Here is a 115343-nt window from a genome sequence, read left to right as displayed (position 1 = left end):
CACTATTCGATTTCGATCACACCGCCGATGTCGACCCGGATCGTTGGAGTGAATACGGGCCAGGTGCCGTCGGGGTCGGTTGGGACATGGGATTGCTGGGATTGGCACAACACGTCGAACAGGGAACCAACACACCGCTGGAGACGCCGGAGTGGTTGGCAAGTGACGAAGCCAAGGCATTCATGGCAGCCAGTAGTGAATTGTGGGCTGACGCCGCGATTGCTTCCGGCGACGATCCTGCGCAGGCGCGAGCCGCCGCCGCACGAACAACCGCTGCATACACCGGGTAGAGATCATCTCCGCGGACTAACATCGGAATAGTCTGGTTGTTGCGGGACTTCCGCGCCACGAGCGGAGACAACGATGGTGTACCGGCTCATCGAAAGTGCGACGGTATTCGTTCACTTCAGCTTCATTCTCTACGTGGTCTTCGGTGGTTTCGTGGCGTGGAAGTGGCGTCATACAATTGTTTTTCACCTCGTCGCAGTCGCGTGGGGTGCAGGTTCGGTCCTGATCGGATATGACTGCCCGCTCACGCATCTCGAGAACTGGGCCCGTCGGATGGCGGGAAGTTCCGAATTACCGTCCGCAGGGTTCATCTCTCACTACATTGCCGGCGTTTTCTATCCGGTCAGTATCGAAGCGATTGTCCAGGGCGTTGCCGCGACAGTGGTCGTGGGTTCCTGGGTGGGATACGTGTTGCTCGGACGGCATGTGAAGTCTGCGTCGGTAGGGGCGCAGCCACGCCGTTGATGGTGTTTTCAGGCGAGTCCGGTCTCCCACGTGAAGCCGTCCGGATCGGTGAACGGCGCCCCGTCACCAGTGATGATGATTCGACTCGATCCGCTGCCTTCGGGTGCGACGCCGGCATCTTTGGCCAGGGCCTTCTGGCCGTACAGCGCAACCGTGAGCTTTTTCGGGGTAGCTGTGAACTGGACGTACTTGCGTCCGTAGCTTTTCGACACCTCGAGACCGTGATCGACGTAGAACTGCTTACTGGCCTTGACGTCCTCGACGCCGAGCAACAGCACGAGATCTTCGATCTCCCGGGTCGCTGGGCCGGTGTTCTTCTTCGACGACGTTGCCACTTTCCAGATTGCGCCGTCGGGTGCCTGTACAACACCGCCGTATCCCCAGAACGATTTCTTGACGGGCTTCAACACTGTGGCGCCGGCTTCGAGGGCCGCATCGACGAAGGCGTCGACGATGTTCGGCTGCGACACGACAAGCGAAAGCGTGTGGCCGCGGAACCCTGTTGTCGGTGTCTGCGACGCTCGTACACTCACGCGGTCTCCGACGCCGAAGGCATCGTAAAAGGATTGGGCGGCTGCGGCATCGGGGACTTCGAGGATCACGGACTCTGCGGTGGTCATCTTGGCGCTCCTCGTTGATATGCGAGCGGACTGGGGATCACGTGGTGAATTCATGTCTGTAACGGTAGTTTCGGTGCGGCAACCGTCGCTTCTCGATTCCTGATCGGTTTTGTGCGCGCTCCGGGCCGCTACGGGTTTGCCTGGATATCAACAGATCTGGTGTGCGTGTAGAGGTCGCGCAGTAGGGCGACCTCGGACAGATGATGGATCAGTTCGCGGTGGATGTGCAGCACCAGATCGGCCATCGCCAATTCGGGGTACGGCTCCTTCGCTCCGACTGGTTCCCGCAGTCCGCTCTCGCCGAGACTCCGGACTCCGGTGAGCCAGATATCGAGCTGTGTCTCGAGTTGTTCGAGCGCCTCGGCTCCCGTACCGGCGTACTCCCAGGTCTCGTACGACGCGGCGGCAGCACCGAAGTGTGAAGCATTCCGCGCGGCAAGCACACCGACAATGACGTGGCCGAGTCGCCACGCGATAGTCGTGAAAGGCGGTGGGACCGGCTCGGGAAAGGCGAAGTCGATTGAGAACTCTCCACCGCCGACATGCATCGGTGCCGTCGACTGGCCGCGAGGACGGATGCTCCAGGCATTGGGCACCGGGGACCAGAAATACTCGTCGTCGGTGAGACCGTCGAGTCGAGTTTTGATCTGATGGTTCCAATGGAATTCCCACTGCTCGCGGAGCGTACGATTCCAGTCGAATTCAGTTGCGTTCATGTACTCACTCTGCCTGCGTCGCTAGCTACGTGCGTCGGAGAGCAATCACGGGAATAGTGCGGATTCCAGCCGTCTTCTCTGCGTACTCTGCAAAACCGGGATACCGCTTGGCCTGCTCGTTGAAGATCTTGTCGCGTTTGTCGCCGGTCACGTCGCTGACAGCAACCGAGTACTTTTCGGTGCCGACTTCGATTTCGGCGTGGTCCGTTGCAGTGAGGTTGTAGTACCAATCCGGATTGGTGGGGGCGCCGGCTTTGGACGCAAAGACGTAGATGGTGTCGGGGTCTTCCTCATCGGCCAGGTACATCATCGGGCTGACGAATTCACGTCCGGACTTTCGGCCTCGATGGTGGACCAACACCATCGGTGCGCCTTCGAAGGGGCCTCCCACGTGACCTTGATTTTCTCGGAATTGGGCAATGATGTCTGCGTTCCAGTCGTCAGTACTCATCGTCGTCTCCTGGTTAGGACTGTGGGGGTTTCGATAACAAAATCTTGGCACACCTTGGGATGCGAGGGGTTGTGTTCAGACATACTTGATCTATTATCTACGCATGAACGCAGATAGTCAGATTTGTAGGCGGAAGCTTCCCGACGATCAGGTGGACCTCGTCGTCGAGGTGTTTCGGATGCTCGCTGACGCGACGCGTGTGCAGATTCTCTGGGCGTTGGTCGATCGAGAGTGCTCGGTGAACGAACTGGCGGAGCGCGTCGGAAAGCCCGCGCCGTCAGTGTCGCAGCACCTGGCAAAACTACGGATGGCTCGATTGGTGCGAACCCGTCGTGAAGGCACCACTGTGTTCTACCGCCTCGAGAACGACCATGTGCGCCAACTGGTTACCGACGCAGTCTTCAATGCCGAGCACGCCGGTCCAGGCTTGCCGGGGCATCACCGCACCGCCGGAGAACTCCGTGAGATACATCCTGAGCGCGTGCCTCGCGGAAATGAGGAGGAGGGGGCGTCATGACGAACGAACCCACTGTTGGTCACGGTCACGGCCATGGCCATCCTCGCGGTGGTTTCCGGTCTGCCGTGCGTGATGTGTTTGCGCCACACAGTCATGACGCGGCAGACAGCGTCGACGACGCTCTCGAATCGAGCAGGATCGGTATCCGGGCAGTCAAGATCAGCTTGGTGGCGTTGGGAATCACTGCTTCGGTGCAAGTGGCGATCGTTGCGATCTCCGGGTCGGTGGCGCTGCTGGCGGACACCATTCACAACTTTTCGGATGCGCTTACCGCGATCCCGCTGTGGATTGCCTTTGCTCTTGGACGACGAGCGGCAACGCGTCGATACACGTACGGATTTGGCCGTGCCGAGGACTTGGCGGGACTGTTCGTCCTGGCCATGATCGCTCTCTCTGCGGTGATTGCCGGTGTCGAGGCAGTTAGGCGGCTCGTCAATCCGATCGAGATCGATCATCTGGGATGGGTCGCTGCCGCAGGTCTGGTGGGCTTCGTCGGCAACGAACTTGTGGCGTTGTACCGGATCAGGGTCGGTCGGCAGATCGGTTCCGCCGCTCTGGTCGCCGACGGATTACACGCTCGGACAGACGGATTCACGTCATTGGCAGTTCTGCTCGGTGCCGGGGGAGTTGCGTTGGGGTTCCCGCTTGCAGACCCGATCATCGGACTTGTCATCACCGCTGCCATAGTTGCCGTGCTCCGCAGCGCTGCGCGTGACGTGTTGCGACGTCTCATGGACGGCGTCGAACCGGAGTTGGTGGACGATGCTGAAACCGCTTTGCGTGCGGAACCCGGCGTTCTCGGGGTTCGCGGTTTGAAGATGCGGTGGATCGGTCATCGATTGCATGCGGATGCAGAACTCGACATCGATCCTTCTGCGAGTCTTGCGGAGGCCCACGCGATTGCGCACAGCGCCGAACACACATTGACGCACGCGGTTCCGAAGCTGTCCTCAGCGTTGGTTCATGCGTACCCCGCCCACGCTACGCTCGACAGGCACACAACAACATGACCACTTTGTTCTGGATATCCTGTTCACTAGGGGTTTCCTCGGTACGCTACAAAGCGTCGATCGGACGTATCTCACGCCGCCACGGAACGGGGAAACCAGTGATCGCTCGGTGCAGAAGGTCGCTCGTCGCCCTGGTAGTGGTGTCATTGACGGTGGCCTTGGCTGCCTGCGCAACGGGTGATCCGGTATCTGGTGCCGGCGCCAATTACGGTTCGGACGGGGCGCCGGCCGACTTCCGGGAACCGATCAAACTCAGTAGCGTGGACGGTGTTCTCGAGGTGCGATTGTCTGCGCACCAGGGATCGGTGCCGCTTGATACTGCGTCGGGAACAGTGTCGGACTTCTTGCTCTTCGGATACGACGTCATTCGTGGCGCAGCGTCCGATGGGTCGAGTTCCGGAACCGATGTGTATCCGGCTCCGACATTGCGGGTTAATCCTGGCGAGCGTTTGATTATCCACTACGACAACGACTTGCAAGATCTCACGATCGAGGACTTCTACGATCCCGCATTCACTCCGGCGGGTGGTGAAGTACCGATCTATCCTCCGGTTCTGACGTCTGCGCCGCTCAATCTGCACACTCATGGCGTGCACGTCAGTCCGGACGGTAATGCCGACAACGTGTTGCTCAACATTCCCGCCGGGCAGGGGAATGTTTACGACTACGCGATTCCCGGAACGATGCCCAATGGTTTGTACTGGTACCACAGCCACCGTCACACGCTCACTGCTCAACAGACATATATGGGACTCGCGGGACTGCTGGAAATCGGCCGCCCCGATGGGAATTTGCCGATAGTGACGGCCAATGACATACCAGTTCGCGATATGGCACTGCAGTACAACTTCATTTTTGACCGCAAAGGCCTGGGCCGAAAACTCAATGACGCAATGTGGCCACAATTTGTCAGCACTTTGGATCCGCCGACGGGTCAGGAACTTGCCGACGGCTCGTACCGCCCTAGTCTCGCGCCGGTGAATTTCTCGGAAACCACGGAGGGCTCACAGTATTTCACCAACTGGTACAGCGGGCCCTTGTCACCGGCCAACCATCGTGGGCAGAATCAGTTTGTCCCCGCAAATCTGCAGAGTTTCGTTGGCGAATCGACGAACGTTCCGGCCGATCTGTCGCTGCCGGACAATCAACGCGATGTGCAGTACACCGTGAACGGGCAGTTCCAACCTTCGTTGAAACTGAAGCCGGGTCAGACCGAAATCTGGGTGCTCGCCAACATCAGCGACTTCGCGTACCTGCCGGTTACGTTGACGGAAACCGCGACAGGCCACCATCCGCGGTTCGCGATAGTGGGTCAGGACGGAAACCCGTTCTCCGAGGTCAGGCCGCCGGTGGACGGTGACGGAACCAGGCTCGTGATTCCGCCGGCGTCGCGATACGCGATCGCGGTGACGATGCCGGAGTCCGGTGATCTGGTGCTGGAAATGCCGCCGCTCGACGGTGCACAACCGGTGAGCAATCCTGGCATTCTCTACACCAACAACGGCACCGATAATCCTCCTGCTGAGCTCGGAACCGTCACTGTCGACCCGTCGGTGATCAGTTACGCCGACGGATTCTTCACCTTCCCGACCCAGCAGCTGATCCGGGCAACGCCAGACGAAGGTGAAGGCAGGACAACACCATTCGAGTTCGGTAAGAAACTTGATGCCTATACGTCTTTCGTGGATACCGCAGCAGCGAATCCCGATGTGACCCGCAACCTGACTGTCTCTGGTGGATTCGGAAACAACAAGGCCAGTAACAGTGACCCGAAAGCCTTTACATATGAGTTCGCCGACAACACTTTCCCGAACATCCCCTTGATTCAGCCGCGGCTGAACTCGGTAGAGGAATGGACAATCACAAACCTCAACAATGACGAGCATCCAATGCACATCCACGTCAATGATTTTCAAGTGATGGAGGTTGTGGATCCTGTTGCCGGGACCACAACCGGGGTGCAGCAGTGGGGGATCGACAACGTCAACGTGCCTGCGCCTGTGACGGACGAGAATGAGAACGCGCTTGTACCGGCGTCGGTGACACTGCGTACCAAGTTCACCGAATACACGGGGACCTTTGTGATCCATTGCCATCGCCTCAATCACGAGGACAACGGTTTGATGGCGACGGTGAACGTGATTCCCGAAGTGTCGACGTATGCGGTTGCGGTGCCCGGCTCGCCCGGCGTGCCTGCGACCGTGCAGATCTTCGACGCGAACGGCGATACGATGCTCACAACCGTGACGCCATTCCCGTCGTTCGAGGGAACCCCGAGCGTGGCGATGGCAGACGTCAACGGTGACATGGTGCTCGACCTCATCGCTGGAACCGGCGCTGGCGGTGCACCAGAAGTGGTGGCGTACAACGCGGTCGACGGGCCACCGTTCACCGACGAACTGGCACGGTTTGCTCCTTTTGATGCAGGTTTCCGTGGTGGTGTCAACGTTGCCGGCGTCGATATCGACGGAAATGCATTGGCGGACAACATTATCGTGGCCTCCGGCCCGGGTATGGAATCGCAGGTCAAGATCTACTCCACCGTACTGCCGACGGACAAGAAGTCGGCGCCGGTCGAATTCGGATCGTTCATCCCATATCCGGGTTCGAGCAGCGGAGTCACCATTGCCACGGGAATGGTCGACGCGCATTCCGGCCGGGCGAGCATCGTGACTGCTCCCGGACCCGGCGACGAGCCGTTGGTGAAAACGTTCCGGTATGACCTGTACGAGCCGACAGCAGCCGCCGGAAAGACCGACGAACATGAAGGACACACAGGTGGGCCGGTGGCGACCTCGCAGTTCTTGGCATTCGATCAGAGCTATCGAGGTGGGGTATCACTGTCGACCGGTTGGGTGGCCGGTGCGGAAGGCGGCGCGAAATCCATAGTCGCCGGGATGAGCGGCGGAGACGGAACGGTGCGAATCTTCTCGAGCGGATCACGCCTCGACGGATCACCTGAGATGTATCTGGAAAGCCCCGACCACCACTCAACCGACGTTGCCTTTCGGGAGATTGCGTCCTTCGATCCGTTCGAGGGGCTCTCCGGCGTGAGCGTTGCGACTACCAGCACCACAACGGGAGCGGATTTGCTGATCAGCGGTAGCAGCGGAGCGAGTGCCGAAGTTCGGAAGTTTTCTTTGGGACGTGCAGATCCGTCTGCGACGACGCTAACGCCGAGCCTGATCGGAACCATGCCGTCGTATGTGAATGGGATCGGAGTATTGCCGCTAGGAGGTCGCTAGTGCTTCGGTCGAACGTCGAATGCTCTTGTATGTCAGAAGTTCTCGAGCGTAGACCTCCGGAAACCTGTCCGAAATGCCCCTTGAATCGAATGAATGTTCGAGTATACTTGCGGCAAGGGTGGGGAGGCCTTGATGACTACGGTGAGCGATTTTGTTTCGGTGGGGGATGTTGTAGCCGGTTCGGCGGCGGGTGTGCGTGGCAGGTTGTGGCGGTTGCGTCCGGCCGAGGTTCGAGACGTTGCCGTCTGTGCGTCTGCGGAGATTCTTCGGTTGGAAGCGATTCGGGTTGCCGCAGTAGATGAGTTGGCGCTCAATCCTGATGACCAGGTGCTGTGCTACCGCTGTGTTGGTCGCTGGTTGGCGGCGAACACGATGCTGCAGAACGCAGCCGGCAACAAAATCGCTGCCCTCGGTGCCGCGTTGCGGGGGTTCCCGGACATTGCTGCCCAATTCGAGGCCGGTGATCTCTCGCTCGATCATGCGGCAATAATTGCCGCGTTCTGTGAATCCCCACCAAAAGGTATGCCGGAGAACGCTCTACCGTCCTGCATGGCAACACTGCTCGCTGCCGCATCCGGCGTGGAGGCGACCACCATCAAACTCCGGTACGCGATTGCGGTTTTGGAGCGGATCTTCGAATCGGATGAGACCCCGCCCGGTGAGGATGATGATCTCAATGTGTTACGGATTTCGCCGACGCTCAACGGGCGCGTGGCTATCAAGGGTGATTTCGACGCGCTGACCGGCGAAATGCTGTTGTCGGCACTCTCGGGTCTGTCGATGCCGAAACCGGCTGCCGACGGAACCCCGGATCAGCGGTCGGCAGCCAAACGCACCGCGGATGCCTTCACGGAACTGATTCGCCGGTATCTCGACAATGCCATGACCGGTGTTGATGGTGGTCAGCGTCCGCATGTGAATGTGCACATCACCGCGAAAGATCTTGCTGAGCATCGGGACTGCGCCACCATACGCAGCGAATCCGATGACGACGAGCCTGATGTCGAGGATCTTGATGTCGGGTACATGCCGTGGATGGGACCACTGAGTGTGAGCCTGACGCGCATGTTTGCGTGCGATTGCATGCTCTCCACCGTCCTGATGGACGGCAAGGGTGCACCGTTGGATGCAACGCCGCACAAACGCCTCGTCACACCCGAGCAGCGGACTGCGTTGATTGCCCGGGACAAAGGCTGCGCCTTCCCGAACTGTGATGCCGTACCTGCTTGGTGCGACGCGCACCATATAAAACCCTGGTCAACCGGAGGCTTGACGGTGATGGACAACCTCACCCTCCTCTGCCGTAGCCACCACCGATTGATCCACAGCACCAGCGGGTTCCACGGGATCTGGGAAATCAAGATGGGTACCGATCACAAACCTTGGTTCATCCCACCAGCTGCGATCGACCCGAAACGACGACGCCGCCGGTCCACCACCCGCCAAGGCCCAGTGCATCGAGACTGAAACCGGCTCTGCCGGAACTGAATACCGTGTGAGAGCTTCGCATCACCAGGAAAGACGATGCGAAGCCCACACGCATGCGCAGCTCCTGAAGCAAACACGCACGGGTTCGCACGGCATATTCGTGGTGAGGGCCAAAGCGGGTAAGTAGGATTCCGCTGATGATGGGGAGGGACCGCTTTGCGTTCAGTGCTGCTGCGTGGTGCAGTGCAATCAGGGCAGCGACCAGATCTGTGTAGTGACCAGATAGAACACCACAACCCAGAACACTGTCACCGCTGCGACGATCGCCAAACCCTGAGCATTTATTTTCGCCGCGGGAACATCGGCCGGCGGACGCAACCAGCGACTCAGCAGACGGTTCACGTAATAAGGCATCGTGAAGAAACTCATGATGAAGCTCGAGAGAAGGTTTCCCACCAACAACCCAAGCCAGAGCGGCATTTTCAGTGGTGACAATGCCAAGGTCAGCAAGACGACAGTCGGGTACAGGCCAACCCACACCGCGATCGCAGTCTTGGTGTCCGATGGTGGTGGGGCTTCGTTGCCGTTCTCGTCGAACGCAAACCAACTGCCGAATGAATTGTCGACGGTGCGCAATTCGAAATCGTGGAACCTACGCCCCTCGGCAAGGAGTTCCTGACGTTCGGGGGAGGTCAGCCAGGTATCGAGATGGGCGGCGCTGTCGAAGCGGTAGAGAGTGGTCCATTCGTCTTGGACACCGTCGACGGGTCGAAAAAGTTCGGTGCCGCGGAATCCCTCGAACGTGCTTTCCACCTCGCGCAGGCGGTCTTGCCAGGCAAGGAATTCCTCGATGTTGTCATCACTGACCCGGTGTGACACAACAACGGTGAGAAGTGGATCGGGTGGTTTGATCCCGCCACTCACTACCTGTTGGGTACCGGGTCCATCGAAGAATTGGCGGCCGCGCTCGAGGAAATCCTGACGTGTCGCGCTGTTGATCCAGGCCTGAACATGGGCGATGGAGTCGAAGCGATACACGATTACCCACTCCGGGTGGATGGCCGTCGGCGCGGACACTTCGGTGCCCAGAAATCCGGCGTAGCCCGCGGCAGCCCGGTTGAGGTCCTTTTGCCAGACTTCGAACTGCTCTGCCATTCCGGCGTGTACCCGCTGACCGATGATGACTGTGGCGATGTTGTCGGCGGATGTTTCCGCGGTCATCGGTTCAACCCCGTGTAGATCCGTTCAGGAGTGAGGGGAAGCGACCGGAATCGGGTGCCGGTCGCGTTATGCACAGCATTCGCCAGGGCCGGGGCGACCGGGTTGATGCAGCACTCCGCCATGCCTTTCGAGCGGAGTGGGCCGACGGAATCAGCCGAATCGACCAGTATCACCTCGGTGCGAGGAACATCTGCATACGTGGGAATGCGATAGTTTCGCAAGTTCGGGTTCATCATCGCGCCGGCTGCGTCCACATGAAAGTTCTCGGTGAGAGCAAAGCCGATTCCCTGCGCGACGCCACCTTCGATTTGCCCTCGAACTTGTGCAGGATTGATGATCACACCAGCGTCGGTGGCATGAACGCTGGAGAGTATCCGGATTTCGCCGGTTATCCGGTGCACTGCGATTCGGAAGCCGTGAGTATTGGACACCACGCTCCGCGGCGATCCGTAGGCCTTGCGGGCCACGGTAAATCGGATCCCGCGTTGCCTCGCGGCGTCGAGAACTTCTTGCAGAGTCAATCGTGTACTTGCGCAGACGATCTTGTCGTCGTCCATCGAGCACTGATCGACTGCAACGCCAGTGTGGTGTGCGGCAAAGGCAAGTAGGCGATCTCGCAACGCATTCGATGCTCGCAAGACAGCGTTTCCGGCTACAAACAGGCCGGCGCTGGCAAAAGCCCCCGTGTCGAAACCGGTACGGTCGGTGTCCGACTGGATGATTCGCACCCGGGACGGTGTGGTTCCCAACTGATTCGCGGCGATCTGGACGTGAGCGGTGGACGTTCCTTCGCCGAATTCGACTGTGCCGATGGCAAGTTCGTACATGCAGTCGTCACCGAGCGTGAGCCAGGCCTCCGAGATGTGCTCAGTGGGTGGGGCGGTCTCGTGTAATGAGCTGGCTGTGCCGGTGCCTATGAGCCATTCCTCGCCGAGAGGTGGGACCGGTTCGCGGCCCAGTGCGGCGTCCACCAGGTCGATGCACTGGCCGAGTCCGTCTTCGGTGAAGATGACGTCATCGGGTCCGTCCTCGAGCGCGACCAGTGAATCGCCTGGCCGCACGATGTTGCGTCGGCGCAGTTCCAGCGGGTCCATGTTCAACGCGAGTGCGAGTTCGGTCATCGCGGACTCCACGGCAAATGCGGGCTGAGTCATCCCGTAACCGCGCAGGGCTCCACTCGGAACGTTGTTCGTGTAGACGGAATACGCGTCGAACTTCTTGTTTGCGCATCGGTACAGCGAGACGGCAGCTCCGCCGGCGAACAACGTTTCACCGCCGTGGTTTCCGTAGGCGCCGGTGTTGGAGATGTTTCGGTATTGAAATGCGGTCAGCGTCCCGTCCGCCGTGGCGCCCAATTTGATGGTCAATTTCATCGGATGCCGCGGAGATGCGGTGGTGAACTCCTCTTCGCGCGTGAACTCGAGGCTGACGGGTCGGCCAGTGTCCAGTGTTGCCAGTGCAACGAGGTCTTCCGTGATCACCTCTTGTTTTCCGCCGAATCCGCCGCCCACCCGTTTGCAGAACACGCGAAGCTGATCCGGGCGCAGATCGAACAGGTGGGAGAGTTTGACCTTGGCAATCGACGGCGACTGCGAGCTGGTGCGTACGTGCAGGCGTTCGTCCTCCATCCAGGCGATGGAACCGTGTGTCTCGAGGTGTGCATGTTGGACCCGGGGCGAGAAGTATGTGCCTTCGTGGATCACGTCCGCCGCTGCGAACCCGGCGTCCACGTCGCCGACATGCCCATGGATCTCGAGCAGGATGTTGTGCTCGGGGTCGCGGACAAACGGGTCGTCCGATCCGTGCAATGGCGGGGCGCCATCGGCCATCGCCTCCTCTGGATCGAAAACAGCCGGGAGAACCTCGTACTCGACCACAACTCTGCGACGACCTTCTTCGGCTGCGGCAATGGATTCGGCAAGTACGGCTACCACCCGCTGCCCGACGAAGCGCACCACGTTGTCGAGAATGTAGGTGTCGTCGGGATCCACAAGGTGGTCGGTATGGATGGCCGTCGTGAAACGCTTGCGCGGCACGTCTTTCCAGGTATAGACGCGGTGCACTCCGGGAACGGCGAGCGCAGCAGCAGTGTCGATCGAGACGATTCGCGCGTGGGCGTGCGGTGAATGCAGCACCTTCAGATGCAGCATCCCGCCGGTCGATGTATCCATCGTTGTATCCATCGTGAACTCGGCGCGGCCGGTCACGATATCGGTAGCGGCGGGTGCGCCGACGCTTGTCCCTACTGCTTGCCCGGGTAGTGCGACCTCGATCGCGCTGACTCCGTTGACCGCGTCCTCGATCGCTCGATAACCGGTGCAGCGGCACAGGTTTCCCTTCAGGGCGCGCGGCAGGTCGTCCTTCTGATCGTCGGTCAATGCTGCCGCCGTCATGATCATGCCGGCGGTGCAGAAGCCGCACTGAAATCCAGGCGCGTCGCGGAACTGCGCCTGCATCGGGTGCAGATTCTCCGGAGTGCCTAGGCCTTCGATAGTCGTGACATCGCGACCTTCGGCTCGAAAGGCGGGGGTGATGCAGCTGTGGATCGGAGTGCCGTCAAGCCAGACGGTGCAGGCTCCACAATCGCCCCCGTCACATCCTTTCTTGACGCCGTGATGGCCGAGTGTCCGGAGGAAGGTGCGTAGACACTGCCCCGCGAATGGCTGCTCGCTGAAGATCCTGCCGTTCACCACGTAGCTCATAACCGGTCCTCGCTCAGTTCCAGGCGCAGTTCCTCGGCGTAATGCCGGGCGAGGTGAAGGCGGTGGTCAGGGGTGCCGTTGGGGTCGTCAAACCAGGCAGCTTCAGGAATGGCATTGATAACGTGCTGCAGCGAATCGCGGTCCGGGATGGTGGCAAACGACAGTTGGATCGGTCGGGTTGTTCCGGCGGTGATGGTGAGCAGGAGATCAGTAGTGCCCGGTGTCCGAGTAGCGATCATGAAGATGGTGGAACGGCCGAGGTGGGTGAGACTGAATCGGCGGTGGGCGTGACGTTTGGTGAGCGCGTGAATCGGAATGTCGATGCTACGAAGCACCTCGCCCGGTTCGAGGATGTTCTGGTGGTCTCCGATCACAAAATCGGCGGCGTCGACGATTCGTTCGGTGCCGTCGGTGGACCACAGCGTGTATGTCGCCTCGAGTGCGACGCACAGCGTGATCATCGGGCCGGCGGGCAGCGACATGCAGATGTTCCCGCCCACCGTTGCGCTGTTCCAGACCTTGAACGAGGACAGGAAGTACTCACAACTGATACGACAGAGTTGAGCGGCCGGCCAATCACCCGGCGCTACAAACGTATACAGGTCATGGATCGTGCAGGTTGCGCCGATGGTGAGACCGGTCGCGTGTGTTTCCAGCGGCGTCCAGCCCAGCGTTGTCAGATCGACAAGGCGATCCAGATCGGGCTGTTCTGCTGAAAACAGCCATGTACCACCGGCAAGCCACGCGTCGCCGACCCGCCAGATCGCACCGGGGCGATCCGGTGGTCGCCGAACTACGTCGTTGATGGTGGTGAGGTCCATGCGTCGTGCTCCCCTCGGGGAAGTGACATACCGGACTGCGACATTACCGAGTACACGAAGCGCATTCACATGTTTCGGGTATTTCAGACCAATCGGAATTAAGTCCAACTGGTCGGTGCATGCGATTTCAGATTTTGGGTACGTCTGAGTACGGGGCGGGTTCCGCCTCTTGCATTTTGCGAGCTCGGATACGGACGTGGCTACGCATTCGGCGGCTGCGGAGACCCAACAGGGTGGCACTATTGTGAAACGCTTCGATGTCAGGCAACAGCCCACTCGAGTTTCGGACGTAGAGCTGTTTCCTCTCTCCGCCGCGCAGCGTGCGACCTGGTTTGCGCAGCAACTCGAGCCGAAGGTGCCGATTTCGATAGCGCACTACGTCGAGTTGCGTGGAGCCCTCGATGTCGACCTGCTGCGCAGGGAAACCCGGACGGTCGCACGGGAGTTTCAGTCGCCCTTGCTCAAAGTGCTCGAGGTCGACGGCCAGCCGATGCAGTACGTGGACAACTCGATGGAGATCCCGGTCGAGCTCATCGATTTCCGTGACTACGACGATCCGATGGTCGCTGCACACGAGTGGATGCAGCGGGATTATCAGACCACTCTTGATCTCGGAATTGATCGACTGGTCGAGACCTCGGTGCTCTGCGTGGGTGAGCTGCACTATTTGTGGTACAGCCGAATTCATCATGTCGCACTCGACGGATTTGGTGCGATGACGCTGATGAATCGTATTGCGCACCGATATTCGGCAGCAGTCTCCGGAGGCGAACCGGATCCGAATCGCGCTGCGCCACTACGCAAGCTGTACGACATCGACAGTCGCTACCGGTCGTCGGATCGGTTTGCCGCCGATCGCGAGTACTGGGCGGAGAGGAACTCAGGCGGTACCGGTTCAGCCCTGGCGGCCGGGCACGAACCGGCAGTCGCTGCGAGCAAACTCCAGAGCGCTGTGCTGTCCGGGGAATCGTCTGCCGAACTCCTGGAATCCGAAGGTCAGGCGGCTACGATCATCGGAGCGCTGGCCTGTTATTTGGCACGTCTCACTGCGAAAAGCACTGTCCTGGTGCAAGTTCCGATGTCAGGCCGGACGACGGCGGTACTGCGCGAGTCCGGCGGCATGATGGTCAATGTTGCGCCGCTGTCCATCTCGGTCGACGAAGGGGATACCGTCGCCGAACTCGTGTCCCGGGTTCAGCGTGAGTTGATGGGCGCACTACGCCATCAGCGCTGCAGTCTCGAAGACATTCGCCGCGACATCGGTGTCAGTACAAATGGTGTGAGCAGCGATGACGCATTGGCCGGGCCGATGGTCAACGTCATGATGTTCCGACAAGAAGTTCAGCTCGGCGCGATGGTGGGTGAATACCACATCGTCACCTCGGGGCCGGTGGAAGATCTCCTGGTCAACGTGTATCCGAGCGCGGATCAACTGTTCGTCGACTTCCGGGCGAATCCGAACAGGTACGCGGATTCGGTGTTGCGTACGCATCACGGGCAGTTCGTCGAACTGCTGGAAGAACTGATCGCGGCGGCTCCGGATGTGCGGCTTGCGACCATTCACGACCGCTCCTTCCGCACTGGCGTGAAACTGCGCCGTGAGGCCGAGCAACTCGAGTACTGGAAGAACCAGTTCGCGGGGATGCCCGAATTGCTGAGTCTCCCGTCCGACCGAATTCGACCCGCGGCGCAGTCGTTGAACGGCGATCGGGTTGACGTTCGGATCAGCGCTGAGACACATCAGCACCTGATCGCGCTGGCTCAGGAACACAACACCACAATGTTCGAGGTGCTGCACGCTGGGTTCGCGCTCTTGACGAGCCGCCTGTCCGGTGCGCTCGATGTAGCGGTCGGGACGCCGGTGTCGGCAGGATCGAACATCGTCGTGTTGCGCAACCAGGTGGCACCGGATAAGTCCTTCTCGCGACTGTTGGGCCAGTTTGTCGAGGTCGACGCGGAAGCGTTCGAGCGCGCCGATATACCGTTTGATCGGTTGGTGGGGGAGCTGGAGGTCAAGCAATCCCCTGCGTATTCGCCTGTTGTCCAAGTGTTGTTCGAGAGCGGCCTCGAGCGCGGCCTCGAGACCGGCACTGCCGCGGAGGAGACTGGCAACGGTATCGGCCGATTCGACCTACGGGTATCTGCGGAAGAAACGTTCAGCGACGACGCCGCACCGTCCGGCATCAATGTGACGCTGGGGTTTGCCACCGATCTGTTCGATGCCGACACTGTGGCTCGTCTCGGAATTCGATACCGAACAATTCTGGAGGCGGTCACCGCCGACCCTGAGACGGTGGTCGGTGACATAGGCATTCTCTCCGAGGACGAACGGGGAGCGCTCCTTCCGGTCCACACCGCGCCGGGACGTTCGCAGCGCACCCTGCCGGAGTTGTTCGATGCGGCTGCGCGGGCGCATCCCGACGGTATCGCGCTGTCGTATCAGGGCGCCTCGGTAACCTATCGAGAACTCGACGAACGTTCGAACCAGTTGGCGCGCGTGTTGGCTGCCCGCGGCATCGGATCGGAAGATCGTGTGGCGCTGGGTATGACACGCTCGGTGGAGTCGGTCCTGGCCATGCTCGCCGTGGCAAAGTCCGGTGCGGCATTTGTTCCCGTGGATCCGACGTATCCGACTGAACGAATTCAACACATGCTGATGGACTCCGGCGCTGTCGTGGGGTTGACCGTTTCCGCTGAGCAATCGTCATTGCCGAATTCGATTCCGTGGATGATTCTCGATGACAACACCTTTCGTGATCATTGCGCGGCGATGCCGATTTCGGCAGTCACCGACGCCGAGCGAGCGCGACCACTTCGTCGCGAGAATCCCGCGTACGTGGTCTACACCTCGGGTTCCACGGGGCGACCGAAAGGCGTGTCGGTCACCCACACTGGACTGGACGGCTTTGCTGCTGAGCAACTTTCACGGTTCGGTGCTACACCGAACTCTCGAACGCTGCATTTCTCGACCCCGAGCTTCGATGCGTCGATCTTCGAGTATCTTCAGGCGTTCGGGGCCGCAGCCACCATGGTGATCGCTCCGCGCACGATCTACGGCGGCGAGGAGTTGGCCCGCTTCCTGAAAACCGAACGGGTCACCCACGGATTCATCACCACCGCCGCACTCGGATCAACACCCGCCGACGGCCTTCCCGACTTTCAGGATGTTGTGTTCGGCGGTGAGGCATGCCCGCCGGAGCTGGTGCAGCGGTGGTCTCCTGGTCGCAGGTTGTGCAATGCCTACGGGCCGACCGAGGCGACAGTCATGGCGAATATCAGTGCGCCGATGTCGCCGACGGGACCGATCACTCTGGGTGGCCCGCTTCGCGGGTGTGTCGAAGTTGTCCTCGATTCGAGGTTGAATCCCGTCCCGGACGGTGTTGCCGGTGAGCTCTACATTTCTGGTGAGGCCCTCGCTCGCGGGTATCACGGAAAACCGGCATTGACCACAGAACGGTTTGTGGCCAGCCCCTTTGGCCATCCTGGTGACAGGATGTACCGGACTGGAGATGTGGTGCGCCGCCGCGGCGGCACGCTCGAATACGTCGGTCGCAGCGACTTTCAGGTGAAGGTCCGCGGGTTCCGCATCGAACTGGGTGAAATCGACACTCTCCTGCTTGCTCATCCGCGGGTGCGGACTGCTGTAACCGTGGCACGAACCGCGCCGTCAGGCGATACGGTGCTCGTCTCGTATGTTGTGCCCGCCGACGGGCAGGTGCTGTCGCCCGCCGACCTGACGGAATACGTGGGGGAACATCTGCCAACGTATATGGTGCCGGCGGCGATCGTGTTGCGCGACGAGTTGCCGATGACGCCGGTGGGGAAGCTTGATCGTGCGGCGTTGCCAGCGCCACAATTTCTGCGCGGCGCCGGCGAATTCCGTGCTCCGCTCGACCCGCTGGAGCAAGTTGTTGCACAGATCTTCTCCGATGTCCTCGGGGTTGAACGGATTGGCCTGGGCGACAGCTTCTTTGATCTCGGCGGAAACTCCCTTGTGGCAACCAGGCTGATCGCTCGGGTCAACGCGGCAGAGGGGGTCGACCTTGGTGTACGGAGTCTGTTCGAGGCTCCCACCGTTGACGCGTTGGCGGTCGAGATTCGCGGTGCGCGGACCGCCGCTCGCTCCGGCCGTCCGAATCTGAACGCGCAACCGCGTCCCGGCAGAGTCCCTGTTTCGCTTGCGCAACAACGTATGTGGTTCGTCAATCAGTTCGACGTATCGTCGGCCGCGTACAACATTCCGATGGTGGTGCGGCTGGCTGGAACGTTGGATGTAGATGCGCTCCGGGCCGCAATGACAGACGTGATCAACCGCCACGAGTCGCTCCGCACCGTGTATCCGGCGTCGGTGGACGGTCCTCTTCAAGTTATTGTTCCGCCGGCGCAGGTGATCCCGGAGTTGATTCCGCTTGTCGACGTCACGCGCTCCTCGTTGGATGCGCGGATTTCCGAACTTGCCGCTCGGGGTTTCGACGTGAGTGCCGATGTGCCCGTTCGCAGTGCGTTGTTTCGGATCAGTCCCGATGAGCATGTCCTGGTTCTTGTGGTACACCACATTTCGGCGGACGGAGCATCCCTGGCACCGCTCGCCCGCGACCTCACGGCGGCATACGCGGCGCGAGCGGCGAAGCAGGATCCGAATTGGCTCCCACTACCGGTGCAGTACGCGGACTACAGCCTGTGGCAACAGGGTGTTCTCGGCCTCGACGACGATCCGGGCAGCGTCATGTCCGCACAGTTGGGGTACTGGAAGTCGACGCTGTCCGGCGTCCCCGCCGCTATCGACTTACCGCTGGATCGGCCGCGGCCGGCGCAGCGATCGCTGCGCGGTGAGACCGTCGAGTTCTCGGTTCCCGCGGAATTGCACAGTGAAGTCCTCGAACTTGCGCGCCGGCACAACGCCACAGTGTTCATGGTGATGCATGCTGTGCTTGCGGTGATGTCGGCGCGGCTGAGCGCATCGGCAGACATAGCAATCGGGACACCGACAGGAGGTCGTGGTGAGGAGGCACTCGACGACCTGGTCGGGATGTTCGTCAACACACTGGTGCTGCGGACGGCCGTACATTCTGCCGCGACCTTCGAACAAGTACTGGCCGGCGTCCGTGAGGTGGATTTGGCGGCGTTCGGCCACACGGAGGTGCCCTTCGAGAGTGTCGTCGAAGCATTGGCTCCGGAACGCTCGACGTCGCAATCACCGCTCTTCCAGATCTTGCTGGAGTTCCAGAACACGGTCGCGCCCCACCTGGAACTCCCGGGCCTCACAGTGGACGTCGTACCGGTCGATTCCGGCGTCGCCAAATTCGATCTGCAGTTGACGCTTGCGGAACGCCGTGACGACATGGGGTCGGCAGCAGGCTTTGCGGCGTCGTTCACGTACGCGTCGGACATCTTCGATCGGGACACGGTCGCAGGCTTCGGGGAGCAGTTCGTTCGAATTCTGAGCGCTGTAGTAGCGGATTCGAACACCCCTGTCGGTGATGTAGACGTGGTCGATTCGCGTGAGCGCGACGTGGTTGTGGGGGTGTGGAACGAGACGGATCGACCGATTCCGTCGGTGACGTTGGCTGATCTGTTCGACGGGCAGGTTTTACGGACACCGAATGCGCCCGCTGTTGTGTTCGACGGAACGGTGCTGTCGTATCGGGAGTTCGGTGAGCGGGTGAATCGGCTGGCCCGATTCCTGATTTCGGTGGGTGTTGGTCCGGAATCGCGAGTGGGTGTCGCTATTTCTCGTTCGGTAGAGTTGTTGGTATCGGTGTATGCCGTGCTCGAAGCAGGTGGGGCGTATGTCGCGATCGATCCGGGCCAGCCACCGGACCGGGTGGGGTTTGTGGTGGGCGCCGCGGATCCCGTGGTGGTGCTGACAACTTCGGGTGAAGGTTCGGTATTGCCCGCCGGTGTGTTCGTCGTCGAGTTGGATCATGTTGATGTGAGTGAGTTTTCGAGTTCACCGGTGACAGATTGTGACCGGCTGACTCCACTGCGGCCGGAACATGCGGCGTATGTCATGTTCACGTCGGGATCGACGGGTCGGCCGAAAGGTGTTGTGGTTCCGCACGCGGGAGTAGTCAACCGCCTGCTGTGGATGCAGGATCGCTACCCTTTGGACGCCAGTGACGTGGTGCTACAGAAAACGCCGGCGACGTTCGACGTCTCGGTGTGGGAGTTGCTGTGGCCGTTGCAGGTTGGCGCGCGGTTGGTCATCGCAGAACCGGGTGGGCATCGTGATCCGGCATATCTCGCGGGCGTGATTGTCGACCAGTCGGTGACAGTGGTGCATTTTGTGCCGTCGATGTTGGAGGTGTTTGTTGCCGAGGCGTCGGCGGCGCGGTGTTCAGGTATCCGGCGAGTGTTTGTATCGGGTGAGGCGCTGGCGCCGGGGACTGCGCGGCGGATGCGTGAGTTGATTCCCGGTGCCGGGCTACACAACTTGTACGGTCCGACGGAGGCGTCGGTGGATGTGACGTCCCACGAGGTCAGCGATTTCGACACGACAGTAGTGCCCATCGGTGCGCCGGTGTGGAACACCACGGTGTACGTGCTGGACGGGCGCCTGCATCCGGTGCCGGTGGGTGTTGTGGGCGAGTTGTATCTCGGTGGGGTGCAGTTGGCTCGGGGGTATTTGGGGCGGGCTGATTTGACGGCGGATCGGTTTGTGGCGGATCCGTTCGGGGCGAACGGTGAGCGGTTGTATCGGACTGGGGATCTGGTGCGGTGGGTGTGGAGTGGTATTGCGGGGTCGAGCGGAGTGAGGGGGAATGCTGCTGCTTTGGGTGAGTTGGAGTACGTCGGCCGCAGTGATTTCCAGGTCAAGCTGCGTGGTCAGCGGGTAGAACTCGGAGAGGTCGAGGCAACGCTGGCCCGGTACGACGGGGTAGCGCAGGCGGTAGTGGCACTGCGGTCGGGGGTCGCGGGCGATTATCTCGCCGGGTTTGTGGTTCCCCTGCCAGGGGCGACAGTTGACGAGCGAATGATCTTGGAGCGGGCCGCCGCCGAGCTTCCGGGGTTCATGGTGCCGTCGGTGCTGGTGGTGATGGACGAGTTGCCGGTGACGGCAAATGGAAAGTTGGATCGGAAAGCGCTGCCGGAAACAGATTTCGAATCCGGTGCTGCCGGATATCTTGCACCGCGCAATCCGATCGAGGACATTGTCGCCACTGTATTTGCGGATCTACTCGGAGTCGCGAAAGTAGGTACGCACGACAATTTCTTCGACCTCGGCGGGAACTCGCTGATCGCCACGAGGTTGGTCGCGAGGATCAATGCCGTGGTCGGGGACAGGATAGGAGTGCGGGACGTATTCGACGCTCCGATCGTCGCGGATTTGGCGGCATTGGCGCAGTCGAATGACGGTGTGGAATCCAGACCGCCGCTGAAGCCGCGGGGTGGTACTGCGGAAGTCCCACTGTCGCTGGCGCAACAGCGGATGTGGTTTGTCAATCAGTTCGACACGTCGTCGTCGGCGTACAACGTCGCGTTTGCGTTGAGGTTGGACGGCGCGCTCGATATCAGTGCGCTGCAGGCAGCTTTTGGTGACGTCGTCGAACGACATGAGGCAGTGCGCACAATCTTTCCGCTCACCGATGACGGCCCACACCAAGTGGTCGTGTCTACTGCGAGTGCAGTGCCTGACCTTGATCCCATTGCAGTGTCCGGTGACGCAGAGCTTCGCGAGAAGTGCGTGCAGGTGCTGGCCGAAGGCTTCGACGTGACAGAGCAGGTCCCGCTGCGTGCCGGTCTGTTCCGGCTCGAAGGAAAGGCGGCTTCTCATGTCCTGGCAGTAGTGGTGCACCACATTGCTGCCGACGGTTTCTCGATGGCGCCGCTGGCCCGAGATGTCATGGGCGCGTATTCGTCACGTGTGCTGGGTTCGGCACCGGACTGGGCACCACTCGAGGTTCAGTACGCCGACTACACGTTGTGGCAACGCGAGTGGCTGGGTTCGGAATCCGATGAGCAGTCGCTGATGTCGACGCAGCTGGCGTACTGGAGCAACACGCTCTCTGACCTGCCCGAGGTGTTGGAGATTCCCACCGCCCGTCCGCGTCCCGCTGTTCGTTCGCTTCGCGGCGGACACGTCCCGTTTTCGATAGATCCCGAGGTTCATGCGGGCGTGGTGGCGCTGTCGCGGGAATACAACGTCACGGTGTTCATGGTTGTGCACGCGGTGTTGGCGGCAATGTTGGCGCGGTTGACTGATGCCGACGATATCGCCGTCGGCACACCGATCGCGGGTCGTGGTGAGAGGGAGCTCGACGACGTCGTGGGCATGTTCGTCAACACGCTTGTCCTGCGCACCACGATCGACACGGGCGCGACATTCGCCGAATTGCTCCACACCGTCCGGGAAGCTGATCTGGGTGCATTCACGCATGCGGAAGTTCCCTTCGAACGTGTTGTGGAAGTGGTGAATCCCTCACGGTCGACCGCGCATTCTCCGCTCTTCCAGGTCATGCTGGAGTTCCAGGACATCGAGCGTCCGACCTTGGAACTTCCCGATCTGCAGGTCAACAGTGTCGATGTCGAGATCGACACCACCAATTTCGATCTGCAATTGACAGTGTCGGAACGCGTGGACGCCGACGGTAACCCAGCTGGCATGGATGCAAAGTTCGGTTATGCCACAGACCTTTTCGACAGTGATTCTGCCTTGACGTTTGCGCGGCGGCTGCAGCGAATCCTCGTCAGTGTCACCGCTGATCCATCTGCAAGGGTCGGAGATATCGATATCCTCGACGCTGGTGAACGTGACGACCTGACCCCGGTTCGAGGTAAGGAGGGAGTGGACCCGCACACGCTGCCGGATCTGTTGGCAGCTGCAACCGCTCACGATCCGAATGCTGTTGCGCTGATCTATGACACGCGTGAGGTCAAGTACCACGAACTCGACAAACGCTCGAATCAATTGGCCCGCATGCTGATCGAGTACGGTATCGGGCCCGAGAACGTAGTTGCACTATGCGTGCCGCGATCCGTCGAGTCCATCCTGGCGCTGTGGGCTGTGGCCAAGACGGGTGCCGCGTTCCTTCCCATCGATCCACATCATCCCTCTGCGCGGATCGAATACATGCTGACCGACTCCAGCGCAGTGTGGGGCGTGACCGGGGCGGCGCACCACGCCACCCTTCCCGCTGTCGTGCCCTGGTTGGTACTGGATGAACCGGGCTTCGACGAACGACTGTCGTCCTACCCGTCGTCGGGGATCAGCGATGAGGAGCGGACATCGACGATTCGGATCGATAATCCGGCGTACTTGATCTATACCTCCGGGTCGACCGGCACACCCAAGGGCGTCGTTACGACACACCGCGGTCTGCACAGCTTTGCCGTTCAGGAGCGCGAAACATTCGGAACCACAACGCAGTCGCGGACACTGCACTTTGCGTCGCCCAGCTTTGACGCATCGATCCTCGAATTGTTGTTGGCGACCGGTGCCGGCGCCACGATGGTGATTGCGCCGCCGTCCGTGTACGGCGGAACCGCTTTGGCGGAACTGCTCGAATCCGAGCGGGTCACGCATTGTTTTGTCACTCCGGTGGCACTGGCGTCGGTTGAACCGGCAGGTCTGTCTTCGCTCGAATGCGTGGTGACGGGTGGGGAGTCTTGCCCGCCCGAACTGGTGGCACGATGGGCGCCGGGTCGGCGGATGTTCAACGCCTACGGACCGACCGAGACGACAGTAGTATCGAGTATCAGTGAGCCCCTTGCGCCCTCGGACCCGGTCACCATCGGTGCCCCCACGCGCGGTTTCACTGAAGTTGTGCTCGATACGCGGCTTCAGCCGGTACCGGTGGGTGTTGCCGGCGAGTTGTATCTTGCCGGTCCGGCTCTAGCACGTGGCTATCACGGGCGGTTCCGCCTGAGCGCCGAACGTTTTGTGGCCGACCCCTTCGGCCCGGGCGGAACGCGCATGTACCGCACCGGCGATCGGGTGCGGTGGTCGTCAGATGGGCAATTGGAGTACCTCGGGCGCACTGATTCACAAGTGAAGATTCGTGGTTTCCGCATCGAACTCGGCGAAGTCGAATCGGCGCTCACTGCGCACGAGGACGTGGCTCAGGCCGTTACCGACGTATGGAACGGTGACGGCAGCGGCGACCGGTTGATCGGTTACGTGGTGCCCGAACCTGGCGCGATAATCGACTCGAAAGAAGTTCTCGACGTCGCCGCTGGGCGACTGGCGTCGTACATGGTCCCGGCGACGCTGGTGATACTCGGATCTCTTCCCCTCACGGTTCACGGGAAACTTGACCGCGCGGCGCTGCCGGAGCCTGACTTCTCGGCCGCGGCGACACCGGATCGACCACCGCGAACCGAGACCGAGGCGTTGCTTGCCGGACTGTTCAGCGAGGTACTCGGACTGGAATCGGTGGGCGTCCACGATTCTTTCTTCGCGCTCGGCGGGGACAGCATCATGTCCATCCAATTGGTAGCCCGCGCAAAGGCTGCCGGTGTGATCCTTAGTCCCCGAGATGTTTTTGATCACAGAACCGTTGCAGCGCTTGCTGAATCGGCGCGATTCGACGGTGACGACGCGGATGCCCTCGACGAGTTGCCCGGTGGCGGTGTCGGTTTCCTGCCCGTTACCCCGGTCGCGTCGTGGATGCTCGAACGCAGCGGCGGCCAACTCGACCGATTCTCTCAAGCCTTGCTGCTGGCAGCGCCAGCCGGCCTCACGCAGAACGTTCTTGCTCTCGCAGTCCAGGAAGTGCTTGACCACCACGACATACTTCGGGCGCGTCTGATCGTGGACAACAGTGCACACCGGGACATGGCAAGACCTGGCATGGAGGTGCTGCCGCCAGGTTCGATCACGGCGGACGCAGTGATCAGTCGGGTGCTCGTCGACACGGTTGACGGGGATAATTTTGCTGCCTTGGCCGCCGCGGAACTCGAGGCCGCTGCCGACCTTCTGGATCCGGCCACCGGCGGCCTGCTGCGCATTGTCTGGTTCGACGCCCCGAATGCCAACGGCCGACTCCTTGTGGTGATTCATCACCTCGCGGTGGACGGCGTCTCGTGGCGCATCCTCGTCGCGGATCTTGCGTCGGCAGTGGGACAAGTCCAGGCCGGTGAAACGCCTTCTCTCGCGCCCGTGGGTACGTCGATGCGACGCTGGTCTCATGGCCTGCGCGAACGCGACCGCAGCAGTGAAATCGACCTGTGGACGAGCATCCTGGACGGCCCCGATCCGTTGATCGGGTCGCGTCCACTCGATCCCACTATCGACGTCGAAGCGAGTGTTGGCACCGTCACCGTCGACGTGCCGCCAGCCGTTACACGTAGTCTGCTCACCACATTGCCGACGGCTGTTCACGGCAGCGTTGGCGACGGGTTGCTTGCCGCCGCGGCGCTGGCTCTCGTCAGTTGGCGGCGTCAACAGGGCACTGTTGCGGCAGACGCGCTGATCACACTCGAGGGACACGGCCGCGAGGAAAATGCAGTCCCCGGCGCGGAGCTTTCCCGCACCGTCGGATGGTTCACCACCGTGTATCCGGTGCGGCTGGATCTCGGCGGGATCGATGTCGACGATGCGCTGGCCGGTGGTCGTGCCGCCGGGCAGTCGGTCAAAGCCGTCAAGGAGCAGTTGCGTGCGATCCCGGATCACGGCATCGGCTACGGAATGCTGCGATACCTCGGCGTCGAGGGAGCGTCGCTCAGCCAATATGGTTCTCCTCAAGTCAGTTTCAACTATCTGGGACGAGTGAGCACCTCCGACGGAACGCAAGACTGGCTACCGGTCGCGGGCAGCAGAGAGCTCGGTGGGACGCAGAACCACACCATGCCGGTCGCGTCCGTGATCGACATCAACGCTGCCGTCGAGGACGGTCCGGACGGTCCGCATCTGACCGCGACGTTCACCTACCCGACCGGTGTGATCAACGAGGACGAAGTCGCGGTGTTTGCCGAACTGTGGCGTCGTGGCCTCGAAGGCCTTGCTACTTACACGTCACTGCCGGGAGCGGGTGGGCTCACCCCGTCCGATGTTCCACTTGTGTCGGTGAGCCAGCAGCAGATCGAATCTTGGGAGGAGCGATTCCCCACAGTGCGCGACGTGTGGTCGCTCTCGCCGCTGCAGGAGGGGTTGCTCTTTCACGCCGCGGTGGCCGCAGAAACCGTGGACGTGTATACCGCACAGCTGTGCATCGAGTTGGAAGGTTCCGTCGATGCGGGGCGCCTGCGTTCCGCTGCAGCAGGTTTGGTGGCCCGTCACCCGAATCTGCGTACCGCGTTCGTCTACGGAAGCGACGGTGCTGCCGCTCAAGTGGTTGTCGACGACGTGGAGATTCCGTGGCAGGAGGTGGATCTGACCGGATACGGATCGGCCGCCGACGAGGAATTGCGACGCTACCTCGACGCGGATCGCAGTGCCCGGTTCAATCTCGACTCACCTCCGTTGCTGCGTCTGACTCTGCTGCGAACTGCACCCGATCGATCAGTGCTTGCGGTGACAAACCATCACATCATCCTCGACGGTTGGTCGATGCCCTTGCTGGTGCGCGAGCTTCTGACGCGGTACGCCGCCGACGGAACCCCGGTGGATCTGCCGGAGTCTGCTTCGTACCGCAATTATCTGACCTGGTTGGCACATCGGGATTCCGAAGCGTCAGCACAGGCGTGGGAACATGCGCTGCGCGGTGTCACCGAGCCGACGTTGCTGGCGCCTTCCGCGCCTGGCGGGCACCGGGCTGTGCCGGCCGAGGTCGACATCGACCTGCCCGCTTCGGTGCTCGATGCCCTGACTGCCACGGCCCAGCGCAGCGGGGTCACGATGAACACAGTGATTCAGGCTGCGTGGGGTGTTCTACTGTCCCGCTTACTCTCTCGTGACGACATCGTATTCGGCGCCACTGTCTCGGGGCGATCACCGGAACTGCCCGGTGTGGAAAACATGCTGGGGTTGTTCATCAACACGTTGCCCGTGCGAGTGCAGGTAGATCCTGACGAGACCTGCGCACAGTTGCTGGTTCGGATGCAGGAGGAGCAGGCCGCTCTTCTCGATCATCACGAGGTGGGGCTCGGTGAGATTCAGGCCCGCGTCGGTGTGGGCAACCTGTTCGACACGCTGTCGGTATTCGAGTCGTACCCGGTCGACACGTCAGGGCTGGATGATGACGTGGACATCGCCGGTATGCGGGTGACGGGGTTGGATGCTCGCGACGCGACGCACTACCCGCTGACCCTGCTCTCGATCCTCGAACCCCGGTTGCGTCTGAGCCTGCGCTATCAACCATCGATCTTCGACGCCGCGACAGTCCACCTGTACGCCGATCGGTTGACGAGGATTCTCGAAACGATTGCTCTCGACGACTCAACACCGGTCGCTGAAGTCGACATCTTTGCCGACGGTGAACGGGAGTTGGTGCTGGATGAGTGGAATGCGACGGAGCATCGCGTGCCCGCTGCGACCTTGGTGGATCTATTCGACGCACAGGTGGCACGCACTCCGGACGCTGGTGCGGTGGTGATAGATGGCTCAGTGTTGACGTACGCGGAGTTCGATGCGCGCGTGAACCGACTAGCGCGACTGCTGATCGGTGCAGGCGTGGGTCCGGAGTCGCGGGTGGGTGTTGCGGTGTCTCGGTCGCTGGAGATGCTGGTGGCAATCTACGCCGTGGGGAAGGCCGGCGGGGCGTACGTTCCGATCGACCCCGATCAACCTGCGGAGCGCGTCGCATATGTGGTGGGAGCGGTTGATCCGGTGCTGGTGCTCTCCACCGCTGCCGAGCGGGCTGTGCTGCCCGGGGGCATGACGGTCGTGGAGCTGGATCATGTTGACGTATCGGAGTATTCGCCGGATACGGTACGCGAGTGCGAGCGGATTTCGCCGCTGCGACCGGAGCATCCGGCGTATGTGATGTTCACATCGGGATCGACGGGCCGGCCGAAGGGTGTGGTGGTTCCACACGAGGGTGTGGTGAATCGGTTGCTGTGGATGCAGGATCGGTATCCATTGGACGTCGGTGACGTCGTGCTACAGAAGACGCCGGCGACGTTCGACGTCTCGGTGTGGGAGTTGTTCTGGCCGTTGCAGGTTGGCGCTCGACTGGTGATCGCCGAACCTGGTGGGCATCGTGATCCGGTGTATCTCGGCCGGGTGATCCGCGACGAGTCGGTGACGACGGTGCATTTTGTGCCGTCGATGTTGGAGGCGTTTCTCGCCGGCGCAGATGTCGGCGGTTGTGACACGCTGAGGCGGGTGTTTACCAGTGGTGAGGCGCTGGCAGCATCGACGGCGGCGCGTCTGCTGAGGTGCAGTGATGCAGAATTGCACAACTTGTACGGTCCGACAGAGGCGTCGGTGGACGTGACATCCCACGAGGTCAGCGAACTCGACACGACAGTAGTGCCCATCGGTGCGCCCGTGTGGAACACCACGGTGTACGTGCTGGACGGGCGCTTGCATCCGGTGCCGGTGGGGGTTGTGGGGGAGTTGTATCTCGGTGGTGTGCAGTTGGCTCGGAGCTATTGGGGGCGGGCTGATTTGACGGCGGATCGGTTTGTGGCGGATCCGTTCGGGGCGAACGGTGAGCGGTTGTATCGGACTGGGGATCTGGTGCGGTGGGTGCGGAGTGGTATTGCGGGGTCGAGCGGAGTGAGGGGGAATGTTGCTGCTTTGGGTGAGTTGGAGTACGTCGGGCGCAGTGATTTCCAGGTGAAGTTGCGGGGCCAGCGGATCGAATTGGGGGAAATCGAGGCAGTAATGGCGCGCCAGGAGGGGGTTGCGCAGGCGGTAGTGGTTCTCCGAAACGGCGACCCCGGGGATTTCCTCGCTGCCTATGTTGTTGCCGCGCAAGGCCTAACGCTGGTCGAACGAGAAGTGCTCGACGCGGCAGCGCAGGATCTACCTGCGTACATGGTGCCGTCGGTGGTGACAGTGCTAGCGGCACTACCGGTGACCGGGAACGGCAAGCTGGACCGAAAAGCCCTGCCGGAACCTGAATTTGCCGCAGTGGTGTATCGAGCTCCGAGCACACCGGCACAGGAAGTAGTCGCGCAGGCTTTTGCCGACGTGATCGGCGTTGATCGCGTCGGCGCCGACGACAGTTTCTTTGCACTCGGCGGCGATTCGCTCAGTGCTACCCGAGCAGTGGGACGGATCAACAGTGCGTTGAACACCGAATTGGGCGTGGCCGGGTTGTTCGACACACCAGTGGTTTCCGCGCTTGCTGCCAGGCTCGAGTCGACTGCACGAACCGAACTCACCCAACCCGCACTGGCGGCGCGGGCGAGGCCCGATCGAATCCCGTTGTCTGTCGCTCAGGCCCGGATGTGGTTCGTCAACCAGTTCGACACGTCCTCGTCGGCTTACAACATCCCGGTTGTCCTGCAGTTGGACGGCGCACTGGATGTGGAGGCTCTGCGTGCGGCGCTGGGCGATGTGCTGGACCGGCATGAGTCCTTGCGTACAGTGTTCCCGGGTTCTGCGGACGGACCGCGTCAGCTGATACTCGAATCCTCGGATGTCGCGCCGGACCTTCGTCCGATTCCCGCACTCGATCAGGAACTTCACGATGTGATCGAGGGCTTCATCGGCACGGGATTCGACGTCACCACGGATCTTCCGATCCGAGTGCAGTTGCTGCGACTGGCTCCCGAGCGGCACGTTCTTGCCATTGTCGCTCACCACATCTCGGCTGACGGATTCTCGATGACACCGCTTGCCCGGGATGTCATGCTCGCGTACACCGCTCGCGCGCAAGACCAGAGGCCCCAGTGGGCGCCGTTGTCCGTGCAGTACGCCGACTACAGCCTATGGCAGCGGGAGGTTCTGGGCACGGAGCAACAATCGGAGTCGGTGGTCGCCGATCAGCTCGAATACTGGACCGCAGCGTTGGCAGGCATCCCCGAGGTCATGCCGTTGCCCTTGGATCGCCCGAGGCCGATTCAGCGGTCCACCGAAGGTTCCGTGATCCCGTTCGACATTCCTCTCAGCGTGCATCGTGAACTGGTCGAGATTGCGCATCAGAGTAATTCGACGTTGTTCATGGTGATGCACGCAGCGCTGGCAGCGCTGTTGGCACGGTTGTCTGGCTCGGGTGACGTTGCGGTGGGGACGCCGGTCGCAGGCCGGGGTGAAGCATTGCTCGACGACGTGGTGGGGATGTTCGTCAATACGCTGGTGCTTCGAACCCCGGTATCGCCGGGATCTTCCTTTGCAGACGTGCTGAGTGTGGTGCGATCAGTGGATCTCGGGGCGTTCGGGCATGCGGATATCCCCTTCGAGAGGCTGGTGGACGAGCTTGCACCAGAACGGTCTACGTCGCATACGCCTCTGTTTCAGGTGGTCATCGAATTCCAGAACGCCAGCCACCTGCGACTCGAACTACCTGAGTTGACTGTCCGCGAACTCGACGTCGATCTGGACGTGGCAAAATTCGACTTGCAACTCAGTCTCATCGAGCGGGTCGACGGGCACGGGTCGCCGGCCGGGATCAGCGCCGGGTTCCGCTATGCAAGTGACGTTTTCGATCAGGCATCGATTCAACGTATGGCAGAGCGATTTGAGCGTGTGATCGCAACCGTGGCCGAGGACCCCTCGGTTGCGGTAGGTGATATCGACATACTGCTGCCGACAGAACGCGAGCGTGTGCTCCTGGACCCGAACCGCCGGGGCGTTGGTGTCGGACCGATGTCACTGGTGGATCTGTTCGATCGGTCGGTGGCGTCGGCGGGTGATGCGGTTGCGGTGAGCTGCGACGGCAATGCGGTGACGTACCGCGAACTCGACGGGCGGGCGAACCGACTCGCGAGGCTGTTGGTGGCGCGGGGAGTGGGCGCGGAAACTCTGGTAGCCGTGGCTATGACGCGATCTGTCGATCTTGTTGTGGCACTGCTGGCTGTAGTGAAGGCGGGTGCGGGCTACCTCCCGGTGGATGTGGCTTCTCCGGCGCAGCGACTGGAATTCCTGTTGAGTGATGCCGCGCCGGCCTGCGCTCTCACCACAATCGAAGACTGCGGCGCATTGGAGTCTTCGATTGTCCCCATGATCGTGGTGGACAGCGACGATACTGTGACTGCGCTGCAACAGTTTTCGCCCCTTCCGGTCACGGATGCCGACCGCCTGCGTCCGTTGCATCCCGATTCGGTGGCGTATGTGATCTATACGTCGGGCTCTACCGGACGGCCGAAGGGCGTGCAGGTAGCGCACTGCAACGTGGTCACATTGCTGGCAAACACCCAGGCGCTGTACAAATTCGGCGAAAATGATGTATGGACGATGTTCCATTCCGCCGCGTTCGATTTCTCGGTCTGGGAAATGTGGGGTGCCCTTGCCCACGGTGGCCGCCTGGTGTTGGTCGACTACTTCACTGCCCGCTCACCGGAGGCGTTCCTCGAACTCCTGCAGCGCGAACGCGTCACCGTGCTCAATCAGACCCCGACGGCCTTCTATCAACTGGCGCAGGCAGACCGCCTGGCCGGCGAACCCGACTTGTCGTTGCGGTACGTGATCTTCGGCGGGGAAGCCCTCGATTTCGCGCAGTTGGAACGCTGGTACTCGCGACGCGGCGACACCGCCCCGACTTTGGTCAACATGTACGGCATCACGGAAACGACGGTGCATGTCAGCTACCTACCTCTGGATCACGACCTTGTGCGCGACGTATCCGCATCGGTGATCGGCCCGGCATTGCCCGGCCTCCGCGTTTACCTGCTCGATGATCGGCTGCATCCGGTGCCACCGGGCGTGGCCGGCGAGATGTACGTCTCAGGCACGCAGATCACCCGTGGTTATCTCGGTCGGTTCGGACTCACGTCGGCACGATTTGTGCCGGACCCCTTCACACCTGGGGCGCGTATGTACCGGTCCGGCGACCTGGCGCGATGGAATGCGCATGGCCAGTTGGAGTATCTCGGCCGCAACGATCAACAGGTGCAGGTGAAGGGTTACCGGATCGAACTCGGCGAGGTCGAGTCGGCATTGCTCGCCGGCGCTGGGGTGACGCAGGCTGCGGCGGTGGCACGCGGTGACCGGTTGGTGGGCTACGTTGTGCCGGAAGTCGGCGCGGTGATCGACCCGGTTGCGCTACTCGATCAGGCCGCGGAGGGTTTGGCATCTCACATGGTGCCGTCGGTTGTCGTGGTCCTGGATCAACTGCCCCTGACCGGGAATGGGAAGCTCGACCGAAAAGCTCTGCCGGAACCAGACTTCGGGCAACAGGTGCGGGTGAGTCGAGCTGCGGGTTCCGAGAACGAACGCATTCTCGTCGACCTGTTTGCCGAAGTTCTGGGACTAGGCACAGTAGGCGTCGACGATTCGTTCTTCACCTTGGGCGGCGACAGCATCATGTCGATCCAGTTGGTGACCCGTGCCAAAGCAGCCGGAGTTCTGATCACACCGCGAGACGTGTTCGAGCGTAAAACCGTTGCGGCGCTGGCCCAGACAGCGCGAACGAGTGGCGACGAAGTTGTTCTGGACGAACTGCCAGGCGGCGGTGTCGGCGAGATCGCGTTGACCCCGATCGCGGCGTGGATGTTCGAGCGTGGCGGCGATTTCCGCCGATACTCGCAGTCTGCACTCTTCACGGTTCCGGGGAACATGGATGAAGACACTCTGACGACGGCCGTGCAGGTAGTCCTGGACCGGCACGACGTTTTGCGGTCGCGGCTACACCACACCGAGCACGGCTATTCACTAGAGGTGATGGGCCAAGGTTCGGTGAAGGCATCCGCGGTGGTTCGGCGGGTTCCGACCGCCCCTGAAGCAACCACGGCCACGGATACAGCGAGGGAACTTGATGCGGCAGTGGGGCGGTTGGACCCGGAGTCGGGTGTCATGGTGCAGATTGTGTGGCTCGACGCCGGTCCGGATCGAGAGGGCCGCTTGTTGTTTGCCGTCCATCATCTGGTGATGGACGGCGTGTCCTGGCGAATATTGATCCCCGACCTTGCCTTTGCTTGTGCTCAGGTTCAGGCCGGTGTCGAGCCGGCCCCAGCGCCGGTGGGAACGTCGATGCGCCGGTGGTCGCATGCACTGGTCGACGCCGCCCACGATCCGCACCGCGCTGGTGAACTCGACTTCTGGCGACAGACACTCACCGGTCCCGATCCAGCGCTGGGTACACGGGCACTGACACCGCGGGACACCGGAGCCGGCGCCGCGGATATCGAGGTGCGAGTGCCCATTGCGTTGACCGAGAGCCTGCTCGTGGCGGTGCCGCAGGCATTTCACGGCAGTGTTGCCGACGGATTGTTGACTGCGCTGAGCCTGGCATTAATCCGGTGGCGTCGTGACCGCGGTATCGCACATGCGGACGCATTGCTCAATCTCGAAGGTCACGGCCGCGAAGAGCACGTCGTACCCGGTGCAGATCTTGCCCGCACTATCGGATGGTTCACGACGATCTTCCCGGTTCGTCTCGATCTGAACGGCGTGGATCTAGACGACGCGTATGCCGGCGGTCCGTCCATGGGCAATGCGATCAAGACGGTGAAGGAACAGCTTCGCGCAATTCCCGAGCGCGGCATCGGTTTTGGGTTGCTCCGATATCTGAACAGTGAAACGGCCAGTCAGCTTTCTCCGCTACCCGATCCGCAGATCAGCTTCAACTACCACGGACGGCTAGGCAGTGCCGGCATGGACAGTTCAGCGGGCTGGGCGCCGATTGACGATGGTGCACTACGCGACGCGACAACGGCAGACCTGCCGCTGGCTGTTGTCGTCGATATCAATGCGATGGCAATCGACACCGATGACGGTCCGGTACTGAGCTCCACCTGGACGTATCCTCCCGGCGTGCTCACCAGCGAAGACGTACAACAACTTACCCAGCTGTGGTTGGAAGCCCTTGCTGCGCTCGGTGCGTACGCGGCATCGAGTGGTGGGTTCACCCCGTCCGACTTCGATCTTGTCGACCTTCGACAGGATGCGATCGAAGACCTCGAAAGGCGTTGCGCGGACCTGGCTGACGTCTGGCCACTCTCGCCGTTGCAATCGGGGCTCCTCTTCCATGCCGAACTGGCAGACGAGTCCGCCCAGGATCTCGAGTCAGCCCACAACCACGAATCTGTCGACGCCTACCTGGTGCAAGTGGCGCTCGACCTTGTAGGCGACGTGGATTCCGATCGGTTGCACCGTGCCGCTGCCACACTGCTCGACAGGCATGCCAACCTTCGCACCGCTTTTCTGCACGACGTGGACGGACAGGCCGTGCAGGTCGTTGGGCGCCATGTGCCACCTCCGTGGCGCGAGGTTGATCTCACGGCCGGTGGCGAGCAGAACCTCGAACAGGTTCTGGCGCAGGACAGGTCGACGCCGTTCGACATGACACAACCGCCGCTGATCCGGTTCACACTGATCAAGATCACAGCGAGTACGTACACGCTGGTGATCACCAACCATCACATCCTGCTCGACGGCTGGTCGATGCCCTTGCTGGTCAAAGAACTGTTGACGTTGTATGCCGTCGACAGTGACGCGTCGGCACTGCCACGCACCCGCGGGTACCGCGACTACCTCGACTGGATGAGTCGCCGCGATCACGGTGACTTGCGAGACGCCTGGGCCCGGGCTCTCTCCGGGGTGGACGGCCCAACCCTCCTCACTCCCGTGGATCGGGCGCGTCGGCTGTCCACCGTGGCGGCGGAGTGGGAGTTCGATGTCGGTGAAAAGGGGACTACGCGTCTGCGCGATGTTGCGCGTTCGCGCGGACTGACAATCAACACGTTGGTGCAGGTGTCGTGGGGGATCGTGCTTGCCACGCTGACCGGTCGTGACGACGTGCTGTTCGGTGCCACAGTGTCGGGCCGGCCGCCCGAATTGGGTGGCATCGAAACGATGATCGGACTGTTCATCAACACACTTCCCGTTCGGATCAGTCTGCGCACCGACGAGACGCTGGGTGAATTGCTCGATCGGGTTCAGGTTGAGCAGGCAGCGTTGTTGGATCATCACTACCTCGGACTCGCGGAGATCCAGGACGTCGGTGGTCCGGAGATCGGATTCGATACGTTGACCGTGTTCGAGTCGTATCCGGTTGACCGCGAAGGATTGTCGACCGACACCGATATCGCCGGAATGAGAGTCACCGGTGTAGAGGCCAAGGACGCCGCTCACTATCCGCTGAGTCTGGTCGCGTCGGTCGACACCAAGTTGCACCTCAAATTCGAGTACCTTCCCGACGTTTTCGGTCCGGATGCAGTCGAATCCATGGCGCGGCGCCTGCATCAAGTGCTCGACGCGTGTGTTCGCCCAGACCTACCTCTGGCCGCCGTATCGTTGTTGACCGACAGCGAGCGCAGCGAACTGGTGCCGGTCCGTGGCTCCAGTGGCGGTTCGATTCGCACTTTGCCGGAGATCTTCGACGACGCCGCCACGCGTGATCCGGACGCGCTCGCCGTCGTGTCGGAGGACGGCGACATGAGCTTCGAGGAGTTGGACCGACGCTCGAATCGAGTTGCCCGATTGCTGATCTCGCGTGGCGTTGGCCCGGAGAACTCTGTGGCGGTGGGGATTTCGCGCTCTCTCGATTCGGTGCTGTCGATAGTGGCGGTGGCAAAAACCGGCGCCGCGTTTGTGCCGATCGATCCGAACTATCCGGACGAGCGCATCTCCCACATGCTCGCAGATTCGGGAGTGAGCCTGGGTGTCACCACTGCCGATCATCACGATCGTCTCCCGGGAACCGCGCGCTGGCTGGTTCTCGACCACCCCGATTTCGTGGGCGAATGCGAGGAACACTCCGGGGCGCCGGTGACAGATGCCGACCGAATCCGTCCGATCAGGATGGATAGCGCCGCGTACGTCGTGTACACCTCAGGGTCCACCGGCCTGCCCAAAGGTGTGGTGGTCACGCACCGCGGGCTCGACAACTTCGCCCGTGATCAGATCGACAGGTTCTCGGCGGGCCCCCGATCTCGAACCTTGCACTTCTCGACGCCGAGTTTCGACGGGTCGCTGTTCGAATATCTGCAGGCGTTCGGCGCGGGCGCGACGATGGTAATTGCGCCACCAGACGTCTACGGCGGTGAGGAACTCGCCCGTCTGTTGGCCGAGCAGGACGTCAGCCACGCTTTTATCACCACCGCGGCGCTGGCATCCCTCGATCCGGCTGGGCTCGAACATCTTTCGGACCTCGTGGTCGGCGGTGAGGCCTGCCCGCCCGACCTGGTCACTCGCTGGGCGCCAGGGCGTCGGTTGCACAACGCGTACGGGCCGACCGAAACGACGATCATGTCCAACATCAGCGCACCGATGGTGCCTGGCGACCGGATCACCATCGGTGGACCTATCCGTGGCGTGAGTGAACTCGTACTCGACGCTCGGCTGCAACCGGTGCCGGTGGGCGTGCCAGGCGAGCTCTACCTGGCCGGGGCCGGATTGGCGCGTGGATATCATCGGCGACCAGGGCTGAGCGCCGAACGTTTTGTTGCCAATCCCGCCGATCCGGGAGCGCGCATGTACCGCACCGGAGATATCGTGCGCTGGACTCCGCAAAAGGGCATCGAGTACGTCGGTCGCAGTGACTTCCAGGTCAAGGTTCGTGGTTTCCGCATCGAACCTGGTGAAATCGACGGTGCACTCATGGCGCAGCCCCAGGTCGGATTTTCGGTCACGATCGCGCACCGTGGCTCAGCCGGCGACACCCTGCTCGCCTCGTACGTCGTACCGGCCGCTGGAGGTGCGCTCGACGGCGAGGTTCTCACGCGGGCGTTGTCCGCGAGCTTGCCCTCGCACATGGTTCCCTCCTCGATCACAGTGCTGGAGCGCATTCCGCTGACAGCAGTGGGCAAGCTCGACCGTTCAGCCTTGCCCATCCCCGACGCCCTGTCACGGACCAGGCCCTTCCGAGAGCCGACGGGGTTTGTTGCGCAATCAGTTGCGGAAGTCTTTGCCGATGTACTCGGCCTCGAACGGGTGGGTGCCGACGACGATTTCTTCGAACTCGGTGGCAATTCGCTCAGTGCAACTCGGGTCACAGCCAGGCTCCGGACTGTGCTCGGTGTTGACAGCGGAGTGCGGGATCTCTTCGAAGCGTCGACCGTCGACGGTCTGGCCTCGCGCATCGAGCAACTGCGTACAACTGAGCCACTGGGTACCGCAGAATCCGGGCGTGCGCCCCTTGCTGCACGCACCCGGCCGGGAGACATTCCACTCTCGTTCGCTCAACAGCGAATGTGGTTTGTCAATCAGCTCGACACCAGTTCTCCCGCATACAACATTCCGATCGTGGTCCGGTTGAGCGGCAAACTCGATGTGGCGGCGCTGGATTCGGCGGTGTCCGATCTGGTTGCCCGGCACGAGTCGCTGCGAACGATGTTCCCCATCCACGGCGCTGCACCCGTCCAGCAGATACTCCCGACCGAGAATGCGGTGGAGACTCTGCTGCCTCACCGCGTTGCGGACGAGCACGAACTGCATGACGAGCTTGCCCGTCTGGTATCGGCGGGATTCGATGTCACCGCGCGTATTCCGTTGCGAGTCGCCCTGTTTGAGCTCACTGACACCGAACACGTTCTGGCCGTTGTGGTACATCATATTTCGGCCGACGGTTTCTCGATGTCCCCGCTTGTTCGGGACGTGATGACGGCGTATCAGGCGCGCACCAGCGGTGCCGCGCCGGACTGGGCGCCGTTGCCGGTGCAGTACGCAGATTACGCGTTGTGGCAACGAGAGGTACTCGGTGATGATGACGACCCGGAGTCGATAATCGGAGAGCAGCTTGCCTATTGGCGCGACGCGCTGGCCGGTACCCCGGATCTTCTCGAACTGCCGCTCGATCGTGACCGGCCGGCGCAGCAGACCTTCCACGGCGCTCGTGTGCACTTCACTATTGGGCGCGACCTTCATCGCCGCATCCGGGAGCTGTCGCGCCGGCATCAGTCCACCGAGTTCATGACTGTGCACGCTGCGCTCGCGATCCTGCTGGCGCGTCTCGGCAGCACTGACGATGTGGTGATCGGAACGCCCATCGCCGGCCGGGGGGATCGCGCTCTCGACGACCTGATCGGCATGTTTGTCGGCACGCTGGCTCTGCGAACGAAAGTCGAACCTGCGCACTCGTTCCGCGCGCTGGCAGCGCATTGCCGTGAAGTTGATCTCGGTGCCTTTGCCCATGCAGACGTCCCCTTCGAGCGAGTGGTCGACACGATCGGTCCGAGCAGGTCGACGGCGTATGCACCGATTGCCTCGGTGTCGCTCGAATTCCAGAACAACGATCGGCCGGTGCTGACACTGCCGGAGTTGGAAGTCGGAGGACTCGACCCCGAGCTCGACGTAGTCAAGGTAGACCTCGAATTCCTGCTGGCGGAGGAATTCGACGACGATGGTGCGCCGACGGGGATGAGCGGTGCCGTCGACTTTGCCACAGACCTCTTCGACACGGAGACCGTTGCCGGGTTTGCCGACATGTTCGCACGCATTCTGGAATCCGTCACCGAGAACCCGGACCTGCCGATCGGCGATATTCCGCTGCTGGGCGAGATGGATCGTCGCATGATGGTGCCGGCGCTCGGAGAGCCGGCAGTGCAACCTGAGTTGTGGCCCGAGTTGCTCACGACCGCCGCGGCGTTCGACCCGGATTCGGTGGCGTTGACCTACGAAGGTCGCCACGTCAGTTATCGCGAACTCGACGAATGGTCCAACAGAGTGGCCAGGGTCTTGCGAGCGCGTGGAGTTGGTCCGGAAACCTTTGTGGCATTGGGGATGCCGCGGTCGATCGAATCCGTCGTGTCGATCTGGTCGGTGACAAAGGCAGGAGCGGCGTTTGTGCCTGTCGATCCCGCATACCCGCGCGAGCGTATCGACTACATGCTCGCCGATTGCCGTGCTTCGGTCGGGCTCACAGTAGCGGGCAGTCGAGGTCGACTACCCGATACGGTTCCCTGGCTGGTACTTGACGACGTGGATTTTGCGGAGCGTGTGGCCGCGGAATCGGCGGACGAGGTCACCGATCGGGATCGTACGTGCCCGCTGCATCTCGAACATCCGGCCTATCTCATCTACACCTCGGGTTCGACCGGAAAGCCGAAGGGTGTCAACGTCACTCATCGCGGGTTGGCGAACCTTACCGCTGAAACGCGGGAACGATTCGACGTCACTCATGATTCGCGGGTATCGCAATTGGCTTCTCCGAGCTTCGACGCGTCTGTGTTCGAGTTGATGATGGCCTTCAGTGCGTCGGCGCGTGTGGTGATCGTTCCGCCCGCAGTGTTCGGCGGCAGTGAATTGGCCGACCTGCTTCGCGACGAGGAGGTCACCCATGCCACCATCACGCCCACCGCGCTGGCGGCATTGGGTGACAACGGCTTCGAGTCGCTGCACGTCCTCGATTTGGTGGGGGAGGCCTGCCCGCCAGATGTAGTTGCGCAATGGGCGCCCGGTCGTAGCCTGCACAACGGGTACGGACCGACGGAAACTACAGTTCAGGCCAGCGTCAGCGCACCGATGCGGCCAGGAGAAGGGGTGAACATCGGGGCCCCTGCGCTAGGTTTCGGCTTCCTTGTCCTCGACGAGCGACTGCAGCCCGTCCCGTTGGGTGTTCACGGCGAGTTGTACATCATCGGACCCGGCATGGCGCGCGGTTACCACAATCGAACCGTCCTCACCTCGGAACGGTTTGTCGCGTGCCCGTACGGTGAGCCGGGGCGCCGGATGTACCGAACCGGAGACGTGGTCCGGTGGCGCGAGTCGGCGAACACCGGGGCGGGAAATGGAGTTGGCCACACGCTCGAGTACATCGGACGTAGCGACTTCCAGGTCAAGGTTCGAGGGTTCCGTATCGAACTCGGCGAAATCGATGCCGTTCTCGTGCGTCATCCGTCGGTGGACTTTGCCGCCACCATCGGTCATACCGCTCCATCGGGTGACACCGTTCTCGCGTCGTACGTGCGAGCAGTGGACGGGCACCAGGTGGAGCCCGTAGACCTACGCGCCTTCACCGCGGAGCGGTTGCCGTCGCACATGGTGCCGTCTGCGGTGGTGGTACTCGATCGCATCCCGATGACGCCGGTGGGTAAGCTCGATCGAAAAGCCTTGCCTGCACCGGAATTCGGGTCGATTGGTGCCGAGTATCACGCACCGACCACTAAAACCGAACACGCCGTCGTGGACGCTTTTGTCGAGGTTCTCGGAGTAGATCGGGTGGGTACCGCCGACAGTTTCTTCGACTTGGGCGGCAATTCGCTCATCGCGACCAGAATAGTTACCGCCCTGCATGCCCGATTGGATCGCAGGATTCCGCTTCAATGGATGTTCCTCGACCCCACGCCGGCGGGGATCGCCAGGCGCCTCGATATCCCGACAGCGAGCAGCGACCTGGAAGAGGCTCTTGCCGTGGTGATTCCGCTACGCGCCGAGGGGAGCGGTAGGCCGTTGTTCTGCGTGCATCCCGGAATCGGATTGTCTTGGGGTTACGCGGGTTTGGTGCAGTACCTACCGCCAGATCGGCCCGTGTACGGGTTGCAGTTGCCGACGATCAGCGACGACGGCGACTACCGGTCGATCGAACAACTCGCGAACCGCTATGTAGAGGAGATCGAGGCCATCGCGCCCAACGGTCCGTACGATTTGCTCGGCTGGTCGCTCGGCGGGGTCATCGCACACGCCATGGCTGTCGAACTTCAATTGTCGGGTCGTGAGGTCGCCACATTGGCTGTCATGGACAGTTATCCCGACAACGGTGAGGTGGCACCGCAGGGCGGACTCGATGTTCGAGATCTGTTGCGCGGACTCGGATTGGAGATCGAATCGGGAGGTGAGATGACTTTCGAACACGCCGCTGCACTGTTGGACGAGTCGCTCGGGACCGAGACCGGGATACGCGGAAAAGACCTCGAACGGATTGCCGCGGGATACGAGAACTCGCAGCGGATCGGTCATCAATTCGTCCCGCAAGTGTACGACGGGAACCTGCTCATCTTCCCGGCCACAGGTGATGGGGACAGCGATACTCGGGAGCGGTCACCGCAGGAATGGAAGCCGCTCGTGACCGGGAGGATCGACGAGGTACCTGTCGACTGTTCCCATAACGAGATGATCGAACCGCAGGCCATGACCATCATCGGGCCGGCACTGGCACGCGCGCTTTCCGCTGATTCCTGAACCCGTGTGCATACGGTACTGATCGGGTGATGTTTTCGGATTGGACTGTGGGGGAATGACACAAGAGCGACCATCCCGTTTTCGGGCACCGCAATCGAGCACGAGGAGCGGCAATGAGAAGGATCAGACACAGTCGGGCACTACTGGTTGGCGCACTCATTGCGTCGACGGGATTGTTCGGTGAAGTAGCGCTGGCGTCTGCCGATCAGTCTCGATCTCTTCCCCCCGGCACACCGACATCGGCAGACGGGTCCGCGCTCGATCGCATCGAAGTGGTCAACGACCGCCAACTGACGATGTACGTCCGCTCGGCGGCGATGGACAAAGTGATACCGCTCGAGGTGATCCTCCCAGCCGATGCGAGCGTGCCACGGCCGACGCTCTATCTGCTCAATGGAGCCGGCGGCGGCGAAGATTCGGCGACGTGGCAGACCAGGACAGACGTCGTCAATTTCTTCGGTGACAAGAACGTCAACGTAGTCAATCCCATCGGCGGTGCATACAGCTACTACACGGACTGGCAGCAACCCGATCCCGTTCTCGGACTCAATAAATGGACGACCTTCCTGACCGAGGAGCTTCCCCCGATCGTCGACGCGACGCTCGGAACTACAGGGGAGAATGCCGTTGCTGGTCTATCCATGGCCGGCACATCGGTTCTGAGTCTGGCCGAAGCGGCGCCGTCGGTGTATCGCGCCGTGGGAGCGTTCAGCGGATGCGCTGAGACGAGCACCCAACCGGGTCAGGACTATGTGACCTTCGTGGTCAGCTTCCGCGGCGGCGACGTCAACAACATGTGGGGTCCTCCCGGAAGCCCGGCCTGGGTGGCCAACGATCCGGTTGTCAACGCGGAGAAGTTGCGTGGCATCGACCTGTACATCAGCAACGGAACCGGTTTACCTGGCCCACATGAGACCTTGGCGGGGCCGATGGTGAATGGAGATCCGGGCGTCCTCGCTAATCAGGTGATCGTGGGCGGCGTCATCGAGGCGGGGACAAATCAGTGCACGCAGCGTCTCGCGGATCGCCTCAATACCTTGGGAATCCCGGCAACGTACGACTTCCGGCCGACCGGCACTCACTCGTGGGGTTACTGGCAGGACGATCTGCATAACTCCTGGCCCATGATCGCCGACGCGATCGGTACCCAGCGATAGGTACCGATCAGCCGGTGAGTTTTTGCTCACTTCTCTCGCATCGTTCGAGATCTGACTAACCTAGATGCTGGTCAGCGCGGTTATCATCACCGGGTGAGTTCCGAAACGCGCAGCGTCGCCGCAGTCGAAGACACTGACGTTCTTGCCCGTCGATTTGCGTGTCTGGGAGATCCCGCGAGGCTTCGAGTATTGCAACTCGCAGCAGTGGGACCAGTCGAGATTGCGGCACTTGCCGGTGAAACCGGCATCGAACCGTCGACACTCGGAACTCATCTCGAGGCGCTCGCGAACGTGGGCTTCATCGATGTCGACGTCCAAGGCGGGACTTCCGTGATCCGCGTTGCGGGTTCGGCGTATTCCGACCTCATGGACGCGGCAAAGATCGTCTCGCCGCAGGCGCAGGTGCGCGACACACTGGGGGCCTTGCCGACGGACGTCACGCTCCGCCGAATGGCCGAGAGTGACTGGGACGGCGTGCGATCGATCTACCGCGAGGGAATCGACACCGGTACAGCAACATTCACCACGTCGGTGCCTTCCGCGCAGAAGCTGGACGAGCAATGGTTGCCCGATCATCGGTGGGTAGCCGAGATCGACGGCCATGTCGTGGGCTGGGCGACCCTCAGTCCCACCTCATCGCGCGACTGCTACCGGGGTGTTGCCGAGAACTCCATCTACGTCGGCGGCGCAGCGCGTGGCCGCGGCGTCGGAAAACTGCTCCTTCGTCATCAAGTTCAGGCCGCCGACACCAGCGAGATCTGGACAATCCAGTCGTCCATCTTCCCTGAGAATCGAGCGAGCATTGCTCTGCATCAGGCCGTCGGATTCCGCATTGTCGGCACCCGCTCACGGATCGCCCAGCTGGGTGGACAGTGGCGTGACACCTTGTTTCTGGAACGACGCCGTGAGTCCCAGCTTCACTGACCGGGCAGTGCGCAGACCGTGTCGAGTCCGAGGACGTGATTGAGCCGACCGGACGTGATCCACGATCCGATGCTGATCGAGAGTTCGACAATTTCCGCTTGGCTGTACTGCGCGCTCATCCGTTTCCAGAATGCGTCGTCGAGGCCGTGGTGATCCAATGCGTACCGCTGCGCGTATTCGGCGGCCAGGCGGGTGCGGTCGTCGAAAGCGTCTGTGGTTTCCCAGTTTTCAACGGATTCGGCAAAGGTATCTTCAACTTTTGCTCCGTCGCGCTCGGTGCGCCAGTCCATGCACACGATGCAGCCGTTGATTTGCGCGATCCTCAACCGTGCGGCCTCGAACTCGCGTAGGCCGAGCGTCGACTTCGTGGTGACTGCCCGGGAGAGTCTCGACGCCGCGCGCCCGATCTCGGGAACCATGTCACCCCACACGTATTCGATGGGATCTTTGCCCTCGGGCACAGTGATGTTCATCGTCGACTCCATCTCGTGTGGTTTCCTCCTCCGACGATAGCGGCGCGAACCTGCCAGGCCGCTGTGCGAGTCCCACTGGTCGGCATGAGAACCCCGTTGTGAAATGTGCCCGCTAGCCCTTGGCCGCGCTGACCCCGGCACGCCGACCGATTGGAATCACGCCAAGTTGGGGACTCTGTTCAAACCTCTCTGGAGCGGTTCAATTCGCCGGAATCCAGCGGGACATGGAGTGAAGATGCCGTTCTCAACCGAATAGGCCGAGAAATCTCGGTTCAGTCTTCTGCGCAGGAAGAACGTGGTTTTGGCAGAGTCGAACAGGGGTCACTCAACAGTTTGTCGGCCAGTTCGAGCCATGGTCGATGCCACACGACCGTTGTGTTGATGGCGGGTTCTCGATGTGATCTTCCCTGTGATTGGGGGGTGTATTTATATGACTACGCCGCATCCGAGGCCTGATCTCGTTGCCTACAATCTTGCTGCCCGCATGAAGCGGGCGGAATTGGTGACCGCACTGCGCGAGATGCTCGGCGCTCGCCTTGTCGCGGATCTCGGGAAGGTCAAGGAAACACGGGCGGTCCGTCTGTGGGTGGAGGGCACGCGAACCATCGGCATCGACACCGATGTCGAACGCCTTCGTATCGTGTACCGCGCCGCGAAACTGATCACTGCCTGTGACACGGCTGCGGTCGCGCAGGCATGGTTCAAGGGTTTGAACCCGATCTTGGATGGCACTGTCACGTTGATTCAAAGAATTAGTGGCGCAATAGGTTTGGAGCACACGGCGATGCACCCAGTTGGGATTGTTTACGATTCAGGATGCAATCCCGCTCGCGGTGACTTCCTGCCAGACCGCGCGCTCACGTCCTGCGGACAGCGCGGTGGAGGCAGTTGCTGCGAGCTTACGAGCGAATGATGCGCGGCCGGTGTTTCTCATTGGCGGGAATGCGTTCGAAACTCGTTGCCGCACAATACTTGATCGGATCTGTCGACGAACTGGTGGCCGCGCATTCACCGGAACGACGGCAGCGCGACTTGATCGAGGTGGAGACCGTCCTGAGTTCGGCCGGTTGCCGTACTTCCCCGAAGATGCGGTTGCGGCGTTATCGAGCGCTGCCCCGCTGGTGTTGGTCGGTACCAAGTCACCGGTCGCGTTTTTCGGGTACCGGGAACATCCGAGTGCTCTTGCCGAAGGCGTTGCAACACTGACGTTGTCGACCGACGAGGAGGACTCGTACGCCGCACTTGTTGCGCTGGACGAAGAATTGTCCGGCCTCCCGGTGGGCGCTTCGACGGCCACCGTCAGTGTGGGTGGCCAAACTGCCGCGCTCTCGGATGAGCAGGGCCTGGACGGATGGACCATCGGTTCTGTGGCGGCTGAGACGATGCCGGAGGACGCCATTGTTTCAATCGAAGGTGGCACTGTCGGGCACAGCTTTTTCGCAGCATCGCAGAACGGGCCGCGTCACAGTGTTCTTACCAACACCGGTGGTGCAATCGGACAGGGACTACCTGTAGCTTTTGGTGCGTCGTTGGCGGCACCACGACGTCGCGTCGTCGCGATTCAGTCCGATGGCAGTGCCCAGTACACGGTTCAGACACTGTGGTCGATGGCCCGCGAAGGTACTGATATCACCGTCGTCTTGGTGTCGAACCGAAAGTACGGAATCCTTAACACCGAGCTGCAGCGCCTCGGTCACACCAGTGGCGACTTGGCGAACTCTCTGACTTCGCTTACCAATCCGAGTCTGGACTGGTGTGCGACCGCTCGTGGCTACGGAGTGCCGTCCTCTCAGGTGCACTCGGTAGGAGAGTTGCGGGCGGCGTTGCGCCGGGCACATGCGGTCCCTGGACCCACGCTCGTGGAAGCGGTAGTCGGGTAATGCAGGGATCGGGATGCATGATCGGGTAATACAGCTGTGATGGCTTAAAGCGCATTTTTGTGAACAAACGACGGCGCCCCACGCAACGGTAGGCGCGCTGGATCCCGGGGAGTCGGCGGACTACCCCTGGGCGGCCATTGCCTGCTTGGCTGCCTCGACCAGGTGCTCCGCCGCGCGGTTCATCTTCTTCAACTCCGCAGAGGTCAGGTCCTGGTGCGTGTAGGCCGCTTTGTTCTTCAAGTTCAGCAGTGTGTTCAGATGCCGTTCGGATCCACTGTCGGCACGTTTGAGTAGGGCAATGGCCTCGCTGTGGTTGCCGGTGTTCGAGTGCACACCTAGGCGCACGCAGCAGAGTACGTCCGAGGCGGCGATACCCGCGTCGACGTACAAGTCCCCGGCGGCGTTGGGCATCTCCTCTCCGCGATGGTCAGCGGCGTCGAAGAACTCGTTCGCTTTGGACATGCGGCCCGCGGTGACAACGGAGTTGCAGTCGCGTTGTCCCGCCATCAGGATCTCTTCGCAGCGGGGCGCAGTTGCGCGTTGAACCAGCTCCGTGTTCCCGCTACGGTCAGGCCCTGCTTCGCCACGTTACGGAGCAGGGGTTCGCCGGCGGCGGCCGCGGCACGGAGTTCGTCTTCGGCGTACTCGACGACGCGGCCGTCGTTGCCGGTCCACGCCGTGACCAGTCGGGCGAGTTCGGTTACCTGTTCCTCCCATGCATCGTCCCCGTCGTTGCCGGCGTCAGCGGCGCGCACCAGGAACAGGTCGATGTCGCTGTCGAGCTTCATGCGCCCGGTCGCTGCCGATCCGAACACTGCGGCGTACCGCAGCGTCTTGCGCCACCCGTCCAGGTGCTTTTCGAGGCGCTTGAGGAAGGTGGAGTTCAGCTGTGAAAGCGCCATAATGGGCTCGGCCGCGAGATGCTCGGTGTTGAGGCGGTAGGTGTTGGTCCTACCTACCTGATCGCGGAGCACCACACCTTGCGTGACGAGGCGGATGAGGACCTTGCGGATACCTTCGCCCGACCCCGTGGCGAGGATGCGCTGGACTTGGCTGATCGTGAACGTGACCTCCGCGCTCGCCAAGACAGCTAGCACGTCGCCGTCCAGGGTCGGTGTTACCGTGGCGAACGGCCTGTTCAGCTGCATGGCAGGCACCTCCTCATTCCAACTAAAGTTTGACTATAGCAACTATAGTTGGAGTAGTGCGAGGTAGTCCGGACCGTCAGGGCTGAGAGCCACAGAATGGACCTGAGCAATTCTGTCGACGTGCTTGCCGGCTTCTGTGTTCGAGCCTTGTGAGCAGATGCTGTGTGGGCCAATATTGTTGGGAGCGTGGCTGTGACGGCGTCCATCGTAATGTGTGTTCCGTCCGTCATCTGTGGAGTCGATTTGCGGTCATTCTTTCTGCGTCGAAGCAGCCGGCGTATGGTCGTTGCGCACTTTCTGGCTCCAGAGGGCCTTTCCGGTGTCGTCGATCGCGCATGCGTGGTGCGAGGCCTTCCCGACATCGATCCCGATCCACACGGTGAGGTGATCATTCATCAACTCGCTCCTGTCGTTGCAGGTGGGGCCCGTGGACGTCTCCGTCACCAGATCCCTAAACAGCGACCGTTCGCATCAGCTCTCAATCAGCGACCGGAGCGTCCAGAACGGTGAGGCAGCCAGTCCTATCGAGCTACGACAGCAACAAAACCCGATCAGCTACACCCCACCGCGCTGGGCATCCAGAGCGTCCACTCTGGACACCACCAACCTTAGGGAACACCCGATCAATTCTCGGACTCAAGGTTCAGCAGTCAGTCAGGGAACGACCCAGTGATGATGCTTCCACCGAGCGCGCAGTCGTCTTCTGAAAAATGCAGTTATCCCGGCATCCGGCGCAACGTCTTCATCTCATTACGACCGCCACCAGCACCAGTCTCGCCGGCAGTAGTCGCTGTCGACGTGCCGCACCCAAGTACCGCAGTCAGGCCTCCGCCAGCGAGCATTGGTGCATGACGAGAGACCTAACTGGGCCTGTCACTTGCTGTCGACGTGCCCGATCGGGTCGGCGCTGTCGGTGAATGCCGCGCGGGCGGCGGGCCAGCTGGTCTCATCGACGCGGAGAGCGCTGCGAAGGTAGGCGGTGCTCATCCGCTGGATGACGGCGACCCCTTCCGGACTTTCGTCCGTGGTTTCGGCGACTTCGTACCCCACGATTCCGCCAAGCGAGTGCTCGGCACTGTGGAGGGTGAGAAGGTCGGTGGCGCCGGGGCTGTGTGTGTAGGCGTCGGTGAACCAGTCGGGTCCGCGGCTCGACATCTTGGACTGGTCGTGGTCGCCGGCGATGACGAGCGTGGGCGTGGTCAGTTCCTGGAACGAGGGGCGCATGAATGGGAAGTTCGCCTTCGCGAACGGATGCAGGTCGTCGCCGCCGACGCCGGTTGCTGCGAACAGGATGCCCGCGGTGACGCGGTTGTCGGACATGTCGTCGCCGACTTGGCCTGCTTCGTCGAAGATCCGAGCGCCGAGGAGTGACTGCGCTGTCTGTCCGCCCCAGGAGTGGCCGGTGGCGGCGACGCGGCTGCGGTCGATGCGGCCGGTAAGCCCGGGCACGGCGGCCTCGATGGTGTCGAGCTGGTCGAGGATGCGGGTGAGATCCGTGATCCGCTCGGTCCAGATGGTCGGGAACACCGGGTGGTCGAACCCGAAACCGTTCCGGCGCGAGTCGAGGTGGGTGGGCTGGATCACGACGAACCCGCGGGAGGCCCAGAACGAGGTGAGTGGCGCGTAGCCGTCGAGGTTCCACCCGTTGCCGTGGGAGAACACCACGATCGGCAGGTTCGTGCCGGTCGCCGGGGCGGACACTCGAACTTCCAGCGGTACCGGCCGGTCGGGGGCGGACAGTTCGGTGGGAGCAACGGAGACGACCGGAGTGCCGGCGCCGACAATGCCGTTCAGTGTGTTGATTATTGATGAGGTCATGGAAAGTTCCTTGCTGCGGGTGCGCTCTGCGATACTGGTTATCGGAGCGACGTTCCGTAACGTTACGGAACAGTGTTCCGTAATGCAAGTACACCCGATCGAATGGTGAGGACAGGCATATGGCTGACACCGAGAGCGACCAGTCGCGCGTTGCGCAGCCCCAGCAGGTGGGCCGTCCGCGTCGAAGCCAGCAGGCACTCCTTGACGCAGCGGCGGCGGTGTTCGTGACGTCCGGGGTCGACGCTCCGGTGCGGGAGATCGCAGCGAAAGCCGGCGTCGGTGTGGGGACGATCTACCGTCACTTTCCGACCCGTCCGGAGCTCGTAGTGGCGGTGTACCGACACCAGGTCGAGGCATGCGCAGAAGCCGGCCCGCGACTACTCGCGGAGAGCGCGACGCCCGAGGCGGCCTTGCGGGCATGGGTGGATTTGTTCGTCGATTTCCTTGTCACCAAACACGGGCTCGCTGGCGCACTCCACGGAGACAGCGCCGGGTCCGACGCTCTGCACACCTACTTCGTTGGCCGTCTCGTACCGGTGTGTAGTGACCTCCTCGAGGCAACACTCGAGTCCGTTGACACTGCTCCGCCGGTCGATGCGTACAACGTGCTCAAAGGCATCGGCAACCTCTGCATCGGTGCCGCAAGCGACGCCCAATACGAGGCCACCATTCTCGTGCAACTACTCATTTCGGGCGTGCTTAGCCGAGGACTTCGCTGACCCAGGCCCATCGCACCCTCACGTGGAGCACGGACAGGAAGCGCCGCGAAAATCACGCCACTTACTGCTGCGATTCACAGTCGGCAAGGCCGGCGCAGGTTCGGAGTGTCTCATCGTCGGGTGTGTTAGTAACGAACGATTCTGAGGCACTGTCGTCGGCACCTCCGAGACGCACTCGGCCCTAATCTTCCTTTTCACATCCGTACTTCAATGACTTTGCACGATCACGTGGCTTGTCAGTTGTGGTCGGTCATCACGCAAATGGATCTTTTGGTCCGGATGAAAACGGGCCTCGTACCGAGACACGATTGCCTCGGCATCCCCGTAATAGTGCAGATCTCGCGGACGTATTACCGCACGCCGCAAGGACTCGTCGAGCGTAGCGTCGTCGAGGCGCAGCAGAGCGGCACCCTGATCGCCGGCGAGGCTCGGGACATCGGTCCAATGCTCTGGCGTCTGCTGCACGGACTGGCCATGTCGAATTACCTGGTCGCTGTCCGAGTCTGCCAGCCCGAGACGAGTTATCGGTTCGAGGACATGCAGCGCATTCTTGCTCTGGCACTGAAGAACCTGGCCCTGCGCTGAGCATCGACTTATCTACGGCTCGAATAGGTTCCGGACGAAGGAGAGGCTCTCGGGGAGTGCAGCCCGCATCGTCTCGATATGCCCGGTCGGATACGTGAGGAATGTGACTGGCTGGCGGTTGGCGGCGAGTTCGGCGGCGAGTTTGACCGCGAGCGGCGCCGGCACGATCTCGTCCGTCAGCCCCTGCCCGAGGAAGACAGGCCGATCGTACCCGGTCGTCGGGATTTCCAGCATGCTGCGAGCAGCGGCCAGTACTGCGGGATCGTCGAGGGGCCGGTTCACCAGATCGCCGATCGTGACGTCGCCGAGGTCCGATGCCATTTCCTGGTAGCAGTCGGTTTCGGCTCGGGCCAGGGCATCGGTGCCGCGCGGTGTCAGGTAACGATCGATGTCGAGATCGGGTCGCGCCGCCCGGAGTCCGGCCAGGATGTACGACACGAATACGGTGCTGCCGGTCAGTGGCAATCGGGGAAAGTCCGGCCCCACGAGTGGTGCAAGGTTCTCCAGATTCGACGGCGCCCCGGTCGCGACCGCGCCCCGGTAGTCCAGTTCCGGTGCGTATCGTGTTGCGATCGCTGCCGTGACCATCGCGGACTGCCCGCCCTGAGACTGTCCGAGTGCGACCCACCGCGGTGAGAGCGACGGTTCGACCGCACGCGCAGCACGCACCATGTCGATCATGCTGTGCGCCTCCGACGGTCCGTCCAGGTAGGGGTGGATTCCCGGCGTGCCGAGCCCCACGTAGTCGGTCGCGACGATCGCGTAGCCCTGCGAGAGCCAGTTCGTGAGGTATGGACTGCCGACGGTCCCGGTCACCGTGGGAGCGCACTTGTCGGCAATACCGACGGTGCCGTGGGCCCACGAGATGACCGGCCAGCCGCCTTCGGGTGGATCACCGGCGGGGAGGAAGAGCGCGCCCGTACTCAACGCGGGCCGGTTCAGCGGTCCCGTGGACCAATAGGTGAGCTTTGATCCGTTGACGGCGCCGGGGATCCAGAAGGTTCGTGGCAGGGGATCTGTCGCGGTCACTGTGCCCGGCGCCGTGACCGGCGACGGCACCTGCGCCTGGGCGGGCGCGGTCGAGACGACCGCAGAGGCGAGCGTGATCACCATCAATGTTTGGCCGAGCCGTCGTCGGATCATTGCACCGCTCCCGGGGTTCGTCCGTATATGTACGCCGACTTCCATTCTGCGTGAACTGGAGGTGCCGGCATACCGGTTCGACCATCTTCGGGTGCCGCTACCGCGGTCGAGGGCCGGTCGAGTGGTTTCACTGTCAGTCCAGAGGCGAGGGCGAATGCTCCGCTGCGCATCATGTGGCGCGAGGTTCCTTAGGTCCGTTTTCGGTTCGTTGACGGGGACGCGGTCGGTGAGAGTACGCCCGCTAACCCTTGGCTGCGCTGATCCCGGCGCGCCGACCGTAAAAACTGCCGTCACCGAGCGACGTTCCCGACGCGTATCCGCCGGCACAGACTCCGGCAGTGCAACGGCCCGCAGCAAACAATCCGGGGATCGGTTCGCCCGAAACGTGCAGCACCTCCGACTGAATCGACGTTCGCAGGCCGCCGAGGGTGAAGCCTGCCGTGAAGCCCCGAAGGTCAAGGGCGGCAATCGGGGAGCCGATCGCCTTGACCCATTCGGATTTCTTGCCGAAGACCGGATCCTCGCCTCGTTCGGCATGGCGGTTGTACACCTCGACAGTGGACTGCAGGGTGCCCTCGGGCAAACCCATGTCCGATTCGAGTTCCGCGGGGGTCTCGGCCACCCACTTGGGGCGGAACCGGAAGAACGGCGTGGAACTGTCAGCGCCGGCGCCCTCGTCGTACGCGGCTTCGTCGATGATCAGGTAGGCCTCATTGTTGTTGCGGAGCAACGTTTCCTGGCCGATGCGCCCAGGATAGGTGTCCTCGTTGACGTAGCGTTGTCCGCGGCCGTTGACCAGGATTCCGCGCACGATCAGCTGAGGATCGCCGAAAAACGCGACCTCGGTGGCATCCATGTGCGCGAGGTCGGCGCCCAGAGCTTGCGCCATCCGGATGGCAGTGCCGTCGTGCTCCTCGATGGCCGCACCGGGCCGCCCGATCAGGCGCGGCGCATACGACGCAACCATCGACTCGTTGTAGGCAAAACTGCCCATTGCCAGAACAACACCGGTCCGAGCCCGCACAGCCACTTCCTTGCCGTAGCGCTTGGCGATGATGCCGACCACTCGATCACCGTCGACAACGAGGCGTTGCACCCGCATGTCGTGCTCGGCCCGCACGCCGAGTTTCTCCGCCGTCTCGACGAGTGGCTTCATCAGCATGAACCCGCCGCCCTTCTCGCCGGTGCGTTTGTCGCTCATCTGCGGTACGTGCCCGCGCGGGGCCGGGGCGGCGATGGCGTTGAAAGGCGCGGCGTTCTCTCCGCCCGAGTACATGAGACCGTCGTCGAACGGAGTTTCCCAGCCCGGCTGGCCGTAGAAACTCTCCTTGAACGGCACTCCGTTGTCGACCAGCCAGTTGTAGTGTTCGACGCTGCCGTTGCAGTAGTCGGTGATCTTTTCCTCGTCGGCACCTGGGCCGAGAGCGGCCATCATGAACGTCTTCATGTTCTCGGGGGTGTCTTCGAAACCGAGTGCCTTCTGCAGCGGTGTACCGCCGCCGAGATAGATGAACCCGCCCGCCAACGCGGCGGCCCCGCCCCACCCGCTGGTGCGTTCGAGAACGAGCACGTCCGCACCCGCTCGCGCCGCTTCGATGGCGGCGCTGACGCCGGCGATCCCGTATCCGGCGACAACAACGTCGGCTTCGAGATGCCAGGTGTCTACATCGTCTACCGCTACGGGCCGAATCGAGTGCGCCGATCCGGTGGAGTTCGCTGGGGCCATCGCGTTTCAGTCCTTCGCGGGAGTTGTTTCGGTTGCGGCCTTTTCGGCAGCTCGGGCAGCCTTACGCCGGTCGGACTTGACCGAGATCAAGGCATTGTTGAGTCCGGTTGCCAATGGCCACCCGGTGTAGTGACACAGGAAGATGGCAGCTTCTTCGACTTGCTGCTCGGTGAGTTCCTCGTTGAGGATCGCCGCATTGATCTGGATTTTTGCGACGTCGGTTTGCCCTTGGGCGGTAATCGCGCCAAGGAGGAGCAGTCGTCGATCACGCATCGACAATCCCGGCCGAGTCCAGATATCGGCAAACAGATGATCTGCTGTGACGGCAAAAAACTCTCCCGGAACGTCGGCAGGCAAGTTCCAGCCGTACACCTCGTTCATTTTCGACACACCGCGTGTCCGGGCCTCGGAGATGGAGTGTCCGTTCAGATCGGTCATGACTGCTCCTTCGTGGATGGTCCTGAGAATGCGGTATTTTCCGGCGGGGCGCCTACCCCCACACCGAGTCCTGGACCGAGCCCGGTCAGTGCAAGGTGCGCGAGGGGCAGGTCGACGCCGAGACGGTCACCCAGATCGAGCGCCAGGCTCAGATCTTTCTCACCCAGGTTGCGGACGTGACCGAGGATCGAGAACCAAGGATCGCCCTCGTCAACGGAGTCGGTGGTGGTCCGCAGCATGATGGCGCCGGCCCCACCGGTAATGGCATCGGTATGGCGTACGACCTTACCCAGGGTGCGAATATCGAGACCGGCAGCTTCGGCCAACCTCGACGCTTCGGTAGCGGCGGTGAAGGATACGAAGTGAAGAAGGTTACGCGCCAGCTTCATTCGGGTGCCGGCGCCGATGTCTCCGGCGTGGACCACCAGTTCTGCCCAACATCCGAACGGCTCGCGAACCCTCTCGAAAGCCTCGATCGGCCCGCCGATCATCACGGCGAGCTTGCCCTGTGTGGCACCGGGGGCGCCGCCACTGACGGGTGCGTCGATCAAGGTCACACGGTGCTCGTCGCAGAGGCTGGCCAACTCCACCGCGGTGGTGTCGGAGATGGTCGAGTGGACGGCGATGACGGTCCCGGGCCGAGCAGTGCTGAGGATGCCATCAGGTCCGTTGACGACATCACGCACTTGAGCGTCGTCGAGCACAGTGACCGAGATGACGCTCGCCGTGGCTGCGACGTCGGCCGGCGTACGTGCTGCACGAGCCCCCGCGGCAGTGAACGGTTCAAGAGCTTCGGCTCGCGCGTCGCACACCACCAGCCCGGCCGGCCAACCGAGGAGACGGGTCGCCATAGGCGCTCCCATATTGCCCAGTCCGATGTATGCGAGCGTGGGCTTGTCGGCATTCTCGGTCACGATCGGAACACCTGCCCGCCGTCGACGTTGAAGATCTGGCCGGTCACCCAGCTCGCTTCGTCGGAAAGGAGGAACAGGCACATGCCCACCAGGTCCTCCGGAGTTCCCATGCGTTGCAGTGGAATCCGTTTGACCATGTCCTTGACGATGTTGCCTGGTGTGACCGTGCGGGTGGCTTCGGTGTCGATCGGTCCGGGTGCAATCGCGTTGATCCGGATCTTGGACCAACCGAGTTCGGTGGCCAATTGCTGAGTCAGGCCGTTGATTCCCACCTTGGCGAGGCCGTAGAAACCGGAGTACAGCCAGGCGGCAGTGGAGGACTGGTTCACGATCGAACCGCCGTTGGCGCGCATGTGGGGCACCACTGCTCGGCACACCTGCAATGCGCCGTCCATGTTCACGCTCATGAACGTCCGGTAGTACTCCCAGTCGACTGTGAGTAGTGAGTCGATCTTCATTCCGCCGTAGATGGCAGCATTGTTGACCAGGTGTTCGATGCTTCCGAATTGCTCGATCGTGAAGTCTGCGAGCGCCTGGGCGGATGCGCCGTCGGCAACGTCGACCGCCTTGAAGACCGCGCTGCCACCGTCGGCAGAGATCTGTTTGGCCACCGATTCGCCGAGTTCGTGATTGAGGTCGGCGACAACAACATTGGCACCCTCGGTTGCGAGTGCGCGGGCGTATGCCTCGCCGATTCCCTGAGCGGCGCCGGTGACGATTGCAGTGCGTCCCCTAAAACGTTCGGTACGTTCTGTAGGTTCTGTACGTCCCATGTCGATCCTGCTTTCGAGGTGACGGATGTGTGTGAGGTGCTTATGCGGGGGATGCGACGAGCTTTGTCTCGAGGTATTCCTCGAAACCGGCGAGGCCCATCTCTCGGCCGATTCCGGATTGTTTGTAGCCGCCGAACGGGGCGTCGGCGGAGTACCAGACTCCGCCGTTGACGCTCAAAGTTCCGGTGCGTACACCAGCGACGACGCGGTTGACGCGATCGGGATCGGTGCCCCACACCGAACCTGACAGGCCGTACGGAGAGTCGTTGGCGATGCGGATGGCATCGTCGTCGTCGTCGAACGGAATGATCACCAGTACCGGACCGAATATCTCTTCTTGGGCGACCCGTGACGAGTTTTCCAGTCCCACAATCAAAGTGGGCTCGATGAAGTATCCGCGCGGTTGATCGTCCGGTCGGCCGCCGCCGGTGACCACGGTGCCCCCTTCATCCTGGGCCAGCTTCAGATAGCCTTCGACGCGTTCGCGTTGGCGCGCGGAACTCAATGGGCCGCAGATGGTTCCGGCAACCGACGGATCGGCAGCGCGGATGCCGGCCATGGTCCGGGTCGCGGCGGCAAGCGCTTCGTCGTATCGGCTGCGCGGCACCAATAGTCGCGTGCTCAAAGCGCAGCCCTGCCCGGCGTGGACGCACACCGAGAATGCGGCGACGGAACTGGCGGATTTGATGTCGGCATCGTCGAGGACGATGAAGGCAGATTTTCCGCCAAGTTCGAGGAACACCTTTTTCAGGGTGCTCGACGCGGTAGACATCACCGCACGCCCGGTCGCGGTGGATCCGGTGAAGGAGATCAGGTCGACACGGGGGTCGGCGCACAGTTGTGTGCCGAGCGAGTGGTCCGTGGAGGTGATGATGTTGACGACGCCGGCGGGGATGTCGGTCTCCTCGGCGATCACCTTGCCTACCAACGCGGCACACCACGGTGTGTCCGGTGCCGGTTTGAGAACAATGGTGTTGCCGGCGGCGAGCGCCGGACCCAGTTTGGCGAAGTTGATCTGGTGTGGAAAATTCCACGGAGTGATGGCACCGACCACCCCAACGGCTTCCTTGAGTAGCTGACGGTGGGTGGGGACTCCCATCGGCGAGGCATTCCCGAGATCCTGTTGCCACGAATAGGATTCGATCAGTTGTGCCCAATATCGGAGGTCGTCGATCGGTCCTTCGAGTTGGGGGCCGCTGGTCAACATTCGCGGTGCCCCGACCTCGGCGATCGTGATGTCGCGTAGCTCTTCGATATGAGACTCGAGAGCATCGCAGAGTTGGCGAAGGCAGTGTGCGCGAAATGTGTGGTTCCGAGACCAATCGGTGGTGTCGAAGGCGCGTCGGGCCGCGGCGATTGCGGCGTCCATGTCGACGGAGGTGCCTTCGGCCGCTTGACCGAGTACTTCCTCGGTGGCGGGATTGAGGATGTCGAAGGTGCCGCCGGAACCGGGAACAAGTTTGCCGTCGACAAGAAGGGCGGAACTGTCTGTGGGTCGAAGGTTCATAGCGTGAACTCTTCCTTTCTGGACATATGTCTGGACTCTAGTTCACACAATCGTCCATGGCAATGAGTTTCGGGCATAAGCGATTTGGGTACCGAGAATTCGAAAACTGTCTTGGTTAGTCGGTTCGGGCGCTACGGTTCTCCACCAGATATCCCCGATCCGGTGCCCTGCTGTGGGCCTGGGCGGTTCCCTTCGTGTGTCGATCCGAGTGCAGGAGTAGGCCGATGAACAGAGTTGCTGGAAAAGTTGTCCTGGTGACGGGCGCCGCCCGTGGCCAGGGGCGCAGTCATGCGGTGCGTCTGGCTCAGGAAGGTGCGGACGTCATAGCGTTCGACATCTGCGCCGACATCGCAACCAACGAGTACCCGCTGGCCACTCGAGACGATTTGGATGAGACCGCGAGGCTGGTCAAGGAAACCGGGCGCCGCGTTGTCGCAGCGAGGGTGGACGTTCGAGATCGGGCCGGCGTCGAAGAAGCCCTGGCAGAGGGCGTGGAAACGCTCGGCGGGTTACATGTGGTTGTTGCCAATGCCGGGATCTGTCCGCTGGGTAAGCATGTCTCCAATTCCGGCTTCGTCGACGCGTTCGACGTGAACTTTCTCGGTGTCGTGAACACCGTCCATGCGGGTTTGGAATACCTGGGGGAGGGCGGATCGATCATTGCTATCGGGTCCGTGGCCGGCCTGGTTCCGCAGACCGGATTCAACGGTCAACAGGCGCTGCAAGGGCCGGGCGGTGACGGATACGGCTTGGCCAAGAAGATGATTCAGACGTACACCATGTCGTTGGCATTGACACTGGGGCCGAGTTCGATTCGGGTCAATGCGATCCATCCGACCAATGTGAACACGAACATGCTGCAGAGCTTGCCCATGTATCGGACCTTTCGTCCGGATTTGGAAAACCCGACCGCGGAAGATGCCGCTGTGACGTTTCCTTTCATGCAGGCGATGCCGACGCCGTGGGTGGAACCGGAGGACATCTCGCACGCGGTCGTGTATTTGTCGTCGGACGAGTCGCGATTTGTCACTGGTCAGCAGCTTCGGGTTGATGCGGGCGCCGGCATGAAGATCGGCCTCTAAGGTGCGATTTTCGGCTGTGACCGGCGTGGATGACTTGCTCGTGAACACTGAAATCTCGAATTCGTTGCCCTGGACAGGTACCTGTAGTAACGTCCAGACATGTGTCCAGTCATGGTTACGAATCGACTCGCCGACGCCTCAACGGTAAGCAGGCAGACACCGTCTCCAAGCTCACCGAAGCTGCCGTTGTCGTGCTCCGTGAGCATGAATATTCCGGTTTGACTGTGCGCGCCGTCGCTGCCGAGGCCGGGGTGGGAGCAGCAACCGCCTATACCTACTTCTCGTCGAAGGAGCATCTTGTTGCCGAGGTCTTCTGGCGCCGGTTGCGAGCGTTCCCGAACTCGGACGGCACCGGTTCGGACCCCACCGCCCGAGTGTTGGCCGTACTGCGCAACATTGCGTTGCTGCTGGCCGACGAACCGCAGGTGTCGGCGGCCGTGACCAATGCATTGCTGGGAACCGATCCTGAGGTTGAGCACCTTCGCGACCGGATCGGATTCGAGATTCACAGCAGGCTGGTCGCGGCAATGGATCCGGTAGTTAATCCACATCGGATCGAGGCAATTGAAATGCTGTATGCCGGAGCACTTTTGCGGGCCGGAATGGGATATGGGACTTACGAGTACATTGCCGGACGCCTGGAGGCTTCCGCACGACTGATCTTGGAGCATCCATGACCGAAGCATTGATCGAACCGGTGGTGTTCAATCCGTACGACTACCATTTTCACGAAGACCCGTATCCGACCTACGCGCGATTGCGGAATGAAGCTCCGATCTACCACAACGACGACGTCGGATTCTGGGCGCTGTCACGGTATTCGGACGTTCTGAGTGCATTCAAGGACAACAAGCGACTCTCGAGTGCAAACGGGGTTTCGCTCGACCCGGCAGCATACGGGCCCCATGCGCACTACGTGATGTCCTTTCTTGCCATGGACGATCCGCGGCATATGCGTCTGCGGCAGTTGGTGTCTCGCGGTTTCACACCCCGCCGTGTTGCCGAACTGGACTCGCGGATACTCGAGCTCACCACGGCGCACCTGACTCCGGCACTTGCCACCGGGGAATTCGACTGGATATCCGAAGTGGCCGGCAAATTGCCGATGGACGTGATCTCCGAGTTGATGGGCGTTCCCGAACCGGACCGCGCGGAACTGCGGAGAAAAGCAGATCTGGTGGTGCACCGCGAAGACGGCGTCCTCGACGTACCGCCAGCGGCCGTGGAAGCATCGATCAGCCTCATGAACTACTACAAGGACATGATCGCCGAGCGTCGTCGTTCACCAACCGGCGATTTGACATCAGCGCTGCTCGATGCCGAAATCGACGGAGACAAACTGTCGGATGCCGAGATTCTGGGCTTCATGTTTCTGATGGTCGTTGCCGGAAACGAAACCACCACCAAACTTCTCGGGAACGCCCTGTACTGGGGTTCGCACAATCGCAACGAGATTGCGGCGGTTCTTCGTGATCCGGATCTGTCAGCGGAGTGGGTGGACGAAACGCTGCGCTACGACACGTCGAGTCAGATCGTGGCTCGCACGACCACTGTCGATCTCGAGTACTACGGCACTACGGTTCCGGCGGGGGAGAAGATGCTGCTCCTGATCGGTTCGGCCAATCGAGATCCGGACGTCTTCGACGATGCAGACGCGTTTCGCCTCGGACGTAATTCTGCCAACAAGTTAGCGAGTTTTGGTGCGGGCGTTCACTTTTGCCTCGGCGCTCACCTGGCGCGGCTCGAAGCGAAGATCGCTCTTGCCGAATTTGCCCGCCACGTGCGCGATTACGAGGTGGACGAGGCGGGTATCGAGAGAGTCCATTCGACAAATGTGCGGGGCTTCGCTGCCCTGCCGGTGAAGGTGCAGGTGCGCTGATGCCTCGTTTCGAACCCAACCCGGCCCGGCGGACCGCTTTGATCAGCGGCGCATCTTCGGGTATCGGCACCGCGGCGGCCTATGCCCTGTCGGAGCTCGGTCACCCAGTCGTCCTCGGAGCGAGGCGGGAAGCCGAGTGCGAGGCGATTGCCGAAAAGATCCGCAGCAACGGCGGCGAAGCCATGGCACATTTCCTCGACGTCACTGACGGCAGTTCGGTGGATGCGTGTGTCACTGCCGCCGAAAAAGCGATGGGGCCGGTGGAAATCGTCGTATCGGGTGCCGGTGATCTCGAATTCGGTGCCGCCGATCAAATGGAACCCGAACGGTTCTTGCGTCAGGTCGAGGTCCATCTTGTCGGTGCACAACGGCTCGCTCACCGAATCCTGCCCGGCATGAGGGAGCGGCAACGGGGTGATTTTGTGCTGATCGGTTCGGATTGCGCCGACCGGCAACGTCCGCTCATGGGTGCTTACGACGCGTCGAAAGCCGGCCTCGAAGCAATGGGGCGTCAGATGCGAATGGAACTCGAAGGCACGGGCATTCGCGCCTCGATCGTGAGGCCCGGACCGACGTTGACCGGGATGGGAATGGACACGACGCCGGAGATCATCGGCCCCGTCGGCGAATCGTGGGCCAGGTGGGGCTTCGCGCGACACGGCTACATGCTGCGGCCGTCCGATATCGCAAACGCCATCGTTGCCGTCGTGACCGCTCCCCGAGGTGCGCACCTCGTCCTGGTGGAGGTTCAGCCGGAAGCTCCACTCAATCCTCGTCCTACTCACACTTCGCAGGAGACGACATGACTCACGGCGTACAGGAGAATCCGCGCACGCTGCCGCAGCCCCCGCGGGTGTCCGGCGGCGAACTCGAACACGGTCATCTCGAAGAACTGCGTACTGATCCGATCGCATTGATGCGCCGGGTGCGCGACGAGTGCGGCGACGTGGGAGCCTTCCAGCTAGCCGATCGCACGGTGATCCTGCTGTCCGGCGCCGAGGCAAACGAATTCTTCTTCCGTTCGACTGACGAGGACCTCGACCAGCAAGCTGCGTACCCGTTCATGAAGCCGATCTTCGGTGAGGGGGTGGTGTTCGACGCCAGTCCTGAGCGGCGCAAGGAAATGCTGCACAATTCGGCACTGCGCGGCGAGCAGATGAAAGGCCATGCTTCGACAATCGGCACGGAAGTTGAAGCGTTGGTGGCAGAGTGGGGCGACGAGGGCGAGATTGATCTGCTCGATTTCTTTGCCGAGTTGACCATCTACACGTCGTCGGCCTGCCTGATCGGAAAGAAATTCCGCGACGAACTCGACGACAGTTTTGCCAAGCTCTATCACGAACTGGAACAGGGCACCGACGCGCTTGCCTTTGTCGATCCGTATGCGCCGATCGAGAGTTTTCGCCGACGCGACGAAGCGAGACTGGCTTTGGTGGCGCTGGTTCAGGAGATCATGAACGGGCGGATTGCGAATCCTCCCCAGGGCAAGGACGACCGGGACATGCTCGACATCCTGGTCTCGGTCAAGGACGAGAACGGTGAGCTGCGCTTCAGTGCGGACGAGATCACGGGGATTTTCATCTCGATGATGTTTGCCGGTCACCACACGACATCCGGGACGGCGGCGTGGTCGTTAATCGAATTGCTACGCCATCCGGCCGTCATGGCCGACGTCGTCGAGGAACTCGACAGTTTGTACGCAGACGGTGCCGACATCAGTTTTCATGCCCTGCGCCAGATCCCCGTTCTCGAAGCCGTGGTGAAGGAAACACTGCGACTGCATCCGCCGCTGATTATCTTGCTGCGGGTGGCGCGGGGGGACTTCGAGGTGGGTGGTTTCGAGATTCGCGAAGGTGACCTGGTGGCGGCCACCCCGGCAATTTCCAATCGCATTCCCGAGGACTTTCCGAATCCCGACGAATTCGATCCTGGCCGCTACATCGATCCACGTCAGGAAGACATCGTCAATCGATGGACGTGGATTCCGTTCGGAGCGGGCAGGCATCGGTGCGTCGGCGCGGCTTTTGCCCAAATGCAGCTCAAGGCGATCTTTTCGATTCTGCTGCGCGACTACGAATTCGAGATGACCCAACCGTCGGAGAGCTATCGCAACGATCACAGCAAGATGGTCGTGCAATTGGAGCAGCCGTGCTCGGTCAGATATCGGCGGAGAACCGGTACAGGCAGTCGATCCGATACTGGCAGGGGAGCGTGAGTCATGCGTGTCGAAGTCGACCTGGATCTGTGTCAGGGCCACGCCGCATGCGAATTGGAAGCGCCGGACGTTTTTGTGGTTCCGAAAAGGGGCAAGGTCGAAGTGTCCGATCAGCCGCTGCCGGACGAGCAGCGACACGAGGTGGAAATGGCAGTGCGTTACTGCCCGACAGGCGCACTGAAAATTGTCGAGGACTGACCAGGGAGAGGTTCACATGACCGGATTCGACCGCGCCGAGCTCGACGACATGGTGGAACGCTGGATTGACGCGAACAAGAAGGCCGAGGCCGCCGGCGACTGGAAGCCGTTGGCGGACATGTACACCGAGGACGCGACCTACGGCTGGAACTACGGCCCCAAACAGGATTTCATGGCGATCGGTCGGGAAGAGATCCGCACCGTCGCGCTAGGTCTCGAGATGAACGGCCTCGAAGGCTGGGAGTATCCCTATCAGGACTTTGTGATCGACGAGCGCAGTGGCAACGTCATCGGACTGTGGAAACAGATCTCCGACGCCAAACGAGACGACGGCAGCAACTACTCCGTCTACGGCATCGGTGGTAGTTGGTTCCGGTACGGCGGAAATTTCCAATGGTCCTGGCAGCGTGACTTCTTCGACTTCGGAAACGTCTCGGCGCTGTTCATGGAGATGATCCAGAACAACGCGCTGTCCAAAGGTATGCAGGCACGCATTCAGCGATCGATCTCCGGCGAACCACTCCCAGGCTGGTATCGCGCGGGTACCTCGCCGGTTCCACTGTGGTGAGTCCGGTGACTGTCGGTGGGTCCTTCGAGACGCTCTCGCGCGGCGACCTTGCTGTGTTGGTGCCAGAACTCCTGCTCTGTGGTCAGCTGATCGACAGATCCGGGATGGCGCACCTGATCGTGGAGTACGGGCGCGAAGGCATGGCGGAGGTTGCGATCGCGGAGTGGGAATCCGCCAGTCCTTGGTACACCCGCCGGATGCAGAAGGCGCTGCGGTACGAGGGTGATGACGTCGTGACCATTTTCAAAGGACTGCAACTTGACATCGGGGCCCCGCCGCAGTTCATGGATTTCCGCTATCGCGTCGACGACCCGCAACACGGTGAGTTCTGGCTCGACCATTGTGGCGCTCTGACGGATGTCGAACCGCTGGGGGACGAGTTCGTCACCACCATGTGTCATGACATCGAAGACCCGACGTTCGACGCGACGGCGATAGCAACCAATGCGCATGCGCAGATCCGTCCGATCCATCGGCCGCCACGCAAACCTGCTGACAGGCACCCACACTGTGCGTGGACAGTCGTAATCGACCCGTCGCATGTCCCGCCGGTCATGACGGCCCACACCGAGCAGATCGGCCGGACTGCTGCGGTGGCGGTTGAGTTGAGTCCGATCGACGGCAGCGACGACGGGGCGGCCGACTACTCGGGACCGCTGCTCTCGGATCTGCGTTTCTCCGACTTCTCCCAGTCAGCGCTGGTTCGTATCGCGCAGGAAGTGTGCCTGCAACACCACCTACTTGCGCTGGGGTTTCTGCTCGCGGTGCGCGGGCGCAGTAGTGCGGACAAAGCTCGAGAAATTACGCTCAAACAACTCACCGGAATTGCAGGCGTCGCTTCGCAGCGCATCCGCGATGCATTGGGTCTGCCGCCGGATCTGGAAGGCCTGTCGGTGGTGCTGGAGCTACATCCGTTGCTCAATCCGAAGCAATATGTCGAGCGTGAAATTCGCTGGGATGGAGAGAGTCTCGAGATCTTGATTTCGCGGACCGGCCTGGTTGACGCCGACGGTGGCTGGCCCACTCTGATCGACGGTGAGCATCTGGATCCGCTTCAGGCACTGGTACGCGGCGTGAATCCACATTTCACAGCCCGGGTGCTCGACGATTCCGAGGCCGGGCTTTTGATCACGGTCGATACGACGGCGGAGGCTGCGCCGGAATGTGTCGAGGTCGCCATCACCAAAGTGAGCAGCGGCGCAGCATTTGCTTTCGAAGATCGTGGAATTCCGTTGCCTCTCTTCGTGGTTTGAGTGGCTGACCCTGAAAAGGATCGTTCATGGCCTACACGTTTGCAGACCTTTTCGAGCATTCCGTCGATGCGATGCCTGATCGACGAGCGCTGATCGTGTCGGGGGAGGAAGTGACGTACCGCGAACTCGACTCGCGGGCCAACCGTCTGGCACATCATTTCCTGTCGTTGGGTTTCGGGCACGGCACCCATATCGGAATTCAGATGCACAATTCGATCGAGACGATGGTTGCGGTCCTCGCGTCGTTCAAGGTTCGCGCCGTTCCGATCACCGTGAACTATCGGTACACCACCGACGAGTTGGTGTACCTCTACGACAACGCCGATCTCGAGGCACTCGTGTTCCATCGGGGGTACTCCGCTCGCGTCGCCGAGGCCCTGGAATCCACGCCTCGGGTGAAGCACGCTGTGGTGGTGCCGGACGAGCTTGCATCGGGTGCCGAACCGCCCGTGCCAGGCGCGGTCGCGTACGAGAACGCGCTGTCGCCGCAATCTCCGGAACGCACCGGTAGTGACGCGTTCGACGAGCGGAGCGGAGACGACCCGTACATTCTCTACACGGGCGGAACCACCGGACGACCCAAGGGCGTGGTGTGGCGTCAAGAGGACATCTGGCGAGTTCTGGCCGGAGGCTATGATTTCTACACCGGTGAGCCGATTGCCGACGAGTACCAACAATCCCGTGGCGGCGCAGCGGCTGCAGAACCTATGCGATGGTGCATGCTGCCACCGCTCATCCACACGTCGGCCTTGATGCCGACGTTCAACGCACTGTTCTCGGGCAACACCGTGATCTTCGAACCACGGTTCGATGCGGCACACGTCTGGAAAGTTGTTGCCGAATACCGGCCACAGGTCATGGTGATCACCGGTGACGCAATGGGGCGGCCTTTGGTGGAAGCGCACCGCGAACTACAACCAGATGCGTCCAGCTTGGCGGTTCTCGCGTCCGGGGCGGCGCTGTTCTCCGGTTCGGTGAAGGACGCCTTCTTCGAGGTGTTCCCGAATCTGATGATCTCCGACTCGGTGGGCTCTTCCGAAACAGGCTTCGGCGGTATCGGATTCGCAGCCAAAGGGTTGAAGCAGCACGGTGGACCTAGGGTGGGTTCCAACCGGTTCACGGTGGTAGTCGACGATGACAACCGGATTCTGCCACCGGGTTCCGGCGCCGAGGGGTGGCTGGCAAAACTCGGCAACGTCCCACTCGGCTACTACAAGGATCCGGTGAAGTCGGCGGAAATCTTCCGAACGGTGGACGGCGGACGGGCAGTGGTCACCGGAGACCGCGCCCGGATCGAGGACGACGGTTCCATCACGCTGCTCGGCCGGGGCAACATGGTGGTCAATACCGGCGGCGAGAAAGTATTCGTCGAAGAGGTCGAGGCCGTCGTCAAGGCCCATCCGGATATCTACGACGCCACCGTCATCGGGCTGCCGGACGAACGCTGGGGAAGCCGAGTCTCGGCCGTGGTCAGGGTGCGCGATGGTGTTGTTCCGGATTTCGAGTCGATCGAGAAACACACTCGGAGCCAGCTTGCCGGGTACAAGATTCCGCGTGCGTTCTGGATTGCGTCCGAGGTGGTGCGAGCGCCAAGCGGAAAACCCGACTACCGCTGGGCGAAGGAGTACGCCCTCGGTCAGGAGCCGGTTCACCGCATCGATTAGTCCGCCTCGGCGCGCGCGGCGCCTTGCCTGCAAGAGGAGCAACCGATATGCCCGAGCTGAACCTTCCCGACGGCTTCGATGTCACCGACCCTCAGATGTACGGCAAGCGTGTTCCCCTTGCCGAGTTCGCGGAACTACGCCGCTGCGCTCCGGTGTGGTGGAACGCGCAGGAACCGGGAACCGGCGGTTTCCACGACGGTGGCGCCTGGGTAGTGTCGCGGCACGCCGACGTGCGTGACGTGTCGCTGCGTTCGGAGGAGTTCTCCAACAACGTCAACGGGTGCGTCCCACGCCATGAAGACAACATCACCGCCGAAGAACTGGAAGTCAGTAAATACGTTCTGATCAACAAGGACGCGCCCGAACATACCCAGTTGCGCAAGTTAGTGGCGCGATTGTTCACACCCAGGTCCGTCGAAGCGATGCGAGCCGGGCTCGAAGAGCGAGCCGAAGAGATTGCGAAAGCCGCGGCAGCGTCGGGTACCGGTGATTTTGTCCAGCAGGTTGCCAGTGAGCTACCGATGCAGGCGATCTCGGACCTCATCGGAGTTCCGCAGGAGGCTCGACGCCAGCTCTACGAATGGTCGAATCAGATGACCGGATACGACGACGAATCCATGGCCGGGGAGTCCAGAATGGCGTCGGCGCAGATACTCGGGTACGCGTATCAGCTTGCCGAGGCTCGTCGCGACGAACCGCTCGACGACATCATTTCGCGATTGGTCCAGGCGAACGTGGACGGTGAGGCTCTCACGCCGGAACAGTTCGGCTTCTTTGTCATCATGTTGGCGGTTGCGGGCAACGAGACAACACGCAATGCAACAACACTCGGGATGATGGCGTTTCTGACGTACCCGGATCAATGGGAACTGTACAAGCGTGAGCGTCCACGCACGGCGGCCGACGAGATCATTCGCTGGGCGTCGCCGCTGACGTCATTCCAACGTACGGCGTTGGTGGACACTCAGATTGCCGGAACTCCGATCAAGAAGGGGCAGCGTGTTGTGCTCCTGTATGGATCGGCGAACTTCGACGAATCTGCGTTCGAGAACCCGGACGTATTCGACATTCTTCGTGATCCCAATCCGCACTTGGCTTTTGGTGGTACCGGGCCACACTACTGCGTCGGCGCCAACCTGGCCCGGATGGAGATCGACCTGATTTTCAACAAGATCGCCGACCACATGCCGGACATCAGCAAACTTGGTGATCCCAGCCGGTTGGCATCAGGGTGGATCAACGGGATCAAGGAATTCAGGGTCGATTACGGCAACAACGCCTCGTGTCCCGTGGAGCACTGAACCGTGTATACCGGGCGGGTCTCGCTGGCAGCGCCGATGCGTCAACTCGGTCAGTTCTACAAAATGGGTGCCGATGTTGCGGTGGGACTGGTACGCACACGCTTTCAGGTGCAGGAGTTTCTCGAACAGAGTTGGATGATCGCGCGGGTGTCGCTGGTACCGACGGTTCTGGTGGCAGTGCCGTTCACGGTTCTGGTGAGCTTCACTCTCAACATCCTGCTGCGCGAGATCGGTGCTGCCGACCTCAGCGGAGCCGGGGCGGCACTCGGCGCCGTCACCCAGGTCGCGCCAGTGGTCACTGTCCTCATCGTGGCGGGCGCCGGCGCCACCGCCATTGCCGCAGATCTCGGTTCGCGGACCATTCGCGAGGAGATCGACGCGATGGAAGTGCTCGGGATCGATCCGATCAATCGGCTGGTGATTCCCCGGGTTGTCGCGTCGACGGTGGTTGCGTTGCTGCTCAACGGACTTGTGTGCGTCATCGGCATCACCGGCGGCTACATCTTCTCGGTGTTCCTCCAAGGCGTGAATCCCGGTGCGTTTGTCGACGGCATCACGTTGCTCACCGGATTACCCGAAGTTGCCTTGTCGATGGTGAAGGCCGCACTGTTCGGCATGCTCGCCGGACTGGTCGCGTGTTACCGGGGACTGTCCGTCCGTGGCGGTCCGAAAGGTGTTGGCGAGGCTGTCAACGAGACAGTGGTCTACGCATTCATGGCGCTCTTCGTGGTCAATACCATCGTGACTGCGGTGGGCATCAGGCTGACGGCGGGGTGAGCGGCGTGGCACTGGCGGAACTCGGAAAATTCGGGGCGACCCGAGCGCGGATGGCACGTGTGTCGCGGTCCGTCGACGATGTCGGACGGCAAGCGGTCTTCTTCGTCAGAGCTATTGCCTTCATTCCCTGGGCGCTGCGCAAACACCCGAAAGAAGTCTTGCGTCTGGTCGCCGAGATCAGCATGGGAACAGGTGCGTTGGCATTGATCGGCGGCACCGTCGCCGTTGTCGGGTTCCTGACGCTGGCGTCAGGCGGAACCATCGCGATTCAAGGTTTCAGTTCGCTCGGAAACATCGGCGTCGAGGCACTCACCGGGTTCTTCTCCGCGTTCATCAACGTGCGCATCGCCGCGCCGGTCATCGCGGGAATCGGGCTGTCCGCAACCATCGGCGCCGGCTCGACGGCGCAGATCGGTGCGATGCGCATCAGTGAAGAAATCGACGCACTCGAAGCGATGGCGATCAGTTCTGTTCCGTACGTGGTGAGTACGCGCATCGTGGCCGGGATGCTCGCCATTCTGCCGCTGTACTCGTTGGCGCTCGTCGGATCGTTCCTCGCGGGACGTTTCACCACGGTGGTGCTGTTCGGTCAATCGTCCGGGCTCTACGACCACTACTTCACCACCTTTCTCGATCCGGTCGACGTCGCCTGGTCCTTCGTGCAGGTACTGGTGATGGCGTTGCTGGTCATGCTGATTCACACGTACTACGGCTACAGCGCTGTAGGCGGACCCTCGGGGGTGGGCACAGCTGTCGGGCGCGGCGTCCGTCTGTCACTGATTTGTGTTGTGGCGGTGACCCTTCTGGTCTCGCTGGCGCTGTACGGCGGTTCCGGCAACTTCAACTTGTCCGGATAGGGAGAGCGAGTGGAGAGATACGGATACAAGCTTGCGGCATTAGGCTTGGCGTGCGCGATTGTTGCCGTCGTGGCGCTGGCGGTCGCGTCGTTCAATCAGTCGTTCACCATCCGCGTTCCGATAACAGTTGTTGCCGAGCGGGCCGGCCTTGTGATGGATCCGGGTGCGCGAGTGAAGATGGCCGGTGTCACCGTCGGGTCCGTCGAGTCGATCGCGCCGGCCGACGATTCCACCGCGACGTTGTCCATCCTTCTAGATCCCGATGCACTCGAGTCGATTCCCGCCAACGTCGATGTCGCGATCACCTCGAACACCGCCTTCGGCGCGAAGTTCGTCAGTATGTCGGCGCCTGCGGATCCGAGCGCCGAGCGATTGACTGCTGGCGCCACCATCGACGCGAATCACGTGACCGTCGAAATCGATACCGTGTTCGAGAAGTTGACGGCCGTCCTGCGGACAGTTGATCCCGGAAAACTCGATCAGACGCTTGGGGCGATTTCCACCGCGTTGCAAGGTCGCGGGGAGAGGTTGGGCGTCGCTCTGGGGAAGGCCGACGCGTGGCTGTCCGAATTCAACAGTGCCGGTGCCGCTTTCGACGAGGTTCTCACAGACCTTCCGGTAGTGTCCGGGACATATCGGGCGGCTGTGCTGGATCTGATGGACACCCTCGGCTCGCTCACTGTCACCGGCACCACCGTCCTCGACGAGCAAGAGAATCTGGATCTACTGCTACTCAACGTAATTGGGTTGGCGCGCACCGGAGAAGATGTCCTCGGCGCCAATGCCGACGGTGTGGATACCGTCCTGTCGCTCATGCGGCCAACCACCGAACTTCTCGAAGAGTACTCGCCGGTGATTCCATGCATGTTCCACGGACTCGAGGAGAGCAAGGCAATCGGCGACGGCGCGTACAACGGGCAGCCGGGAATCAAGATGTCGATCGGATTGATCGCAGGCACCGAACCGTATCGCTATCCTGACGATCTCCCGAAGGTCGCGGCAACCGGCGGACCGCAGTGCATGGGCCTTCCGTTGCGCGATCCGAATGTCAACGCGCCCTACCTGGTGACGGACACGGGTGTGAATCCTTTCGAACCGGAACGTCAGTGGAATGGCGGCCAGCCGATAAACGACATGCCGAACCTGCTCAGTTACCTGTTCGGAACGGCGATTCGATGAAGCGGCGCGGCTACGGCATCAAATTCGGCATCTTCGTGGCGGTGATGCTGCTGGTCAATGCTGGGCTCGTGCTGGTCTTCGGGCAGATGCGAGGAGGCGACGAGCACAGTTACGCAGCCCAATTCGTCAATGTGTCCGGACTGAAATCCGGCGACAAGGTACGGATCGCCGGTGTGCCTGTGGGAACGGTGAGCGCCGTCGAATTCGGTGACGACCACCTTGCTCACGTGAAATTCAGCGTTGATTCGGTGGAGACTCTGACGGAGCAGACCCGGGCGGCGGTGCGCTATCAGGACCTCGTGGGCAACCGCTATCTCGAATTGCTCGACAGTCCCGGCGCCGCGCAACCAATGGCCGCAGGTGCAACCATCCCCACCACCAGGACTGCGCCGGCGCTGGACCTCGACGCGCTGCTCGGTGGCTTCAAACCGTTGTTCCAGGCGCTCGACCCGACCCAGGTCAACGCGCTGTCCCTGTCGCTGCTCGAGGTATTTCAAGGGCAGTCGGGGACAGTGGCGTCGGTGCTCGCACATACCGGATCGATCACCAACACACTTGCCGACCGTGATGTGCTCATCGGCCGGGTCATCAACAATCTTGACGGCGTATTGAGTGAATTACGTGGGCGAGGCGGACAGTTCACCGACACGCTCGACCATCTGCAACAACTGGTTAGCGGACTCGCGTCGGACAAGGAACTGATCGGGACTTCGGTGACGAGCATCGATACCGCTGCACAAACTTTCGCAGATCTCCTGGCCGGGGTCAGGCCCGGCATCAGTGGCACACTGTCGCAACTCGACCAGAGCTTGGACCCTTTGGTCGAGCAACAGGGCGAGCTCGATCGAATCCTCGCGTCGATGCCGTCGAACTATCGGCAACTGATCCGAGTTGGTGCCTACGGGTCCTTCTTCAACTTCTATCTCTGCGGTATCGCGCTCAAAGTCGACGGGGCTGACGGCGAACCGATGACGGTCGACCTGATCGACCAGACGACCGGAAGGTGCGCACCACGATGAGAGAGATGGCGCAGAAGCAGGCCGTGCGAGTAGGTGTTGTGGGGATGGTGATGACCGCGTCGGTGGTGCTGGCGTCACTGCAGTATCAGGATCTGCAGTTCGTGAAAAACGGAGTGAGCTACAGCGCAGTGTTCAACGACGCGAGTGGTGTGGCTGCCGGTGACGAGGTAAACGCGGCCGGGGTGAAGATCGGCACCGTCGATAACATCGCTGTCGAAAAAGGCCGTGCTCGAGTTGATTTCACGCTCGACGGTTCCGTCACTCTCGGTGAGAGTACGTCGGCGGCGATCACCACGATGTCCCTGCTCGGTAAACGTGCGCTATCGCTCGACCTGGATGGAAGTGGACGGATACCCGTCGGCGGACAGATCCCACTCGAACGCACCCGATCGGCGTATTCGTTGCCCGACGTACTCGGCGACCTCACCACCACGGTCGAGGACATCAACCTCGACCAGTTGTCGGCGTCGTTGGAGGAGGTTGGTGCAGTGATGACGGACAGCGCGCCTTCCTTGCGGCCCGCCCTCGACGGGGTAGCCCGCCTGTCGGACAGCATCAACCGTCGCGACGAGACACTGAAGCTTCTGCTCGCAGATGCGAATAACGTGGCCGGTCTCCTCGCGGACCGGGGACCGCAGGTCAACGCGCTTCTTGTCGACGGCGATGCTCTCCTTGGTGAACTGGTCCGCAGGCAGGATGCGTTGGGCAACGTCATCACCGACATCTCGGCTGTCTCCACTCAACTCAGTGGGTTGGTACACGACAACGAAGCACAACTGGGCCCGGTCCTGAACAAGCTCGACACGGTGCTCGGGATACTCCAGAAGAACAAGGACAACCTGGCCCAGGGCATCGACGGACTCGGAACGTACGTGGGGACGCTCGGCGATACCGTCGCGAGCGGACCGTTCTACTACTCGTACATCCAGAACCTGCTTCCCGCCCAGTACACCCAACCGTTGATCAACGCGATTGTCGGGCTTCCGCCTGCGCCGCTACCGATACCGGAGGTTCGCTGATGGTCGCGAAACGTATTGTCGCCGCGGTCGGGGTACTTGCGGTGGCGGTGGCGGGATATTTTGTCGTACAGCACTTTCGGTACTACTCGGTGACGGCCTATTTTGCGTCGACGACGGGACTCTACGTCGGCGACGACGTCCGTGTTGTGGGCGTCGACGTCGGCAAGGTCACCTCGATAACTCCGCAGGGGGAGAAGATGCGGGTCGAACTCGAACTCGCCCGATCCGTCCCTGTCGCAGCGGACGCACACGCGGTGATCGTTGCTCAGTCCTTGGTCTCGGCCAGGTTCGTCCAGCTGACGCCGGCATTGACGGAGGACGGGGGAGACGCGTTGGCCGATGGAGCGGAGATCGGAATCGAGCGAACCGCGGTGCCCGTGGAATGGGACCAGATCAAGGAGCAATTGGGCCGGGCGGCAGATGCATTGGGGCCATCCGAGGGGACCCGCGGGTCAGCGGCCGAATTCCTCGATGCCGCAGGCACGGCTTTGAGTGGGAACGGTGAGGCGTTAGGACGTTCGATCACGGAACTGTCTTCGGCCATGAGCACTCTGAACGAGGGAGGTGGCGATCTTTTCGGAACGATCCGGGGACTGCAGATTTTCACCACGGCGTTGGCGGCAAGCAACGAACAGATAGTGAGCTTTCAGGGACGTCTGGCAACAGTGACAGGTCTGTTGGCAGACAGCCGGACACAATTGGCACCAGCTCTGGTTGATCTGGATGCGGCGATCGGTGATGTCCACCGATTTGTCGAACAGAATCGCAGCGGGCTCACCGAACAGGTGAACACATTGGCCGATGTCTCCCAGGTGCTGGTGGACAAACGCGATGGGATCGAAAAGCTTCTGCATCTGGCGCCGACGGCCTTGTCCAATTACTACAACGTGTACCGCCCGGCCCAAGGCGCGATGGTCGGGGTGCCTGCCTTCCAGAACATCGGCAACCCCATCGACTTCATCTGCGGCGGTATCGCGGGACTGGCAAACGAAACCTCTGCGAAGGGTGCGGAATTGTGTGCCGAGTACCTCGGACCGTACCTGAACACCATCAGAGCGAACTATCCGGATCTGAACATCAATCCGACCCGTGCGCTTGGTGCGGCGCCGGATCAGTTGGTGTACAGCGAACCGGATCTGAAGCCGGCTCCCTCCCTGCCGAGCGTGAGTGTTCCCGCAGGGCTGGGGCAGTTGCTGATGCCGGAGGTGGGGACACGATGATCCGGAGAATCTGTTGCGTCGGTGTTGTTGTGCTCGTGTCCGGCTGCGGGTGGAACGGCCTGAATTCGGTGCCGTTGCCCGGTGCTGCGGGGCGCGGCGCCGACAGTTTTTCCGTGGTCATCGAGATGCCGGACGTCACGTCGATCAGTCCCAACTCCCCGGTAATGGTGAACGATGTGACGGTCGGCAGTATCAGTGCCATCGCCTCCGACAATTGGCACGCGAAAGTGACAGTGTCCCTGGATGGTTCGGTGGTGTTGCCGGCTAATTCCACCGCGAAAATCGGACAGACCAGCCTGCTGGGTTCCAAGCATGTTGCCCTGGCACCGCCGGTCGGTGTCGAACCGGAAGGGACGCTCGCCGAGGGCTCTGTCATTCCTCTGGCGTCGGCGGGCGTGTACCCGACTACGGAGGAAACTCTGACAGCGCTGTCCATAGTGCTCAACGGCGGCGGACTCGCGCAAATTCACACCATCACCACCGAATTGAACAATGCACTCGGCGGACGCACCATCTCAGCACGTGACCTACTCGCGCAGATGGACACATTGACCGAGACCCTGGACCGGCAACGCATCGCCATGGTGACCACGATGGAGAACCTGGATGTGTTTGCGGGGGAAATCAACGCCCAACGCGACGTACTGGGGAAGGCGCTCGACGTGCTGGCTCCAGCCTTGGCGGAACTGGAAGATCAGCGCATTACCCTGACCACCGCACTCGATTCGGTGGGCCGATTCGGAGACGTCGGCACCGACCTGGTCAACCGCACGCGAGATGATCTGAGCGCAAATCTTGCGGCACTCGAGCCGACATTGCAGCAGGTTGTCGCGGCAGGTCCGGATCTGATCAACAATCTCGGAAACCTGAGCACCTTCCCGTTCCCACAGACCACCATCGATGACGGGATGCGCGGCGACTACACCAATCTGTGGGCGCTGATCGACCTGACCACCAACCGATTACAGTCCGGACTCGGTTTCGGTACCCCGTTCGGTGCTCCGCAAATGGGCGGCGGGCCGGTCGACCCGATGACCGCGCCGCTGAATGCAACGGGCAATGCAGGGGAGGGAGGACGATGATCCTCACCAAGCTTGTTCGCCGGCAGTTGGTGATCTTTGCGATCCTTGCCGTGCTCGGTATGACGGTGGCCGCGATCGCGTACCTCCGTGTTCCCACGATGCTGGGTATCGGGCGATACACAGTGACGGTGGAACTGCCCAACGCCGGTGGCCTGTACCGCAATGCGAATGTGACGTACCGCGGCGACACCATTGGTCAAGTCCGATCGGTGCAGCTCCACCCCGACGTCGTGAAAGCCGAATTGTCCTTGCAGAGTTCAGTTCCCGTACCCAGTACCGATCTGGTGGCGGCTGTGCGCAGCGTATCGGCGATAGGCGAGCAGTACGTCGATCTGCAGCCGACCACCTCTGACGGCCCGTTTCTGGCCGACGGCGACGTGATCGACACCGAGTCTGTGGTGATATCTCAGGAGATCGGACCCGTTCTCGATCAGGCGCAGGCGTTGCTCGCCTCCGTCCCACAGGACAAACTGCGCGCGGTGATCGACGAGTCTGCAGCTGCGTTTGCCGGTGGCGGCGAAGATCTTGCGAGACTGCTGGATTCGACCACGTCCTTTGTAGATCAGTTGTCCGACGCCACTACTCCCGCGACAACTCTTGTGCAACAACTCGCCCCGCTCCTCGAGACCCAAGTTGTCACGGGGGATCAAATCCGATTGTGGGCGTCGAGCGTCGCCCGGCTGAGCGGGCAATTGGAAATCGCGGACGGCACTATTCGCAACATCATCGACACCGGGCCAGGGTTCGCCACCGAGGCGGAGCTCTTGTTCCAGGATCTGCGTCCGACCCTGCCGATTCTCCTGGCCAACCTGACCAGTGCCGGGCAGGTTGCGCTCACCTACAACGCGTCACTCGAACAGGTACTGGTCATACTGCCGCCGCTTGTTGCTGCTCAGGAGACCGTTGTACAACGCGGCCAGGCGGACGGAGCCGCCAACGTCAATTTCCATCTGCAGGCTCAAGACCCGGCGGCCTGCTCCACCGGATACCTACCGGCGGATCAGCGCCGCGACCCCACGGTGACCAGTGTTCCGGACACTCCGCCCGATCTGTTCTGCAAGGTGCCGGCGGATTCGGTCTTTGCCGTGCGCGGTTCGCGGAACATTCCGTGTATGGAAGTTCCGGGCAAGCGGGCGCCGGACCCGGTGACGTGCCGGAGCCCGGAACCGTACGTGCCGTCGGGAACCAACGCTCCCGACGAGTTGTACACCGGGCCGGACGGGATTGCATACGGGCACACCGATATCGGTAAGGGGGATTCGTGGCAGCAGTTGTTGACGACACCGAATCCCTGACAACCGAGGATGTTTCGCGGCATGTAACCACGCGCGGACGCGTGCTTGTCGCGGTGGTGATTGCAGGTTTGGCGGCAGTGGTGGTGACCGGCGCTATGTCGATGCGGGGCGACAATGCCCGGGACGCTCATCGGCAGGAACTGGTGGACGGGGCGTCGGCGGGAGCGCTGGCATTGGTCGACATTCACGTCGATACCGTGGACGAGGATGTGGCCCAACTGCGAGCGCTCAGCACGGGCGAGTTCGCAGAGGAGTTGGTTGGCGATCAGTCGGAGTTCGTCAACGCGATACGTTCCGCATCTGTCAACTCCGACGCAAGGATCGATGCTGCTGCACTGTCGTCGGAGACGGCGACGTCGGGATTAGTACTGATTGCGGCGTCTGCGGAGGTCGCCAATTCTGCGGGCGAGACGACGTCGCGGACCTATCGACTGCGCATCGGTGTCGAGGACGTCGACGGGAAAATTCTGATGTCGAGTGTGGAGTTCGTGCCGTGAGGCGGGCGATCTCTGTCGTGCTGGTTGCGGTTCTCGCAATTGCCGCGTGCGCCCTGCTGTGGATTCGCCGCGACGGCGATGCACTCGAGTCGGCGAGAGCGGATGCGATTGCAACGGCACCTGCGTTGGTGGAGGACTTGCTTACGTACACCAGTGAAATGGTGGACAGTGACCTCGCGGCCGGGGCTGGCGCAGCCACCGGAACGTTCAAGGACGAATTCGTCGAGTTTGCTGCGACAATCGTTGCGCCCCAATCGAAAGCGCAAGGAATCAGTACCAGCGCCCGGGTTGTGGATGTCGGGTTGCTCGGTGCCATGTTCGATCGCGTCGAATTGCTGATGTTCGTCGATCAGATCACCACCAGTTTTGCGCAGCCGGCTCCGGCGTCGAGTTCGAGTCGCGTGAAGGTCACCGTCGAACGCGTCGATGACCGGTGGTTGGTGAGTGAGCTGACACCGATCTGAGTTCTGCTCAGCTGTTGTCGTGGCCCGCCATGATCAGCCTTGCGGTGATCTCGAGGCGATCCGCGATCTGCGAGTAGGACTCGTATCCCATTCCAGCTCGCACCAATGCGCCTGACCAGGCGATTTCAAGGGCTTCGAGGACGTCGGCGTCGTGTTCCGGTCCCAATGCCTCGACCAGGCGTTCGCGAATGTTCTTCCCGATCCGGGCGCGGAGATGTTCGACGTCCGGGTCGTCGGCCATCATCGCGGTGGTGACTGCGGCGGCGAGTTCCGGTTCATCGGACACCAGGAGTGCGACACTGCGCAGGACCGAACAGACCTGACTCTCGCGGTCCTGCTCTGCGTCGGCCTCGTGAGGGAGCGCGTCGAGGCGTCGCCAGAACAGTTCTGCGACAAGGTGGCTCTTGGACGAGAAGTAGGTGTACGCGGTTGCCGGCGCGACCCCAGCTTCGCCCGCGACCATGCGAATGGTCAGGGCGGAAAACCCATGCGTACGCAGGATGGCAACAGCTGCCTTGGTCAAACGATCGACAGTTTCGGCCTGTTGTCCCGACAGGCGCCGGCGGGTGGACTCGAAGTTGGCCTTACCAGACATGTGTCCAGACACTACGGGAGCCGGGGAAGTTGTGCGCGGTGTGGGTGGTCCCGTCAGGCTTTCCCGAGTCCGCCGGCAATTCCTCTGTCGAGTTGGTCGACCATGGCGGTGCTCAGGGCGGAGAGTTGTGCGACCTGGCTGTCGTCGAGGCCTTCGAACACCAAGGCTTGGACCAACCGAACGTGACCGGGCGATGCCTCGATGACCTTGGCCATTCCGGCATCGGTGAGTACCGCGTTGGAGCCTCGGCTACCGCGGATCACTTCACGCTTGACCAAGCCGGCCTTCTCCATCTTCGTGACGACGTGGGAGAGGCGCGACAGCGACGCATTGGCTTGCTGTGCCAGTAGTGAGAGTTGCAGCTTGTGGTCGGGTACTTCTGACAGTGCCGACAGCACGAAGTACTCGAAATGGGTTAGTGCGCAGTCGCGTTGGAGCTGGGTGTCGAGAGCCGCTGGTAGGCGGGTTACCAAGGAGATGAGGGTGCGCCAGGCCTGCTGTTGCTCGGTGGTGAGCCACTTGGTCTGAACCGGCGACTCGGCCTGGCCGTTCGATCCACTCATCGGTCTGTACCCCTTCGAAGCGCTGTGTTCTACCACTACAGGGTTGCAGACGAGTGTCCAGTGGGTGCAGGCAGGGAATAGTTGCGCGTTTCAAGTGTTGAGTTCTATATTAGGTTGAACCTTCAACTTAAAACTATTCGGTGAACTCATGAGGAGCCGCTATGTCCGCCGCCACAATGCCCGCGCTGTATCTCAGCCACGGTGCCCCGCCGTTGGTGGACAGCGCTCTCTGGGTGAAGCAACTAGGCGCGTGGGCCGGTGACCTGCCACGGCCGACGGCAATCTTGATCGTGTCGGCACATTGGGAATCCGCGCCGCTGACCATCGGATCGACCACAACGGGAACCCCGCTGATCTACGACTTCGGTGGATTCCCCGAGCGGTTTTACCGGGCTCGGTACAACTCGCCGGGGGCGCCGGACCTGGCCACGCAGGTGGCAGCGTTGATGCCAGATAACGAGCAGGTCGTCCAGCAACCCAATCGTGGCCTCGATCACGGCGCCTATGTTCCGTTGACGGTGATGTACCCGGATGCGGACATCCCCGTGCTGCAGATCTCCCTGCCGACTTTGGACCCCGAACGTCTGCTAGACCTCGGCCAACGGTTGCGTCCACTGCGCGAGCAGGGCGTGTTGATCGTGGGATCCGGATTTACAACCCATGGCCTGCCATTTCTGCGTGACCCGTCGCCGGAGGCAAAGGCTCCAGGTTGGTCTGCCGAATTCGACGCGTGGGCCGGGGAGCGGTTCGCAGCCGGCGACGTCGATTCGCTCATCGATTTCCGTGCACAGGCTCCCGGTATGCCGTACGCACACCCGACCATCGAGCACTTCGCGCCGCTGTTCGTGACTCTCGGTGCGTCGTCCGATCCTGAGCAGGTGCCCACCCAGGTCATCGACGGTTTCTGGATGGGACTCGCAAAGCGCTCGATTCAGGTCGCGTAGCGGGTCAGGTGCGACTCCGGAGAAACTCGAGTGCCTGATCGCCATGTGTGCTCGCGCGGAATTCGCTCGAGATGACCTTCAATACGGTTCGATCCGTGTCGATCACGAACGTTGAACGTTTGACCGGCATCAACTTGCCGAGCAGTCCGCGTTTGACGCCGAACTGCTCGGCAACGGTGCCGTCGGTGTCGGCGAGCAGGGGATAGTCGAAGGACTGGGTAGTGGCAAACGTCGACTGCGCTTCGACGGTGTCGGTGCTGATGCCCGCGCGAGCGGCGCCTACCGCTGCAAAATCCTTGCCGAGGTCGCGGAAGTGGCACGCTTCCGCGGTGCACACCGGCGTTGAGGCTGCCGGATAGAAGAACAGCACCAGTGGCCCCTTCTCCAGCAGGCTGGTCAGCGAACGGGGCGTTCCGTCCTGATCGGGCAGGGTGAAATCGGGAGCAAGCTGACCTGGTTTCATTCGGCTGAGGTTACCCGCGAACGAGGCCCGCGCAGGTGAGCCTGGGATGATGGAGTCATGCACGGCGAGCCCACCTCCAAGTCCGCACCCTCGTCCGACACCGCGATCGTCGATGCGGCGTCCGATTCCACCACCACGCGAGAGCAGTTCCGTGCCCTCGCCGCCGAGCATCGGGTAGTTCCGGTGACACGAAAAGTGCTGGCGGACTCCGAAACTCCGCTCTCGGCTTATGAGAAGTTGGCCGGGAACCGTCCGGGAACCTTCCTTCTCGAGTCTGCGGAGAACGGCCGGTCGTGGTCACGATGGTCCTTCATCGGCGTCGGCAGTCCTGCCGCTCTGACAGTCATCGACGGTGAAGCCGCCTGGTACGGCAACGTCCCCGCCGGCGCACCGTCCGGTGGCAACCCTGTCGACGCACTCGGTGCCACTCTCGAACTTTTGCGCTCGGAACGTCTGCCCGACCTGCCGCCTCTTACCGGCGGGATGGTCGGATTCCTCGGATACGACGCCGTCCGTCGGCTCGAAAACGTGGGCAACTCGGCCGTCGACGACCTGCAGATCCCCGAGATGGTCATGTTGCTGGCCGCAGACATTGCCGCCGTCGACCATCACGAGGGTGCGATCACGTTGATCGCCAACGCAGTCAACTGGGACGGCACCGACGCACGGGTCGAGGAGGCGTACGACGACGCCGTCGCGCGTCTCGACGCGATGACGCGGGCACTTGCGGCACCAGCCAAGTCGACGGTCTCCACGTTTGCCAAGGTCACCCCGAGTTACCGCCGTCAGCGCACGACGGAGAGTTTCGGCGTCGACGTGAAGAAGCTGATCGGCGATATCGAAGCGGGCGAGGCATTCCAGGTCGTGCTCTCCCAACGATTCGAGATCGACTGCACCGCAGCACCTATTGACGTGTACCGAATGTTGCGGGCCTCGAACCCCAGTCCGTACATGTACCTGCTCAACGTCCCGAACGGTGACGGTGAGACCGCATTCTCCATTGTCGGCTCCAGCCCAGAAGCGCTGGTTACCGTCTCGGAAGGTGTCGCAACCACTCACCCGATCGCCGGAACCCGGTGGCGCGGTGCAACCGAGGAAGACGACATCCTCCTCGAGAAGGACCTCCTCGCTGACGAGAAGGAAAACTCCGAGCACCTGATGCTGGTCGACCTCGGACGCAACGACCTCGGTCGTGTCTGCCGACCCGGCACGGTCAAGGTGCACGATTACCGCCACATCGAGCGATACAGCCACGTGATGCACCTGGTCTCCACCGTGACCGGGCACCTCGCGGAGGGCAAGCAGGCGCTCGACGCTGTCACGGCGTGCTTCCCGGCCGGAACGCTCTCGGGCGCTCCCAAGGTCCGGGCGATGCAGTTGATCGAAGAACTCGAACCCACCCGCCGCGGGGTCTACGGCGGCATTGTCGGGTACCTCGACTTCGCCGGTGATGCCGACACCGCGATCGCGATTCGCACCGCACTCATCAAGGACGGCATCGGATACGTCCAAGCCGGTGCAGGTGTGGTCGCCGACTCCGATCCGGTCTACGAGGACACCGAGGCGCGGAACAAGGCGATGGCCGTGCTCAGCGCGATCGCATCGGCACACACGTTGCGCACCATCGGAGGTGAAGGGTAAGTGAGCGAACAAGCTTCGAGCACCGGCGCGGACTCGCCGACACCACGTTCGGGCCGCAGCACCACGATGCTGACCACGCTCCTGCTGGGGATCGCGGCCATTGCGCTGTGGGGAAGCTCGCGGATGACGTGGGTACAAGTAACCTCCAGTGACGGTAAGACTTTGGCGCGCACCACGGATCTCGACGGTGGCACGTGGGCTGCGGCGATGACGCCGCTCGCTCTCACGCTTCTTGCTGCTGTTGCGGCATCGTTTGCGGTCCGTGGGTGGGCGCTCCGAGTTGTCGGCCTGTTGGTGGGATTGGTCGGCATCGGAGTCGCAGTTCCAGCTGTCCAACTGTTGGTTTCGGGAGCAGATGACGACCGCGCCGCAGATCTTGCCGAACTGTCCTCGCACCTCGAAGAAGTGTCCGCCGAAGCATCGGTGTTGCCTGCGCTGCTCGCGCTCGCCGGGGCCCTTGCGGCTCTCGCTGCCGGTGTTCTGCTCATGCGAAAGCCCAAGGCGCGCGCCGGTCTCTCGTCGAAGTACGACAACCCTGCAGCTCGCCGGGAGGCAGCGGCCAAGCTCGGACAGGGAAGCAAAGATGCGCCCGACGAGCCTGTGACACAACGGATGCTGTGGGACGCGCTCGACGCCGGGGAAGATCCGACGCTCGATACGGAAGGCGAGAAACCTGACGCGGACGGCAATGAGCCGGGCAAGGATTCACGATCGTGACCTCGATTACGTCCGAACTCCCACGCGCGTGGGTACCCGGGCGGAGTAGCAAAAAATCGCCCAACTAGGCTGACACCACCCCGATGACGTATCTCACATCGGGCACTTGCCCAGAAAGGATTCGGGCCACGATGACCGTACTCGACTCGATTCTCGACGGGGTGCGCGCTGATGTCGCCGCCCGCGAAGCCGTACTCGACTTCGCTGCAGTCAAGGCTGCCGCGGCCACTGCACCGCCCGCCCTCGATGCTGTAGCGGCACTTCTGGAACCGAGCATCGGCGTCATCGCCGAGGTGAAGCGCGCAAGCCCGTCCAAGGGTGCGCTCGCAGACATCGCCGACCCCGCAGAATTGGCAGCCGCCTACCAAGCGGGCGGTGCTCGAATCATCAGCGTTCTCACCGAAGAACGTCGTTTCCACGGATCGCTCGCCGACCTGGATGCCGTCCGCAAGGCCGTCACTATTCCGGTGTTGCGCAAGGACTTCATCGTGGGTCCGTACCAGATTCACGAGGCACGCGCCCATGGCGCCGATGTCATTCTGCTGATCGTCGCGGCACTCGAGCAGCAGGCGCTTGCCTCGTTGATCGATCGGACCGAATCGTTGGGGATGACTGCGCTGGTCGAGGTTCACACCGAGGAAGAGGCCAACCGCGCGCTCGAAGCCGGCGCCAAGGTTATCGGTGTCAACGCCCGCAACCTCAAGACCCTCGAGGTCGACAAGAACACCTTCGGTCAGATCGCCCCTGGCCTTCCGACCGAAACCATCAAGATCGCCGAGTCGGGCGTTCGTGGCACTGCTGATCTGCTCGCGTACGCAGGCGCAGGCGCAGACGCAGTCCTGGTGGGCGAAGGCCTCGTGACCAGTGGTGATCCGCGTAAAGCGGTTGCCGATCTGGTCAACGCCGGAGCGCATCCGTCCTGCCCTAAACCGTCACGCTGAATCGCATCACCGCTCGGGAGGGGTTTGCCCGCACCCGAGCGGTGGCAACTGCCCGTACCCGGGCGGTGACAGGCGACACGCTTGGGGCAGACTGGGGGAGTGACTTCACGTACTCAGGGACCAGTCTTCAAGGGCGGCAATCTGCCGCCGGCCAGTGCCGGACTTGCCGAGCGCACCACTCATGATCCGGATGCCGGAGGGCACTTCGGTGTCTACGGCGGACGTCATGTGCCCGAGGCGCTCATGGCGGTTATCGAGGAAGTTACCGCCGAATACGAGAAGGCCCGCAGCGACGACGCTTTCCTGAACGAACTCGACCGACTGCAGCGCGATTACACCGGACGCCCGTCGCCGATTTTCGAAGCAACGCGTATGAGCGAATACGCGGGCGGCGCTCGCATCATCCTCAAGCGTGAAGATCTGAACCACACCGGTTCTCACAAGATCAACAACGTCCTCGGTCAGGTACTTCTGGCCAAGCGAATGGGCAAGACTCGTATCATCGCCGAGACCGGAGCGGGACAGCACGGCGTCGCCTCGGCCACCGCCTGCGCGTTGCTCGGCCTCGAGTGTGTCATCTACATGGGTGCGGTCGACACCGAGCGTCAGGCGTTGAACGTCGCCCGGATGCGCCTGCTGGGCGCCGAGGTCGTCTCGGTCGAAACCGGTTCGCGCACACTCAAGGATGCGATCAACGAAGCTCTCCGCGATTGGGTTTCCCACGCCGACGACACTTACTACTGCTTCGGTACCGCTGCCGGTCCGCATCCGTTCCCGACCCTCGTGCGTGATTTCCAGCGGGTCATCGGTCTCGAGGCCCGCGCTCAGGTTCAGGCCTTGACCGGTCGGCTTCCCGACGCCGTCACGGCTTGCGTCGGTGGCGGTTCCAACGCCATCGGTATTTTCCACCCGTTCATCGACGATCTGTCGGTGCGACTGGTCGGTTACGAGGCAGCGGGCGACGGCGTTGAAACCGGTAGGCATGCAGCAACATTCGCAGGCGGAACGCCTGGCGCATTCCAGGGTGCGTACTCGTACCTGCTGCAGGACGAAGACGGTCAGACCATCGAATCACATTCCATCTCCGCAGGTTTGGACTATCCGGGTGTCGGTCCGGAACATGCGTATCTCAACGACATCGGTCGGGCTACCTACGAGCCCGTCACCGACTCCGAGGCAATGGATGCGCTCCTTCTGCTCTCGCGGCGCGAAGGAATCATCCCGGCCATCGAATCCGCGCACGCGGTTGCCGGAGCGCTGCGCCTGGGCAAGGAGCTCGGCGAAGGCGCCATCATCGTCGTCAACCTGTCCGGTCGTGGCGACAAGGACATGGATACTGCCGCGAGCTGGTTCGGTCTGTTCGACAACGCAGACCAGCCCGCAGACCAGAACAACACGGAAGGCTCGGACAAGTGAGCGAACGACCATCACGCCTCGCATCCACGTTTGCGGCATGCAAGGCGGAAAACCGAGCTGCGCTCGTCGGATACCTGCCAGCAGGCTACCCAACGGTGTCCGAATCCATCGACGTCTTCAAGACGATGGTCGACGGTGGCTGCGACATCATCGAGGTCGGGGTCGCGTACTCCGACCCTGTGATGGACGGACCGACCATTCAGCGTGCCGCTGAAACTGCCCTCAGCAACGGCGTCCGCTTGCGCGACATCTTCACCGTCGTCGAGCAGATCAGCTCGGTCGGCGGCAAGGCCGTAGTCATGACGTACTGGAACCCGGTCATGCAGTACGGGATCGACAAGTTCTCCCGCGACCTCGCTGCCGCAGGCGGACTCGGACTGATTACCCCCAACCTCATTCCCGACGAGGCCGCCGACTGGATGGAAGCGTCCGAGAAGCACCACCTCGATCGGATCTTCCTCGTGGCACCCTCGTCCACCGAAGAGCGACTGGCTATGACGCTCGAGGCAAGTAGCGGGTTCGTATACGCGGCCTCCACGATGGGTGTCACCGGAGCGCGTGACGCAGTGTCGTCGATGGCACCTGAACTCACCGCACGGATCCGCGCGCATTCCGATATCCCGGTCGGTGTCGGGCTTGGCGTTCGCTCTGGCGCCCAGGCCGCAGAAATTGCCGGCTATGCCGACGCAGTGATCGTCGGGTCTGCGCTGGTCTCGGCTGTGGAAAACGGACTCGGAGCTGTCCGTGCCCTCACCGAAGAACTCGCCGACGGTGTCCGCTCGGCTAACGTGGCGTCGTGACGTCAACTGTTGAACTACTGGCCTACATTCCCAGTCCTCCACAAGGTGTCTGGTACATCGGGCCCGTAGCACTGCGCGCCTACGCGCTCTGCATCATCGCCGGAATCATCGTCGCCATCGTCTGGGGCGACCGGCGGTGGGTCGCGCGAGGCGGCGAGAAGGGCACCGTTCTCGATATCGCAGTCTGGGCCGTGCCGTTCGGATTGATCGGTGGCCGGCTGTACCACGTGCTCACCGACTGGCCGCAGTATTTCGGTGAAGGCGGCACACCGATCGACGCACTCAAAGTGTGGAACGGTGGCCTCGGAATCTGGGGCGCAGTCTTCCTCGGCGGTGTCGGCGCGTGGATCGGGTGCCGCAGGCGTGGGATCCCCGTCGCGGCGCTGGGCGACGCCATCGCGCCTGGTGTGCTGCTTGCGCAGGCGATAGGTCGGTTCGGCAACTACTTCAACCAGGAGTTGTACGGGCGCGAAACGACAGTGCCATGGGGCTTGGAAATCTTCCAGCGTGTGAACTCGTCAGGTCAGACCGATGCGTTGTCCGGTGTATCGACCGGCGTCGTAGAGAAGGTCGTGCACCCCACCTTCCTGTACGAGGCCGTGTGGAACGTCCTCATCGTCGTCCTGCTTGTTGTGGTCGATCGCCGATTCAAGATCGGCCATGGACGACTGTTCGCCCTCTACGTGGCGGGTTACTGCGCCGGTCGGTTCTTCGTCGAACTCATGCGCGACGATCCGGCATACGAACTTGCAGGCATTCGCGTCAACTCCTTCACCTCGGTGATCGTGTTCGTGGCGGCAGTTGCGTACTTCCTGCTGGCCAAGAAGGGTCGCGAAGATCCTTCCGAACTGAAGTCGAAGGACTACGTCGAGAACACGCCTGTCGAGAACACGCCTGTCGAGAACACAGCTTCGGAGGCCACCGACAGTGATACCGACTCGGATGACGGTATCGCGACGGCAAAGGTTGCCGATTCAACCAGCGTGGACGCAAAGCAGGATGTTGATCTGAAGAAGCCGGACAAGCCATGACTGGTCCGCATCGCACCCAGTTCGAGGTATAAAGATCACTTGCCTCAACGATTTGCCGGACCGTCGTCGACCCGAAGGAATACACGTTGCCTGACTTGAACAAGTATCCGGATCCCGCAGAGTCCGGGGACGCTTCGAGCTCTCAATCCGCGGTTCCCCCGCAGTTCGGTTCGCCCTTCGATTACGAGGCGACCGCTGATGCTTCCTTGAGCGAAACCTCGGCGCCCACGGAGAAGACTCCGTCAACCGAAACGACGGGCACCGGCCCCGGCTGGGACACATATGCGGGAATGGGCAACGGCCCAGGGTGGGGGAGCCATCCGATTTACCCGCCGCCGGCGGGGTCGGAGCCCACTACAGCTTTCTCGGCTGGTTCGGATCCCACGGCTGCGTATCCGATTTCGGAGCCCGCGCCGCCGAACTACACGCCGCCGAGCTACGAGCAGCAGCCTTATCAGCAACAGAGCTATCCGCCTCCGGCGGACGGTCCGGTGTACGGCGTCCCAGCGGACCAGAGCGCAAATCCGTATGCAGCGCCACCGGTTCAGGGTTACACCGCTCCGCCGCAGAACCCCGGTTACGGGCAGCAGCAGCCTTATGCGCAGCCCTATGGTTTTGTCGATCCGTCGGCGCCGTTCGGTCGTGATCCGATCACCGGGCAGCCGTTCTCCGACAAGTCGAAGGTGACCGCCGGCCTGCTCGGCATTCTGCTCGGCGGATTCGGCGCAGGCCGGTTCTATCTCAATCAGCCCGGTACTGCGATCGCACAGATTGCGGTGACATGGTTGACGTGTGGAATCGGTGGTATCTGGCCGTTGATCGACGGCATCATGATGCTGACCGGCAGTGTGAAGGACAAGTACGGGCGACCACTCCGCAGTTGATCCCCTCGCTCGTTTCACCGTGGCACCTCGATACAGGGGTGCCACGGTTTTTTCTATCGCAACCTGCACATACCGGTTGTAAACTGACCCTTGCCGGTTGCGGGTTCGTGTGGCGGCCCCGCATGGTGGAGGGCACGCATGCTGTTTTCTCAGATGCCTGGTCCACAGGGGCTGTACAACCCCGATCAGGAAGCAGATTCGTGTGGTGTCGCCGTTGTCGCTGACATCTACGGCAGACGCTCTCATTCGATCGTGCAAGACGGCTTGTCCGCACTGCGCAAGCTGTCCCATCGCGGTGCCATCGGAGCTGATTCCACCACCGGTGACGGAGCGGGAATTCTCCTTCAGCTACCCGTCGAACTTCTGAGGGCTGTCACCGACTTCGTGTTACCGGATGTAAACGAGCGTGGTGAGAGTAGGTTTGCGGCCGGTATCTGCTTCCTTCCCCGGGCCGCGCGGCCCCGGCGACGTGCGTTCGAGCGCATCGAGCGGTGCGCGCGTTCAGTGGGATTGTCGGTACTCGGCTGGCGAGATGTTCCCGTCGATTCGGCAGTCCTGGGTATATCGGCAACGGAATGTGCGCCGTTCATCAGTCAGTGCTTTGTCGCGGACACACGTGGGGGCTCGGCCGGTATCGCTTTGGACCGCCGTGTCCTCGAGCTGCGTAAGCAGGCCGAACGGATCACCCCACATGTTGTGGACGAGGGTTCCGGCGTCTACTTTCCATCGTTGTCCGCGCGAACGATGGTGTACAAGGCGATGGTGACGCCGTGTCAGTTGCCGCTGTTCTACCCGGACCTGCAGGACGAGCGGATGCGTAGCGCACTGGCCGTCGTGCACAGCAGGTTCTCGACCAACACCTTTCCGTCGTGGACGTTGGCGCAACCGTTCAGATTTGTTGCACACAATGGCGAGTTCAATACCATTGTCGGAAACAGAAATTGGATGCGCGCGCGCGAGCCGCAGCTTCGGAGCGAGCTCTTCGGCGGCAATCTCGACGGGCTGATGCCGATCTGCACGTCCGGGGTGTCGGATTCTGCGTCGTTCGACGAGGTGCTCGAGCTGTTGTCCCTCGGCGGGCGCAGTGTGCCCCACGTTGTGGCGATGATGATTCCCGCTGCCTGGGAACAGGATTCGGCCATGTCGGCCGAGCTACGTGCGTTCTATCAATTTCATGCGTGCCTGATGGAGGCATGGGACGGACCTGCCTCGGTTACGTTCAGTGACGGAACCGTGGTGGGAGCCGTCCTCGACCGCAACGGGCTTCGGCCCGGGCGCTGGTGGCGCACCCGGGCGGGTCGAGTCGTATTGTCCAGCGAGAGTGGTGTGTTCGATGTGCCGTCGGCCGACGTGATAGCAAAGGGTCGACTCGAACCCGGTCGAATGTTCCTGTTGGACACGTCGCAACAGCGTATTGTTCCGGACGACGAGGTCAAGGCCGAGTTGGCAGGTGCTGCGCCCTATCGGCGTTGGCTCGACGCGAACCTCACTCTGGTTGGCAACACACCTGATCCGCCCAGAGCACGTGGGGACCCATCGGTGCTGATGCAGCATCAGCAGGTCTTCGGGTACACCGAGGAAGAGTTGAGTGTAGTTCTGACGCCGATGGCCGCCACCGGTCACGAGCCGGTGGGATCGATGGGAACCGATACGCCGCTGGCAGTGCTCTCCGCGCGTCCCAGGCTGCTGTACGACTACTTCGTTCAACTGTTCGCACAGGTCACCAATCCACCGTCGGATGCGATTCGAGAGGAAGTTGTCACCACGTTGTCGGTGGTTCTGGGCTCTGAACAGAATCTCCTCGACCCGAACGAATCATCGTGTAGGCGAACTCTGGTGCACAGGCCCGTGGTGTCCGGAGCGGAACTGGCGGAGATCGTCCGCATATCCGGCGCTGGTGTGACGACACTGCACGGTGTGTTCGACATTGCCGCCGGCACAGAAGGTCTGGAAGCGGCGCTCGGCGAGCTACGTGACGAAGCCAGTGCGGCAGTAGACGCCGGGCGCCACATCCTGGTCATCTCCGATCGAACGTGGGACCGTGACCACGCGCCGATTCCGTCGTTGCTCGCAGTTGGCGCAGTTCATCACCATCTCGTTCGGAAGCGTCGGCGCAGTAAGGTCTCGTTGATCGTCGAGACCGGCGACGCTCGGGAGATTCACCATTGCGCATTGCTGCTCGGATACGGCGCTGCTGCTGTCCAACCGTATCTGGCCCTCGAGTCGGTTGCGGAATGTGGCCTGGACGGGGTGGATTCAGGTACTGCGGCGACGCGCTATCTGGATGCGGCCAATCAGGGCGTGCTCAAGGTGATGTCGAAGATGGGAATCTCGACTGTCCAATCCTATACCGGTGCACAGGTATTCGAGGCCTTCGGCCTGAGTGCGCGGCTTGTCGACGAGTACTTCTGCGGCACCACGAGCAAGCTCGGCGGCATAGGTATCGCGGAGCTTGCCGAGGATGTGGTGGTGCGCCACGCGGCCGCGCATGCACATCGACGTCAGCTCGACTTCGGCGGCGAATACCATTATCGCCGAGACGGTGAAATACACGTGTTCACACCGGAATCGGTGTTCTTCCTCCAGCACGCCACACGGTCGGGCCGCGCCGACGTGTTCCGCCGGTACAGCGACGAGGTCGATCGCAGCGGCGCGCAGGGCGGAACATTGCGAGGGCTCCTTGGCTTCCGAACCGGAGATCGGCCTGCACTCAGCATCGACGACGTGGAACCTGCCGAGGCGATTCTGCGCCGATTCAACACCGGCGCCATGAGTTACGGCTCGTTGTCCGCGGAAGCCCACGAGACGATGGCGATAGCGATGAATTCGATGGGTGGACGATCCAATTCGGGGGAGGGCGGTGAGGATCCGGATCGCCTGTACGACTGTGCGCGTCGTAGCGCCGTGAAACAAGTTGCCAGCGGTAGGTTCGGCGTGACCAGCGATTATCTGGTCAGTGCAAGCGATATTCAGATCAAGATGGCGCAGGGAGCCAAGCCGGGCGAAGGTGGACAACTACCGGGCAGCAAGGTGTATCCGTGGATCGCCCGGACGCGGTATTCGACGCCGGGTGTCGGTCTCATCTCGCCGCCGCAGCATCACGACATCTACTCGATCGAGGATCTCGCACAACTGATCTACGATCTGCGCCAAGCCAACAACAAGGCCCGAATTCACGTCAAACTTGTCAGCGCTGTCGGCGTCGGAACCGTTGCAGCAGGCGTGGTCAAAGCGCATGCCGACGTGGTGCTGATCTCCGGCCACGACGGTGGTACCGGTGCGGCCGCGTTGACCTCGATCGAGCACGCCGGGACGCCGTGGGAGCTCGGGCTCGCGGAAACTCAGCAGACGTTGGTGCTCAATGGGTTACGGGAGAGAGTTGTCCTGCAATGCGACGGTGGTATGCGCACGGCCCGTGATGTTGTCGTGGCTGCGTTACTCGGCGCGCAGGAATACGGATTCTCGACAGCGCCGTTGATCGCCGCCGGTTGCGTCATGATGCGAGTGTGCCATCTCGACACCTGCCCGGTCGGGGTCGCGACGCAGAATCCGGAGCTACGGGCACGGTTCACCGGACGCCCCGAGTACGTCACAAGTTTCTTCCGGTTCATCGCCGAAGGTGTGCGGGAGATTTTGGCCGACATCGGTTTTCGCAGCCTCGACGAGGCAGTGGGGCGTGCTGACATGTTGGTGTCCTGCACCGAAAGTGGTAATCGGAAGAGTCGCCGCCTGGACTTGGCGCCGCTCCTGTCGGTTCCGGTCGTGACACGGCGCGGCGTCGCAGCTGCGACGCGGCCCGGCGTCGGTGATCTCAACAGGATGCTTGTCGAGCGCGCTGCCGACACACTCCACCATGCGACACTCGTTCGGATCGACTGCCACGTCCACACCGGGGACAGGGCAGTGGGTACAGCCCTCGGCGCCGAGGTGACCCGGAGATACGGGGCACCAGGGTTGCCGGACAACACCATTGTCGTGCGGCTGCACGGAACGGCCGGTCAGTCACTCGGTGCGTTCCTACCGAGGGGGATCACTCTCGACTTGACCGGCGACGCCAATGATTATGTGGGTAAGGGGCTTTCGGGAGGGCGGATAGCTCTCCGTCCCGACGCTGATGTCGGCTTTCGCCCCGAAGAGCAGGTGATTGCCGGCAACACGCTCCTGTACGGGGCCACTGCAGGGGAACTGTTTGCGCGCGGCCGGGTGGGGGAGCGCTGTGCTGTGCGTAATTCCGGCGCCGACGCAATTGTCGAAGGGGCCGGTGATCACGCGTGTGAGTACATGACCGGCGGACGGGTCGTGATCCTCGGTGCAACGGGTCGAAATCTCGCAGCGGGGATGTCCGGCGGTATCGCATTTGTTCTCGACGTGGATCCGAACAACGTGAACCTGACGTCGGTGACGTTGCAGGAGCCGACGCCCGATGATCTCCTGTGGTTGAAGATGATGATTGCCGCCCATGTCGAATGGACGCGGTCCTGCGTCGGGGCGCGTCTGCTTGCACACTGGTCGTGCGAGTCTGGGCGATTCACCAAGGTGATGCCGGTGGATTACGAGCGAGTAATCGAGGAACAAAAACTGGCAGGTGCAGCGGAGGCCGGCGACATTCTGACGGAGACGGCCAGTGCCTGATCCGCGAGGTTTTCTCGGCATCGCGCGCGCTTCGACGCCGATGCGCCCGGTGCCGGAGCGAACAGCTGACTGGAGTGAGGTCTATGCCGAGCTTCCCACCGATCAGCGCAAGCACGAGGTGTCCGAGCAAGCATCGCGCTGCATGGATTGCGGAATCCCGTACTGCCATTCGGGTCTGTCGGGGTGCCCACTGGGGAATCTGATCCCGGACTGGAACGACCTCGTGCGGCGCGACGACTGGTCCCTTGCTGCGGACCGATTGCACGAGACCAACAACTTTCCGGAGTTCACCGGACGGCTGTGTCCGGCGCCGTGTGAAACTGCCTGCGTACTTGCTCTTTCCAGTCACTTGACCAGCGGAAGCGTGGCAATCAAACGCATCGAGGCGGCGATTGCCGACACCGCGTGGGAGGAGGGTTTGGTGCAACCGCAGATCCCGTCCGTACGTTCCGATGCCCGGGTGGCGATCGTCGGATCAGGGCCCGCGGGTCTCGCTGCAGCGCAACAACTGACGCGTGTAGGTCACCGAGTCACGGTGTTCGAGCGGCATGACCGCGTCGGCGGGCTGCTGCGTTACGGCATCCCTGATTTCAAGATCTCGAAGCATCACATCGACCGCAGGCTTGAACAGATGCGCGCCGAGGGGACCGAGTTCGTGACGGATTGTGATGTGGGGACCGACCTCGCGGCGGGCGAGCTCCTCTCCAACTACGACGCCGTTGTTCTGGCAATCGGGGCCGGGAGAGCGCGCGACGTCGACGTTCCCGGTCGTGATCTGACAGGAATACATCCGGCAATGGAGTACCTCGTGCCGGCCAACCGTGAATGTGCTGGTGACGGGCCGAGCAGGATCAGTGCAGCGGGCAAGAATGTCGTCATCATCGGCGGCGGTGATACCGGTGCCGACTGCCTCGGAACCGTTCACCGTCAGGGAGCCGCGTCGATTGTCGAATTGGATTACCACGAGCAGCCCCCACTCGAACGCGACGACGGCGCAGACCCGTGGCCACTCTGGCCGTTGTTACTGCGGAGCGCTCCCGCTGACGCCGAGGGGGGAGTGCGTGAGTTCGAGGTAGCCGCTCAGGAATTCACCGGTGAAAGTCACGTCCGGGCAGTGCGCGTCGCGCCCGTTCGTGTGTCTCGGGACGAGAGTGGCCGACGGATTGCCGAACCGGTGGGGGCTGTATTCGACGTGCCGTGTGACCTTGTGTTCTTGGCCGTCGGGTTTGCAGGCGTCGAGCGCACCGGCTTGCTGTGCGGCTTCGGCCTCGAGCCGAATTCACGAGGGGTGATCGCCTGCGGGCGCGACTGGCAGACTTCGTGCCCCGGCGTCTTCGTGTGCGGTGACGCACACCGGGGTGCGTCGTTGGTGGTGTGGGCCATTGCTGAAGGACGCTCGGTTGCGCGGGCGGTCGATCGGTATCTGACTGGGGCATCGCAGCTTCCGGCTCCCGTACATCCCGGTGCGTTGCCACTCGTTATTAGGAATCGAAACTGAATCGAGTAAGAACAAAAGATGCACGTCGGACGCGCCGGATAGAAGTGCGCACTGCGAGCGACTAGGCTCGAGCCGTGAACCGACGGACAAAAATTGTATGCACCCTGGGACCGGCAACAGCTACCGGTGACCGAATCCGTGAGCTCGTGGAGAGCGGCATGGACGTGGCCCGGCTCAACTTCAGCCATGGCGACCACGCCGATCACGAAGAGAACTACATCCGCGTCCGCGCAGCGTCAGACGCGACAGGCAAGGCCGTCGGCGTCCTCGCCGACCTGCAAGGCCCAAAAATCCGGCTCGGTCGATTCAAGGACGAGCGGACCGTCTGGGAAAGCGGTGAAGAGGTTCGAATCACCGTCGACGACGTCGAGGGCACTCACGACCGCGTCGGAACCACGTACAAGGAACTCGCACGCGACGCCAAGCCGGGCGATCGCCTGCTCGTCGACGATGGCAAGGTCGGTCTTGTCGTCACGGCGGTCGAAGGCAACGACGTCGTCTGCACGGTCACCGAGGGTGGACCGGTCAGCAACAACAAGGGCCTTTCGCTTCCCGGTATGAATGTCTCCGTTCCGGCACTGTCGGGCAAAGATATTGCCGATCTGGAATTTGCCCTGAAGCTGGGTGTCGACTTCATCGCTCTGTCGTTCGTTCGTTCGCCTGCGGACGTCGAACTGGTTCACGCCATCATGGACCGAGTCGGTCGCCGCGTTCCCGTTATCGCGAAGCTCGAAAAGCCGGAAGCTATCGACAATCTCGAAGCCATCGTGTTGGCCTTCGACGCCGTCATGGTTGCCCGTGGCGACCTCGGCGTGGAGTTGCCTCTCGAGCAGGTTCCGCTCGTGCAGAAGCGTGCCATCCAGATCGCCCGCGAAAACGCCAAGCCCGTCATCGTGGCAACGCAGATGCTCGAGTCGATGATCGAGAACTCGCGCCCCACCCGCGCTGAGGCTTCCGACGTTGCCAACGCTGTCCTCGACGGCGCGGACGCGGTCATGCTTTCCGGCGAGACATCGGTTGGCAAGTACGTCATGGAGACCGTCCGCACGATGGCACGCATCGTCGAGGCTGTCGAAACCGAATCGACACGCGTTCCTCCGCTGACTCACGTGCCGCGCACCAAGCGAGGCGTGATCTCCTACGCTGCGCGCGATATCGGAGAGCGCCTCGACGCCAAGGCCCTGGTTGCCTTCACCCAGTCCGGCGACACCGTGCGTAGGTTGGCGCGTCTGCACACGCCGTTGCCGCTTCTGGCCTTCACCCCGTTGCCTGAGGTGCGGAGTCAGCTGTCACTCACCTGGGGAACCGAAACGTTCCTCGTCGACTCGGTGTCCACCACTGACGAAATGGTGCGTCAGGTGGACAGTGCACTGCTGTCGCTCGGGCGCTACGCGAAGGGCGATCTTGTTGTCATCGTCGCCGGTTCACCTCCGGGAACAGTGGGCTCCACCAACCTGATTCACGTTCACCGCATCGGCGAAGAACTCCACTAGCGTGAGCGACGCGGACGCGTCGACAGACCTCGGCACACTTCTCGGTCTGCTCGATCTCGAAACCATCGGAGACGACGCGTTCCGCGGGCATCACCCGGCGCAGGTAAGTTCGCGGACGTTCGGCGGTCAATTGGTGTCTCAGGCGCTGATGGCCGCCGGCCGTACCGTCGACGGTGATCGACCGATCCACGCGATCAACGGCCACTTCATTCGCGGCGGAGATGTCAAGGCGCCCATCGAATATCGCGTCGAGCGGCATCGCGACGGGCGCGCGTTCGCAAACCGTCAGGTCACCGCGTATCAAGGCGACAACGAGCTGTTCGTGATGCTGGCAGCGTTCCAGGATTCCGGCACAGGGCTAGAGCATGCCGTCGAAATCCCGGACGTTCCGCTACCGGAGTCTTTGCCGCCCTTGGGTGATCGACTGTCCGGCTACGAGGCGACGCTTCCGCATTTTGTGGGCGCACTCAAGCCGATCGACATGCGGTACGCCAACGATCCGGCGTGGATTTTGAAAGGCGCGGGGGAGAAGCTCACCCATAATCGCGTGTGGATGCGACCGGACGGCGTGCTACCGGACGACTCACTGATTCACGCCGCCGTATTGGCGTACTCGTCGGACACCACCGTGCTGGATTCCATCCTGACCACCCATGGATTGTCGTGGGGGCACGATCGGATTGTTGCAGCGACGGTAAATCATTCGATCTGGTTTCACCGGCCGTTCCGCTTCGACGACTGGGTTCTGTACGCGACGGAGTCGCCGGTTGCCGCGGGTTCACGAGGATTGGCGACCGGGCGATACTTCTCGATCGAGGGCATGCTGATGGCAACGGTGGTGCAGGAAGGCGTCATCAGGCACTTCCCGCGCAAGGGGGAATAGGACCCAGCCCCCGTAAGGGGGAACAGTCAGGCTGATTTGCGGTACTGCGATGCGAGTTCGTCGGCGCGATCCCAGGGCGACCAGTCGACTTCACGGCCGTCGAGTTGTGCCGCAACCACTTCCAGGCCGGCATGCCAGCCCGCTGCATGCGCGTACGCGGAGTCCTCGTCCTCCATCGTGTGTGTGAGGGTCAACCAGCACCCTCCGGTGCCGTCGGGGTGCAATTCCCAGTGCAATGTGTCTGCGTCCCACAGGTACTCGAAGATGTGGTGCGGATGGACGCTGATGACAGTTCCGTGTGAGCTGTGATCAGCGGGCAAGCCGTATCGCTTGACCTGTTGCGGCGTCACTTTGAACAGTAGGTCTGCGCCGGGAGTCAGTGTGAAATCGACGTCGGCGGGAAACCACGTGTCGAGAAATTCGCGTTGAGTGATGACCTTCCATACTTTGTCCGGCGATTGTGGAACGGCGAGCCGGAAGTTCAGAGACACCCGACCGTCGTACGTCAGGTTGATTGTGCCGTTGTCCATCGGTGCCTCCAACGTTGGTGCCCGTGCGGTTGCCACTATCGTGCCATTTTTGAGGCGCGGACGGAATAACTGCAGGTCAGATCGTTGTAATGTGTTCATGTCGATGTTCACGTGGCGTGCGGTTCTTCTCGGTCGGTGAGGACGCCATAGCGGTAAAGGCAATTCTTTGGTTATCGTTCATTCCTTGTTTCCGGTGGTTCGTCATGGCCCCTGTACTGGTAATTCTCTGCTTAACCGTCCGGCATCAGCCGAAAGTACCAGGCATGGTGAACACTTAGTAATGTAATGGTAAGTTCGCGTCATGGTCGTAACGAAGGTGTCCCGGGCGGAGTGTGTTGACGACGCGGATCGCGCTGGTGTCGAAACTGTGCGCTTCTACGACAACCCCGAGGCGATTCGCGGGGACTGGGAGCGTTTGGCTGCCCGTGTCGGGACTCGAATGTCGTCGCGGTTCCTGTACGCAGTCGGCGCTCACGACACCGACGGCAAAGGCTCATTCCTCCTGGTCGCGGTGTACCGGGGAGCAGAGATGGTAGCGCTGGCACCCTTTGCGGTTCGTCGGATGCTCACTGTCGAGGTGGTTCGCCTTCTCGGGCATGGGCGCGGTGTGGTCGGCGAGATCCTTGCCGCAGACGCCGATGCTGCTCGGGTCCTCTGGCGGGCGGTCGCTGCCCGGGGACTGGTGCTGCACGCCGATCTTGTTATCGGTTCGGACATCGCGGCCAGTGCACTGTTGGACGATCCACGATGGAAGTGCGCTGTGCGAGTACGGGATACCAATCTCTCTGTGGATTTACCGGAAGGTACTGTCCCCGTGGATATTCGGAGCGCGCGTTCGTTGAAGCGGCTACGTTCCTATCGGGCGGCACTCACTCGATCCGGGTCTTCACTGGAATTCGAGCAGTTGACGACTCCGGCCGATGTGGACCGGCGATGGTCCGACATGTGCACGGTGGCTGCAATCGGAACGTCAGGGCGCGACCGCGTCAACTTCCTGGCACCCCCGAACGAGGCGTTTGTATACCGATTCCTCCGGAGAGAAGCAGAACTCGGACGCCTCGTCATCGTCGGGTTGGTCATCGACGGGGTGTGGTGTGCCCACGATGTTTCCGTTCGGACCGGTAGCCGGCTCGAAGGATGGGTCACGCATTACCGACCTGAATGTGCCCGGACTCAACCCGGACATCAAATGATGGAATGGCTTGTCGCGCACAGCAACGAACTTGACGTCGACGAACTCGACATGGGAATCGGTCCCACTGACCTGAAATCGGTGTGGGCGAACAACCGCACACCGGTCGTGACCATCACCGGTGTGCGGTCGGGCAGAATCGGTTCGCGGGCAATCGTTCGCGCAATCGAGACCTGGGAATCGGGATCGTGGGTCAGCCGCTCGAGAAATCTGCGGGACAAGGCTCGGTCGGCTTGGCGCCGCGTGCGCTAATCCGGACGCCGTCGGCGTTAGCCGTTCGATCAGGCAGGCGGTAACCACGTCCTCGTTGCCGTGACCAACGCGGAAACTCCGATGGTCAGTGTCGGTTCGATCACGGGCGCGTAGTGCGGAGAGTGGTTCGACGGCACAGTCCGTAGGGCAGGGTCGGTCATGTCGCCAGTCGTGAACAGGGACGGGTCGGTACCGCCGAGCAGCCAGTACGACAGCTGTGCGCCCGAACTCGTCGCGAGGATACCGACATCCTCGCTACCGGCGCCGGCCCCCGGATCGAGAATATTGTCCTCGCCCAACCATGCGGCAAACGCGTCGAGGGTTTTGCCCAGAGCAGCCGGATCATTCACGACGATGGGGAAGCGTTCGATCTCGGTGATCGTGGGATCTTCCGGCGCGCCGGCCGTTGCGGCTTCACCTCGGACGATGCGGTCAACGCTGCTCAGAATGCGCTCCCGGACGGCAGAGTCGTAGCTGCGGATGTTCAACTGCAGTTCGGCTTCGCCGGGTATGACATTGGCTGCGTCGCCGGCGTGGATCGACCCGACCGTGAGCACTGCGATCGCCGTGCTCGGTACCTCGCGGGAGACGATTGTCTGCAGGCGCAGAACGGTTTCCGCTGCCATCACCACGGGGTCGACGGAGTTCTCCGGCATGGATCCGTGTGCGCCTTTGCCGACGAGTCGCACGCGCAGCGAGTCGGAACCTGCATACGAGGGGCCTGCGTGGCCGGCGATCTTTCCGGCAGGCAACGGAGCTACGTGTTGCCCGAGAACAACGTCGGGCTTGGGGACCTTGTCGAACAATCCGTCGTCGACCATGGCTTGGGAGCCGGCGCCGAGTTCTTCGGCGGGTTGGAAGACGAGTAGTAGGGTGCCAGACCAACTGGCCGTGTCCGTGGAGAGGATCTGGGCGGCCCCCAACAGGCATGTCGTGTGGAGGTCGTGGCCGCATGCATGAGCCACCGGAACGGTTTTCCCGTTCTGATCGGTCGCGGTGACGGTGCTGGCGTAATCCAGTCCGGTGTCTTCCTTGACCGGAAGTGCGTCCATGTCGGCACGCAGGAGTGCCGTTGGTCCTGGGCCGTTCTTCAGGACACCGACTACTCCTGTTTTTCCGATGCCCGTGGTGACGTCGAAACCGAGTGAGGTCAGGCGCGTGGCAACTATTTCGGCGGTGCGATGCTCTTGGAAGCCGAGTTCCGGGTGACTGTGGAGGTCCTTGTACAGGTCGGCCAGCGTCGGATCTACGGTGATGTTCTCGTGCGCAGCGTGTGGCATGAGAGTCCTCTCGATCGAGAAAAGCAGACTAATCGGACGATTTTCACGCTAACAGTGTTCAGGCACTCGGGCGCCGAACGTTACCCGAATGAGTTGATGGACTTCAGCACCGCAAAGTGGGGAGTGCCGGCTACTCAGGCCGGCGCGTAGAAGACATCGACAACAATTTGACCGGGCGATCCCATTCCGGTTGCCTGGAACTCGGGGCGCCCTGCGGCAGTGCCGACAAAAGACTGAACGATCTCACCGCTCACCAGTGCGGTCTCGACGCTCGAAATGGTTCCGCCAGACGTTTCGATCGGTGGAAATTGTTGTAGCGCAGTAGCTCCCATGATATCGATCTGAAGGATCGATGAGCCGTTCACGTCGACCACGTGATTGTCGCCGCCGCGAATCGCTTCGCTGACATACTCGACTTTCCATGTCACAGTGCCGGTTCCACTGAGGTGATACGTCACCCGCGAACGGTCGTCAAGGTGCTCGATGGCAACGGCGGTGACCTCGGCGATGGGCAGCGGTGCGTTTGTTTCAGTTCCAGGAACGACGAGACCGGGTGGCATATTTGGTGGCGGGCTGCCGATTCTCATTGTTCCAGTCTGCGCAACTGAACCTTCGACGGTTGAATATGTCGGCCGCGAATGGGAGTCGGAACCTGGTTGCGGAGATTCGGATTGGCTTTGGCAACCAGTAAGTGTCGCGGCGGACAAGAGTGCTCCGCAGCACGCAACGAGATATCGGTGCCGCATGGGGGAAACTTATCGGCTCCGTGGATGACGCGTACGCGGATTGCGAATTTCGGTGGCGTTGGTGCCCGAGACGTTGGTGCCGGATGTTGGTAATGGATGTCCGTCAGGTGAGACCGACCCGGGGTACGAATCTGCCGACAGTGCGGCTGTAGGTGCGGTAGGTGTCGCCGTGGCGGTCGCGGAGGTAGGGCTCTTCGACGACCCGCACTTGCAGTTCTATGGTGGCGAGCAGCAGCGCGAAGCCGATAAGCGCGAGTGGGTTCGGTGTGAGGAGCATGATGCCGGCACCGAAGACGAGCATGGCGGTGAAGATGGGATTGCGGACGAGGCCGAAGACCCCGGTGCGGACGAGATCGGTTGTCTCGGTGGGATCGACGCCGATGCGCCAGGATTCACCCATCTGGTTCTGTGCGTAGAGCGTGCCGACGATTCCGGCCAGCGCGAGCACGATCCCCATGGTCTGGACAGCGGGAGTGGTGAGTACGCCGATCGGGTGCAGCACTGCGGCTAGTTGCAGTGCGGGTGCAACGACGCCAAGGGCTATCGCGACGACGAATCCGGTGCCGGCGATCCATTCCAGCGAGCCGGGTCGTCCGTTGACGCCGCGGAATCCGGTGGAGCCGGTCCGTTGGTACTGCAGCGCGCTGCGCCAACCGAAACCGAGGACCCCGAACAGGGCGTAGAACACGAGCGCGGTCACAGCCATTGCAGACCTTTCCCCATTTGCGGTGTGTGGTCAGTCGCAGCAGTCGCAGTCGCGGCCTGCTGCTGCCTTCATGGTTGTTGTCGGCGTGGGGCAGCAGGTATCGCCTTTCCAGGCGTTGAGGCCTTCTTTGACTGCGAGAACGGCGATCACGAGGCCGGCGACAGGGTCGGCCCACGACCAGCCGAACAGGCTGTTGAGAAGTAGCCCCACAAGCAGGACCGCAGACAGGTAGGTGCAGAGCAGGGTCTGCTTGGAGTCGGCGACCGCGGAGAGTGACCCGAGCTCACGGCCGGCGCGGCGCTGCGCGTAGGACAGCACCGGCATGATCGCGAGACTGGCTGCAGCCAAACCGATCCCGATCGGGGAGTGCTGCGCTTCGCCGAATCCTGTCAGGGCCCGGACGGCGTCGGCGGTTACGTAGGTGGCGAGAGCGAAGAAGGAGAACGCGATGATCCGTAGCGCGACCTTCTCCCGCGCTTCGGGGTTGCGGCCGGCGAACTGCCAGGCAACCGCGGCGGCGGAGGACACCTCGATCAAAGAGTCCAGTCCGAACCCGATGAGCGCGGTCGACGACACGCGCGTTCCCTCGGTGAGAGCTATTGCCGCCTCGATCACGTTGTAGGTGATCGTCGCCGCGACAAACCACCGAATCCGCCGCGACAGCAATGCCTTTCGGTGGGGCGTCAGTACCGCTGAGGTCCGGGGCGGCATGCCTAGCGGGGTCTCCATCAGCAGCACTCCTCGGTCTCGGAAGCTGGACAACAGTCCGGGTCGACGGCCAGGACCAAGCCCACGAGGTCGTCGAGCGCTCTGCCGATGCGTGGGTCGGCTAGCTCGTAGCGGCTGCGTCTGCCCTCCGGGACGGCGACGACAAGGCCACATCCGCGCAAACAAGCCAAGTGGTTGGACAGAATCTGGCGCGACACCCCGATCTTTTCCGCCATCTCGGACGGGTAACCCGGAGTAGTGCGCAGGCTCAACAAGATCTGGGTGCGCGTCGAATCCGATAGGGCGTAACCGAACCTCGACAGGGCATCGGCGTGGATTGCGGTCTTCACCCTTTCAATAGTACAGATGTTTCTGTATTCAGAAAAGGCTGTATCTGTATGGTTTCAGTAATCGAGGGCAGAGGTGTGCTTGCGAATTTCGTCTTGCCATGGCGAGTGGGCGGCCGAGGTTGACTGACACCTGGCGAGTTCCGTATGAGCTACGTCATAGCGCGGCAACGTTGGCGATCAAGTCAGATGCGAAAGTCACAGTTATTCAAGGGATTGCTGGGCATAAGAGCGCAATGCTGAGATTTGACCGATGCGGACGACTGTTTCCCGATGAACTTGATGCATCGGCTGCTCGACATGATGAAGATCGGATCAAGGCTTTAGCGGACTGAATCGAATTTCTCGATGTATTGCGAACTGAGGTCCTAGAACCCCGCTGGGAGATAAGTCTGCGAGATAAGACTGAAATTCGCGCTAGCCCGCACCTTTCGGTGCCCTCGGTGAGACTCGAACTCACACTGGACGGGTTTTGAATCCGTTTCCTCTGCCAATTGGGATACGAGGGCTTGTTGCGATGACTACATTAGAAGATGCGATTCGAATGTCAAACACCGGTACCCTCTAAATGTTCGCGCCTCGTGTCGGGGCGGTTCGATCGAGGAGGGTGGTGGCCATGAATTCGCTAGAGCTGCAAGGCAATCAGAGCAAATCACGTCGAGTTGTTGTTGCCGAGGACGAAGCGTTGATCCGGATGGATCTGGTCGAGATGCTCCGCGAAGAGGGCTACGACGTTGTCGGCGAGGCCGGCGACGGTCAGGTTGCGGTCGAACTTGCGGAGGAACTCAAGCCCGATCTTGTGATCATGGACGTGAAAATGCCCAGGCGCGACGGTATTGATGCCGCTTCGGAGATTGCGGCGAAGCGAATTGCTCCTGTGGTCATTCTCACAGCGTTCAGTCAGCGTGAATTGGTGGAGCGAGCGCGGGACGCGGGCGCCATGGCATATCTGGTCAAACCTTTTTCGATTTCCGATCTTGTGCCGGCCGTTGAATTGGCCGTCAGCAGGTTTCGCGAGGTTACTGCGCTGGAACGGGAAGTCGCGGATCTGTCCGACCGCTTGGAGGCGCGCAAGCTGATCGAGCGGGCGAAGAGTGTGTTGATGGTGCGCCAGGCACTCACCGAACCAGAGGCGTTCAAATGGATCCAGCGCGCTGCCATGGACCGCCGCTCCACGATGAAGGCCGTCGCCCTGGTCGTGATCGAGACCTTGGGCGGTGAACCTGACGCCTGAGCCCGGTGCGCTCGGTGGTGCCGATTAAACCGCGCATTCGGCACGGTTGTGTAAATTGTCGAGGCCATCAGGTAACAGTCAGGTCACAGGGCTTTCTTGTCGGATCGCGATACGGTTTCGAGGTCTAGCGTCTTTTCCCACAGCGAGCGTCGTTTCGGTTGACGCGAGCACCGGCTGATCTAAGGAGCGTGGGATGGCTAGACGAACACTTGTGCGCACTGCCGCAGTTCTCGGCGTTGCAGCATTGGCATTGGCAGGCTGTAGCTCGGACGACTCCGACAGTTCGTCATCGGGCACCACCACGTCCGGCTCAGCAGCGGCAACAACCGTCTCGACGGATTGCACGCCGCAACAGGCCACCGCAGGCACTACACCGTCCACCGACCCTCTGCGCATCGGAACCTTGTTGCCGGACACGGGAAGTCTGTCCTTCCTGGGCCCGCCGATGGTTGCCGGTACGCAACTCGGCGTCAACGACGTCAACGCAGCGGGAGGTGTACTCGGACAGCCAGTCCAGTTGATCCCCGGCGATTCCGGCGATACGACCACGGACACGGCCAACACCACGGTTGACCGCGAATTGGCGGCAGGCACCCAGGTGATTGTCGGTGCGGCGTCGTCGTCCGTGTCATTGAAGGTGATCGACAAGATCGCAAGTGCGGGCGTCGTCATGTTCTCCCCGGCCAATACCTCCGACCAGTTTGTCTGCTACCCCGACAAGGGGATGTACTTCCGCACCGCTCCTACGGACGTACTGCAGGCTCAAGCAGTCGCACAGCTCATTTCAGACGACGGTGGACAGCGCGTAGCCATCCTGGCTATGAACGACCCCTACGGCACGGGTCTCGCCGACAACATCCAGAAGAATCTGATCGACTCCGGCGTTCCGTCGGATCAGGTCGAGAAGATCATCTACGACCCCAACGCGCAGTCGTTCAACTCCGAGGTCGATCAGATCAAGAACTTCAATCCGGACGCCGTGGCGTTGGTGGGCTTCGAGGAATCAGCGAAGATCATCACCCGCATGCACGAGGTGGGCATCGGACCGTCCGACGGAATGGCGCTGTACGGCGTCGACGGCAACATGGGTAACGCACTCGGTGAAGCCGTTGCGACGCCGCTGCTCGACACCATGCAGGGCACTACGCCGCTGACGGATGTGGGAGCCGCGTTCCAGGATCGGCTGAAGGCTGTCAACAGCGCTTTGATCGACTTCAACTACGCGGGTGAGTCTTACGACGCCGTGGTGATCTCGGCCCTCGCGGCGGAACAGGCAAAGTCGACGGCAGGCGTCGATATCGCCGCCAACATCAACAGCGTCACCGAGGGCGGCACCAAGTGCACGTCGTACGCGGAGTGCCTACCGCTCGTGAAGGCGGGAACCGACATCGACTACGACGGCATCACCGGTGAACTCGACTTCAACGACTCGGGCGAGCCGTCCATCGGTTCGTACGGCAAGTTGGTGTTCGGACCTACGAACACACTGACCACCGAAGGGTTTGTGGTCGTCGGTAAATAGCAGATCAACACACGAAGGTGGGCCAGGGTCTCGAAGACCCTGGCCCACCTTTTCAGTCGTGGTTACTTCTCTTTGCTGCCCGCCAGCGTTCCGAGGTACAACTCGATCACCTTGGGGTCGTTCATGAGGTTGGCTCCCGTATCGGTGTACGCGTTCTTGCCCTGATCCAGCACGTACCCCCGATCGCAGATCTGCAGGCACCGGCGCGCATTCTGCTCGACCATGATCACCGAAACACCGGCTGCATTGATCTTCTTGCAGCGGATGAACACTTCGTCCTGGAACATCGGTGACAAGCCGGCAGACGGTTCGTCGAGGAGCAACACCGACGGATCCATCATCAGGGCCCGGCCCATCGCGACCATCTGACGTTCTCCGCCGGAGAGCGCGCCTGCCTTGACCTTTCGGCGTTCGCTCAGAAGTGGGAACAGGTCACTGACAAAAGCGAACCGCTCCGCGAAGGACTTGGGACGCAGATAGATTCCCATTTCGAGGTTCTCTTCGATAGTCAAGGACTGGAAGACGTTCTGAGTCTGGGGAACGTATCCGACTCCCTTCTGGACGAGTACGTGTGCGGGAGCGGACGTGATGTTGTCCTCCCGGAGAGTTACCGAGCCTTCGCGGACGGGGATGAGCCCGAACAGCGATTTGAGCAGCGTCGACTTGCCGGCGCCGTTCGGCCCGATGATGCCGACGATTTCGCCTTCCTTCAGGAAGAAGTTGCATTCACGCAGGATGTTGACGCCGGGAATGTAACCGGCCACCACGCTGTCCGCGCGAAGCAGCGCACCCGCCGACAGGCGTGCGTGTTCCTCGGGAGTTGCGGCAAATTCAGCGGGGGTGAGTGACCGTGCTTCGTTCTCGCTCATGGCTTCTCGTGCCTTCCGCGCGATTCCTCCGGACTGGATTCGAGCACCTCGACAACCTCGACCGGTAGGTTCCCCAGATCCGGCTCCGACAGATCACCGCCGGCTTCGAGCGTCTCGACTTCGGCCTCGGCCAGAGCGGCCGCGAGAACGGCGGTGTCGCCCACAGGGTTGCCCTCGTCGTCGAATTCGAGGGCCTGATCGTGATGACTTCCCAGATAGGCGTCGACGACTGCTGTGTTGGACGACAATTCGTCCGGCGTCGACTCGGCGATGACGCTGCCCTGAGCCATGACGACCACCCAATCGCTGATGTCACGAATCACGTCCATGTCGTGTTCGACGAAGACGACCGTCATACCGTCGTCGCGTAGCGATTTGATGTGCCCGAGCAGGCTCTGTGTCAGTGCGGGATTGACGCCTGCCATGGGCTCGTCGAGCATCACGACGGATGGTTCCGTCATCAGTGCCCGTGCCATTTCGAGGAGTTTGCGTTGCCCGCCCGACAGTGAACCGGCAAGGTCGTCGGCTTTGGTGTCGAGCTTGAATCGTCCGAGAAGTTCGCGGGCGCGCTCGGTGATCTCGCGTTCCTGTGCCTTCCAGGTCCAGGGCAGCAGCGACGTGAAGATTCGTTCGCCGCGTTGCCCGGTGGCTCCGAGCCGAACATTGTCGAGCACCGTCAGTTTCGACAGCGCCTTGGTCAGTTGGAACGTGCGGACCACGCCTTTACGCGCCACCTGATGGGGATACATGCGTCCCAAGGACTGACCGTCCATCGACCATGTTCCGGTGTCCGGTCGATCGAAGCCGGTGAGAAGGTTGAACAGCGTGGTTTTCCCGGCGCCGTTAGGACCGATCAGCCCGGTGATACATCCGCGTTGGATTTCGAGATGGTCGACGTCGACGGCCTTGAGGCCACCGAACGTCCGCGACACCTTGTCGGCCACCAACACCGGGTCGGGTTTGGCCGATCCCGGAACGTGGGGGACGTCGGCAAAGATCTGTGCTCGTGTCTCGGCGTCAAGCATTGAGTTGCACCTCCCGCTTGTTACCCAGTATTCCCTGCGGCCGGAACACCATCAGGAGAGCGATCATCAAACCCAGTAGTACGTAGCGCGTCGCGCCGACCTGCTGTTCCGTCAAAGACAGGAGCGGGTTCTCGCCCGAGATCGCCTGACGGAGCAACGCGTCGGGGATGGCGAGGAGGAACCAGAACAGCATCGCTCCCACGACGGGGCCGAATACCGTTGCGGCACCGCCCAGAATCAATGCTCCGAACGCGAAGAAGGTCTGAGCCGTCGAGTAGAAATCGGGGTTTATGGATTTGGTCTGTAGAGCGTTGAAGACTCCGGCCATACCGCCGATCACGCCACCGATGACCAACGCCTGCATCTTGTACACGAAGACGTTCTTTCCCAGCGACCGTGCCGCGTCCTCGTCCTCGCGGACTGCTTTGAGGACACGGCCCCATGGACTGTGGCTGAGCAGGTAGACGATCCCGCAGAGGATCAGCACGAGGGTCCATCCCACGACCATCGACCACAGGTCGTCGCCGTAGAACTTCACGCCGAGGAACGAGTACTGCTTTGCGGAGTCGAACGGGCTCAGTGAGGTGAAGGGTTCGGCAAAGCTGAAGAGTCCGTTGGTTGATCCGGTGACGGAGTCCGATGCCGTTGACCGGAAGATCAGTCGCAGGATTTCCGCAGCGGCAATGGTGACGATCGCGAGATAGTCCGCGCGAAGGCGAAGAGTCGGTATGCCGAGGACCAACGCGAGAAGGCCGGCGGCGGTCAGTCCGACGATGATTCCCAGCCATAGAGGTTGGTCGTACGTCACCGTCATGATGCCGACGCCGTAACCGCCGAGCAGGGCAAAGCCGATCTGGCCGAAGTTCAGCAGTCCGGCATACCCGAAGTGCAGGTTGAGGCCGATGGCCAACAACGCGTAGAAGATCGCCGACGGCCCGATGAACTGGGCGAAGGAGACCTGGAGTGCTCCTATGATGTCCATATCCACTCACCCGATCCGTTGTCTGGATCCGAGGATGCCCTGGGGGCGAACCACGAGGATCACGATCAAGACGAGAAGCCCGCCGATGTATTTGAGGTCGGGGTTGATGATCAGCGTCGAAAGCTGAACCAGCAGACCGACTATGACGCACCCGAGAAGCGCGCCGTAGGCGGTGCCGAGTCCGCCGAGAGTGATACCGGCGAACATCAGGAGCAGGAGTTTGAAGCCCATTTCCCACTGGACACGGCCGCCGAGTTCGGAGATGCCGAACAAGACGCCGCCGAGGGCGGCCAATCCGCCGCCCAGTCCCCAGACGAACATGATCACGCGTTCGACGTTGATGCCGGACGACGCGGCGAGATCGCGGTTGTCGGAGACGGCGCGCATCGCCTTGCCGATGCGCGTCTTCTGCAGAAGTAGTGCCACGCCGACCAACACGATCAGGCTGACCACCATGACAGCGGCATTGGCGTCGGTCAGTGCGATCGGTCCCCAGTTCTTCTCGACTTGACCTTGGTAGTCGTCGAAGGGTTCGGCGCGGTCGGAGAAGAAGATCAGAATCAGGTAGCGCAAGGCGATGGCAAGACCGATCGAGACCACCAACTGCGCGATCAATCCGGTCTTACGTTTGCGCAAGGGTTTCCACACGATCCCGTTGGTGAGCAAGCCGATGCCGATGCCGACGAGGATGGCGAGCAGCGTCGCCGGTATCAGGGGGATGCCGACCGAGGTGTTGAATGCCCATGCGGCGACGGCGCCCAGCGTCACCATCTCACCGTGTGCAAAGTTGGTCAGTCCGGTGGTTCCGTAGATCAGGCTCAATCCGACACCGGCGATGGCGATCACGAGTCCGAAGCGGAGACCGTCGACGGTTGTTCTGATGAGTTTTTCGCCGAAGCTCACGTTGGATGCTGTGCGCACTTCACCGAACGAGAAGATTACGGTGTTCGCGCGGCCGGCCACCACTTCGCGTTCGACGGTGGCCTGCACGCTCACCCCGTCCGGCAGGGTGTCGGCAACAATTTCGAATGTGTAGACGCCCGGCGCAACCGCCAATTCCCAGCGGCCGTTCTGGGCGGATTCGCCGGCGGCGACTTCGGTGCCGGACGAGTCGAGGGCGCGAACGGTCACGCCTTCGAGTCGTGTTCCACCGTTGTTGAGATTGCCACTGACGGGAACGGCATTGGCCGGCACTGCCGGTGCGGTGGATACGGTCGGAGATTCGGGGGTATCGGTCGGTTCCTGCGCCGACGCGGTTGCGGCGAATGTGAGTACAGCAACTATCACGAGCAGGGCAAAGGCCAGGATTCGGCTCAATGTGGCGAGGGTATGCCGTTTCACTACGGGTGGGGCCACGTACGTCCTCCGAGCGGGTCGGGACAAGGTTGCCGCGCAGTCAGCGAGGTGTCAGCCCGTTGCTGCGATTTCCGGACTCTAACGGCTCTGTTCGCTTCAGACGGGGTTCTGCGATTTCCGGCATGTTTCGGTTCCGTATCGAAGCCGCGCGCAGGGGCGATTGACCTGATTTCGGGCTGGTTCCTGCGTAAAGGACCGTGGGCGGCATGTGTGTCGGTCCGAATCCCTAGACTGATGAACCGTGAGCCCCGCAACCACGACTCGGTCCAGCACGTCCACCGCCGCCACCGGCACATCCGGCAAGGCAGACGATCGTCCTCTTTTGATGCTTCTCGACGGGCATTCTCTGGCATTTCGTGCCTTCTACGCGTTGCCCGCGGAGAACTTCAAGACACAGAGTGGTCAAACCACCAATGCGGTGTACGGCTTCACGTCGATGCTGATCAATCTGCTCCGTGACGAACAGCCCACCCACTTGGCAGCTGCCTTCGACGTCTCCCGTCAGACGTTCCGCGCCGAGTTGTTTCCGGAATACAAGGCGCAACGAGCCAAGGCTCCGGACGAGTTCAAGGGGCAAATCGACATCACCAAGGACGTCCTCGGCGCCATGGGGATTCCGGTCATGGCCGAGGACGGCTTCGAAGCCGATGACGTCATCGCCACGTTGACGACGCAAGCCGAAGCGCTCGGGTACCGCGTACTCGTTGTCACGGGCGACCGCGACTCGCTTCAATTGGTCACGGAGAACGTGACGGTGCTGTATCCGAAGAAGGGCGTGTCGGAGCTCACCAGGTTCACGCCGGACGCGGTCGAGGAGAAGTACAACCTGTCACCGGCTCAGTACCCCGATTTCGCGGCGCTGCGCGGCGACCCGAGTGACAATCTTCCCGGCATTCCTGGAGTAGGGGAGAAGACCGCTACCAAGTGGATTCGCGAATACGGAGACCTTCAGGGGTTGGTCGACAACGTCGACAAGGTCCGGGGCAAGGTGGGCGATTCGTTGCGGGAGAACCTCGCCAACGTGTTGCTGAACCGTCAGCTCACCGAGATGATCCGCGACGTGCCGCTGCCGTACACACCGGAGCAGTTGGTTCTCGCTCCGTGGGATCGCGAGAAGATCCATGCGTTATTCGACGACCTCGAGTTCAAGGTTCTCCGAGATCGCCTGTTTGCGACCCTGTCATCTTCCGAGCCCGAAGCAGAAGAGGGTTTCGAGGTCAGCGGCGACGCACTTGCGCCGGGTGCGGTGGCGGAGTGGCTGGACGCACACGCGCGTACCGGATCCCGCCACGGCGTCACCGTCCTCGGAACGCGCAGCACGTTCGATGGAGACGTCACAGCGCTTGCCATCGCTGCATCTGACGGCGAGTGTGCCTACATCTCCACCACCTCGGCTACTGCGGAAGACGAAGCAGCGCTGGGTGATTGGCTCGCCGATGTGTCTGCGCCCAAGGCTGTGCACGAGGCCAAGTGGGCAATTCACGCCTTGCGTGGACGCGGGTGGACCTTGGGTGGATTGACCAGCGACACCGCGCTCGCGGCCTATTTGGTGCGTCCGGGTCAGCGTTCCTTCAATCTCGACGACCTCTCGCTCCGTTACCTCAAGCGTGAACTGCGTGCCGAATCGTCGGGGCAGGAACAGCTTTCGCTGCTCGATGACACTGATCAGCTCGACGCCGAAGCGGCGGAAACGGCGATGCTCAGCGCCCAGGCCGTGCTCGACCTTGCACAGGCGCTCGACAATGAACTCGAGTCGATCGAGTCGACGTCACTGCTCTCGGACATGGAGTTGCCGTTGACAATCGAACTCGCTCAGATCGAGGCAACCGGTATCGCGGTCGACACCGCGCATCTGCACGATCTCCAGAGCCGGTTCGCCTCCGAAGTCTCCGACGCCGCCAACTCGGCGTATGCAGTGATCGACAAGCAGATCAATCTCGGCTCCCCGAAGCAGCTGCAAGTTGTGCTGTTCGAGGATCTCGACATGCCCAAGACCAAGAAGACCAAGACCGGGTACACCACAGACGCCGAGGCGTTGCAGGGCCTGTTCGACAAGACGGGGCACCCGTTCCTCGAGCACCTTCTCGCGCACCGCGACGCAACACGCATGAAGGTCACCGTGGACGGGCTGCTCAAGTCGGTCGCCGAGGACGGGCGGATCCACACCACGTTCAACCAGACCGTCGCCGCAACCGGACGCCTTTCTTCCACCGATCCCAACCTGCAGAACATTCCCGTGCGCAACCAAGCGGGACGCGAGATCCGCGACGGTTTTGTGGTCGGCAACGGCTTCGACGTTCTGCTGACCGCCGACTACAGCCAGATCGAAATGCGGATCATGGCCCACGTGTCGGGCGACGAAGGACTCATCGAGGCATTCAACACCGGTGAGGACCTGCACAGCTTTGTCGGTTCGCGCGCATTCGGTGTGCCGATCGAGGAGGTCACCCCGGAATTGCGTCGTCGGGTCAAGGCGATGTCGTACGGACTTGCCTACGGACTCAGTGCATACGGTTTGGCGTCACAACTCAAGATTTCGACCGAAGAGGCAAAGCAGCAGATGGATGCCTACTTCGCGCGATTCGGCGGAGTACGTGACTACCTCCACGCAGTGGTCGAGCAGGCTCGAAAGGACGGCTACACCTCGACGCTCTACGGCCGTCGTCGCTACCTGCCCGATCTCAACAGCGACAACCGTCAGCGTCGCGAGGTCGCCGAGCGCGCCGCGCTCAATGCGCCCATTCAGGGCACGGCAGCCGACATCATCAAGGTCGCGATGATCAACGTCCAGAAGGCACTTGCCGATGCGGGACTCGAGTCGCGGATGCTGTTGCAGGTTCACGACGAGTTGGTACTCGAGGTCGTGGCTTCCGAGCTCGAGCAGGTCACAGCATTGGTCAAGGACAAGATGTCCACCGCTATCGAGCTGTCCGTTCCGCTTGATGTGTCGGTCGGCACCGGCCGCAGTTGGGACAGTGCCGCTCACTGAGGTCTGCAATGAAAAGTGGCGCAGGGCAATCGAATTCGATTGCCCTGCGCCACTTTTTGTTGTGCGAGTTACTCGGCGGAAGCCGACTGCTCTGCGATCTGCTTGCGAACCTCGTCCATGTCGAGCGCCTTGACCTGAGTGATCAGATCCTCGAGCGCGGGGGCGGGCAGAGCGCCGGCCTGGTTGAACACGAGGACACCTTCACGGAAAGCCATGATCGTCGGGATGGAGCGGATGTTCGCCGCTGCGGCGATACCCTGCTCGGCCTCGGTGTCGACCTTCGCATGGACAACGTCGGAGTGCTTGTCCGCGGAAGCCTCGAAAGTGGGAGCGAACTGGCGGCACGGGCCGCACCACGAAGCCCAGAAGTCCACGAGCACGACATCGCTGCCGTTGATGGTTTCGTCGAAGTTTGCCTGGGTGAGGGTCTGGGTGGCCACGAGGGTCCTTTCCATAGTTCGGTGCGCTGTGAAGCAGCAGCTGTTGGTGTGTGCAACGCCGAGGAATCGCCAATTCTTCCCTGCAGCGCCGACCGGATTGCGTACGAGGCCGCGTGGACGGGGCCGAAGTACCCGGTCAGGTACCTACGTGCGCCTATCTGAAGAGCCTTGTTAGTGCATCTACCAGCATAAATGCATATTTTCCTGGGGTTGAACGAACTCGTAGGTCTGAAGATCTGCGCCAAATTTGTGGCACCGGGTGACGCGCGGCACATAAATTACGTGGTTCCGGGCGGAAAACCGAAACAGGTATGCCATGGGCAGTTCAGCGGAAGGCAGGAGCGCGAACCGCCGACAGAGTTGTGGGCATCGCCGCAACCCGATCGGGCTGCGGGACATCCTGAAGGGAAATCCACAAGCTCATGGCTGTACGCACAACCTCTCGAACCAACGCCGCTCTGACCCGCATTCTTCGAAGCGCCATCATTATCGGTGCACTCACCGCAGGAGCCTTTGCCTCGACTACCGCCGGTGCGAGTGCTCAACCGCTGGCGGCTCCGTCTCAGTCGACGCACGTTCAGCAGGTTGCGTTCTACTCGTCAGCCGGATCGCAGGCGGTGAGCGCGGCGGAGTCGAAGGTCGGGGCACCGTACGTGTGGGGCGCGACCGGACCTAGCTCGTTCGACTGCTCCGGATTGGTTCAGTGGGCATACGCGCAGGCCGGAGTGTCCATTCCCCGGACGACCTACGCACAGGAAGCCGGTGGTGTCCCCGTATCTCGAGGAGACCTGCAGCCGGGTGACCTGGTGCTCTACTACGGCGGCGACCACGTTGGCATCTACGCCGGCAACGGCACGGTAGTGCACGCGCCGACGTCCGGACAGTCGGTCACGTACGCGCCGGTCGACTCGATGCCTTTCCACGCCGCACGCCGGTACTGATCTAACGCCCCACAACGTCGCGAGGTGCAGAGAGTGATGGACAGTCGAACTACAGATATTCGATGCCTGACAATTCTGCACTGCGATGGGTGCGGAAGGTTGTCCGCACCACTGACGCAGTCCTGCCCTGAATGTGGCTGTCGGTTTCTCCACTCGGTTCCGTGCTGCGGCACAGGCACCATCGTCTCCTGGCGATATGTGCAAGGAGAGAATTGCGGGTCAGCATCTGCGCGGATTCCGATCATCGCGATTGTCGAGTTGGATGAAGGTCCGTGGTTGTACACGCTGATCGATTCTGTCCGGCACGCGATGCCTGACAAGCAGTCGCGAGTCGCGTTTCGGTGCAAGGAGCCGGGCGATCGGTTTCCCCACTTCAGCCTCACGTGACGTTTCGTGCCTGTTCGACAACCCATCCGGCGATCTGAGCACGCGAGCTGAACCCGAGCTTGGTCAGAATATGTTCGACGTGTCCCTGAGCAGTGCGAATCGAAATCACCAGTTTCGCGGCGATCGCTTTGTTCGTCAGCCCTTGGGCAACGAGGTCGGCGACTTCCGACTCGCGTTTGGTCAGGCTCGGTCCGATTTGGTTCGACGGAACAGTGACCGGTGGATTCTCGTCGAGCGCCAACGCCGTGGCCTCCGAGATCTTCAGCTTCGCGCCCTTCTTGAACTCGGTGTCGAATTTTCGAGCACCGAGCTGGAGTTTTGACACTCGTGCGCACTCCTCGTGATTGGCAGTCATGCCGAGGACACGGATCGCCGGAGTATCGATCTCGTCCAATAACGTCTGCACTGCGCCCATCAGCGCAGCGGCATGTCCGTAGCGCTTCGCGTCTGCCGCGATCCATGCCAGCACTTCCATGCACCATGCCGAACCGAACGGATCGTCCACGAGCCGAGCCAGCGTCAGCCCCTTCTTCAGCTGCGATTTCGCTCGCGCTTGGTTACCGTCGGACCACAATGCGAGCCCGAGATTCCAGCACGAACGTCCCCGGTACACGATCTCGCCCAGCGGTTCGGTGATCGAGAGCGACTCCTCGTAGCACGCGATGGCCCGGCTGGTGTCGCCAATTTGGTGGTAGGCCAGGCCGAGATGGTTCAGTGCCCAGACATGTCTTAGCAGGTTGTCCTCGGGGCGGAACACTTCGAATGCATGTGAGATGTCCGTGACTGCCTGCTTCGGATTACCGCTGAAGAGGGCAAGAACACCGCAGGCGTACGACGCGAGCGCATCCGCGTCCGGACTTCCCAGTGACTCCGCGCTCGCGCGCGCTTCCTCGGCAAGAGCGGCGCCCGCCTCGGTGTCGCCTTGGATGGATGCAAGCCGACAGTCAGCGTAGAGCGCTTCCAATCGGGCGACCGTCGGTGTCTCGGAGTCGCACGCGAGGATTCGGTCGAACCAGTGTCGAGCTTCGCTGAACAGCCCTCGGGAGAACCAGAACGGAAAAATTGCCACGGCCATCCGAAGCCCAGCCTCCGTATGGTCTACGCCTGATTCCGAGATGCACAGCTCCATGGCCTCGTGCAGATTCGGCTGTTCCCGTCCCAACCGATCGATCCAGTCCAGTTGATTGGGTCCGATCCACTCGGCTGCTGCCCGTAATGCCAACTGCTCGAACCACTCTCGATGTCGACGATGTAATTGTCCGGCTTCGCCGGATTCTTTCAATTTCTCCGCGCCGTACTCTCGCAGGGTCTCGAGGAATCGATACCGAACCACGGACGTCGGCTCCTCTCGAATGAGGATCGACTTGTCGATCAGCGATACAAGCACGTCCAGCACATCGGCCGATGTCAACTCGTCAGCGCAGATTCCCTCCACAGCATCCAACTCGAAGCCGCCGGTGAACACGGACAGCCGGGCCCACAGCTTCTGTTCGAGCGGGGTGCATAGGTCGTAACTCCAGTCCATGCACAACTGAAGGGTTTGCTGGCGCGTCGGAGCCGTGCGGTTGCCTCCGGTCAGAAGCCGGTACCTGTCAGTGAGATGCTCGAGAATCTGAGTGGTGGACATCGAACGCAATCGGGCCGCCGCCAACTCGATGGGAAGTGGAAGCCCGTCGAGTTGATGGCAGATCTGCGTCACCGAGGCCCTGTTGTCCTCGGTGATCGCGAAGGTCGGAAGCACAGCGCATGCACGTTCGATGAACAACGTCACCGCGTCGTATCCCGACAAACCCTGCAGGGAGGGTGTTTGATCGTGATCCGGGACGGTCAGTGGTGACAGTCGGAGCACGCTCTCCCCGCCGATGCCGAGTGGTTCGCGGCTCGTGGCCAGGATTCGCAGCTCCGGGCAGGTCTGCAATAACGCTTGTGCCAGTGCAGCAATGGCATCGAGCATCTGCTCACAATTGTCGAGCACCAACAACGTTCGATGTGGACGCAGGTGCTCGACCAACGTCTGCTGTACCGGTCGGGCGGAGAGGTTCCGTAGCCCGAGGGAGGCGGTCACTGTTTCGGCCACCAGGGGCTCGTCTCGGATCTCGCCCAGCTCGACCAACCAGACTCCGTCGGGAAATGCTTGCCGGCAACTTCTCGCAACTTGCAGCGCAAGTCTGGTTTTACCGACACCGCCGACCCCGGCCAGTGTCACCAGCCTGTTGGCGGCCAGCGCCTTCTTCGTTTCGGTCAACTCGCGGCGACGCCCGACGAAACTGGTCAGATCGAGCGGTAGGTTCCCCATGTCGTCTCGGCCACGCGTCGAGGCGTTTCCGGACACGGGGCCGGTTCCAAGTGGTGGCGAAAAGGTGGTGCGAGGCTTCGAGCTGTTCGAATTCGGGTCACCGAGTTCGGGATTCAATGCCATCTCGTCCAATGACCATCCGCGACGGCGTTGAGTTTGCCTGAGTTCCTCGCCGAATTCTGCGGCAGATGTGGGTCTGTCACCGGGATACACGGCCATCGCGTGTTCGAGGACTACACGTAACTCGTGGGGGAGGTCGGGTTCGGTGGCGACGTCCGGAACCTGTCTGCCGGAAATGGCTGCGAGCAAGGTCGCGCCGAGGCTGTAAATGTCAGCAGCGGCATCCGACTGATCTCCGCGCAGGATCTCCGGAGCCGTGAACGCCGGCGAACCGGTGACGATGCCCTTGGCGGTTTCGAAGGCGTCGACCACGTGTACCCGCGGCCGGTCGTTGCGATAGCCGTTCACGTGAGCAATGCCGAAATCGGCAAGTTCAGGTTCGCCGTAGTCGCTCAGAAGCACGTTGGCCGGCTTCACGTCCCGATGGAGGATCCCCGCGCGGTGCGCAGTTTCCAACGCGCCCGCGACCTTGATTCCCAGGCGACATGCCGCCTCGCATTCGAACCGGCCATGGGCGTGGATCCACGCTGCCATCGAACCTTGAAGGTGGTACGGCATCACAATGTACGGCCGACCGCTGCTGGTCGCGCCCACCGACAGGACATTGAGAATATTCGGGTGCCCGGTCAATCGGCCCATCGCACGCTGTTCACGAAGGAATCGGGCGAGATTCTCGCTGTCGAATTCGCCGGTCAACACCTTGACGGCCACGACGCGGTCCAGAGCGGGCTGGGAACAACGGAATACCACACCGAATCCGCCGCGGCCGATCTCGCGGGCATCTGCGAATCCGGCCACCGTCAGTTCCGCGGTGACCAGGTCAGCCCGTGTCGGTCGGTCGTGCTGTGTTACTTCGCCGAGCTGCGTCGGCGGTGGATGATTCTCGATCATCAGTTACTTCGATCCGGTGCACTTGCTTTCGGTGTGTAAACGTCACCGAGAAAGCCTCGAGCGGACCGCAGCGCGGTCGCTTGAACATGCACACGTCACTTCTCGGCGAGTATCTACAGGGTAACTCTGCTCGCGGATTGTGGGGAAAATCACGCCTACGGGGATTCGGGCTGTGTGACAGCCCGGAATGTTCGCCGGTAAGCCTGTGGTGTCGTGCACCGCAATCGGAGAAAGTGCTGGCGAAGGACCGCGCCACCGCCGAAACCCACCCGTTCGGCTATGACGTCGACAGGTAGATCACTGTTTTCGAGTAATTGCTGCGCCGCGAGGACGCGTTGATCGCTGAGCCAGCGAGCCGGGGTTGCGCCTGTTTCAGATTGGAAACGGCGGGCGAAGGTTCGAGGCGACATGTTGGCGCGCGCAGCCACCCGCGTCACCGTGAGGTTCTCGGCAAGGTGTGCCGTCATCCAGTCGAGTAACGGACTCAGCGTTGTATCGGGAACTGTGGCAAGGGGACTGGCGACGTACTGAGCTTGTCCGCCATCGCGGTGTGGCGGAACAACCATGCGTCTGGCGATCCCGTTCGCGACGCGACTGCCCTGTTCTTTCCGGACGATATGCAGACACAGGTCGATGCCCGCAGCTGTTCCGGCACTCGTGAAAACAGGATCCTCGTCGACGTACAACACGTCTGGATCGACCTTGGCGTCCGGATAGGCGTCGGC

81 protein-coding genes, 1 tRNA gene and 2 pseudogenes (2 of these 84 cut by a window edge) are annotated in these 115343 nt (G+C 61.8%); 50 read left to right on the top strand and 34 right to left on the bottom strand.

Annotated elements, in window-relative coordinates; translation table 11 throughout:
- Together EEB13_RS00685 and EEB13_RS00680 are read left to right on the top strand one after the other, a co-directional pair.
- On the top strand, window positions 1-290 hold the 3' portion of the coding sequence (locus EEB13_RS00685; protein ID WP_141484411.1) for an SRPBCC family protein. It extends 337 nt beyond the left edge of the window; 290 of the gene's 627 nt are visible here — the last part of the coding sequence; its start codon lies beyond the left edge, outside the window; it ends in the stop codon at window positions 288-290.
- A 73-nt stretch (window positions 291-363) separates the two neighbouring features.
- Window positions 364-753: a DUF2784 domain-containing protein gene (locus tag EEB13_RS00680; RefSeq protein ID WP_045070148.1), complete on the top strand. Its 390-nt coding sequence runs from the start codon at window positions 364-366 to the stop codon at window positions 751-753.
- A gap of 8 nt (window positions 754-761) precedes the next feature.
- On the opposite strand, the gene EEB13_RS00675 is transcribed toward EEB13_RS00680, so the two are convergent.
- From EEB13_RS00675 to EEB13_RS00665, 3 genes are all read right to left on the bottom strand, one after another.
- The gene (locus tag EEB13_RS00675; RefSeq protein ID WP_141484410.1) at window positions 762-1373 is read right to left on the bottom strand and encodes a glyoxalase; all 612 of its coding nucleotides are present in this window, start codon (window positions 1371-1373) and stop codon (window positions 762-764) included.
- Window positions 1374-1501: 128 nt separating this feature from the next.
- Entirely contained in the window at window positions 1502-2089 is a 588-nt protein-coding gene (locus EEB13_RS00670) for a DinB family protein (RefSeq protein ID WP_141484409.1), read from the bottom strand.
- Between the two features lie 25 nt (window positions 2090-2114).
- Complete coding sequence (locus tag EEB13_RS00665) at window positions 2115-2540, bottom strand: nitroreductase/quinone reductase family protein (RefSeq protein WP_033230896.1); 426 nt, start codon at window positions 2538-2540, stop codon at window positions 2115-2117.
- A gap of 103 nt (window positions 2541-2643) precedes the next feature.
- Here EEB13_RS00665 and EEB13_RS00660 point away from each other — a divergent pair, with 103 nt between their 5' ends.
- The 4 genes from EEB13_RS00660 (at window position 2644) to EEB13_RS00645 (ending at window position 8779) form a co-directional block, all read left to right on the top strand.
- Window positions 2644-3057, top strand: a complete 414-nt coding sequence (locus EEB13_RS00660) for an ArsR/SmtB family transcription factor (RefSeq protein ID WP_095886449.1) — start codon at window positions 2644-2646, stop codon at window positions 3055-3057.
- Window positions 3054-4067, top strand: a complete 1014-nt coding sequence (locus EEB13_RS00655) for a cation diffusion facilitator family transporter (RefSeq protein ID WP_141484408.1) — start codon at window positions 3054-3056, stop codon at window positions 4065-4067. Before EEB13_RS00660 ends, EEB13_RS00655 begins: the two co-directional genes overlap by 4 nt.
- 98 nt (window positions 4068-4165) lie before the next feature.
- Entirely contained in the window at window positions 4166-7312 is a 3147-nt protein-coding gene (locus EEB13_RS00650) for a multicopper oxidase family protein (RefSeq protein ID WP_141485501.1), read from the top strand.
- A 132-nt stretch (window positions 7313-7444) separates the two neighbouring features.
- Entirely contained in the window at window positions 7445-8779 is a 1335-nt protein-coding gene (locus tag EEB13_RS00645; RefSeq protein ID WP_141484407.1) for an HNH endonuclease signature motif containing protein, read from the top strand.
- Between the two features lie 210 nt (window positions 8780-8989).
- On the opposite strand, the gene EEB13_RS00640 is transcribed toward EEB13_RS00645, so the two are convergent.
- The 3 genes from EEB13_RS00640 to EEB13_RS00630 are packed head-to-tail and all read right to left on the bottom strand — an operon-like array spanning window position 8990 to window position 13484.
- Entirely contained in the window at window positions 8990-9961 is a 972-nt protein-coding gene (locus EEB13_RS00640; RefSeq protein ID WP_045070134.1) for an antibiotic biosynthesis monooxygenase, read from the bottom strand.
- The gene (locus tag EEB13_RS00635) at window positions 9958-12663 is read right to left on the bottom strand and encodes a molybdopterin-dependent oxidoreductase (protein WP_141484406.1); all 2706 of its coding nucleotides are present in this window, start codon (window positions 12661-12663) and stop codon (window positions 9958-9960) included. Before EEB13_RS00635 ends, EEB13_RS00640 begins: the two co-directional genes overlap by 4 nt.
- Entirely contained in the window at window positions 12660-13484 is an 825-nt protein-coding gene (locus EEB13_RS00630; protein WP_033230890.1) for an FAD binding domain-containing protein, read from the bottom strand. The genes EEB13_RS00635 and EEB13_RS00630 overlap by 4 nt, the downstream gene beginning before the upstream one ends.
- Before the next feature lie 244 nt (window positions 13485-13728).
- Here EEB13_RS00630 and EEB13_RS00625 point away from each other — a divergent pair, with 244 nt between their 5' ends.
- The 3 genes from EEB13_RS00625 (at window position 13729) to EEB13_RS00615 (ending at window position 42611) form a co-directional block, all read left to right on the top strand.
- Window positions 13729-40530, top strand: coding sequence for a non-ribosomal peptide synthase/polyketide synthase (locus EEB13_RS00625; RefSeq protein ID WP_141485500.1), 26802 nt, complete (start codon window positions 13729-13731; stop codon window positions 40528-40530).
- Window positions 40531-40643: 113 nt separating this feature from the next.
- Window positions 40644-41687 carry an alpha/beta hydrolase gene (locus EEB13_RS00620; protein WP_141484405.1) on the top strand — a complete coding sequence of 348 codons (1044 nt, stop codon included), beginning with the start codon at window positions 40644-40646 and terminating at the stop codon, window positions 41685-41687.
- 93 nt (window positions 41688-41780) lie between these two features.
- Window positions 41781-42611 (top strand): helix-turn-helix domain-containing GNAT family N-acetyltransferase, encoded by an 831-nt coding sequence (locus EEB13_RS00615; protein ID WP_141484404.1) that lies wholly within the window; start codon window positions 41781-41783, stop codon window positions 42609-42611.
- On the opposite strand, the gene EEB13_RS00610 is transcribed toward EEB13_RS00615, so the two are convergent.
- Window positions 42605-43084, bottom strand: coding sequence for a carboxymuconolactone decarboxylase family protein (locus EEB13_RS00610; protein WP_141484403.1), 480 nt, complete (start codon window positions 43082-43084; stop codon window positions 42605-42607). The two genes, EEB13_RS00615 and EEB13_RS00610, sit on opposite strands and share 7 nt — an antisense overlap.
- A 430-nt stretch (window positions 43085-43514) precedes the next feature.
- Here EEB13_RS00610 and EEB13_RS00605 point away from each other — a divergent pair.
- A pseudogene (locus EEB13_RS00605) lies at window positions 43515-43811 on the top strand (hypothetical protein); the annotation flags it as partial.
- A 196-nt stretch (window positions 43812-44007) separates the two neighbouring features.
- Entirely contained in the window at window positions 44008-44964 is a 957-nt protein-coding gene (locus tag EEB13_RS00600; RefSeq protein ID WP_141484402.1) for a thiamine pyrophosphate-dependent enzyme, read from the top strand.
- Between the two features lie 120 nt (window positions 44965-45084).
- Here the strand turns inward: EEB13_RS00600 and EEB13_RS00595 are convergent, their stop codons facing one another.
- The 4 genes and pseudogenes from EEB13_RS00595 to EEB13_RS00580 form a co-directional block, all read right to left on the bottom strand.
- On the bottom strand, window positions 45085-45471 hold the full coding sequence (locus EEB13_RS00595) for a hypothetical protein (protein ID WP_141484401.1): 387 nt from the start codon (window positions 45469-45471) through the stop codon (window positions 45085-45087).
- Window positions 45471-46112, bottom strand: coding sequence for a nucleotidyltransferase domain-containing protein (locus EEB13_RS00590; protein ID WP_141484400.1), 642 nt, complete (start codon window positions 46110-46112; stop codon window positions 45471-45473). Before EEB13_RS00590 ends, EEB13_RS00595 begins: the two co-directional genes overlap by 1 nt.
- Window positions 46113-46394: 282 nt before the next feature.
- Window positions 46395-46508 (bottom strand): annotated as a pseudogene (locus EEB13_RS00585) (transposase); the annotation flags it as partial.
- Between the two features lie 477 nt (window positions 46509-46985).
- Window positions 46986-47930: an alpha/beta hydrolase family protein gene (locus EEB13_RS00580; protein WP_141484399.1), complete on the bottom strand. Its 945-nt coding sequence runs from the start codon at window positions 47928-47930 to the stop codon at window positions 46986-46988.
- 119 nt (window positions 47931-48049) lie between these two features.
- On the opposite strand from EEB13_RS00580, the gene EEB13_RS00575 reads away from it, so the two are divergent.
- A complete protein-coding gene (locus tag EEB13_RS00575) occupies window positions 48050-48649 on the top strand; it encodes a TetR/AcrR family transcriptional regulator (RefSeq protein ID WP_141484398.1) in 600 nt (199 codons plus the stop codon).
- 261 nt (window positions 48650-48910) lie between these two features.
- Window positions 48911-49234, top strand: a complete 324-nt coding sequence (locus EEB13_RS31325) for a hypothetical protein (protein WP_187328466.1) — start codon at window positions 48911-48913, stop codon at window positions 49232-49234.
- A gap of 12 nt (window positions 49235-49246) precedes the next feature.
- Here EEB13_RS31325 and EEB13_RS00565 read toward each other — a convergent pair whose 3' ends face one another.
- From EEB13_RS00565 to EEB13_RS00540, 6 genes are all read right to left on the bottom strand, one after another.
- Window positions 49247-50377 carry a lipase family protein gene (locus tag EEB13_RS00565; RefSeq protein WP_141484397.1) on the bottom strand — a complete coding sequence of 377 codons (1131 nt, stop codon included), beginning with the start codon at window positions 50375-50377 and terminating at the stop codon, window positions 49247-49249.
- Window positions 50378-50618: 241 nt separating this feature from the next.
- Window positions 50619-52103 carry an FAD-dependent oxidoreductase gene (locus tag EEB13_RS00560; protein ID WP_261984419.1) on the bottom strand — a complete coding sequence of 495 codons (1485 nt, stop codon included), beginning with the start codon at window positions 52101-52103 and terminating at the stop codon, window positions 50619-50621.
- Between the two features lie 6 nt (window positions 52104-52109).
- Window positions 52110-52541 carry a carboxymuconolactone decarboxylase family protein gene (locus tag EEB13_RS00555; protein WP_141484396.1) on the bottom strand — a complete coding sequence of 144 codons (432 nt, stop codon included), beginning with the start codon at window positions 52539-52541 and terminating at the stop codon, window positions 52110-52112.
- Window positions 52538-53455, bottom strand: a complete 918-nt coding sequence (locus tag EEB13_RS00550) for an NAD(P)-dependent oxidoreductase (protein WP_141484395.1) — start codon at window positions 53453-53455, stop codon at window positions 52538-52540. The genes EEB13_RS00555 and EEB13_RS00550 overlap by 4 nt, the downstream gene beginning before the upstream one ends.
- Window positions 53452-54228, bottom strand: coding sequence for an SDR family oxidoreductase (locus EEB13_RS00545; RefSeq protein WP_116101391.1), 777 nt, complete (start codon window positions 54226-54228; stop codon window positions 53452-53454). The genes EEB13_RS00550 and EEB13_RS00545 overlap by 4 nt, the downstream gene beginning before the upstream one ends.
- 40 nt (window positions 54229-54268) lie before the next feature.
- The gene (locus EEB13_RS00540) at window positions 54269-55735 is read right to left on the bottom strand and encodes an aldehyde dehydrogenase (protein WP_033230878.1); all 1467 of its coding nucleotides are present in this window, start codon (window positions 55733-55735) and stop codon (window positions 54269-54271) included.
- 224 nt (window positions 55736-55959) lie between these two features.
- Here EEB13_RS00540 and EEB13_RS00535 point away from each other — a divergent pair, with 224 nt between their 5' ends.
- From EEB13_RS00535 to EEB13_RS00440, 20 genes are all read left to right on the top strand, one after another.
- Window positions 55960-56817 carry a mycofactocin-coupled SDR family oxidoreductase gene (locus tag EEB13_RS00535; protein ID WP_045070108.1) on the top strand — a complete coding sequence of 286 codons (858 nt, stop codon included), beginning with the start codon at window positions 55960-55962 and terminating at the stop codon, window positions 56815-56817.
- A gap of 101 nt (window positions 56818-56918) precedes the next feature.
- Window positions 56919-57494 carry a TetR/AcrR family transcriptional regulator gene (locus EEB13_RS00530; protein WP_141484394.1) on the top strand — a complete coding sequence of 192 codons (576 nt, stop codon included), beginning with the start codon at window positions 56919-56921 and terminating at the stop codon, window positions 57492-57494.
- Window positions 57491-58696: a cytochrome P450 gene (locus EEB13_RS00525; RefSeq protein ID WP_141484393.1), complete on the top strand. Its 1206-nt coding sequence runs from the start codon at window positions 57491-57493 to the stop codon at window positions 58694-58696. Before EEB13_RS00530 ends, EEB13_RS00525 begins: the two co-directional genes overlap by 4 nt.
- The gene (locus EEB13_RS00520) at window positions 58696-59502 is read left to right on the top strand and encodes an SDR family oxidoreductase (RefSeq protein WP_033230874.1); all 807 of its coding nucleotides are present in this window, start codon (window positions 58696-58698) and stop codon (window positions 59500-59502) included. Before EEB13_RS00525 ends, EEB13_RS00520 begins: the two co-directional genes overlap by 1 nt.
- Complete coding sequence (locus EEB13_RS00515) at window positions 59499-60911, top strand: cytochrome P450 (protein WP_141484392.1); 1413 nt, start codon at window positions 59499-59501, stop codon at window positions 60909-60911. The genes EEB13_RS00520 and EEB13_RS00515 overlap by 4 nt, the downstream gene beginning before the upstream one ends.
- A gap of 3 nt (window positions 60912-60914) precedes the next feature.
- A complete protein-coding gene (locus tag EEB13_RS00510) occupies window positions 60915-61109 on the top strand; it encodes a ferredoxin (protein ID WP_045070099.1) in 195 nt (64 codons plus the stop codon).
- Window positions 61110-61125: 16 nt separating this feature from the next.
- Complete coding sequence (locus tag EEB13_RS00505; RefSeq protein WP_141484391.1) at window positions 61126-61677, top strand: nuclear transport factor 2 family protein; 552 nt, start codon at window positions 61126-61128, stop codon at window positions 61675-61677.
- A gap of 5 nt (window positions 61678-61682) precedes the next feature.
- Window positions 61683-62930, top strand: coding sequence for a hypothetical protein (locus EEB13_RS00500; RefSeq protein ID WP_410055738.1), 1248 nt, complete (start codon window positions 61683-61685; stop codon window positions 62928-62930).
- A 26-nt stretch (window positions 62931-62956) separates the two neighbouring features.
- Complete coding sequence (locus EEB13_RS00495) at window positions 62957-64594, top strand: acyl-CoA synthetase (protein WP_033230869.1); 1638 nt, start codon at window positions 62957-62959, stop codon at window positions 64592-64594.
- 47 nt (window positions 64595-64641) lie between these two features.
- Window positions 64642-65895, top strand: coding sequence for a cytochrome P450 (locus tag EEB13_RS00490; protein ID WP_141484389.1), 1254 nt, complete (start codon window positions 64642-64644; stop codon window positions 65893-65895).
- Between the two features lie 36 nt (window positions 65896-65931).
- A complete protein-coding gene (locus EEB13_RS00485; protein WP_187328547.1) occupies window positions 65932-66672 on the top strand; it encodes an MlaE family ABC transporter permease in 741 nt (246 codons plus the stop codon).
- 5 nt (window positions 66673-66677) lie between these two features.
- The gene (locus EEB13_RS00480; protein WP_045071047.1) at window positions 66678-67529 is read left to right on the top strand and encodes an MlaE family ABC transporter permease; all 852 of its coding nucleotides are present in this window, start codon (window positions 66678-66680) and stop codon (window positions 67527-67529) included.
- 9 nt (window positions 67530-67538) lie between these two features.
- On the top strand, window positions 67539-68708 hold the full coding sequence (locus tag EEB13_RS00475; protein ID WP_141484387.1) for an MCE family protein: 1170 nt from the start codon (window positions 67539-67541) through the stop codon (window positions 68706-68708).
- Window positions 68705-69727 carry an MCE family protein gene (locus EEB13_RS00470; RefSeq protein WP_141484386.1) on the top strand — a complete coding sequence of 341 codons (1023 nt, stop codon included), beginning with the start codon at window positions 68705-68707 and terminating at the stop codon, window positions 69725-69727. Before EEB13_RS00475 ends, EEB13_RS00470 begins: the two co-directional genes overlap by 4 nt.
- Before the next feature lie 5 nt (window positions 69728-69732).
- Window positions 69733-70746 (top strand): MCE family protein, encoded by a 1014-nt coding sequence (locus tag EEB13_RS00465; RefSeq protein ID WP_080711549.1) that lies wholly within the window; start codon window positions 69733-69735, stop codon window positions 70744-70746.
- Window positions 70746-71966 (top strand): MCE family protein, encoded by a 1221-nt coding sequence (locus EEB13_RS00460; protein ID WP_045070083.1) that lies wholly within the window; start codon window positions 70746-70748, stop codon window positions 71964-71966. Before EEB13_RS00465 ends, EEB13_RS00460 begins: the two co-directional genes overlap by 1 nt.
- Window positions 71963-73048 carry an MCE family protein gene (locus tag EEB13_RS00455; protein ID WP_141484385.1) on the top strand — a complete coding sequence of 362 codons (1086 nt, stop codon included), beginning with the start codon at window positions 71963-71965 and terminating at the stop codon, window positions 73046-73048. The genes EEB13_RS00460 and EEB13_RS00455 overlap by 4 nt, the downstream gene beginning before the upstream one ends.
- Window positions 73045-74343 (top strand): MCE family protein, encoded by a 1299-nt coding sequence (locus EEB13_RS00450; protein ID WP_045070078.1) that lies wholly within the window; start codon window positions 73045-73047, stop codon window positions 74341-74343. The genes EEB13_RS00455 and EEB13_RS00450 overlap by 4 nt, the downstream gene beginning before the upstream one ends.
- Window positions 74310-74840, top strand: coding sequence for a hypothetical protein (locus EEB13_RS00445; RefSeq protein WP_257013040.1), 531 nt, complete (start codon window positions 74310-74312; stop codon window positions 74838-74840). Before EEB13_RS00450 ends, EEB13_RS00445 begins: the two co-directional genes overlap by 34 nt.
- Window positions 74837-75304 carry a hypothetical protein gene (locus EEB13_RS00440; RefSeq protein ID WP_141484384.1) on the top strand — a complete coding sequence of 156 codons (468 nt, stop codon included), beginning with the start codon at window positions 74837-74839 and terminating at the stop codon, window positions 75302-75304. Before EEB13_RS00445 ends, EEB13_RS00440 begins: the two co-directional genes overlap by 4 nt.
- 7 nt (window positions 75305-75311) lie before the next feature.
- On the opposite strand, the gene EEB13_RS00435 is transcribed toward EEB13_RS00440, so the two are convergent.
- Both EEB13_RS00435 and EEB13_RS00430 read right to left on the bottom strand, forming a co-directional pair.
- Complete coding sequence (locus EEB13_RS00435) at window positions 75312-75899, bottom strand: TetR/AcrR family transcriptional regulator (RefSeq protein ID WP_033230861.1); 588 nt, start codon at window positions 75897-75899, stop codon at window positions 75312-75314.
- Window positions 75900-75952: 53 nt separating this feature from the next.
- Complete coding sequence (locus EEB13_RS00430; RefSeq protein ID WP_116101372.1) at window positions 75953-76462, bottom strand: MarR family winged helix-turn-helix transcriptional regulator; 510 nt, start codon at window positions 76460-76462, stop codon at window positions 75953-75955.
- A 161-nt stretch (window positions 76463-76623) separates the two neighbouring features.
- On the opposite strand from EEB13_RS00430, the gene EEB13_RS00425 reads away from it, so the two are divergent.
- Window positions 76624-77406: a dioxygenase gene (locus tag EEB13_RS00425; protein WP_045070071.1), complete on the top strand. Its 783-nt coding sequence runs from the start codon at window positions 76624-76626 to the stop codon at window positions 77404-77406.
- Between the two features lie 4 nt (window positions 77407-77410).
- Here EEB13_RS00425 and EEB13_RS00420 read toward each other — a convergent pair whose 3' ends face one another.
- Window positions 77411-77869: a peroxiredoxin gene (locus tag EEB13_RS00420; RefSeq protein ID WP_033231404.1), complete on the bottom strand. Its 459-nt coding sequence runs from the start codon at window positions 77867-77869 to the stop codon at window positions 77411-77413.
- A gap of 57 nt (window positions 77870-77926) precedes the next feature.
- Between EEB13_RS00420 and EEB13_RS00415 the strand changes: the two genes are divergently transcribed.
- The 11 genes from EEB13_RS00415 (at window position 77927) to EEB13_RS00365 (ending at window position 93805) form a co-directional block, all read left to right on the top strand.
- Complete coding sequence (locus EEB13_RS00415; protein ID WP_033230858.1) at window positions 77927-79510, top strand: anthranilate synthase component I; 1584 nt, start codon at window positions 77927-77929, stop codon at window positions 79508-79510.
- 66 nt (window positions 79511-79576) lie between these two features.
- Window positions 79577-80227, top strand: coding sequence for a TIGR02234 family membrane protein (locus EEB13_RS00410; RefSeq protein WP_092800321.1), 651 nt, complete (start codon window positions 79577-79579; stop codon window positions 80225-80227).
- 131 nt (window positions 80228-80358) lie between these two features.
- The gene (trpC, locus tag EEB13_RS00405; protein ID WP_033230856.1) at window positions 80359-81168 is read left to right on the top strand and encodes an indole-3-glycerol phosphate synthase TrpC; all 810 of its coding nucleotides are present in this window, start codon (window positions 80359-80361) and stop codon (window positions 81166-81168) included.
- 99 nt (window positions 81169-81267) lie between these two features.
- Window positions 81268-82584 (top strand): tryptophan synthase subunit beta, encoded by a 1317-nt coding sequence (gene trpB / locus EEB13_RS00400; RefSeq protein ID WP_045070068.1) that lies wholly within the window; start codon window positions 81268-81270, stop codon window positions 82582-82584.
- Window positions 82581-83384, top strand: coding sequence for a tryptophan synthase subunit alpha (gene trpA, locus EEB13_RS00395; protein WP_141484383.1), 804 nt, complete (start codon window positions 82581-82583; stop codon window positions 83382-83384). The genes trpB and trpA overlap by 4 nt, the downstream gene beginning before the upstream one ends.
- Window positions 83381-84415 (top strand): prolipoprotein diacylglyceryl transferase, encoded by a 1035-nt coding sequence (gene lgt, locus EEB13_RS00390; RefSeq protein ID WP_033230853.1) that lies wholly within the window; start codon window positions 83381-83383, stop codon window positions 84413-84415. Before trpA ends, lgt begins: the two co-directional genes overlap by 4 nt.
- Before the next feature lie 86 nt (window positions 84416-84501).
- A complete protein-coding gene (locus EEB13_RS00385) occupies window positions 84502-85299 on the top strand; it encodes an NINE protein (protein WP_372472247.1) in 798 nt (265 codons plus the stop codon).
- Between the two features lie 138 nt (window positions 85300-85437).
- On the top strand, window positions 85438-89931 hold the full coding sequence (gene gltB, locus EEB13_RS00380; protein ID WP_141484382.1) for a glutamate synthase large subunit: 4494 nt from the start codon (window positions 85438-85440) through the stop codon (window positions 89929-89931).
- The gene (locus EEB13_RS00375) at window positions 89924-91429 is read left to right on the top strand and encodes a glutamate synthase subunit beta (RefSeq protein ID WP_141484381.1); all 1506 of its coding nucleotides are present in this window, start codon (window positions 89924-89926) and stop codon (window positions 91427-91429) included. Before gltB ends, EEB13_RS00375 begins: the two co-directional genes overlap by 8 nt.
- 74 nt (window positions 91430-91503) lie before the next feature.
- Window positions 91504-92922, top strand: a complete 1419-nt coding sequence (gene pyk / locus EEB13_RS00370) for a pyruvate kinase (protein ID WP_033230849.1) — start codon at window positions 91504-91506, stop codon at window positions 92920-92922.
- A 1-nt stretch (window position 92923) separates the two neighbouring features.
- On the top strand, window positions 92924-93805 hold the full coding sequence (locus EEB13_RS00365; RefSeq protein ID WP_033230848.1) for an acyl-CoA thioesterase: 882 nt from the start codon (window positions 92924-92926) through the stop codon (window positions 93803-93805).
- 26 nt (window positions 93806-93831) lie between these two features.
- Here EEB13_RS00365 and EEB13_RS00360 read toward each other — a convergent pair whose 3' ends face one another.
- The gene (locus tag EEB13_RS00360) at window positions 93832-94335 is read right to left on the bottom strand and encodes an SRPBCC domain-containing protein (protein WP_033231403.1); all 504 of its coding nucleotides are present in this window, start codon (window positions 94333-94335) and stop codon (window positions 93832-93834) included.
- Between the two features lie 301 nt (window positions 94336-94636).
- On the opposite strand from EEB13_RS00360, the gene EEB13_RS00355 reads away from it, so the two are divergent.
- Window positions 94637-95779: a GNAT family N-acetyltransferase gene (locus tag EEB13_RS00355; protein WP_141484380.1), complete on the top strand. Its 1143-nt coding sequence runs from the start codon at window positions 94637-94639 to the stop codon at window positions 95777-95779.
- 29 nt (window positions 95780-95808) lie between these two features.
- Here the strand turns inward: EEB13_RS00355 and EEB13_RS00350 are convergent, their stop codons facing one another.
- The 6 genes from EEB13_RS00350 to EEB13_RS00325 form a co-directional block, all read right to left on the bottom strand.
- Entirely contained in the window at window positions 95809-97059 is a 1251-nt protein-coding gene (locus tag EEB13_RS00350) for an amidohydrolase (protein WP_141484379.1), read from the bottom strand.
- 134 nt (window positions 97060-97193) lie between these two features.
- The gene (locus EEB13_RS00345; protein WP_141484378.1) at window positions 97194-97646 is read right to left on the bottom strand and encodes a hypothetical protein; all 453 of its coding nucleotides are present in this window, start codon (window positions 97644-97646) and stop codon (window positions 97194-97196) included.
- Window positions 97647-97908: 262 nt separating this feature from the next.
- Window positions 97909-98511, bottom strand: coding sequence for a methyltransferase family protein (locus EEB13_RS00340; RefSeq protein WP_141484377.1), 603 nt, complete (start codon window positions 98509-98511; stop codon window positions 97909-97911).
- A 30-nt stretch (window positions 98512-98541) separates the two neighbouring features.
- Window positions 98542-99240, bottom strand: a complete 699-nt coding sequence (locus tag EEB13_RS00335; protein WP_141484376.1) for a cation transporter — start codon at window positions 99238-99240, stop codon at window positions 98542-98544.
- The gene (locus EEB13_RS00330) at window positions 99240-99569 is read right to left on the bottom strand and encodes an ArsR/SmtB family transcription factor (protein ID WP_141484375.1); all 330 of its coding nucleotides are present in this window, start codon (window positions 99567-99569) and stop codon (window positions 99240-99242) included. The genes EEB13_RS00335 and EEB13_RS00330 overlap by 1 nt, the downstream gene beginning before the upstream one ends.
- A gap of 432 nt (window positions 99570-100001) precedes the next feature.
- Window positions 100002-100075 (bottom strand) — tRNA-Leu (locus EEB13_RS00325).
- A 107-nt stretch (window positions 100076-100182) separates the two neighbouring features.
- Here EEB13_RS00325 and EEB13_RS00320 point away from each other — a divergent pair.
- Window positions 100183-100800: an ANTAR domain-containing response regulator gene (locus EEB13_RS00320; protein WP_033230841.1), complete on the top strand. Its 618-nt coding sequence runs from the start codon at window positions 100183-100185 to the stop codon at window positions 100798-100800.
- A gap of 193 nt (window positions 100801-100993) precedes the next feature.
- Window positions 100994-102322 (top strand): ABC transporter substrate-binding protein, encoded by a 1329-nt coding sequence (locus EEB13_RS00315; RefSeq protein ID WP_033230840.1) that lies wholly within the window; start codon window positions 100994-100996, stop codon window positions 102320-102322.
- 62 nt (window positions 102323-102384) lie between these two features.
- Here EEB13_RS00315 and EEB13_RS00310 read toward each other — a convergent pair whose 3' ends face one another.
- The 4 genes from EEB13_RS00310 to EEB13_RS00295 are packed head-to-tail and all read right to left on the bottom strand — an operon-like array spanning window position 102385 to window position 106515.
- Window positions 102385-103191, bottom strand: a complete 807-nt coding sequence (locus EEB13_RS00310; RefSeq protein ID WP_033230839.1) for an ABC transporter ATP-binding protein — start codon at window positions 103189-103191, stop codon at window positions 102385-102387.
- Window positions 103188-104216, bottom strand: coding sequence for an ABC transporter ATP-binding protein (locus EEB13_RS00305; protein ID WP_033230838.1), 1029 nt, complete (start codon window positions 104214-104216; stop codon window positions 103188-103190). Before EEB13_RS00305 ends, EEB13_RS00310 begins: the two co-directional genes overlap by 4 nt.
- Window positions 104209-105198: a branched-chain amino acid ABC transporter permease gene (locus tag EEB13_RS00300; RefSeq protein WP_092800315.1), complete on the bottom strand. Its 990-nt coding sequence runs from the start codon at window positions 105196-105198 to the stop codon at window positions 104209-104211. The genes EEB13_RS00305 and EEB13_RS00300 overlap by 8 nt, the downstream gene beginning before the upstream one ends.
- Before the next feature lie 6 nt (window positions 105199-105204).
- On the bottom strand, window positions 105205-106515 hold the full coding sequence (locus tag EEB13_RS00295) for a branched-chain amino acid ABC transporter permease (protein ID WP_394855613.1): 1311 nt from the start codon (window positions 106513-106515) through the stop codon (window positions 105205-105207).
- A 280-nt stretch (window positions 106516-106795) separates the two neighbouring features.
- Between EEB13_RS00295 and polA the strand changes: the two genes are divergently transcribed.
- A complete protein-coding gene (polA, locus tag EEB13_RS00290) occupies window positions 106796-109543 on the top strand; it encodes a DNA polymerase I (RefSeq protein WP_141484374.1) in 2748 nt (915 codons plus the stop codon).
- A 68-nt stretch (window positions 109544-109611) separates the two neighbouring features.
- Here the strand turns inward: polA and trxA are convergent, their stop codons facing one another.
- Complete coding sequence (gene trxA, locus EEB13_RS00285; RefSeq protein WP_033230835.1) at window positions 109612-109983, bottom strand: thioredoxin; 372 nt, start codon at window positions 109981-109983, stop codon at window positions 109612-109614.
- Window positions 109984-110405: 422 nt separating this feature from the next.
- Between trxA and EEB13_RS00280 the strand changes: the two genes are divergently transcribed.
- A complete protein-coding gene (locus tag EEB13_RS00280; protein WP_051730183.1) occupies window positions 110406-110924 on the top strand; it encodes a C40 family peptidase in 519 nt (172 codons plus the stop codon).
- A gap of 379 nt (window positions 110925-111303) precedes the next feature.
- Here the strand turns inward: EEB13_RS00280 and EEB13_RS00275 are convergent, their stop codons facing one another.
- Window positions 111304-114618, bottom strand: a complete 3315-nt coding sequence (locus EEB13_RS00275; protein ID WP_141484373.1) for a protein kinase domain-containing protein — start codon at window positions 114616-114618, stop codon at window positions 111304-111306.
- 155 nt (window positions 114619-114773) lie between these two features.
- Window positions 114774-115343, bottom strand: the 3' portion of a protein-coding gene (locus EEB13_RS00270) for a helix-turn-helix domain-containing protein (RefSeq protein ID WP_045070043.1). 432 nt of this gene lie beyond the right edge of the window; 570 of the gene's 1002 nt are visible here — the last part of the coding sequence; its start codon lies off the right edge, out of view; its stop codon occupies window positions 114774-114776.

The organism is Rhodococcus sp. WS3 (assembly GCF_003797085.1).
GTDB lineage: Bacteria > Actinomycetota > Actinomycetes > Mycobacteriales > Mycobacteriaceae > Rhodococcus_F > Rhodococcus_F globerula.
Note: the sequence above shows the minus strand (reverse complement) of the source record. Positions and strands in the feature narration are given on the sequence as shown.

Coding starts and splice junctions, on each gene's coding strand:
- EEB13_RS00680 (WP_045070148.1), top strand. CDS start 364: ATGGTGTACCGGCTCATCGAAAGTGCGACGGTATTCGTTCACTTCAGC.
- EEB13_RS00675 (WP_141484410.1), bottom strand. CDS start 1,373: ATGACCACCGCAGAGTCCGTGATCCTCGAAGTCCCCGATGCCGCAGCC.
- EEB13_RS00670 (WP_141484409.1), bottom strand. CDS start 2,089: ATGAACGCAACTGAATTCGACTGGAATCGTACGCTCCGCGAGCAGTGG.
- EEB13_RS00665 (WP_033230896.1), bottom strand. CDS start 2,540: ATGAGTACTGACGACTGGAACGCAGACATCATTGCCCAATTCCGAGAA.
- EEB13_RS00660 (WP_095886449.1), top strand. CDS start 2,644: ATGAACGCAGATAGTCAGATTTGTAGGCGGAAGCTTCCCGACGATCAG.
- EEB13_RS00655 (WP_141484408.1), top strand. CDS start 3,054: ATGACGAACGAACCCACTGTTGGTCACGGTCACGGCCATGGCCATCCT.
- EEB13_RS00645 (WP_141484407.1), top strand. CDS start 7,445: ATGACTACGGTGAGCGATTTTGTTTCGGTGGGGGATGTTGTAGCCGGT.
- EEB13_RS00640 (WP_045070134.1), bottom strand. CDS start 9,961: ATGACCGCGGAAACATCCGCCGACAACATCGCCACAGTCATCATCGGT.
- EEB13_RS00635 (WP_141484406.1), bottom strand. CDS start 12,663: ATGAGCTACGTGGTGAACGGCAGGATCTTCAGCGAGCAGCCATTCGCG.
- EEB13_RS00630 (WP_033230890.1), bottom strand. CDS start 13,484: ATGGACCTCACCACCATCAACGACGTAGTTCGGCGACCACCGGATCGC.
- EEB13_RS00620 (WP_141484405.1), top strand. CDS start 40,644: ATGAGAAGGATCAGACACAGTCGGGCACTACTGGTTGGCGCACTCATT.
- EEB13_RS00610 (WP_141484403.1), bottom strand. CDS start 43,084: ATGAACATCACTGTGCCCGAGGGCAAAGATCCCATCGAATACGTGTGG.
- EEB13_RS00595 (WP_141484401.1), bottom strand. CDS start 45,471: ATGGCGGGACAACGCGACTGCAACTCCGTTGTCACCGCGGGCCGCATG.
- EEB13_RS00590 (WP_141484400.1), bottom strand. CDS start 46,112: ATGCAGCTGAACAGGCCGTTCGCCACGGTAACACCGACCCTGGACGGC.
- EEB13_RS00580 (WP_141484399.1), bottom strand. CDS start 47,930: ATGACCTCATCAATAATCAACACACTGAACGGCATTGTCGGCGCCGGC.
- EEB13_RS00575 (WP_141484398.1), top strand. CDS start 48,050: ATGGCTGACACCGAGAGCGACCAGTCGCGCGTTGCGCAGCCCCAGCAG.
- EEB13_RS31325 (WP_187328466.1), top strand. CDS start 48,911: ATGGATCTTTTGGTCCGGATGAAAACGGGCCTCGTACCGAGACACGAT.
- EEB13_RS00565 (WP_141484397.1), bottom strand. CDS start 50,377: ATGATCCGACGACGGCTCGGCCAAACATTGATGGTGATCACGCTCGCC.
- EEB13_RS00560 (WP_261984419.1), bottom strand. CDS start 52,103: ATGGCCCCAGCGAACTCCACCGGATCGGCGCACTCGATTCGGCCCGTA.
- EEB13_RS00555 (WP_141484396.1), bottom strand. CDS start 52,541: ATGACCGATCTGAACGGACACTCCATCTCCGAGGCCCGGACACGCGGT.
- EEB13_RS00545 (WP_116101391.1), bottom strand. CDS start 54,228: ATGGGACGTACAGAACCTACAGAACGTACCGAACGTTTTAGGGGACGC.
- EEB13_RS00540 (WP_033230878.1), bottom strand. CDS start 55,735: ATGAACCTTCGACCCACAGACAGTTCCGCCCTTCTTGTCGACGGCAAA.
- EEB13_RS00535 (WP_045070108.1), top strand. CDS start 55,960: ATGAACAGAGTTGCTGGAAAAGTTGTCCTGGTGACGGGCGCCGCCCGT.
- EEB13_RS00525 (WP_141484393.1), top strand. CDS start 57,491: ATGACCGAAGCATTGATCGAACCGGTGGTGTTCAATCCGTACGACTAC.
- EEB13_RS00520 (WP_033230874.1), top strand. CDS start 58,696: ATGCCTCGTTTCGAACCCAACCCGGCCCGGCGGACCGCTTTGATCAGC.
- EEB13_RS00515 (WP_141484392.1), top strand. CDS start 59,499: ATGACTCACGGCGTACAGGAGAATCCGCGCACGCTGCCGCAGCCCCCG.
- EEB13_RS00510 (WP_045070099.1), top strand. CDS start 60,915: ATGCGTGTCGAAGTCGACCTGGATCTGTGTCAGGGCCACGCCGCATGC.
- EEB13_RS00505 (WP_141484391.1), top strand. CDS start 61,126: ATGACCGGATTCGACCGCGCCGAGCTCGACGACATGGTGGAACGCTGG.
- EEB13_RS00495 (WP_033230869.1), top strand. CDS start 62,957: ATGGCCTACACGTTTGCAGACCTTTTCGAGCATTCCGTCGATGCGATG.
- EEB13_RS00490 (WP_141484389.1), top strand. CDS start 64,642: ATGCCCGAGCTGAACCTTCCCGACGGCTTCGATGTCACCGACCCTCAG.
- EEB13_RS00485 (WP_187328547.1), top strand. CDS start 65,932: ATGCGTCAACTCGGTCAGTTCTACAAAATGGGTGCCGATGTTGCGGTG.
- EEB13_RS00470 (WP_141484386.1), top strand. CDS start 68,705: ATGAAGCGGCGCGGCTACGGCATCAAATTCGGCATCTTCGTGGCGGTG.
- EEB13_RS00465 (WP_080711549.1), top strand. CDS start 69,733: ATGGCGCAGAAGCAGGCCGTGCGAGTAGGTGTTGTGGGGATGGTGATG.
- EEB13_RS00460 (WP_045070083.1), top strand. CDS start 70,746: ATGGTCGCGAAACGTATTGTCGCCGCGGTCGGGGTACTTGCGGTGGCG.
- EEB13_RS00455 (WP_141484385.1), top strand. CDS start 71,963: ATGATCCGGAGAATCTGTTGCGTCGGTGTTGTTGTGCTCGTGTCCGGC.
- EEB13_RS00450 (WP_045070078.1), top strand. CDS start 73,045: ATGATCCTCACCAAGCTTGTTCGCCGGCAGTTGGTGATCTTTGCGATC.
- EEB13_RS00435 (WP_033230861.1), bottom strand. CDS start 75,899: ATGTCTGGTAAGGCCAACTTCGAGTCCACCCGCCGGCGCCTGTCGGGA.
- EEB13_RS00430 (WP_116101372.1), bottom strand. CDS start 76,462: ATGAGTGGATCGAACGGCCAGGCCGAGTCGCCGGTTCAGACCAAGTGG.
- EEB13_RS00425 (WP_045070071.1), top strand. CDS start 76,624: ATGTCCGCCGCCACAATGCCCGCGCTGTATCTCAGCCACGGTGCCCCG.
- EEB13_RS00420 (WP_033231404.1), bottom strand. CDS start 77,869: ATGAAACCAGGTCAGCTTGCTCCCGATTTCACCCTGCCCGATCAGGAC.
- EEB13_RS00415 (WP_033230858.1), top strand. CDS start 77,927: ATGCACGGCGAGCCCACCTCCAAGTCCGCACCCTCGTCCGACACCGCG.
- EEB13_RS00410 (WP_092800321.1), top strand. CDS start 79,577: ATGCTGACCACGCTCCTGCTGGGGATCGCGGCCATTGCGCTGTGGGGA.
- trpC (WP_033230856.1), top strand. CDS start 80,359: ATGACCGTACTCGACTCGATTCTCGACGGGGTGCGCGCTGATGTCGCC.
- gltB (WP_141484382.1), top strand. CDS start 85,438: ATGCTGTTTTCTCAGATGCCTGGTCCACAGGGGCTGTACAACCCCGAT.
- EEB13_RS00360 (WP_033231403.1), bottom strand. CDS start 94,335: ATGGACAACGGCACAATCAACCTGACGTACGACGGTCGGGTGTCTCTG.
- EEB13_RS00355 (WP_141484380.1), top strand. CDS start 94,637: ATGGTCGTAACGAAGGTGTCCCGGGCGGAGTGTGTTGACGACGCGGAT.
- EEB13_RS00350 (WP_141484379.1), bottom strand. CDS start 97,059: ATGCCACACGCTGCGCACGAGAACATCACCGTAGATCCGACGCTGGCC.
- EEB13_RS00345 (WP_141484378.1), bottom strand. CDS start 97,646: ATGAGAATCGGCAGCCCGCCACCAAATATGCCACCCGGTCTCGTCGTT.
- EEB13_RS00340 (WP_141484377.1), bottom strand. CDS start 98,511: ATGGCTGTGACCGCGCTCGTGTTCTACGCCCTGTTCGGGGTCCTCGGT.
- EEB13_RS00335 (WP_141484376.1), bottom strand. CDS start 99,240: ATGGAGACCCCGCTAGGCATGCCGCCCCGGACCTCAGCGGTACTGACG.
- EEB13_RS00320 (WP_033230841.1), top strand. CDS start 100,183: ATGAATTCGCTAGAGCTGCAAGGCAATCAGAGCAAATCACGTCGAGTT.
- EEB13_RS00315 (WP_033230840.1), top strand. CDS start 100,994: ATGGCTAGACGAACACTTGTGCGCACTGCCGCAGTTCTCGGCGTTGCA.
- EEB13_RS00310 (WP_033230839.1), bottom strand. CDS start 103,191: ATGAGCGAGAACGAAGCACGGTCACTCACCCCCGCTGAATTTGCCGCA.
- EEB13_RS00305 (WP_033230838.1), bottom strand. CDS start 104,216: ATGCTTGACGCCGAGACACGAGCACAGATCTTTGCCGACGTCCCCCAC.
- EEB13_RS00300 (WP_092800315.1), bottom strand. CDS start 105,198: ATGGACATCATAGGAGCACTCCAGGTCTCCTTCGCCCAGTTCATCGGG.
- EEB13_RS00280 (WP_051730183.1), top strand. CDS start 110,406: ATGGCTGTACGCACAACCTCTCGAACCAACGCCGCTCTGACCCGCATT.
- EEB13_RS00275 (WP_141484373.1), bottom strand. CDS start 114,618: ATGATCGAGAATCATCCACCGCCGACGCAGCTCGGCGAAGTAACACAG.